The organism is Paenibacillus baekrokdamisoli, from assembly GCF_003945345.1.
Lineage (GTDB): Bacteria > Bacillota > Bacilli > Paenibacillales > Paenibacillaceae > Paenibacillus_Z > Paenibacillus_Z baekrokdamisoli.
Genome location: NZ_AP019308.1, coordinates 4,566,545 through 4,681,887 on the forward strand (window position 1 = coordinate 4,566,545; position 115,343 = coordinate 4,681,887).

General features: G+C 46.8%; 90 protein-coding genes and 1 pseudogene (1 of these 91 cut by a window edge). 32 read left to right on the plus strand and 59 right to left on the minus strand.

All coding sequences use genetic code 11. The annotated features are described in order from the left end of the window. The first annotated feature begins 216 nt into the window (after positions 1 to 216). The gene (locus EKN16_RS20105; protein ID WP_125661278.1) at positions 217 to 1,164 is read left to right on the plus strand and encodes an AraC family transcriptional regulator; all 948 of its coding nucleotides are present in this window, start codon (positions 217 to 219) and stop codon (positions 1,162 to 1,164) included. 178 nt (positions 1,165 to 1,342) lie between these two features. Here the strand turns inward: EKN16_RS20105 and EKN16_RS20110 are convergent, their stop codons facing one another. The 3 genes from EKN16_RS20110 to EKN16_RS20120 all read right to left on the minus strand — a co-directional run bounded on the left by EKN16_RS20110 (position 1,343) and on the right by EKN16_RS20120 (position 4,923). Then, positions 1,343 to 2,869 (minus strand): ABC transporter substrate-binding protein, encoded by a 1,527-nt coding sequence (locus tag EKN16_RS20110; RefSeq protein ID WP_125661281.1) that lies wholly within the window; start codon positions 2,867 to 2,869, stop codon positions 1,343 to 1,345. 123 nt (positions 2,870 to 2,992) lie between these two features. Continuing rightward, entirely contained in the window at positions 2,993 to 3,961 is a 969-nt protein-coding gene (locus EKN16_RS20115) for a carbohydrate ABC transporter permease (protein ID WP_125661285.1), read from the minus strand. Positions 3,962 to 3,993: 32 nt separating this feature from the next. After that, entirely contained in the window at positions 3,994 to 4,923 is a 930-nt protein-coding gene (locus EKN16_RS20120) for an ABC transporter permease (RefSeq protein WP_125666449.1), read from the minus strand. A gap of 208 nt (positions 4,924 to 5,131) precedes the next feature. Between EKN16_RS20120 and EKN16_RS20125 the strand changes: the two genes are divergently transcribed. From EKN16_RS20125 to EKN16_RS20135, 3 genes are all read left to right on the plus strand, one after another. Beyond that, positions 5,132 to 6,895, plus strand: a complete 1,764-nt coding sequence (locus EKN16_RS20125; RefSeq protein WP_164522899.1) for a sensor histidine kinase — start codon at positions 5,132 to 5,134, stop codon at positions 6,893 to 6,895. A 13-nt stretch (positions 6,896 to 6,908) separates the two neighbouring features. After that, positions 6,909 to 8,516 carry a response regulator transcription factor gene (locus tag EKN16_RS20130; protein ID WP_125661291.1) on the plus strand — a complete coding sequence of 536 codons (1,608 nt, stop codon included), beginning with the start codon at positions 6,909 to 6,911 and terminating at the stop codon, positions 8,514 to 8,516. 189 nt (positions 8,517 to 8,705) lie between these two features. After that, a complete protein-coding gene (locus EKN16_RS20135) occupies positions 8,706 to 9,071 on the plus strand; it encodes a VOC family protein (protein ID WP_125661294.1) in 366 nt (121 codons plus the stop codon). Here EKN16_RS20135 and EKN16_RS20140 read toward each other — a convergent pair. Then, positions 9,057 to 10,100, minus strand: a complete 1,044-nt coding sequence (locus EKN16_RS20140) for an IS1595 family transposase (protein ID WP_125661297.1) — start codon at positions 10,098 to 10,100, stop codon at positions 9,057 to 9,059. The genes EKN16_RS20135 and EKN16_RS20140 overlap by 15 nt on opposite strands. A gap of 158 nt (positions 10,101 to 10,258) precedes the next feature. Next, on the minus strand, positions 10,259 to 12,946 hold the full coding sequence (locus tag EKN16_RS20145) for an alpha-L-rhamnosidase (protein WP_125661300.1): 2,688 nt from the start codon (positions 12,944 to 12,946) through the stop codon (positions 10,259 to 10,261). Between the two features lie 201 nt (positions 12,947 to 13,147). On the opposite strand from EKN16_RS20145, the gene EKN16_RS20150 reads away from it, so the two are divergent. Together EKN16_RS20150 and EKN16_RS20155 are read left to right on the plus strand one after the other, a co-directional pair. Further along, a complete protein-coding gene (locus EKN16_RS20150; protein ID WP_125661303.1) occupies positions 13,148 to 13,555 on the plus strand; it encodes a MerR family transcriptional regulator in 408 nt (135 codons plus the stop codon). A gap of 125 nt (positions 13,556 to 13,680) precedes the next feature. Next, on the plus strand, positions 13,681 to 14,604 hold the full coding sequence (locus EKN16_RS20155) for an alpha/beta hydrolase (RefSeq protein WP_125661306.1): 924 nt from the start codon (positions 13,681 to 13,683) through the stop codon (positions 14,602 to 14,604). A 277-nt stretch (positions 14,605 to 14,881) separates the two neighbouring features. Here EKN16_RS20155 and map read toward each other — a convergent pair whose 3' ends face one another. From map to EKN16_RS20200, 9 genes are all read right to left on the minus strand, one after another. Beyond that, the gene (gene map / locus EKN16_RS20160; RefSeq protein WP_125661309.1) at positions 14,882 to 15,628 is read right to left on the minus strand and encodes a type I methionyl aminopeptidase; all 747 of its coding nucleotides are present in this window, start codon (positions 15,626 to 15,628) and stop codon (positions 14,882 to 14,884) included. A gap of 153 nt (positions 15,629 to 15,781) precedes the next feature. Then, on the minus strand, positions 15,782 to 15,970 hold the full coding sequence (locus tag EKN16_RS20165) for a hypothetical protein (RefSeq protein ID WP_125661312.1): 189 nt from the start codon (positions 15,968 to 15,970) through the stop codon (positions 15,782 to 15,784). Positions 15,971 to 16,209: 239 nt separating this feature from the next. Then, the gene (locus EKN16_RS20170) at positions 16,210 to 16,416 is read right to left on the minus strand and encodes a hypothetical protein (RefSeq protein WP_125661314.1); all 207 of its coding nucleotides are present in this window, start codon (positions 16,414 to 16,416) and stop codon (positions 16,210 to 16,212) included. 117 nt (positions 16,417 to 16,533) lie between these two features. Then, the gene (locus EKN16_RS20175; RefSeq protein ID WP_125661317.1) at positions 16,534 to 16,965 is read right to left on the minus strand and encodes a PaaI family thioesterase; all 432 of its coding nucleotides are present in this window, start codon (positions 16,963 to 16,965) and stop codon (positions 16,534 to 16,536) included. After that, a complete protein-coding gene (locus tag EKN16_RS20180) occupies positions 16,962 to 18,740 on the minus strand; it encodes a long-chain-fatty-acid--CoA ligase (protein WP_125661320.1) in 1,779 nt (592 codons plus the stop codon). The genes EKN16_RS20175 and EKN16_RS20180 overlap by 4 nt, the downstream gene beginning before the upstream one ends. A 257-nt stretch (positions 18,741 to 18,997) precedes the next feature. Continuing rightward, positions 18,998 to 20,818, minus strand: coding sequence for an acyl-CoA dehydrogenase FadE (locus EKN16_RS20185; RefSeq protein WP_125661323.1), 1,821 nt, complete (start codon positions 20,816 to 20,818; stop codon positions 18,998 to 19,000). A 130-nt stretch (positions 20,819 to 20,948) separates the two neighbouring features. After that, positions 20,949 to 22,148: an acetyl-CoA C-acyltransferase gene (locus tag EKN16_RS20190; RefSeq protein WP_375782033.1), complete on the minus strand. Its 1,200-nt coding sequence runs from the start codon at positions 22,146 to 22,148 to the stop codon at positions 20,949 to 20,951. A 109-nt stretch (positions 22,149 to 22,257) separates the two neighbouring features. Then, positions 22,258 to 24,678 carry a 3-hydroxyacyl-CoA dehydrogenase/enoyl-CoA hydratase family protein gene (locus EKN16_RS20195; RefSeq protein ID WP_125661326.1) on the minus strand — a complete coding sequence of 807 codons (2,421 nt, stop codon included), beginning with the start codon at positions 24,676 to 24,678 and terminating at the stop codon, positions 22,258 to 22,260. 356 nt (positions 24,679 to 25,034) lie between these two features. After that, positions 25,035 to 27,416, minus strand: coding sequence for a (Fe-S)-binding protein (locus tag EKN16_RS20200; protein WP_375782038.1), 2,382 nt, complete (start codon positions 27,414 to 27,416; stop codon positions 25,035 to 25,037). A gap of 705 nt (positions 27,417 to 28,121) precedes the next feature. Here EKN16_RS20200 and EKN16_RS20205 point away from each other — a divergent pair. Both EKN16_RS20205 and EKN16_RS20210 read left to right on the plus strand, forming a co-directional pair. Continuing rightward, the gene (locus EKN16_RS20205) at positions 28,122 to 29,036 is read left to right on the plus strand and encodes an electron transfer flavoprotein subunit beta/FixA family protein (RefSeq protein WP_125661329.1); all 915 of its coding nucleotides are present in this window, start codon (positions 28,122 to 28,124) and stop codon (positions 29,034 to 29,036) included. Between the two features lie 38 nt (positions 29,037 to 29,074). Continuing rightward, the gene (locus tag EKN16_RS20210) at positions 29,075 to 30,082 is read left to right on the plus strand and encodes an electron transfer flavoprotein subunit alpha/FixB family protein (RefSeq protein WP_125661332.1); all 1,008 of its coding nucleotides are present in this window, start codon (positions 29,075 to 29,077) and stop codon (positions 30,080 to 30,082) included. Between the two features lie 121 nt (positions 30,083 to 30,203). On the opposite strand, the gene EKN16_RS20215 is transcribed toward EKN16_RS20210, so the two are convergent. Next, a complete protein-coding gene (locus EKN16_RS20215; protein WP_164522900.1) occupies positions 30,204 to 30,512 on the minus strand; it encodes a Dabb family protein in 309 nt (102 codons plus the stop codon). Between the two features lie 145 nt (positions 30,513 to 30,657). Further along, positions 30,658 to 36,750, minus strand: a complete 6,093-nt coding sequence (locus tag EKN16_RS20220) for an Ig-like domain-containing protein (protein ID WP_125661335.1) — start codon at positions 36,748 to 36,750, stop codon at positions 30,658 to 30,660. 773 nt (positions 36,751 to 37,523) lie between these two features. On the opposite strand from EKN16_RS20220, the gene EKN16_RS20225 reads away from it, so the two are divergent. Continuing rightward, positions 37,524 to 38,363 (plus strand): PPK2 family polyphosphate kinase, encoded by an 840-nt coding sequence (locus EKN16_RS20225; RefSeq protein ID WP_125661337.1) that lies wholly within the window; start codon positions 37,524 to 37,526, stop codon positions 38,361 to 38,363. Between the two features lie 132 nt (positions 38,364 to 38,495). On the opposite strand, the gene EKN16_RS20230 is transcribed toward EKN16_RS20225, so the two are convergent. Next, a complete protein-coding gene (locus EKN16_RS20230) occupies positions 38,496 to 38,975 on the minus strand; it encodes a GyrI-like domain-containing protein (RefSeq protein ID WP_164522901.1) in 480 nt (159 codons plus the stop codon). A gap of 663 nt (positions 38,976 to 39,638) precedes the next feature. Between EKN16_RS20230 and ilvA the strand changes: the two genes are divergently transcribed. From ilvA to EKN16_RS20260, 7 genes are all read left to right on the plus strand, one after another. Then, positions 39,639 to 40,913, plus strand: coding sequence for a threonine ammonia-lyase IlvA (gene ilvA, locus EKN16_RS20235; RefSeq protein WP_125666457.1), 1,275 nt, complete (start codon positions 39,639 to 39,641; stop codon positions 40,911 to 40,913). Positions 40,914 to 41,040: 127 nt separating this feature from the next. Further along, positions 41,041 to 42,210, plus strand: a complete 1,170-nt coding sequence (locus EKN16_RS20240) for an MGDG synthase family glycosyltransferase (protein ID WP_125661343.1) — start codon at positions 41,041 to 41,043, stop codon at positions 42,208 to 42,210. A gap of 43 nt (positions 42,211 to 42,253) precedes the next feature. Beyond that, complete coding sequence (locus EKN16_RS20245; protein ID WP_232015872.1) at positions 42,254 to 43,444, plus strand: MFS transporter; 1,191 nt, start codon at positions 42,254 to 42,256, stop codon at positions 43,442 to 43,444. A 20-nt stretch (positions 43,445 to 43,464) separates the two neighbouring features. Next, positions 43,465 to 44,070, plus strand: coding sequence for a TVP38/TMEM64 family protein (locus EKN16_RS20250; protein WP_125661346.1), 606 nt, complete (start codon positions 43,465 to 43,467; stop codon positions 44,068 to 44,070). Between the two features lie 32 nt (positions 44,071 to 44,102). Then, positions 44,103 to 44,453 (plus strand): hypothetical protein, encoded by a 351-nt coding sequence (locus tag EKN16_RS20255; protein ID WP_125661349.1) that lies wholly within the window; start codon positions 44,103 to 44,105, stop codon positions 44,451 to 44,453. Positions 44,454 to 44,613: 160 nt separating this feature from the next. Further along, positions 44,614 to 44,757: a hypothetical protein gene (locus EKN16_RS32360; protein WP_164522902.1), complete on the plus strand. Its 144-nt coding sequence runs from the start codon at positions 44,614 to 44,616 to the stop codon at positions 44,755 to 44,757. Between the two features lie 35 nt (positions 44,758 to 44,792). Beyond that, positions 44,793 to 45,080, plus strand: coding sequence for a transposase (locus tag EKN16_RS20260; RefSeq protein ID WP_125661352.1), 288 nt, complete (start codon positions 44,793 to 44,795; stop codon positions 45,078 to 45,080). 57 nt (positions 45,081 to 45,137) lie between these two features. Here EKN16_RS20260 and EKN16_RS20265 read toward each other — a convergent pair whose 3' ends face one another. The 3 genes from EKN16_RS20265 to EKN16_RS20275 form a co-directional block, all read right to left on the minus strand. Continuing rightward, positions 45,138 to 46,178, minus strand: a complete 1,041-nt coding sequence (locus EKN16_RS20265) for an FUSC family protein (protein WP_125661355.1) — start codon at positions 46,176 to 46,178, stop codon at positions 45,138 to 45,140. After that, positions 46,175 to 47,329: a DNA alkylation repair protein gene (locus EKN16_RS20270; protein WP_125661358.1), complete on the minus strand. Its 1,155-nt coding sequence runs from the start codon at positions 47,327 to 47,329 to the stop codon at positions 46,175 to 46,177. The genes EKN16_RS20265 and EKN16_RS20270 overlap by 4 nt, the downstream gene beginning before the upstream one ends. 122 nt (positions 47,330 to 47,451) lie before the next feature. Beyond that, complete coding sequence (locus EKN16_RS20275) at positions 47,452 to 49,260, minus strand: ATP-binding protein (protein WP_125661361.1); 1,809 nt, start codon at positions 49,258 to 49,260, stop codon at positions 47,452 to 47,454. 178 nt (positions 49,261 to 49,438) lie between these two features. Here EKN16_RS20275 and mscL point away from each other — a divergent pair, with 178 nt between their 5' ends. Both mscL and EKN16_RS20285 read left to right on the plus strand, forming a co-directional pair. Beyond that, positions 49,439 to 49,936 carry a large-conductance mechanosensitive channel protein MscL gene (gene mscL / locus EKN16_RS20280; RefSeq protein WP_125661364.1) on the plus strand — a complete coding sequence of 166 codons (498 nt, stop codon included), beginning with the start codon at positions 49,439 to 49,441 and terminating at the stop codon, positions 49,934 to 49,936. Between the two features lies 1 nt (position 49,937). Beyond that, positions 49,938 to 50,591, plus strand: a complete 654-nt coding sequence (locus EKN16_RS20285) for an NUDIX hydrolase (RefSeq protein WP_232015873.1) — start codon at positions 49,938 to 49,940, stop codon at positions 50,589 to 50,591. An 801-nt stretch (positions 50,592 to 51,392) separates the two neighbouring features. On the opposite strand, the gene EKN16_RS20295 is transcribed toward EKN16_RS20285, so the two are convergent. The 5 genes from EKN16_RS20295 to EKN16_RS20315 form a co-directional block, all read right to left on the minus strand. Beyond that, positions 51,393 to 51,785 (minus strand): hypothetical protein, encoded by a 393-nt coding sequence (locus EKN16_RS20295; protein ID WP_125661369.1) that lies wholly within the window; start codon positions 51,783 to 51,785, stop codon positions 51,393 to 51,395. A 215-nt stretch (positions 51,786 to 52,000) separates the two neighbouring features. Continuing rightward, positions 52,001 to 53,137, minus strand: coding sequence for a GerAB/ArcD/ProY family transporter (locus EKN16_RS20300; protein ID WP_125661372.1), 1,137 nt, complete (start codon positions 53,135 to 53,137; stop codon positions 52,001 to 52,003). Between the two features lie 19 nt (positions 53,138 to 53,156). Next, the gene (locus EKN16_RS20305; protein WP_125661375.1) at positions 53,157 to 53,375 is read right to left on the minus strand and encodes a hypothetical protein; all 219 of its coding nucleotides are present in this window, start codon (positions 53,373 to 53,375) and stop codon (positions 53,157 to 53,159) included. After that, positions 53,372 to 54,571 (minus strand): Ger(x)C family spore germination protein, encoded by a 1,200-nt coding sequence (locus EKN16_RS20310; protein WP_125661378.1) that lies wholly within the window; start codon positions 54,569 to 54,571, stop codon positions 53,372 to 53,374. The genes EKN16_RS20305 and EKN16_RS20310 overlap by 4 nt, the downstream gene beginning before the upstream one ends. 5 nt (positions 54,572 to 54,576) lie before the next feature. Continuing rightward, on the minus strand, positions 54,577 to 56,178 hold the full coding sequence (locus EKN16_RS20315) for a spore germination protein (protein WP_125661381.1): 1,602 nt from the start codon (positions 56,176 to 56,178) through the stop codon (positions 54,577 to 54,579). Positions 56,179 to 56,402: 224 nt separating this feature from the next. On the opposite strand from EKN16_RS20315, the gene EKN16_RS20320 reads away from it, so the two are divergent. The 4 genes from EKN16_RS20320 (at position 56,403) to EKN16_RS20335 (ending at position 60,479) form a co-directional block, all read left to right on the plus strand. Continuing rightward, positions 56,403 to 57,824 (plus strand): MBOAT family O-acyltransferase, encoded by a 1,422-nt coding sequence (locus tag EKN16_RS20320; protein WP_125661384.1) that lies wholly within the window; start codon positions 56,403 to 56,405, stop codon positions 57,822 to 57,824. 16 nt (positions 57,825 to 57,840) lie between these two features. Then, a complete protein-coding gene (locus tag EKN16_RS20325) occupies positions 57,841 to 59,340 on the plus strand; it encodes a copper amine oxidase N-terminal domain-containing protein (protein WP_164522903.1) in 1,500 nt (499 codons plus the stop codon). Positions 59,341 to 59,436: 96 nt separating this feature from the next. Next, entirely contained in the window at positions 59,437 to 59,742 is a 306-nt protein-coding gene (locus EKN16_RS20330) for an acetyl-CoA acetyltransferase (protein WP_125661390.1), read from the plus strand. Positions 59,743 to 60,260: 518 nt separating this feature from the next. Next, positions 60,261 to 60,479, plus strand: coding sequence for a hypothetical protein (locus EKN16_RS20335; protein ID WP_125661393.1), 219 nt, complete (start codon positions 60,261 to 60,263; stop codon positions 60,477 to 60,479). Between the two features lie 112 nt (positions 60,480 to 60,591). Here EKN16_RS20335 and EKN16_RS20340 read toward each other — a convergent pair whose 3' ends face one another. Further along, positions 60,592 to 61,320 (minus strand): response regulator transcription factor, encoded by a 729-nt coding sequence (locus tag EKN16_RS20340; RefSeq protein WP_125661396.1) that lies wholly within the window; start codon positions 61,318 to 61,320, stop codon positions 60,592 to 60,594. 100 nt (positions 61,321 to 61,420) lie between these two features. Continuing rightward, on the minus strand, positions 61,421 to 65,302 hold the full coding sequence (locus EKN16_RS20345) for a response regulator (protein WP_164522904.1): 3,882 nt from the start codon (positions 65,300 to 65,302) through the stop codon (positions 61,421 to 61,423). Between the two features lie 563 nt (positions 65,303 to 65,865). On the opposite strand from EKN16_RS20345, the gene EKN16_RS20355 reads away from it, so the two are divergent. After that, positions 65,866 to 66,756, plus strand: coding sequence for a helix-turn-helix domain-containing protein (locus tag EKN16_RS20355; RefSeq protein WP_125661405.1), 891 nt, complete (start codon positions 65,866 to 65,868; stop codon positions 66,754 to 66,756). A 143-nt stretch (positions 66,757 to 66,899) separates the two neighbouring features. On the opposite strand, the gene EKN16_RS20360 is transcribed toward EKN16_RS20355, so the two are convergent. Further along, positions 66,900 to 68,348 (minus strand): HD-GYP domain-containing protein, encoded by a 1,449-nt coding sequence (locus EKN16_RS20360; RefSeq protein ID WP_125661409.1) that lies wholly within the window; start codon positions 68,346 to 68,348, stop codon positions 66,900 to 66,902. Positions 68,349 to 68,441: 93 nt separating this feature from the next. On the opposite strand from EKN16_RS20360, the gene EKN16_RS32365 reads away from it, so the two are divergent. Further along, complete coding sequence (locus tag EKN16_RS32365) at positions 68,442 to 68,588, plus strand: hypothetical protein (protein WP_232015875.1); 147 nt, start codon at positions 68,442 to 68,444, stop codon at positions 68,586 to 68,588. A gap of 29 nt (positions 68,589 to 68,617) precedes the next feature. On the opposite strand, the gene EKN16_RS20365 is transcribed toward EKN16_RS32365, so the two are convergent. From EKN16_RS20365 to EKN16_RS20380, 4 genes are all read right to left on the minus strand, one after another. Continuing rightward, positions 68,618 to 69,568, minus strand: coding sequence for a DUF4097 family beta strand repeat-containing protein (locus EKN16_RS20365; protein WP_125661412.1), 951 nt, complete (start codon positions 69,566 to 69,568; stop codon positions 68,618 to 68,620). Then, a complete protein-coding gene (locus EKN16_RS20370) occupies positions 69,565 to 70,122 on the minus strand; it encodes an HAAS signaling domain-containing protein (protein ID WP_125661415.1) in 558 nt (185 codons plus the stop codon). Before EKN16_RS20370 ends, EKN16_RS20365 begins: the two co-directional genes overlap by 4 nt. Then, entirely contained in the window at positions 70,119 to 70,439 is a 321-nt protein-coding gene (locus EKN16_RS20375) for a PadR family transcriptional regulator (protein ID WP_125661418.1), read from the minus strand. The genes EKN16_RS20370 and EKN16_RS20375 overlap by 4 nt, the downstream gene beginning before the upstream one ends. 254 nt (positions 70,440 to 70,693) lie before the next feature. After that, positions 70,694 to 70,879, minus strand: coding sequence for a YjfB family protein (locus EKN16_RS20380; RefSeq protein ID WP_125661421.1), 186 nt, complete (start codon positions 70,877 to 70,879; stop codon positions 70,694 to 70,696). A 152-nt stretch (positions 70,880 to 71,031) separates the two neighbouring features. On the opposite strand from EKN16_RS20380, the gene EKN16_RS20385 reads away from it, so the two are divergent. Next, complete coding sequence (locus tag EKN16_RS20385; RefSeq protein WP_232015877.1) at positions 71,032 to 71,922, plus strand: aldose epimerase family protein; 891 nt, start codon at positions 71,032 to 71,034, stop codon at positions 71,920 to 71,922. A gap of 73 nt (positions 71,923 to 71,995) precedes the next feature. Further along, positions 71,996 to 72,973 (plus strand): aldo/keto reductase, encoded by a 978-nt coding sequence (locus EKN16_RS20390; protein ID WP_125661424.1) that lies wholly within the window; start codon positions 71,996 to 71,998, stop codon positions 72,971 to 72,973. 122 nt (positions 72,974 to 73,095) lie between these two features. On the opposite strand, the gene EKN16_RS20395 is transcribed toward EKN16_RS20390, so the two are convergent. Further along, positions 73,096 to 74,070 carry a TRM11 family SAM-dependent methyltransferase gene (locus tag EKN16_RS20395; protein WP_125661427.1) on the minus strand — a complete coding sequence of 325 codons (975 nt, stop codon included), beginning with the start codon at positions 74,068 to 74,070 and terminating at the stop codon, positions 73,096 to 73,098. Further along, positions 74,060 to 74,983: an ArsR/SmtB family transcription factor gene (locus tag EKN16_RS20400; protein WP_125661430.1), complete on the minus strand. Its 924-nt coding sequence runs from the start codon at positions 74,981 to 74,983 to the stop codon at positions 74,060 to 74,062. The genes EKN16_RS20395 and EKN16_RS20400 overlap by 11 nt, the downstream gene beginning before the upstream one ends. A 169-nt stretch (positions 74,984 to 75,152) precedes the next feature. Here EKN16_RS20400 and arfA point away from each other — a divergent pair, with 169 nt between their 5' ends. Beyond that, entirely contained in the window at positions 75,153 to 76,661 is a 1,509-nt protein-coding gene (gene arfA, locus EKN16_RS20405) for an arabinosylfuranosidase ArfA (protein ID WP_125661433.1), read from the plus strand. A 226-nt stretch (positions 76,662 to 76,887) separates the two neighbouring features. Here arfA and EKN16_RS20410 read toward each other — a convergent pair whose 3' ends face one another. Then, positions 76,888 to 78,054 carry an MFS transporter gene (locus tag EKN16_RS20410; protein ID WP_125661436.1) on the minus strand — a complete coding sequence of 389 codons (1,167 nt, stop codon included), beginning with the start codon at positions 78,052 to 78,054 and terminating at the stop codon, positions 76,888 to 76,890. 517 nt (positions 78,055 to 78,571) lie between these two features. Continuing rightward, complete coding sequence (locus EKN16_RS20415; protein ID WP_125661439.1) at positions 78,572 to 78,970, minus strand: MerR family transcriptional regulator; 399 nt, start codon at positions 78,968 to 78,970, stop codon at positions 78,572 to 78,574. Positions 78,971 to 79,364: 394 nt separating this feature from the next. On the opposite strand from EKN16_RS20415, the gene EKN16_RS20420 reads away from it, so the two are divergent. Next, entirely contained in the window at positions 79,365 to 80,429 is a 1,065-nt protein-coding gene (locus tag EKN16_RS20420) for an NAD(P)-dependent alcohol dehydrogenase (protein ID WP_125661441.1), read from the plus strand. A 157-nt stretch (positions 80,430 to 80,586) separates the two neighbouring features. Here the strand turns inward: EKN16_RS20420 and EKN16_RS20425 are convergent, their stop codons facing one another. The 3 genes from EKN16_RS20425 to EKN16_RS20435 form a co-directional block, all read right to left on the minus strand. Then, complete coding sequence (locus EKN16_RS20425) at positions 80,587 to 81,192, minus strand: pentapeptide repeat-containing protein (RefSeq protein WP_125661444.1); 606 nt, start codon at positions 81,190 to 81,192, stop codon at positions 80,587 to 80,589. 86 nt (positions 81,193 to 81,278) lie between these two features. Beyond that, a complete protein-coding gene (locus EKN16_RS20430; protein WP_125661447.1) occupies positions 81,279 to 82,778 on the minus strand; it encodes a sensor histidine kinase in 1,500 nt (499 codons plus the stop codon). Next, complete coding sequence (locus tag EKN16_RS20435) at positions 82,775 to 83,458, minus strand: response regulator transcription factor (RefSeq protein WP_125661450.1); 684 nt, start codon at positions 83,456 to 83,458, stop codon at positions 82,775 to 82,777. Before EKN16_RS20435 ends, EKN16_RS20430 begins: the two co-directional genes overlap by 4 nt. A 246-nt stretch (positions 83,459 to 83,704) precedes the next feature. Here EKN16_RS20435 and EKN16_RS20440 point away from each other — a divergent pair, with 246 nt between their 5' ends. Next, positions 83,705 to 84,181 (plus strand): chromate efflux transcriptional regulator ChrS, encoded by a 477-nt coding sequence (locus tag EKN16_RS20440; RefSeq protein WP_125666465.1) that lies wholly within the window; start codon positions 83,705 to 83,707, stop codon positions 84,179 to 84,181. Positions 84,182 to 84,401: 220 nt separating this feature from the next. Here the strand turns inward: EKN16_RS20440 and EKN16_RS20445 are convergent, their stop codons facing one another. The 10 genes from EKN16_RS20445 to EKN16_RS20490 form a co-directional block, all read right to left on the minus strand. After that, the gene (locus EKN16_RS20445) at positions 84,402 to 84,689 is read right to left on the minus strand and encodes an alpha/beta-type small acid-soluble spore protein (RefSeq protein ID WP_125661453.1); all 288 of its coding nucleotides are present in this window, start codon (positions 84,687 to 84,689) and stop codon (positions 84,402 to 84,404) included. A 64-nt stretch (positions 84,690 to 84,753) separates the two neighbouring features. Then, positions 84,754 to 85,374 (minus strand): TMEM165/GDT1 family protein, encoded by a 621-nt coding sequence (locus EKN16_RS20450; protein WP_125661456.1) that lies wholly within the window; start codon positions 85,372 to 85,374, stop codon positions 84,754 to 84,756. Positions 85,375 to 85,477: 103 nt separating this feature from the next. Beyond that, positions 85,478 to 89,176, minus strand: coding sequence for a DUF2062 domain-containing protein (locus EKN16_RS20455; RefSeq protein WP_232015879.1), 3,699 nt, complete (start codon positions 89,174 to 89,176; stop codon positions 85,478 to 85,480). 154 nt (positions 89,177 to 89,330) lie between these two features. Further along, positions 89,331 to 90,287, minus strand: a complete 957-nt coding sequence (gene corA, locus EKN16_RS20460) for a magnesium/cobalt transporter CorA (protein WP_125661458.1) — start codon at positions 90,285 to 90,287, stop codon at positions 89,331 to 89,333. A gap of 436 nt (positions 90,288 to 90,723) precedes the next feature. Further along, the gene (gene lepB / locus EKN16_RS20465) at positions 90,724 to 91,434 is read right to left on the minus strand and encodes a signal peptidase I (protein ID WP_125661461.1); all 711 of its coding nucleotides are present in this window, start codon (positions 91,432 to 91,434) and stop codon (positions 90,724 to 90,726) included. Positions 91,435 to 91,601: 167 nt separating this feature from the next. After that, a complete protein-coding gene (locus tag EKN16_RS20470) occupies positions 91,602 to 93,017 on the minus strand; it encodes a transglutaminase domain-containing protein (RefSeq protein WP_125661464.1) in 1,416 nt (471 codons plus the stop codon). A 282-nt stretch (positions 93,018 to 93,299) separates the two neighbouring features. Beyond that, on the minus strand, positions 93,300 to 93,902 hold the full coding sequence (locus EKN16_RS20475; RefSeq protein ID WP_125661467.1) for a response regulator transcription factor: 603 nt from the start codon (positions 93,900 to 93,902) through the stop codon (positions 93,300 to 93,302). A gap of 4 nt (positions 93,903 to 93,906) precedes the next feature. Continuing rightward, the gene (locus EKN16_RS20480; protein WP_125661470.1) at positions 93,907 to 95,067 is read right to left on the minus strand and encodes a sensor histidine kinase; all 1,161 of its coding nucleotides are present in this window, start codon (positions 95,065 to 95,067) and stop codon (positions 93,907 to 93,909) included. Positions 95,068 to 95,069: 2 nt separating this feature from the next. Then, entirely contained in the window at positions 95,070 to 95,819 is a 750-nt protein-coding gene (locus tag EKN16_RS20485) for an ABC transporter permease (RefSeq protein WP_232015880.1), read from the minus strand. 63 nt (positions 95,820 to 95,882) lie between these two features. Next, a complete protein-coding gene (locus EKN16_RS20490) occupies positions 95,883 to 96,773 on the minus strand; it encodes an ABC transporter ATP-binding protein (RefSeq protein ID WP_125661476.1) in 891 nt (296 codons plus the stop codon). 785 nt (positions 96,774 to 97,558) lie between these two features. On the opposite strand from EKN16_RS20490, the gene EKN16_RS20495 reads away from it, so the two are divergent. Both EKN16_RS20495 and EKN16_RS33800 read left to right on the plus strand, forming a co-directional pair. Next, positions 97,559 to 97,867 carry a hypothetical protein gene (locus EKN16_RS20495; protein ID WP_232015882.1) on the plus strand — a complete coding sequence of 103 codons (309 nt, stop codon included), beginning with the start codon at positions 97,559 to 97,561 and terminating at the stop codon, positions 97,865 to 97,867. A gap of 924 nt (positions 97,868 to 98,791) precedes the next feature. Further along, positions 98,792 to 99,161, plus strand: a pseudogene (locus EKN16_RS33800) (IS110 family transposase); the annotation flags it as partial. Positions 99,162 to 99,545: 384 nt separating this feature from the next. Here EKN16_RS33800 and EKN16_RS20510 read toward each other — a convergent pair. The 9 genes from EKN16_RS20510 to EKN16_RS20550 all read right to left on the minus strand — a co-directional run bounded on the left by EKN16_RS20510 (position 99,546) and on the right by EKN16_RS20550 (position 113,055). Then, the gene (locus EKN16_RS20510) at positions 99,546 to 100,037 is read right to left on the minus strand and encodes a hypothetical protein (protein ID WP_125661484.1); all 492 of its coding nucleotides are present in this window, start codon (positions 100,035 to 100,037) and stop codon (positions 99,546 to 99,548) included. Positions 100,038 to 100,708: 671 nt separating this feature from the next. Beyond that, a complete protein-coding gene (locus tag EKN16_RS20515) occupies positions 100,709 to 101,206 on the minus strand; it encodes a hypothetical protein (RefSeq protein ID WP_125661488.1) in 498 nt (165 codons plus the stop codon). Position 101,207: 1 nt separating this feature from the next. Then, positions 101,208 to 105,443, minus strand: coding sequence for a hypothetical protein (locus EKN16_RS32720; RefSeq protein ID WP_197719101.1), 4,236 nt, complete (start codon positions 105,441 to 105,443; stop codon positions 101,208 to 101,210). A gap of 849 nt (positions 105,444 to 106,292) precedes the next feature. Next, the gene (locus EKN16_RS20525) at positions 106,293 to 107,492 is read right to left on the minus strand and encodes an ABC transporter ATP-binding protein (protein WP_311545807.1); all 1,200 of its coding nucleotides are present in this window, start codon (positions 107,490 to 107,492) and stop codon (positions 106,293 to 106,295) included. Beyond that, on the minus strand, positions 107,489 to 108,379 hold the full coding sequence (locus EKN16_RS20530) for an ABC transporter permease (RefSeq protein ID WP_232015884.1): 891 nt from the start codon (positions 108,377 to 108,379) through the stop codon (positions 107,489 to 107,491). Before EKN16_RS20530 ends, EKN16_RS20525 begins: the two co-directional genes overlap by 4 nt. A 23-nt stretch (positions 108,380 to 108,402) precedes the next feature. Next, a complete protein-coding gene (locus EKN16_RS20535; protein ID WP_125661491.1) occupies positions 108,403 to 109,284 on the minus strand; it encodes an ABC transporter permease in 882 nt (293 codons plus the stop codon). 87 nt (positions 109,285 to 109,371) lie between these two features. Beyond that, on the minus strand, positions 109,372 to 110,481 hold the full coding sequence (locus EKN16_RS20540) for an ABC transporter substrate-binding protein (RefSeq protein ID WP_125661494.1): 1,110 nt from the start codon (positions 110,479 to 110,481) through the stop codon (positions 109,372 to 109,374). Between the two features lie 299 nt (positions 110,482 to 110,780). Next, the gene (locus EKN16_RS20545; protein WP_125661497.1) at positions 110,781 to 111,989 is read right to left on the minus strand and encodes a stalk domain-containing protein; all 1,209 of its coding nucleotides are present in this window, start codon (positions 111,987 to 111,989) and stop codon (positions 110,781 to 110,783) included. A 163-nt stretch (positions 111,990 to 112,152) separates the two neighbouring features. Continuing rightward, positions 112,153 to 113,055, minus strand: a complete 903-nt coding sequence (locus EKN16_RS20550) for a DMT family transporter (RefSeq protein ID WP_125661500.1) — start codon at positions 113,053 to 113,055, stop codon at positions 112,153 to 112,155. A 390-nt stretch (positions 113,056 to 113,445) separates the two neighbouring features. On the opposite strand from EKN16_RS20550, the gene EKN16_RS20555 reads away from it, so the two are divergent. Then, on the plus strand, positions 113,446 to 114,678 hold the full coding sequence (locus EKN16_RS20555) for an aminopeptidase (protein ID WP_125661503.1): 1,233 nt from the start codon (positions 113,446 to 113,448) through the stop codon (positions 114,676 to 114,678). Positions 114,679 to 114,896: 218 nt separating this feature from the next. Here the strand turns inward: EKN16_RS20555 and EKN16_RS20560 are convergent, their stop codons facing one another. Beyond that, on the minus strand, positions 114,897 to 115,343 hold the 3' portion of the coding sequence (locus EKN16_RS20560; RefSeq protein WP_125661506.1) for a zinc-dependent alcohol dehydrogenase. It continues 540 nt past the right edge of the window; the window shows 447 of its 987 coding nt (coding positions 541–987); its start codon lies beyond the right edge, outside the window; it ends in the stop codon at positions 114,897 to 114,899.

The following is a 115,343-nucleotide window of genomic DNA, read 5'->3' on the forward strand; positions in this document are numbered from 1 at the left end:
AAGTTGAACTTAAGAAACGAACACTGAGCCGCTGCACAGATGGAATGTTCTTCCGATCGCTGTTGAGCCCGGATTTCTTGTTTTGTCCCCTGATAAGGGGGAAATCCGGTCTCAAAGGCGAACGCTGACGCTTCTCCAGAATCATCCATCTGCTCCGCTCACTTGTTATATCTCTAGTTCAACTTATATAGTCATAACAAATAGGAGGGTCTTGCATTGGGAGATCTGTTTGAGGTTGATGTGAAGAAAGAGCATGAATCTACGAGTAAAAATTTGCAGGAAACTGCTTTCGCGCGAGGTGTACGCCTTATGCCTTTCTCCTCTCTAGTTACCGAGAGCGAGACCCCTATCTATGTCAACCGTGCTCATGAATCCTTTGACCTGCTGATGCATTCCCATGATTTCATTGAGATTTGTTTAGTCGCTGAGGGCACTGGTGTTCATTATATTGGCAGCCAACAAATTCAAGTTGCCAGAGGTGATATGTTCTTTATTCCAATCGGAGTCTCTCATGTATTCCGCCCTCAGTCAACAACGAAAGGACGAACACTCATTATTTACAACTGCACGTTTAGAGAGGAACTGTTTCATAAGCTGCTTCAAGCTGTTCCGCTTGAGCCAGATATGATCCGCAGCCTAGCTGAATTAAATGAGCAGCAACGATGGTTGCATTTCCATGATCACAATGAGGAAGGACAATACCTATTCCGTAGGCTTCACTTGGAATTTACTACTCGCAGATCTGGTTTTGCGGCATCTCTATGCGCAAGCACCATTGAACTCCTTATTACCGTATTCCGGAGCCTAACCCCTCAGGAACCAAAAGACAACCATCTATCCGCTGCTTGGATGAATGAGCTGCTCGGTTATCTTCGCTCGAATTGTGCGATGGAGCTTCATGCAGGTCAAATTGCAGCACAGCTCGGAATAAGCGGCCGTCATTTCCAGCGAAGCTTCAAGAAACAGACCGGGATGACCTTCCTCGAATATATTCAGAATGCTCGGATTGACCAGAGCTGCCAGCTGCTCCTCAGCACGACGGATAAGATCACCCATATTGCAGCAATCGTCGGTTATCATGATATCAAATATTTTAATGCACTCTTCAAGAAAAAAACCGGAGTTACCCCCCGGCAATATCGTACGTATTCAGGTCCTGCTTAACTGCCAGTTTCCCCACCCCTGGAACTCATTCTATTACCATGAAGAAACGGCTAAAGCCTTCCTTGGCGGCGAAGCAAGTTTCTTCTCTCTGAAATTTAAGCAAAGTACAGAAAAAAGCAAGGCTCCGATCACTACAACCGGAGCCTTGCTTTCATTCTTTACGTATTTACCTATTCGATTATTTACCGTTTGCCGATCTCCACTCGTCGAATTGCTTTTGCGCTTCAGCAAGCACATCATCAAGGCCAGCATCTTTGAATTTCTTAATTGCCTTCGGAATGAACTCTGAAGGATCAACTGTACCCGTCATAATCGACGGATAAAACTCTTCTTTTACGTTGTTCAGGTTACCGATTTGTGAAGCGACCGGCGTTGTGTCGAACTTGAAGCCAAGCGTCGGTGCATTCGTAGCCGCGCTGTTGAATTTCTCGAATTCTTCCCATTTGTTAGCAGGGTCACTCGCTGATAAGTAAGTGAGCATAATGTTACCTAGTGAGAAACTTGGCATGTCGTAGCGCTCTTTTGCTGCAGGCAAATCTTCTTTTACGTTTTCAGAAAGCTTTTTGTAGTGTACGCCTTCGATACCGGAATCCACCATATTACGCACATACGGATCTGTGTTGAGCAGCTCCAAGAACTGCATAGCCTTCTTCTTATGAAGATCGTCTGCTTGCGCGTTGATACCGATCATGGAACCCGTTACGGACCAATTGAATACGATCGGCTCGCGAATCGGTTTCGATACGATCGGGTATCCAAGGCTCTCGCTCCATAGGATATCGGCAAGCGGCTGTGTATCCGCTTTGTCGACAAGCCATTTGCCTGTTTGCGCTGCGTCGCCACTTTGCAGGGTAGCAACATCTTTTGGCAAGTAACCTGCTTTATAATATTTATGAAGCGTCTGTAGATCACTCACAACCTCTGGATCTTCTAACATGTTTACGATTTTGTTGTCTGTCGAACCCAGCTTTACGCCAAGTGGCAAGCCTTCAATAATGTAATCGTACGGGAATGCTAATCCGAAATTTTTGTCGGCAGAAATGGGAGCATAGCCTTCTTTTTCTTTGACTACTTTAAGAAGCGGCTCTAAGTCTGCAAGTGTTTTGATGCTGCTGATGTCGAGCTTGTATTTATCAACCAGGTTTTTATTGAAGCGCCAAACTGGCTGTGCTGGAAGCTCTTTGTTAACTGGAATCGCATAGTTATGGCCGTTTACCTTCGAACCTTCAAGGAATGCCGGATTCAATGCTTTTTTGGTGCCTTGACCGTACTCTTCGATCAGCTGATCAAGCTCGGCGAAGACGCCTTTACGCACGTTTTGCACGTAGTCGAACGCCCAAGAGCAAGTAAAAGCAAGATCCCATGGGTCGCCGGATGCCGAAATGACCTGCATTTTTTGCGTATAATCGCCCCAGTCGATTTGTTTCATTTTGATGGTGGCGTTAATTTTTTCTTTTGTATATTTACTCAGCTCTTCCATAACCAAATCGGTATCCTTTTGCGGAGCGCCGATCGAATACCACATTAACTCAACCGTTTTCTCATTCTCCGTATCATCTTTTTTGGTGTCATTTACTTTTGCCTCATCTTTAGGTTTATCGTTGGTGCCTTGTGTGACGTCATTATTTTTGCTGCCACATGCGGAGAGTGACGTGGACAACATTAGCATGGCAACAAGCGCGAGTGATAAATTCTTTTTCTTCATCTCTAATATCCTCCCTTTATGTAACTAAAATGAGATCTGTATTATTAAATGCGATCAGCTGCAAGCATGCCGGCAAGCAACGAGCGTCTCGCATCAATAAACTTGCATCTGCTGGAATTCCAGCTATTCTTTGACTGCACCAATCGTCAAGCCTTGCACGAAATAGCGTTGGAAGAATGGATAAGCCAATACGATCGGTCCTGTTGCCAGCACAACCATTGCCATACGCGACGTTTCTTGCGGCAGCGACCTAAGCAGCTCTAAGCTTTGTCCTGAATTGGCAAGCGCGGAGTTCGACGTAATGAACTTCAAGTTGTTCTCGATCCGCATAAGCATCGCTTGAAGAGGCACAATGTTCGGGTTGCCGTCGATATAAAGTAAAGCATTAAACCAGTCATTCCAATAAGCGAGTGTGCAGAACAAACCGACTGTTGCGATACCGGGCAAGGAAATCGGCAGAACAATACTGAAGAATACGCGGAACTCTCCGGCACCATCGATTTTACCTGACTCGATAATCCCATCCGGGATCATGGTCTGGAAAAAGGTCCGCAGCACCAGGATGTAGAACGCATTCACGCACATCGGCAAGATGAGCGCCCAGATCGAATCCTTCAGGTGCAGCACCTGTGTCGTCACGATGTAAGTCGGCACGAGTCCGCCGTTAAACAGCATCGTGAAAAAGGCGATGAATGAGAAAAATCCACGATATCTGAATGTAGGTCTCGAAATGGCATAAGCGTAAAACGCGATGATTGCCAAGCTGATTAACGTACCGACAACCGTCACGAATATCGTAACCGCATAAGATCGCAGCAGCTGATCACCCGATTTGAAAATGAATTCGTAAGCAGAATAGCTCCATTTATTAGGAATTAATCGATAGCCATTCTCGGCTAATGACATCTCATCCGTAAATGAAATGATCAGAACAAACAAGAATGGAAATACGCAGATAAGCGCGAATCCTCCGGCAATCAAATGACTGAGCGTATTCCAGAGCGGGGACATTTGATTCAAATCCCGCTGTTTTTTGTGAGTAGCTCTGCCTTTCGATGACTGCCGGTCAACCGCAGTAGACTGATTAAGCATTACTGCATTCTCCTTTCGTTAACGGCGAGCCGTCAGAACAACGCGTTCTCTTTGCTGACTTTACGTACAACGTAGTTGGAAATGACAACCAGCAAAAATCCGATTGCCGATTGATAAAAGCCCGCCGCTGCCGCCATACCAAGCTCGCCCGTCGTCTTCAACCCGCGATAAACAAAAGTATCGATAACATTCGTTACTGGGAACAAAGGTCCAGAATTGCGCGGAACTTCGTAGAACAGCCCGAAGTCAGCATAAAAGATGCGGCCGATCGCAAGCAGCGTCAGCATGATGATGAGCGGTTTGATCATGGGAAGTGTAATGTTGCGAATTTGCTGCCACTTATTCGCGCCATCGATCATCGCGGCCTCATAATACGACCGATCAATGCCGACAATAGCAGCCAAATAAACGACGCTTGAATATCCGACCGACTTCCACAAGCTCATAAAGGTTAGAATATAAGGCCAGTATTTCGCATCGCTATACCAGAAAATCGGCTCGATGCCAAAGGTGCCTAGTATTTTGTTCAATACGCCAAAATCAACGCTCAAGAAGCTGAATGAAAAGAAGCCAACGATAACCCAGGATAAAAAGTACGGCATAAACATACCCGTTTGATACAGCTTAGCTAACCGTTTGCTAGCAAGCTCGCTTAGGATGATCGCCATAAAAACAGAAACGATGAGCCCAAGACTGATGAACACAATATTGTAAAGTATCGTATTGCGTGTAATGATGTAAGCGTCTTCGGTTTTAAATAAAAACTCAAAGTTTTTCAAACCAATCCATTTGCTGTAAATCACATTTTCAAAAAAATTGCCATGACTGTTCCGGAACTGTTTAAATGCGATTACTGAACCGAACATCGGCAAGTAAGCAAAAAAGAAAAACCATAGCGTTCCAGGCAGCACCATGAAGAGCATCGCCCGATTGCGGACAATATTTTTAAAAAACTCGGCGATTGGACGTTGTTTGCGAATCGTTGTCATGCTCTCCCCCCCTTGATGTTCTCTTCTCTATTTACGATAATGGATTTTGTGGATTTACATAAGTTAAATAATTTTAGATTTACGGTAAAAACTAAAGAAACCGCTTTCAATAAAAATCTCTTCAACCGCTTTGTATGATATTCTTAATAGGGTTACTGGATTAATGGAAGGAGCAGCATCGGTGAATCTCATCAATTTTTATAGAACGCACTTTCAGAAGAAGCTATTCAATAAGCTGCTGCTCATTTATTCGATCATAACGGTCGTCTCGTTAGCCGTTCTATCGATCTTTGTCTATAAATATTTTACCGACACGCTCGTCCAGAAAGAGCTGGACTTAAATAAACAAGCTTTAGATAGCGTTTCCACTTATCTGGATAACAAATATTCTTCAGCACAGCAAATCGTCAAGCAATTATATCAAGATAATACTGTGATGGAAGATGTGAAATATTTTCTAGAAAACGATTTTGACCAATATTTGCGCTACCGCCTGAATCGATACGCAAGCAGCAGTGGATTCACAACACAATCATTCGTGAAATACTTTCGCAATCCGCTAGAGGACGACACCGACATACGCAGCATCGCGCTTTACAGTCAAAAGCAAAACTTTGTCTATATGCTTCAATCCAATGACATGTTGAAAATCTACCCTTCCGATATGGCCAAAGGCGCTGCCGGCGCACTATCAACGATACAAAAACATAGGAAAATCAAAAAAGTATACAGTATCATGAAGGAACTTAATGACCCAAGAACGCTGCTACCGCTTGGCGAATTGATTATCGATTATGATTCAGACAATATTGCAAAGGCTTTCCGTAATTATCAAAAAGAACTGAAAGGCTATATCGTCGTTCTAACGCCAGACAATAATGTCGTCTATGATTCCTCCAACCAATATTACGATCATTCGTATCCATATATGGCCAAGCTGACGATGTCTTCGTCATCGGCAAAGTTTGAGGAAGACTCGTTTATTAACGTAATGTCCAACCGATACGGTTTTCTTATTGCTGGCATTATTCCAAAATCGCAAATATACAATAATGTCAAAGGATTAAGAAACACGATCTTGTTGATCACGGTTTTGTGCATAGCGGCGGCGATCGGGTTTACTTATATGACAATCATCAATTATTCGCGACGGACCAAAGAAATTGTACGTGCAATGAAAAAGCTGCAGGACGGCGATTTATCGGTGCGAATTGCAGTTGAAAAAGAAGATGAGCTGTTCGAGATATCGAATCGGTTTAATCACATGTGCGAGGATTTATCGACGCATATCGACCAGGTCTACAAATCTGAAATCAAGCAAAAGCAAGCGGAGCTTGTCGCTTTTCAAGCCCAAATTAAGCCGCATTTTTTATACAATACGCTGGAGGCTATTCGGATGCGGGCGATTTCCAAAGAGGCACACGACGTCGGGGAAATGATTTATTTGCTCGCCACCTTGTTCAAGTATTCGGTGAAAAGTGATACCATGGTTTCTGTTTCCGATGAACTCGAATATTCGAGACTCTACCTCGATTTGTTCCGTATTCGCTACAAAAATAAATTTGCGTACAGCATCGAAATCGATGATGAACTGCTGAACTGCCGCATCATGAAGCTCTCGATCCAACCATTCATCGAAAACTATATCGTTCATGGCATCCGGCTGCACCGTGAAGATAATGAAATTGCGATTGCAGCCAAATTAGATAATAACGGGAAGACATTTAAGATTACGCTGAGAGATAACGGGAAAGGCATGGATCCGGATACGCTGACACAAATTCGGGAGCGTTTGTGCGAACCAAGTCTGCACCCCTCACAATCGATTGGCATTACTAACGTCAATGAACGGTTGAAAATTATATTCGGCAATGGCTACGAACTGTTGATCGACAGCAAACAAAACGAAGGCACGACTATAGAGATGATTTTATCGGCCACCTAAAGGGGGGAAATGCATGTATAGCGTATTCATCGTAGACGACGAACCTTTTATTCTCGAAGGGCTGCCGCATGTGATCCGGTGGGAGGAATACGGACTTGTCATTACCGGCCAAGCCTCGGACGGTTTGGAAGCGCTTGAAATGCTCCGGACGACACCGGTCGATATCCTGATTACCGACATTACGATGCCGCGTATGAACGGACTGGAGCTCATTCGCGATGCCAAGCTCCTAAACCCGGAGCTGAAATGCATCATATTAAGCGGGTATCACGAGTTCGATTACATCAAGCAAGGCATGGCACTTGGCATCGAGAATTACCTGCTGAAACCAATCAATATCGAAGAACTGAAGGTGACAGTCAGCTCGACCGCGCAAAAAATTACGGACACCTACCGTAAAGAAATGTACAGCCGCAGCGATTTGGATATATTGCGTGATAACATTTTGTACCGCTGGATGACAGATGCGATTGATGCAGGCGAACTGAAACATCGCGCACAGCTGCTGGGCTTCCGGCTCGATTATCCCGTTTACGCGGTCGCTGCCGTGAAGCTAGCCTTCGAAGCAGCCGAGCAGCGAGAACTCTCGCACCTGCAGCGGGATCATCTCATTTCCGAAGCGTACCAGCTATGCCGTTCCCGATTGGAGAACGATAACAATGCGTGTGTAACGTTTATAGACACGGATGGCGACATTATGGCTATCTTCGGCTTGAAGGACGCAGATTCCGATTGCGACCGGGTTCGCGATCTGCTGCGGCAGATCGGTTCAGTTATCCAAGAAAAGCTGGCCGTTCGGGCTGTTATTACGCTTGCCGACGCAGAGCACAATTATGTGAACGCCGGCCGCAGCTACGACAGCGCGAAGAAACTGCAGGAATATTATCTAATCCACTCGGAGGAAGCCGTTATTGAGCGCAAGCTTTCGATTCGTGATGCGAAGCAAGCGGCTGCTGGGGGTGCTTCGATCGATCTAGACGCATACGGAAAGCTATTGTTCGGCAAAAGCAAGCCGGAGCTGTTCGCTTGGATCGATGCTTTCTTTCAGCGGCTGCAGGCGGTCGATGCCGCTCCTCCCGCGCAAATCCAGAACCACGCGGTCGAAATCATCATTCATACGAAGCGGCTGCTGAAGGATGTCAAACTGAGCAATGAGCTGGTCTCCAACGATTACAAAGAGCTGTTCTCCTCCCTGTTCCGCATTCAGTTGATGGAAGAACTGAAGGAGCATGTCAAATATATCGCCGGTGCCGCAATCGATTGCCTCGTGTCCGAGGACGATGAGCTAAGTCCGGTCATCAAGCAGGTGCTGAAGCATATTAGCGTCAATTATGCAGAAGAGCTATCGCTGAAGACGCTCAGTCAGACGTTCAACATTAACCCCGTCTATTTGGGACAGCTGTTTCAGAAGGAAACGGGAGAATCATTTTCCGATTATGTGAACAAATTTCGGATCGAGACCGCCAGAAAACTGCTTGTGAATACGCATTTAAAAACGATCGATATCGGCAAAAGGGTCGGTTATGCCGATACCAGTTATTTTTATAAACAATTCAAAAAGTACGCCGGAATATCGCCAACCGAATTTCGCGGGCTGACCGCGGAGGCAGAGGTGTTATGAACCGAGCAACACTATTTCCACACAGAAAAAAAACCGAGGTTATCCCCGGCAATATAGTCTGTAGAACGCTCCCATTTCATAAAGAAAGGCGGTATTCTATTATATTGTTGCTTTATATGATGGAAAATAGTAGTATAATCACAAAGGGAACGCATGTTCCCGATGCAATAATAGAAGGAGATGTATCAAGTGTTTAAGAAATTAGAGTGCGTGTGTATTCATACAAAAGACATTGAGAAGTCACTTTCGTTTTACATATCAATGGGCTTAACAGAAAACTGGAAGATAGAACGTATCTTAGAGAACGGTTCAACCTGGACAGTGATTGGTTTAAAGTTTCCTTTAAAAGATAGTTCTGAACTTGTGTTGAGTAATCACCCTGAAATTAACTTTACAGAAATTGAAATCTATGTTGAAGATGTTCGACAAGCATATGATGAGTTGAATAAGAACGAAGAAATCCAATGGATTAGGACTCCTTTTGCAACCGAATCTGGACATATTGCCGTAATGGAAGCTCCTGATGGGAATGTATTTGTATTAGTTGGTAAGTAATACATCAGCCGTTTTAAATGTGCTAATGGTGGTGAAGTTTGGTTTCTGACACGATGCCAAAAGTATTCCGTTGGATACCAATTTATCATCCTGTTTCTTGTTCAGTTCAAGGAATCGATGCCAAAATAAGTAGTTATCCAAGTAGCGGGTCGCTACACCATCAAATCGTTTTAACCATTCTTTTAGTTCACCATGATAGTGATTAATATGTTGGATATGGTAAATTCCTTTTTTCACGTACCCATCTTTTCGAATGTTGATCACTTCATGGTTAATATTATGATTCTTAGCAAACGCTTTGTAGTTAGTAGCGGAATCTGTACACAAAACAACGTCTCTACGAAGAATATTGCCCATTACGTCATTGATTTGAGACGCTGTAATTCTCCCACGTCCCGCCATTTGAGAGAAAATTGCACCATTACGATCAAGAGCAACCATGACGGAAATTTGCTCATCACTTATTCCGCGTTTTTGGGCTTTACCGCCATGGTTACGAGGTTTACGATGGGCAATACCACCCTTTTTGCCTTTTTCACTTTCCAAAATATAAGTTTCATCACTTTCAACAATACCACTTAACACCGTATGACCTAATGAACGCAAGGCATTTAGAATCTTATGTCTCCAATAAAATGCGGTAGAAACATGGATTTCGAGTTCAACTGCAACTTTGGGCAATGATTTCCCTTTGTTTTCAACCATCATTAAAAAATATCGCATCCACTTTTCTGGATGATGTGTGCCAGAGAGAGGAGTTCCGCTTATATCGTTGAAGCTTCTTCCGCAATCCTTACATAGATAACGTTGACGTTCGCGGTATGTTCCGTTTCGCTTCACACGAAGACTTCCGCAATGAACACATGCTAATCCGTTCCGAAAACGAGATTCACGAATACCTTCATATAACCCAATAGCTATTCTGGGTTCGGCATCCACATCATTCTTTATTGCTTCAAACAACTGTCGTTTGTCTTCCTCTGATAAATCCGTAAACTGTGCGTAGAGGTCTAACCATGCTTTTGCCATGCGGAACACCACCCGTTTGAACGTTTCTACATAACAAATTTCAGATAAGTTCCGCATATAGCAACAATCTTTTAGAAAACCGCCTAAAGAAAAAGAGCTAACCCAAGCAGAACTACTACAGCTTGGTTTTAGCTCCTTTCTTGTACCTACACGCAGGCTTATCTAGTTATTGCATATTCAAATCTATAATTCCCCGAACCAAGCTCCAGTCGTACCTCACTGCCTGCTTGAGAGGAAACGTCAGCAAGGGAGCTGCCCACAAGTGGAGCGCCGCTTTCTTGCACATCAGAGAGCTGCGCGTAGGGCAGCTCTACAGAAGCTGTCGTGTTCGTCGGGATCGTTAACTCGACCTTCATAGTACCCGCCGCATCGTCGCGATGCCATTCGAGTGCAACCTCACCGTATTGGGATTGATGCGTCGTACGTGCGAAGCTAATGCCGTCCCATGGCTTCGGCGCAAGTATAGCATGCTTGTAGCCTGGACGATCCTCACTGGTATCTACTCCACCAGCAATTCGGTACAGCCATTCCCCTACAGCTCCGTAAGCGTAATGGTTGAACGAGTTCATATCCGCGCTCCAGAAGCTGCCGTCTTCCTTAATGCCATCCCAATGCTCCCAGATCGTCGTAGCACCCTTCTTAACTGCATATAACCAAGACGGATAATCCTCTTGTTGAACCAGCTTGCCCGCAACATCATGATAACCAAAACGAGACAATACAAGGCAGAGATACGGCGTTCCGACGAAGCCTGTAGAAAGATGGATACCGCGCTTTTCTAAGTCTTTGACTAATTGCTTCGCCACTTTCTCGCGGTCTTCCAGCTTCGCAAGATCAAACATTAAGGTCAGTACATAGCCTGTTTGGGTCGAGCCGATCAGACGGCCGCTTGGCGTAATGAATTCGCGCTGAAACTCGCCAACAATACGGCTGTGCAATTCCTTATACTTAGCCGCTTCTCCTTCATTGCCTAATGCTTCCGCAGCCTTAGCTACAAGACCCGTTGAATAGGCATAAAAGGCTGTAGCGATTAAATCCTGCGGTGTCGATCCCACGTAGCTTCCTTCATGTGCGTCTAATCCAAGCCAGTCTCCAAAGTGGAAGCCCGTGTTCCATAGCAGCTCGTTATCACCCTGCTTGCGGATATATTCAACCCAAGCCCTCATGCTCTCATATTGCTCAATTAGGAACCGGTCATCCCCATAGCTAATATAGTTTACCCAGGGACAAATAACTGCAGCGTCGCCCCATGCCGAGGAGGAATGATCAGTAGGCTTCAACACATTCGGAATAACGAACGGAATACCGCCCTCCTCGTTCTGCTCGCTCTTCACATCGCGAAGCCATTTCTGGAAGAAAGATGCCACATTCATATTAAAAGCAGCTGTCCGGGCGAAAGCCTGCGCATCCCCAGTCCACCCCAGACGTTCATCACGCTGCGGGCAATCCGTTGGCACATCCAGAAAATTACCGCGCTGACCCCATTCGATATTATGCTGCAGCTGATTTAATCGATCGTCCGAGCAGCTGAATGTCCCTGTCAGCTCCATATCGGTATGGACAACACAGCCTGTGAAATTCTCCAGATCAACTTCGCCTGGATAGCTATCCAGCTTAATGAACCGGAAGCCCTGGAAGGAGAAGTAAGGCTCGTAGGTTTCCTTACCTTCGCCTTTAAGCACGTATTCAACACGCTGCTTGGCGCTTCGTAAATTATCCGTGTAGAAATTACCCTCCGCATCGAGAACTTCGGCATGAAGCAAGGATACCATTTGCCCCGCTTGACCCGTTACGTTGAACCTAACCCAGCCCACCATGTTTTGACCCATATCGATGACGGTCTCGCCTGCCGGTGTCAGGATGACTTCAATCGGCTTTAGCTCGCGAACGATTCGCGTTGGGAGATTCTCTTGAGCAACTAATATAGCTTTGGAATGCGTACATGTTTCAACTGCATTCCACTCCGCATCGTCATAGTCAGCAACCGACCAATCCTTCTTCTCCAAACGCGCATCATAATGCTCACCATCGTAGATCTCCGATAAACGCACCGGTCCGTCAATCGTCCGCCAAGTAGAATCCGTCTTGATCACTTCCTCGCTTCCATCCTCATAGTTCACATGAAGCTGAAGCAATGCGGCACGATCTCGATTGAGCCGATAATCATCCATCCAGCCTATTCGTCCGGCGTACCAGCCGCTTCCCACATGAATACCAATGGCATTATCTGCGCCTGCGAGCAGTAGATTGGTTACATCATAGGTCTGCACCTGCAGCCTTGTTTTGTAATCGGTCCAACCCGGTGCCAGTACGTCGCTCCCGACACGAGTTCCGTTCAGATATAACTCATACACACCGTGGGCAGTAGCATAAATACGCGCAGATTTAATTTGTGCGCCTAGCTTTGCCGTTTGGCGGAACAAAGGTGATGGATTCCAGCCCTCTCCCCCTGGGGAAGTGCCATTCGTAATCCAAGCCGCTTCCCAATCTGATTCTTGCAGCAGCCCTGTCTCAAAGAAAGCCGGCTCACTCCACTGCGATTCCAGTTCGCTGCCATCCCAAGCCTTGACTCTATAATAATAGCGTGTGCGGGAGTCCGCCTTAAAGGCTGGCACTTTCACTAGCACGGATTGATCCGAATTCACCTTGCCGCTATCTGCAAGCAATTGCTCGAAGCCTTCATCATTAGCGGTTACCTGAATCTGATAAGCCGTCTGAACAACATCACGACTATTCGGCCCTGCACCTAGCTTCCAGCTAACTCTCGGAAGTTCAGGCGAGATGCCGATTGGATTCGTTTTATAATTGAATTGAAGCGAATGAACGTGTAATGGTTGATTAGTCATTTTTAAATCCCTCCTGCCCTTATCGTAACGAAACCGCTCACTGTGATTAAAGGGGGTTTTACGACAATCACTATGGTGGAATCGGACATTGGATCCCTATTCATGGACCTGTTTAAAGGAATATCCCCCGAAAGCTAGAACTAGTCGTTCAAATGATACGATCGATGAGCGCAGAATTCATAGAAGAGAGGACGTTGTGAAATGACGGATTACTTACGAGGGCAAATAGCGAAGCTGGCCGAACTTAACATAGAAACATTGCGGTATTATGAGAATCATGGACTTATCCCCTCTCCTGCTCGATCGGAATCCGGCTATCGCCTCTATTCGGAAGAGGTATTAACAAGACTCACGTTTATAAAAAATGCCAAGTTCTGCGGCTTCACCCTGAGAGAGATTGAAAAAGCGCTGAGCAAATCCCAAGATGGGAGCATCAGCGTCGCCGATTTTATCGCTGTCATCGAGCGAAAAACAAGCAGCATTAACAAAGAGATTGCCAAGAAGGAGCAAACAAAGAAGATGCTAGAGGAACTAAAGACTAATTTGCAGATGGCGGAGAAAAATCCGGAGGTGCTGGAAGTTCTGCAAATTCTTCACATGAAATCATAAGCTTGACTCTGTACTATACTACAGGTTTTACAATAACCCTATAACCTGACTTATGCTTCTAAGGTGAGCCATGTAGTGCTCGCACCGACGTATAGGAAAGGGTCACTTTAGGGGAGGGAACACGCATGGAGATAACGAATGTAGAACAGCTTGCTGCCATCAAAGGCTATTTGAAACAAACGAGCAGCTATGAAGGCAAATCGGTGGAACAGATCCGCAATGAACTGGCCGAAGCTGCTTCAAAATGGCCGCCTTTACCTAATATCACCATTGAAAAGACAACGATTGGACACTTACAAGGGGAGTGGGTTCGTTCAGCTGCAGCAAGCCCCACCTTAGCTAACCGTAAGCAGGCTGTACTTTATTTGCATGGCGGCGGTTTTATTGCAGGCACTTGTGAATTTTATCGTGATCTAGCTGCAAGAATAAGTTTCTCCAGTGGTGTGGACGTCCTAACGATCGAGTACCGGCTTGCCCCTGAGCATCCCTATCCAGCTGCTAATGAGGATTGCTTAAGTGCTTATCGCTGGTTGCTTAAGAATGGATATTCAGGTCGCCATATCGTATTAGGCGGGGATTCTGTCGGAGCCAGCCTTGCGCTTATGACCCTGATATCCTTGCGCGACAATGGAGAGGAGCTTCCAGCATGCGCTTTTCTCTTATCACCGCATACTGATCTAGTAAATCTCGATGGCGAATCGTATCGAAGCCGTGCAGAGCTTGATCCTACTGGGAGTCGGCAGGGCAATCAACGGATATTGGATGCCTATCTAGCCGGTTGGGAGGGGGAAATGCCGCCCTTGTTATCACCGCTTCGGATGGAGCTTCGTGGGCTGCCTGAATTACTGATTCAAGTAGGTGATCAGGAAGTTCTGCTCAGTGATGCCTTGCGATTCGCTGATCGAGCAAAAGAGGCAGATGTAGACGTTACATTAGAAGTATGGGAGAACATGTGGAGTGTTTTTCAAGCTTTGGCTTACATGCTGCCTGAAGCGCAGCAGGCTATCGTGAATATTGGGCAATATGTACAAGAGAGGCTCAATAAGTAGTAAGCAGCATAGCTGCCTTATGAATACTCTTCTACAACATCATAACTGTTGTAGAAGAGGTTATTCATAAGGCTCTAAATCATAATCAGTGCTTGTCATCACGAAGTACAAAGCGAAGCGGACGGAATCGTTCTGAAGAAGCGATAGCGTTCGCCTTTGTCTCCGTATTTCTACCCCTAAGGGATAGAATCAAGAAATAGGGAGACAACAGCGACCCTTAAGAATGATCCGTCCGCGAAGCGGCCTTCTACGTATCTTAGTGTTGAGCCATTTATGATTACAGGCTGGTCAGAATAATCGGTTTCCCCTCCGTAATGGCAATGGTATGCTCATATTGAGCGGACCAAGCCCCATCAATCGAGCGCGCCGTCCAGCCGTCTTTATCCAAATAAACATCCGGTCTGCCCATTGTGAATATCGGCTCAATGGTAATTACCATTCCTTTGCGAAGTCGCTTGCCGCTCCCCGCTTTACCTGTATGATTAACAGTTGGTTCCTCGTGCATATCACGACCGATACCATGCCCAACGAAGCTCTCCACGACAGCATAGTCCTCCTGATCCGCCACCTTCTGCACCGCATGGGCAATATCGCCGAGCTTGTTGCCCGCGACAGCCTGCTCTATACCAAGAAGCAGCGCTTGCTTGGTCGCCTTCATGAGCTTCATAACCTCGGCTGAAGGTGTACCAATCGCATAAGTCCAAGCCGAATCACCCATCCAGCCGTCCAACTCAGCAACCATATCTATCGTGATGACATCCCCATTGCGAAGCGGTACATGCGTAGGAAATCCATGGCATACTACATCATTTACAGATGCGCAGGTTGCAAAGGGATAGCCTCTATACCCCTTCTGCGCGGCTCTTGCTCCCTGATTGTTCATAAAGGCTTCCGCGAATTTATCGATTTCCATCGTCGTTACACCTGATCTTAGCCTTTTGGCAATTTCCTGATGACACGCCGCTACAATTCTTCCCGCCCTGCCGATCCTTTCAATCTGCTCCTCCGTTTTCACTCGAATCACCCAGCAGCACCTCCCTATTACTGTTAAGCCATTCCAACAAAAGACGATTAATAAAGATGAGCCGTGTTCAAGCTGCCCCCCAACAACATTTAATCTCCTTAAAAACAAAAAAGCCTTGTCCCTAATGTGTGGGCAAGGCATAAATTTATTCATTTAGCTAACCGAAGACCGAAGTCTTCCCATCTCGTGATCAACCACTAGTGTGAGCTCGTCTTCATAGCCGCCCATGATTCTGTACTTACGGATGTAATCCTTGACGAACTTCCGAGAATCCTTGGGTTGAAAGATTCTAGTTAGTTCCCTGAGGCTTTCCTTGACTTCATTATGGCTGCGTTTGGCCATGAAATCCCCTCCATATCATCGGTTGGTGGTTCTAACAACTCATGTACGAGAGCGCGCATGACTATTCCAAGTCATGTTTGGTACTGTACCCATCTGTATCGAACGATCCGGCTGATTGTGAGGCGAACTCATGATTCTAACGAAATCAAATTGTTTCATTTGTCAATCAATTATAACATTTCTGACAACGATATAAAAGGGAACACTATCTATATTTTCCTATAAGGTCATTAGCAATGTTATTTGATGTCATTATCTGTCGGATCTACTCCCGCGGATAACTGCTCATAGGGAGAGAAAGGCTCTTCTGAGTGCGGTGCATTTTGTTCTGGACGGGTAGCCGACCATGCACTGTTCTTATACATTCGCAAATAGGCGATAACACCTACAATTGCGACAACAATGCCAAAAACAATCACAAAAGTCGTCATCCATGGATTAACCACGCTTAAATTCCCTCCTTTCACCCAATTCATTTTCCATTTATAGGCTAATTATAGGCGAAACAGAGAGCGCTTTCAATGAGGAGGACGACCTGCGGCCGAAATGTAATATTGTTACATCTAGTTTACGCGCCTATACGTGCCGCTCCCCCATGCTAATAACTCTCCATCCTCCCCAAAAATGCTGCTTCGAAGTGTGAGTGTTCGCCTCGAGCTATGAATGAGCTCCGCTTCACAGGTCAAAATGCTTGCGCCGCGGCTCTTCAAATAATGGACGTTCATATAAGCCGTGACGGTTTGACCATCCGGATAAATTTGCAGGGCAACAAGCCCCATAGCATTATCTATCATGGATGCAAGCACACCCCCATGAATGAGGCGAAGTAAGTTTAAGTGTTGGGACTGTGCATGTAAGGATATCGTGACTCTCTCCTTCTCTGCATGAACAATTTCACAGCCTAAATAACCCCAGAACGTCGATTTGGCCAACTCACCCAGCTTTAATAAGTCTTCTGACAGATCTGCTTGCTGGTTCGCCCCTTCCTCCGTCATGGCTGCTCCTCCTCTTGGTCTGCTTGCTTTTGATCTGCTTGCTCTTCTTCTGGCTCCACGGGGTTCAACTGTTTCTCCTTGGCTGCCTCTTCCTCATGAAGCTTGCGGCGTAGTATCTTTCCCATCATGGACATCGGCAGCTCACTGCGAAATTCGTACAGATGGGGCACTTTATAAGCGGCTAAACGAGCTCGGCACCAGACATCGAGCTGCGTGGAGGATACTTGCCAGCCCTTGCGGAGCACGATAAACGCTTTTACCGTTTCCCCGCGGTAAGGATCCTGAACGCCGATAATAGACGCATCCCGAACGCCTGGATGCTCATACAGCACCTCCTCAATCTCCCGCGGATAGATATTGTATCCACCAGCAATAATGAGATCCTTTATCCGGTCAACAATCGTGAAGAATCCATCCGAATCCATAGCAGCCAGATCGCCGGTATGAAGCCAGCCGTCCTGAAGCACCGCAGCTGTTTCCTCGGCCCGGTTCCAGTAGCCCGCCATCACCTGAGGACCCCGGATAAGCAGTTCCCCCACTTGACCTGCTGGCAGCAGCTCGGCTGTTTCTAGATCGACAATGCGGATTTCCGTTTCAGACACGGGCAGGCCAATCGAACCGACTTTACGTTTGCCCCATATCGGATTTACATGTGTTACTGGCGCAGCTTCGGTCAAACCATACCCTTCAATAAGCCGTCCGCCTGTTAGAGCTTCGAACTTTTTTTGCACCTCTAACGGAAGTGGAGCAGAGCCGCTAATACAAATATTTATGGATGATAAATCATAGTTATTCACATCGGGATGATTCAGAAGCGCAATATACATCGTTGGAGCACCGGGAAAAAAAGTCGGCTTTTGCTTCCGAATAGTTTGCAAAACAGCTGCAGCCTCAAACCGCGGAAGTAAAATCAACGTCCCCGCTCGCATAACCGATTGGTTCATGAGCACCGTAAGCCCGAATACGTGAAACAGGGGGAGAGCAGCTAGAAACCGCTCGGAGCCATCCTTCATCCTGTAGCACCATGCCGCCATTTGAACCGAGTTAGCCACTAAATTCCGATGGGTGAGCATGACACCCTTGGGCAGACCGGTCGTCCCACCGGTATACTGCAGCACCGCAACATCTTGCTCTGATGCAATCATCACTTCAGCTGGTTTAGCCGGCGCTTTGGCCAGGAAGGTCTGGAACCTCTTAATGCCGTCTCGTCCGTACGGGATGGTGGGATTGTGACCAGCTCTGTGCTGCTTGATGGGATATAGCAGGTTCTTGGGAAAAGGAAGCGCATCCTGCACAGAAGTAACGATAATATGCTTTAGGAAGGGTAAAGGGCCTTTCTCTGGCGCTTCTCCCCTTACCTTTGCTAGACGCGAGTAAAATAAATCGAGCATAACGATGGCGCTCGCACCGCTGTCACGAAGCTGATGCTCCAGCTCGCGTTCCACATATAACGGATTGGTCATGACCACCGTTCCGCCCATAAGCAGGATGCCAAAGTAAGCAATGACCAGCTGTGGGCAGTTCGGGAGCATAATGGCGACCCGATCCCCCTTCTGAATTCCAGCTGTCTGAAGTCCCCCAGCCATCCGCTGAGCAGACGCAAGCAGCTCGCGATAGGTGGTTTTTTTGCCCAAAAAGTATAGCGCCTCATGACTAGGATATTTAGCCGCTGCTTGCAGTAAAAGGTCAGCTACGCTCAGGCTTGGCACCTGAAGTGCAGGCGCAACCTCCTGCGGATAGTTCTGATACCAAGGCCTTTCCTGCGATTGTTCCATCTCGCTCACTCCTCCACTGTAACCGTTAGGCGAGAGATATTATCGAGACTCGGTTATCAGTCATCTGTAACCGTTAGGCGAACACTGTAACCGTTAGGCGAGAGATATTGTCGAGACTCGGTTATCAGTCATCATGTAACCGTTAGGCGAGAGATATTGTCGAGACTCGGTTATCAGTCATCATGTAACCGTTAGGCGAGAGATATTGTCGAGACTCGGTTATCAGTCATCATGCAATCGATAATCGCGAAGCTTAGCTAGATGGTATATTGCTCGCTGCGAATGATGCGCGAGGCGATACAGCGTTTGAGCGCCACCGTATCAACTAGCGGCGAACGGGTCAGCTTCTTGAGGATAGAGAGCTGCGTGTGCAGGGAATCTCCTTCTTCAATCGCTGCGAGTGCCGTCTTAGCATATCGCTCGATTCGCTCCATTGCTTCCTGGACAAAAACAGTGGTCATTTCGACTGCATTTTCTGTCTTAGAAGAGCTGTTTGCGGAAGCACGCAGCTGCATTTTGCGAGTACGAAGATTAGCGCTTTCCATAGCAAATAGCTGAATCATCATATCAGCTAACAGCGCTAGAACCTCCTGCTGCTGCTCGAGCGCAAGTCCATATCGCTGTACCGCGAGCCCGCCGACGGCGAGGAATATTTTCTTGGCCTGCTGAATGCGGAACGTCTCCTTGCTGAGCGGTTCGTCGAATGCTGGCAAAGGCATAGGCTGGAGCAATTCAGATTGCAGAGCACGCGCTTTGCGCAGCAGCGGCAGCTCCCCTTTGAGCGCCTTTTTCATCAGGGTGCCTGGGATAAGCAGTCGATTGATCTCGTTGGTGCCTTCGAAGATACGATTGATGCGAGCATCCCGGTAAATCCGTTCGATCTTGTACTCACGAATATAGCCATAGCCGCCGTGAATCTGCACCCCTTCATCCGCAACAGAAGAAAGCGCCTCAGTCGCAAATACTTTGAGAATGGAGCATTCCAGCGCATATTCACTAATGGCCTTGGCTGCACGAGCGCCCGCTCCTCCGTCCGCTTGCGTGGATGTGTTCTGCTCCGCTGCGCTTGCCTCTGCTTCCACACTTTGCAGCATGTCATCAATCCAGCCCGCTGTACGGTATACCATACTCTCCATGACATAGGTGATGATGTTCATATCCGCGAGCTTCGCCCCGATAAGCGGGAAGGAGGAGATGACACGGCCAAATTGCTTGCGTGTATTCGCGTAATTCGCTGCCAGTGCTATCGTTTCTTTGGCTCCTCCAACGCATGCAGCAGCCAGCTTGAAGCGGCCAATGTTCAGAATGTTGAAGGCGATCAAATGACCTTTGCCCACCTGACCAAGGACATTCTCGACAGGCACGGGCGTGTCATCAAAGTAAAGCGGACAAGTAGACGAGCCTTTGATGCCCATTTTATGCTCCTCGGGGCCAATGCCGAAGCCTGGTGAATGACGCTCCACGATAAAAGCGGTAAAATGCTCCCCATCGACCTTTGCATAGACGATGAACAAATCGGCAAAGCCCGCATTCGTGATATAAATTTTGGAGCCGTTGAGTACGTAGTGCTTCCCGTCCGGCGATAGTCTCGCTGTCGTTCTTGCACCAAGCGCATCGGAGCCTGAGGCAGGCTCAGTTAGACAATAGGCTGCGATTCTCTGGCCTACAGCAAGGTCTGGCAGGTACCTCTGCTTCTGCTGAGGCGTTCCGAAGAACACGATCGGCAAGGTGCCAATCCCAACATGAGCACCAACCGATAACGCAAAAGAGGATGCTTCAGCCAGCGTCTCCGCCAGCAGCGTAGTGCTTACTTTATCTAGACCTAGGCCTCCATAGGCTTCCGGAACATCGGCACCGAGCAAACCGAGCTCACCCGCTTTGCGCATGAGCTCCACGGTAAGCTCATAATTCAATGATTCAATCTCAGCATCGCGGGGCTGAATTTCACCCGTTACAAAAGCGCGAGCCGCCTCCGCAATCATCCGCTGCTCTTCCGTAAAATCCTCCGGTGTGACTATGGCTTCCGGCGACATATCCTCGATCACAAACCTGCCGCCCCATCGATACGTTTGTGCCATGATGAACCCTCCTTAGATGATCCGGTTTTGCAATTAATGCACCGTTCTTGCCTTCTGAGCTCCGTTTAACGATGAATGCGTTCGTTGTACTTCGTACCCGGAATCTTTCTGATGCTGATGCCTTTAACACTTATGGCAGCACTTCAATTACGCCAGCCGCTCCCATACCGCCGCCGACGCACATAGAGACTACCCCTGTTCCACCGCCGCGCCGCCGCAGTTCATGGATGATGGAGACGGTCAATTTGGCCCCTGTGCAGCCAAGGGGGTGACCAAGAGCGATTGCTCCACCATTGACATTCACCTTTGCCGGATCAATCTGCAGCTCATTAATAATAGGTAGACATTGAGCGGCGAATGCTTCATTGAGCTCAAATAGGTCAACCTGATCCTGCGTAATCCCTGCCCTTCGCAGCACTTGGGGTATCGCCTCGATCGGCCCAATGCCCATCACCTCGGGTGCAACACCAGCAACACTGAAGGCGCGGAACACAGCAAGCGGTTTGATCCCTAGCTCCTCCGCACGAGCGCGGCTCATCACAATAACAGCTGCTGCGCCATCACTCATCTGCGACGTATTACCCGCCGTGACGGACCCCTCTCTAGCAAAGGAAGGCTTGAGCTTAGCCAGAATATCTGCCGTCGTATCTGCTCTTACCCCTTCATCGGTGTCAAAAAGAAAGCTTCGTGCCCACGGACGGCCGTTATCATCGACGCCTTCGCGACTCACTTGAAGGGGAATGATTTCGTCCCGGAATCGCCCGGAATCAATCGCTTGCGCCGCTTTACTATGACTCTGGGCTGCAAAAGCATCCTGATCTACTCGGCTAATGCCATAACGTCTAGCTACTTCTTCTGCGGTATGGCCCATGCCCATATAGACCTCTGGCATCGAGTCGGCAATGCCTGGATGGGGGGAGAGCTTGAAGCCAGTCATCGGGACATGACTCATACTCTCGACACCTCCTGCAAGTACAACGTCTGCCTCACCTAAACGAATTCGCTCCGCCGCATAGGCGATAGCCTGCAGCCCCGAAGCGCAAAAACGATTAATCGTTACAGCAGGTGTTGTAACAGGCAAGCCCGCATATAGAGACATGATCCGGGCAAAGTTAAGCCCTTGCTCGCCCTCCGGCATTGCGCAGCCAATAATGACGTCCTCGATATCCGCTTGTTCGAGTCCTGGTACTCGCTTGATTGCAGCTTGAAACACGGCGCGTCCGAGATCCTCTGCTCGTGTATCAGCAAGGCTGCCCTTCTTCGCCTTGCCAACTGCCGTGCGCACGGCAGACACGATGACAGCTTCGCGTTCGTTGTTCGTTATCGCCACTCGCGGTCATCTCCTTTAGTAGGGATAGAATTCCTTTGATAACTAGAAAGAAGTAGATTCATTCCTTGTGCAATTGTCATCCTCGGGCAAAGTCTTCAAGCCTCTACCGTCAGTTCCGCAGCGGCTTACCCGTGGCGAGCAAATGTCTCATACGCGCTTGTGTCAGGGATTCGCCGCATAGGCTTAGGAACGCTTCGCGTTCCAAATCGAGCAAATACTGCTCGCTCACTTCTGCGCCTGCCGGCGCATCGCCTCCAGCAAGCACATGCGCGAGCTTACGCGCAATGCGCACATCATGATCGCTGATCTGACCGCCCAGCCTCATCGCTTCCACCGCAAGCTGCAGAACGGCGCGTCCCTCACGCCCCGCGACGCGAATACGTGCTGCTGATGACGGCGGCGAGTACCCCCACCGATCCAGCTCAAGGACAGCCCGCTTCGCCTCGGCGATACGCGACTCACCGCGAATAATGGCCCGATCCTGCGTCCGCATCAAGCCGATTCGCTTCACATCAAAGCCGCTCGTCGACGTCTTCGCCATTGCAATCGTCTCAAATAGAGGAATGAGCTGCGGCAGGACATCGCCACCCGCTCCAGCACGCTCCGCTGCGAGGGCGGCCGCTTCCTTACAACCGCCGCCGGCTGGTATTAAACCAACGCCGGTTTCCACGAGGCCATAGTAAGTTTCCGCAGAGAATACGATGCAATCTGCAGGCAGGCAGGCCTCCACTCCACCCCCAAGCGTCATCTTGTGAGGTGCGGCAACGACAGGCCGATCCAGTCTTTTGAGCTTGAGCATACTGTCTTGAAACAGTCTTATGATATCGTCGATATCGTCGAAGTCACCATTTTGCGCTTCCATGAGCAGCATCATCAGATTTGCTCCAACGCAAAAATGCCGCCCCTCGTTCGCAATAACCAAGCCCCGCCAATTAAGGCTAACCTCATCTGCACTTTGCCGAATCGCTGCCAGAATATCGCCGCCAATAGCATTATTCGGGGAGTGAAACTCCAAGCAAGCGACCTCTCCGCCGATATCAATCAGCGTGGCACCTGAGTTACCGAGTATCTTCTTACCGGCCTCCTTCATGGAACCAAGCGACAGATGCTCTGGGGCGACTTCCTGTTCCACATATTCACCGCGATACGTATAGAAGCGTCGCTCACCTTCGGTTTTATAGAAAGAGGAATTCCCAGCAGCCAGCCAAGCCTCTACCCATTCCGGTACAGTGTCACCTTCGGCTTGCATTCGCTGCACCGAACGCTTTACACCAAGGGCATCCCAAAGCTCGAACGGTCCTAGCTCCCAATTAAAACCCCATACCATTGCCCGGTCGATATCCTGCGTCGTATCTGCGATGACACCAAGCTGCCTGGCCGAATAGAGCAGAATATCCTTGATTGTGGACCAAGCAAAATTCGCATACCGATCGTTCGTATCGGTGAAGAGCAGCGCCTTCAGCTTGGCCCCCGCACCCTTCGCTGCCTTGGAGGCTTCAATAATCGGTGATCCCACGCTTCGCCGCGGCTCATAAGTCATCGTCTGCAGGTTCAGCGTCTCGATGTCACTGCCTCCGCCGATTCGTTTGATTTTGCGATAAAAGCCTTGCCCCGTCTTCTCCCCCAGCCACTTGCGCTCCACCAGCACTTCAAGCTCGGGCGGTCTTGCAAAGGCTTCCCGCTCCGCCGCATCTTGGCTGCGTTCCCGAACATTATCTATCACATGCAGCAGCGTATCGAGTCCGATCATGTCGAGCATACGAAAGGTTGCTGTCTTGGGCCGCCCCATCGCTGGACCCGTTAACGCGTCGACTTCATCGACGGTTAAACCATACTTACGCATCGCTTCAATCGTGACGAGCATGCCATAGGAACCAATTCGATTGGCAATGAAATTCGGTGTATCCTTGGCAACGACAACTCCTTTAGCCAGCTGCTTTTCACAAATATTCGTCAATCTAGCCAGAACGCCGGGATCGGTATCAGGACCAGCTACCAGCTCGACCAGCTTCATATGTCTGGGGGGATTGAAGAAATGCGTTGCTACAAAATGCTTCCGAAACGCTTCTCCTCGCCCTTCCGCCATCGCTGCTACAGATAACCCAGATGTGTTTGTGGAGACGAGTGTATCCTCCCTCCGAACGGACTCGATAAGTGTCAGCACCTGACGTTTAACATCCAGACGTTCAATAACCGCCTCTACAATCCAATCCACTTCGCGAAGTCGATGGAGATCATCCGCTAAATTACCTGGTGTAATTCGTTGAAGGAAGGAAGCCTCGTATAAAGCCGGAGGCTGCTGCACGGCTAATCTCGCAAGACTCCCCGCTGCTAATCGGTTGCGAACCTTGGGATCATCCAGATTCCATCCCGACTGGAGCTCTGAGGCTGTCAATGAATCAGGGGGCACATCCAGCAGCAGCACCTGCAGACCCGCATTAGCCAGATGAGCGGCTATACCCGCTCCCATGACACCAGACCCGATAACAGCCGCGCGGCGAATCGGCGTCAGTGACGTAATTGCTCTCATGATTGCTCACTCCGTTCTCCGGTTTTGGTGTTTGTACTCCGTTCTCCGGTTTTGGTGTTTGTACTCCCGTGGTACTGCGTACCAAAGTCGTTCAAACACTCAAAACCTACGATGAAATTTAAGTGCATACCGGTGTCGTTCAAACACTTAAAACCTACAATGCAATTTAAGTTCATACCACTGTCTTTCAAACACTCAAAACCTATGATGCAATTTAAGTTCATACCACTGTCGTTCAAACACCAAAACCTATGCTGCAATTTAAGTGCATACCACTGTCGTTCAAACACTTAAAACCTACGCTAAGGGAGTGCAAGCACGTAGAACCTATGCTGCAATAAAGATTCCTGGCAGGATTAGATAGTGCCAAACACGCTTTGGGCCAGCAGCTCTGCGACATCTCTCGCCTGAATAGAAGCCTCCACCTCCAGCAGCTTTACGCCGTCCTCCATCATCGTTAGGCAATAGGGACAGGCAGAGCCGATTACAGTCGGCTTAACCTCAAGCGCTTGCGATACTCTCGCTTCATTCACGCGCATGCCGCTCCGCTCCTCCATCCACATGAGACCGCCGCCTGCCCCGCAGCACATCCCATTTTGCCGGGAACGCTCCATCTCCAGCAGCTCGATACCTGGTATAGATCGAAGCAGATTACGCGGTGCATCATAGATGCCGTTGTAGCGACCCAAGTAACAGGAATCGTGATACACCACTCTTTCGTCGACACGGTGAATAGGTCTCAACTTCCCTTCCTCAACGAGCCGATCCAACAGCGTTGTATGATGCTCCACTGTAACGGTCGAACGATCTAGGCCAAAATCCGTATACTCGTTCTTGATTGCGTGAAAAGTGTGCGGGCAGATCGTAACAATTTGGCGAATGCCATAGCGCTGCAGCGTCGAGATATTCTCCTTGCATAAATTTTGAAAAAGCAGCTCATTGCCCATCCGCCGAGCCGTATCGCCAGAGTTACGCTCCTCCCCGCCTAGAACGGCGAACGGAACGCCCGCCTGCTGGAGCAGCCGAACAAGAGCAAACAAAACCTTCCGACTCCGTTGATCATAGGTACCCATTGTCCCTGCCCAGAGCAGCAGCTCAGGCTTCTCGCCAAGTCGTGCCGCTTCCTGCATCGTTCGAATAGGCGGCCTGGCAGGTTGGCGGCTATCTGCTGCTATCGCAGTCTCATATGCGCTTAACCATGCGGCCCGTTCAGCTCGTGGCAGCCCCCATGGGTTGCCCTGTCTTTCGATATTTTGCAGTGCACGCTGTCCCTCCACTGGCAGACGACCTTCCGTCAGGACGAGATATCTGCGCATATCTATGATTTTGTCGACATGCTCATTGCCCACAGGACACTGTTCCTCACAGCTGCGGCAGGTCGTGCATGCCCAAATTTCGGACTCGGTCATCACATCGCCAATTAGCGCGATATCTCCTACCGAAGTATCCGTCTGCTCGTGCCAAGCATGACGCTGCGCGGTCATCGTCGGTTCAATGGCGATTTGCGATGACGTGTTATCGTCATCTTCTTGGTGATTCACCCAGACCGGAATCGCTCCACCCATGATATGTGCGATCGGCGGCTGCTTAATTGAAGAGAACGGAGGAGACGAGAATGCTGGGACCCAAGGCGATTTGGACGTGATTGCAGCGCCTTTCTCGGTCAAATGGTCACGCAGCTTCATAATGAGATGCATAGGCGAGAGCAGCTTACCGGTATTCGAGGCCGGGCACACCTGGGTGCAGCGACCACACTCCACACAAGCGTAGAAGTCCAGCATTTGCTTCTGTGTAAACTGCTCAATCTCTCCGACGCCAAAGGACTCTGCATTCTCATCCTCTAGATCAAGCGGAGCAAGCTTGCCTGGAGGAGAGCGCCTGCGAAGCCACAGATTCACTGGTGCTGTGAAAATGTGAAAATGCTTCGACTGCGGCACATAAACGAGAAAAGCGAGTAAAATCGCGTAGTGCAGCCACCAAAACACTTCATAGCTGACCCCCGCAGCATTTTGTTTTACACCTATTGTTCGCAGCCCTTCCGCTAAGGAGGAGGAGATCGGGGCGTAATCCACATACAACGTTTGTGTGGATGAAGAACGTATCCTAGTGTTGGCAAGTAATGCCGCCGCCTGCGCTTTGTAATCAGCGATATATTGGTAAAGCAAAGCAGCCGCATGAAGATCGATGGATGGTAAATCCAGCAGCGCTGCTGGACCTTGAGTTCGAGTGAAATATCGTTCTACTCGAAGTTGATTAAGGTGGTTAAGCTTATTGTTAGTGCTGCTAATGATCGGTGTGCCTGCCGCTGCTAGCTGGCTGCTGGTCGCATCAGTTACGGCTTCGGGAAGATCCTTCAACCGTTCAAAGGCTTGCGTGAATAGGACCGTTATCATCAGCCCTCCGATAAACCAGAGCACAATCGACGGCTTCCAGCCTCGCTTCAGTCTCGGAAGCTTCTCCGCGTACCGCCGAATGGCTGCATACAGAATAGCAAGCAGCACAAGCGCGACCGTCACTTCCTGCGTTTGAATAAAAGCATGGTAGGCGGGCAGGGGGAGTGAAGAACCGCTCAGCCCTTTCCAAATGATGTCGGCAGCCCCGAACTGGAGCACAATAAAGCCATAAAAAACGACCAAATGCAGCACACCGCTGCGGATGTCCTTCAAGAGCTTTCGATGTCCAAAGACGTGCAGGACCCATTCCAGCAAGCGACGTTTCTGGAATGATTTTGCCGCCATGAGAGGAGCTTTGCCCTTACGATTGATGAGGCTCAGCCTTTTCCGTGGAGCTGCTGTCGGAACGGAAGATAGGTGCAGGAACTCCTCGCTGTCCTCCTCCCCCATATCCATTTCACGACGAGAAGCCGCTGCTGTGCTCGCACCCTCCTGTTTCCCGAGCCGAATATACCCCAGCCGTCTGCTGATTACTGTAATAAACATACTTAGTGCTGCCACCGTCATACCCGTGAAAATGAGCCATCGTGCCAGCTGGGCAAAATGATGGACGCTTAAGGATTCCACGCAGATCCCTCCTATTTGGCCGGATAATGACGAGTCGCCGTCTTGGAGCAAGGAATGTGGACAAGGTGTGAAGCGCTTACACAAATACACATTGATTCAGTATATGACCTCATTCTCTCGAACATGCGAACAGGCGCTGAACAGGGGGAGCACAGTCTACGGTCTATTTGGATAAAAAGAGTCATATGGTAGCACTGTGCGGAGACTTGGTTACCTTCATTAATCGCTAGGCTGCGGCAGCATATCATCAGGTAATGATGACTGATATGCAGGGGTTTCGGGAATTACAAAAGACAGATATGGAGAGAGTCTGTCGTAGCAAAAGACAGATATGTAGTGAATCTTGCGTTATAGAAGGCAGATATGCAGAGAATCTAGCGTGATGGAAGAGATATGTAGAGAATCTGGAGGTGCTTACACAGTATGAATGTTGTTGTACTACTTAAGCAGACCTTAGATACAGAGGAAAAAATCCAGCTGGTAGACGGAGCCGTTGCCGAGCAGGGCGTTAAGTTCATTATCAACCCTTATGACGAATATGCGCTTGAAGAGGCGCTGCGAATACGCGAGGCGCACGGTGGCAGCGTAACCGTCGTCACCTGCGGACCCGAGAGAGCGGCAGAAGCGCTGCGAACAGCACTCGCCATGGGCGCAGATGATGCGGTACTACTTGCAGATGCAGGCCTGCCGGATGATGGGCACGCTATTGCGGCAGCACTGACCGCTGTGATTGACCAGCTGCAACCAGACCTTGTGCTCGCCGGGTTGTTCACGATTGATCGCGGTGCAGGCAGCATTGCGCTGCAGGTAGCCGAACGATTGGGGCTGCCTCATGCGGCAGCGGTAGTGAAGGTCGAGATTCGGAGCGGCGGAGCCGCGGGTGTAGATCATACTAGTTCGGGAGGGACTAGTTCCGGGAGTGCGAGTTCCGGGAGTGCGAGTTCGGAAAGTACCAGTTCGAGTCTAATTGCGAGTATTGGCCGTTCGGCAAAATGGGCTTCATCAGCACATGGGAACATAGTTATTGTGGAACGCGATACCGAGTGGGGTATCGAAACGATCGAGATTCCCCTGCCTGCACTCCTGACTGCGCAGCAGGGACTCAATGAACCACGGTACCCTTCTCTGCCAGGGATTATGAAAGCGAAACGTAAACCGCTTCGACAGTTAACAGTCGCGGAGCTTAATCTTCCTGCCAATGAGCTAGCACCGCGAACCGAACGTCTTGCATTGCTCGCGCCGTCAACGCGTGCTGCTGGCAAGAAGCTGACCGGTACGCCAAGTGAGCAAGCTGCGGCGCTAGTGGAGCTACTGCAGAACGAAGCGAAGCTGTTCTGAGGTAAAGGGATATCTCATCAAAAGGAGAGTGCGAGGAGATGAACGAAAGTCCTACTCGATCGGCACTCGTGTTCGCCGAGTGCTCGGATGGTAAGCTGCGGCGCGTTGCGCTGGAAGCGCTCGGCCTAGCGCGGCGGCTAGCCGGGGACGGCGGTGACGTGCATGCCGTCCTTGCTGGCGGTGCGCCAGCTGCGGCGCAAGCGGCGGCGGCAGCCGAGCTCGCCGCCCGCGGGGCAAGGGTCGTCCACGTCGTAGACGACCCGGCCCTTGCACAGTTCGCGCCAGAGGCGTACGCCGCCGCCATCGGCGCTGCCATTGCTGCGGTGCAGCCGAGCATCATCGTGCTCGGCCACACCGCAGCGGGGCGCGAGCTCGCGCCCCGCGTGGCCGCCGCGCTGCATGGCGGCCATATCGCAGATGTCTCTGCCGCCGAGGTTACCGGCGGCGGAGACGTGATCTTCACTCGCCCGCTCTACGCCGGCAAGGCGTTCGAGCAGCGGCGCTTTCTTCCAGGCGCACCCTGGATCATTACAGTGCGCCCTAACAACCTGCCCATCGCGGAGCTTGTGCCAGCGGGCAGCGAGGGCATAATCGCGGCGCTGCCATACACAGCGCCGCCCCTATGGACCACCGTCCGCAGCATCGTAGGCAAAGCCAGCGGACGGGTCGATCTCGCCGAGGCGGACATCATCGTCGCCGGCGGTAGAGGCGTGCGCAGCGCGGAAGGCTTCGCGCCGCTCGAAGCGCTAGCGCAATTGCTCGGCGGCGCAGTCGGTGCATCGCGCGGCGCTTGCGATGCCGGTTACTGCGATTACTCGCTGCAAATCGGACAGACCGGCAAAACGGTCACACCCAAGCTCTACATCGCCTGCGGTATAAGCGGTGCTATCCAGCATCTTGCGGGCATGAGTCAATCCCGAGTAATCGTTGCCATCAACAAAGACCCCGATGCTCCCATATTCAGCGTTGCCGATTACGGAATCGTAGGGGATCTATTCGAGGTCGTGCCCCAGCTGACCGAGCAGTTCCAGCGTATATTAAACTAATCTTCTTTAAGCTGCATTTCTTTGAGCTCTAGTCATATATGGCATGAATCAACTAATAAAACAAAAGAAACCGATTAACTGCCGCAAAGCAGCTAACGGTTTCTTTTTTATCTCAACATTCCTATTTGCCATATCCCTGAAAATCAATCTCCAAGAACCGAGCCACTTCAGGAACCCAGCGTCCTTCAACAAAATCGACATGAACAGGATGTACGTTATACGTGTCATACTCAGCTTGATCCGCGAATTCCATGGAAAAACCGTAATCATAATCATTCTTAGGACTTACCTGCTTGAACGCCCTGAAATTCTTCACAACCGGAATCGAGGTAAGCAACCGCTGCCCATCAGCTAAAAATTGGTCAGCCTCTGCCGAGCCCACCGGATGCTTCAAGCAAAATATCACCATATGTTGAATTGATTGACCCATGTTATAATCCTCCACTTAAAAAGATAGAATGGCCCTGCTTCATACAGTCTTTAGTTTAGACGCGATTCGTATCTCGATCAACAAAAAACAAGATGCCCCTATGCCATCATGACAGCAGGGGCAGCTCGCTTTTTCAATCGACGTATTATTCCTTGTTAAACATGTTGTACAGCATGACTGCCGCTTCCGCTCTTGTCAATGTGGCAAGCGGGTGGAAGGAGACCCCGTCACCTTTGATAATGCCGCTATGGACAAGTGCAGCGATACGATCTGATGCGTACGTGGCAATTTCCCCTTTATCGAGGAAGCGATCCAGATCAGAAGCTGATCCGTCGACAATCGATTTGCCAGCGACCTTCATCGCTTTATGAAGCAGTACAAGCGCATCTTGTCTCGATATCGGCTGCAGCGGGTTGAACTTGCCGTCTCCCGAGCCTGATGCGATTCCCAGCTTCTTAGCAATGGCTACTTCATTGTAATAATACGCAGAAGCAGCGACATCGGAGAAATTCGCCTTGCTTCCGTCAGCTGTCAACTCGAGCGCCCGCACGAGAAGCGCAGTAAAATCGGCTCTCGTTATCGTTTCAGCCGGAGCAAATGTGCTTGCCGATGTTCCGTTAATGACTCCTCTGGATGCCATCACTTCAATTTGTTTGTTCGCCCATGTCAGTAAGTGGATGTCATTAAACGTTTTGTGGACGAAAACGATCGCATATTTGCTAAAATGACTCGTCTTAAACGTAACCGTACCCGCTATCGGATCGTATTTGCCATTTACCACCGGCACCGCTTTACCCGCGTTGTCGATGTACCATACGACAATATGCTCCGGATCAGCCAATTCTTCCGCCGACGGCTTGTAAGGGATCGATATTTGTACCGGTGCTTTCGGATTACTCCAAGCCACCGTTTTTCCATCGATTTTGACGTTAAGCTCGATAACCGGACGATTGCCGATTTGCGCCTTCACTGCAGGATCAAGTGAGGATATATCCGCTGTTGCAATCGATAATGCCACGCTTTTCGCACCCGTCAAATCCATTCCGCTGAGCATATTTGCCCACGCAGCAATGGTGCCATATTCAGTGGAAAGCTCAATCTTCGTCTTGGCTTCGCTCGAGGCAAGTGCCGCTTGCGGAAGCTCGACAACGTAATTTTTTGTCCCATCGGCTTTCGGAACGTCAATTTTGACAGCTTTGACGCCGTTCGCGTCAGCCGAAGCGGTTTCAATTGCCTTGCTCCAGTCGCTATTCGAAACCACTGCTTTCGCTTCGCCTGTTGCGGCATCAACCTTCGGCACACCTAAGTGGATTGAGCCTTTTTCTACACTCGTCGTAGGCGGCGTCACCGGTGTGACCGGCGGATTGCCCGTGTCCGGCGGAGTTATCGGACTATTGACTGTAATCTGCACCGGTTCGGTAGCATCCTTCTCATTGTACAGTTCAAATTCGGATATGGCGTAACGTTTGTCCTCATTCAAGTTGGCTGCCCACAGCAGCAAATAAATGCCTCTTAGACCTTTATACTTCGCCCCATAGTGAGCTTTATAATCGATCAAATTAATCGTGACCCGTTCGTACTCATCCTCACTATCGGTCTGCCAGGTCAAATAATTGCTGGAGTTTGTCTCCTCCCAATTTACACCGTCCTCGGTCGTCGAAATATCCAGAACCTTCAACCCTTGCTGCTGCGCTTTGTTGACAACGAGCACGAGTTTATTGAAATCCTGAAGATTCTTCTCGTCCCATTCCAGCAAAATCTTATGCGCTGGATTAAATTCACCTTTTGGGTTTAACTCTTCTATGCTTGCACTTTGGAAATACGTATTGACGCTGCCATCGATCATCTTAAGCGGTGAATGCTCACTTTCCAGGTTGTAATCATTCGTATTTATATTCCATTCCTGTCCATGCTCCGTGAAAGTCGCACGAGCGGCTTTCGCTTCAAGCGCGATGTTTTTATTCCGTTTCAAGGTTATGGTATACGTCTTGATCGTTGCTCCGTCGTTGGCAGTGACGACAATCCTGATTTGGCTGTTGCCCATCGGAACCTTCGCTGTCACCCACTGACCTGCTTTGACCGCGCTGCCGTTGATTTTCATCGTGCTGTCGGCTTTTTTCAACGTAGGCTTCAGTGTTATCGTGTCTACGCTAGGATCAATGTTCAGCGAATAGTCGAGCTTGCTGCTATTAAACGCTATATTCGTACTCCCGTCGTTCACCAGCAGCGCTGATAACGACGCATCGCTGCTGGGATTCGTTACCTGAATTGTACTTGATGCGGTAAGAGGACTGCCTTCCCTCGCTGTTGCCGTTATGATGGCCGTTCCCACGCTGATGGCGGTAACAATACCATTGCCATTAACGGTTGCAACACGCTCATCACTGCTGCTCCATTGAACTGTTTGGTTGCTCGCATTTGCCGGCGCAAATACCGCAGTCAATTTCGCCGTGTCATGAATAAGAAGGTCGACAGACGCAGGGTTAACCTGTACCCCGGTTACCGGAATATCACTTACCGTCAATTTCACCGGTTCTGTTGCATCCTGCTCATTGTACAGCTCGAATTCGGATATGGCGTAACGGTTGGTATTATCCAAATTCGCGGCCCAGAGCGACAAATAGATGCCTTTTAACCCTTTATATGCATGACCTTCTTTTTCGTAAATCGCTTTGTAATCAGGCAGATTGATCGTTACCCGTTCATAAATATCCGGACTGTCCGTCCCCCAAGTCAGATAGACGCTCGATTTGGTCTCTTCCCAATTCTCGCCGTCTTCCGTCGTCGAAATATCCAGAACCTTCAACCCTTGCTGCTGCGCTTTGTTAACAACGAGCACGAGCTTATTAAAATCTTGAAGATTATTCTTGTTCCATTGCAGCAAAATCCGATGGGGAGGCTCAAACTCGCCTTTTGCGTTTAACACCGGCATGCTTGCGCTTTGGAAATACGTATTGACGTTACCATCGATCATCTGAAGAGGTAGATGATCTTTATCCGTGATCTCAGGATTAGAGACGTAATCGTCAGCGCTCCACTCTTGTCCATGGTTCTTATAGGTTGCAACCACCGACGCTTCAAGCGCAATGTTTTTGTTGCGTTTTACGGTAACAGTATACGTTTTCGAAGCAATACCGTCAGCCGCTTGCGTAACGAATACGATTTTGCTATTGCCCATCGGCACTTTGGCTGTAATCAGTTCGCCGCTGTTCACCGACGTACCGTTTACTTTCATCGTCCCTTTGCTGTTTTTCAATCGAGGCTGCAGCGTTAGCGTATCAATACTTGCATCGAGGGTTATCGAATAATCAAAAGTAGTGCTGTTAAAAGCAAGATCCGAGCTTCCTCCATTGACGGTTAACTCCGACAATGCAGCTTCGCTAGATGCATCCAACACCGTAATGGAGCTAGTCCCCTTAAAGCTCCCATCAACGGTCGTTGCCGTAATCGCGGCGCTGCCTGGCGAAACCGCCGTCACGATACCCGACTGATCCAACTTCGCTATTCGCTCATCGCTGCTTGACCAGACATACGCTTTATTCGTCGCATTATTTGGCATAACAACGGCAGTCAGCTTCATCGAATCCTCAGTATACAGTGTTGCAACCACTGGACTTACCGTTATGCCCGTGACTGGCATCGTCACTGAAGCAACTGAGACCGCAATCTTTGCCATTTTGCTGCCATCGACCGTTGTCGCTGTAATAAATGCGTTTCCTCCAGCTACAGCGGTGACATTGCCGTTCGCGTCCACTTTCGCGATGTTCTCGTTGGAGGAGCTCCACTCTACGCCTTTTTCCGATGCATTCACAGGAGAAACAACCGCAATTGCAGCCATAGTATCACCTGGAATCATACTAAGCGTGGCAGGAAGGCTAACCGATTCCGCTGCAACGTAATTCGGGTTGACCTTCGTTTTGTCCAGTTGGAACAAATCAGCCACGCCGCCATTCAGCGTTACGTTCAGCTGATAACGGTTACCGCCGAGAGATTTAAGCGCAACCGCCTCCAGCTTGCCTGTATCTCTGCTCACTCGTTTAATAGCATCTGGCGTATATTTAGCCAAATTCAGCTCAACCGTTATGGTTTGTTTCGTATCAGCGCCTGATCCGTGCTGCTTATCCGGCAGGAGTCCGTTTCCTGTTGTCAATCCGTTCATAACCATAAAGTATTCCATATCCGCTGATCCGAAGAATGATTGCGTACCCGGCAGCGGATCAAAAAATCCGATAAGCGCATCGCCATTCAATCCGTTATTTTCCGTACCGTTATTTTTTACAGTCATACTTCTTAGGTAAGGATGTGTAAGCCGATTATATTTATTAAGTACAGGCGTTTCTCTTGGTGTTTTATTATTTTGGATCGCTCCGCTCTCGTCCTTATATTGACCAGGTACCGTAAATACATCCGTACTGTTCAATCTCACCAGATGCGGTCCTAGGTTTTTAATTTGGCGAGCCATTTCTGCATACTGATAATATTGCGGCGTAGGCTTCCTATCTTTATCAAAGAATAAGAAATACCTGCTATCATATTCCCAGCGGAACATACTCAGCCATTTCCCACCCAGCGTTAGTGTTGCAAATGGTATACCGTACACTTGTGACTCTGTAATAATATACGGACCAACGTCAGCTGGCTCCTTGCCTGTCTTAAAGCCTAGCAAATATTGACCAAAAGCAATCGGGCTTTGGCCTGTTCTATCGAAGCCTCCCAAGGCGATTGTTCGTTGATCATTAATATTGTTAAGTACGGTTGTGAACAGATTTTTATCCGTACCAAGCGTCGAAAACATATAATCATCAAAAGTCAGCAAATCCGGTTCTGCCGTTTTAATGTACGTTTCGAAGCTATCTCTCTGCCACTGACGTGACTGCTGATTGCTATGGGCAAGTACATTCGGATATAACTGATGACTCAGCTTGAACCAATCCGTGAATGTCTTCAAAACATCCTCGCTATATGATTCTTCATCCCCAAACGAGATCGTAATTAAGTTATTTACATTCGCTGCTTGCTCTGAGGAGAGGAACCCTTTCTTATCGGCATCTGTCGGACTGCCGCCCAAATCCTTTTTAAGTGACCATTGCGCATCTGGTAAAGCTTTATGGAAACTTGTGTTGTAAAAAGGCCATTCGTAATAAGTAGCCGTTGTAAAATTACTGCCTTTCCATTCCTCTGGCGTTGCGAATGATGCGCCCTCCTGCTCTATGGCCCGCATCCATGTCTGCATTTGCAGCCCTCTATCAATCAATACCCGACTGGCGCGAGACAATGTCTTGGGCGGGACCACCTTGACGATCCGCACTTTAGTTGAGCTATCTCCCCGACTGCTCGACACCGTATATTTAATGGTATAAATACCACCCTTGCTCGTGTCGACATTGCCTGTCTTTTGGATGCTAGCTGTAAGGTCGCCGTCTACAGCATCAGTCGCTGTTGCTCCGGCTTCAACATATGCCTCATTGGTAGACAGCGTCATATCTGCGCTACCACTGAGCGTAATCGCCGGCCAGACCAGTCCTGGCGCTTGCTGCATTTGCTTATCCGTCAATGCCCGGTCATACACTTGAACCTCATCGATATATCCAGGCCACGCATTAGATGAATCCGGGAATGTATCCGCACCAAGCCGGATTTCCCCCGTGTTCGAGTCCATATGCGTATTGGCTGTCGCGATGTCCAATGCACCGTTTACATACAGCTTGACGGTTCCGCCTTCCCGGACTAGCGCAACATGATACCACTTTTTCGGTTCGATCGGAGTCGCCCCAATTGTCGCTGCTCCTCCCAATGCCGATTCTAGTCGACCATCCGGCCTGCGCTTCAGCAGCATTGTAGTGTCTGTCCCTTGCTGCTGGAGCAGCACCACGGTGCGATTCGTATAAGTAGAGTTAAAATTCACAAGCATGCTCATAGAAAAGTCGCTGCCCGTGTTGATTAAGTTATTATTCGGTATCGTAGCATAGCTGTCATACCCATTAAGCAGCAAAGCTTTGCCGAATTTCCCACTGCCCAGTGCAGCCTTTGAGACTACAGCATCGTTGTGCATGAAAGTGTCCGGCGTCACACTCCCTGTCATATCTTCGAACTTCCATTCCCCGACTAACCCTGGAATGGAAGCTGTCGCGCTGCTTTCATCTGCTGCTAATACCACCGTATTCGGTAAAACCATACTCACCCACAAAGATAAAACAGTCAGAAGACTTACCCATTTTTTGTTCCGTTGGCTTAACATCTCGTTCCTCCTCGATTATTAAACTTATACTTTCTTATATTTCGAAAATTCACATTGTTTCCCCATCACATCGATTCTTCCCGTAAAAACAAAACTCTGTTTACAAGGTGAAGCGCTTAACCTTACGTGTTAAAAAAAAGTCCTTATCATATGCAAACGAGAATGCATCATAGGACCGCTCTTAACTGAAAATATAGACGATCAAACCTCTGCCTCCTATCTTTTGATTTTGAAGGTAGCGCTTTCCATCGATGGAAAGAAAATAATTCTCCGCGAAATCCTCAGCTGGATGTATGATAGGTTATGCGGAATGTTCTCCTCTTTCTCGCTGTCTTAAAGAAGTGGAAGGTATAAGAAAACGCTTTCTTTATGCAATCAATTATATCGCACGTGCAAACAATTTCATCTATAATAATGCGACAAAAAACCGATAGACAGGCAATTTTGCTCTGTCCGCATACAATCTACGTTCAAGTACCCTTTCCTCAATAAATGACTAAAAATTCTGCGTCGATCTGTCGTATTTTCGATATAAAATTTGAAATTTACAAAAAATAAATAAAATATAAATAATGCATCTGAGACATCCGATTACCTGATTGGAATCACTTCAGCTGCATAAATTCTGATGTCATATAATCACAACCCAATTCTTGACATAACCACTCTTGGTGGTTCAAGCTGTTGAAATAAGGGGATTCATTCTTGAATCAGCTTTTCATGACGGTCACATGTACGAATAAACGTTTTCTCATTCGAAGGAGTGATTAACTATGCTAAAAGGTTATCGTCTAGACAGCAAACGCAGTATATCGCTAGGGGACTACAATCCCGAGGATACAGCTGATTTTAAGGACAAGGAAGAAATTGCGGAGGCTTTTGAGAAGCTGAAAGAACAGCTCCAGGATGAACAGGAGAAGCTCTTTGCCAGTAAAGCCAATAGTGTCCTGATCTTGTTTCAAGGTATGGACTGCAGCGGCAAGGACGGGGTAATTAGGAAGGTGCTGGGAGGCCTGAATCCTCAAGGCTTCCGTGCGGAGAGCTTCAAGCAGCCAACGGCTGATGAAGCGGCGCATGACTTCCTTTGGCGAACGCATAAGGTAACGCCGCCCAAAGGATATATAACCGCTTTTAACCGCTCCTACTACGAGGAAGTGCTGATCACTAAGGTTCATGGACTTATCGATCAGGAAGAAGTAGACAAACGTCTTAAGCATATCCAACATTTCGAGAAGCTCTTATTGGATAACGGTACATTGGTTATTAAGCTCTTCCTGCATATTTCTCCTGAATTCCAACTGGACAAGATCAAAGAACGGATGGAGAATCCAGAGAAGCTGTGGAAGTTTGATCCGAGCGATTTGCAGGAACGCCGATACTGGAAAGATTATATGAAGGCGTACCAGCATGCTTTTAAATCGACTGGCACTAAACGAAATCCATGGTATATCGTTCCAGCCAACCATCGCTGGTTCCGTGATTACCTTGTTCTGCGGATCATTGTATCCTCACTTCGTGAATTGAATTTGTCCTACCCTAAGATCGATCTCAGCCATTTCAACTCTTTCGATGAGAAAGGCAGCCCTGAACTGATCACACCGAATAATTCTTAACCACTCCAATATCGTGTTCCCCACAAGCTGTAAACAGAAATAGACCCCGGCCTATTATTGTTCCATTCCAACAATAATAGGCCAGGGTCTATCGTCTTTAATCCTTTGATGAAAGCTCTCTAGCGGAGCTTCTTAGAGCTTCTTCACAGGAGCGTAGATCACATAATCATACTCTTTGATTTCGTCAGCTGGAATGTCGAAAGGGTTGATGGGTTTCAGTGGGTTAGCTTCAACACTATACGATCCCTTGGAGATGTCTTTCTCATAGCCATTCGCTGTGATCCATTCATTCAAGAAAGTATAGCTGTCTTCCATATGCTTCTTGTCGCCATGCACTTTAATGGTTGCATAGAGCTTAGTAGGGACAACGAATTTCTCTGCTCCTCTTGGCACCATATCTGTATCCAACTCCACGCCAACGTGAAGCTCCTTCACGCCAGAGGCCCACTGCCATTCCGGTACGAAGACGTAGCCTATATTCCTGTTATTCCATGAGCGTCCTTCTAACTTCTTCTGCAATAAATGCCAGCCTCTTCTTACTTCATGACCATCGCCACCTACTTTAATAGCAATCGTCTTCATTTCAGCTCTCTCGATAACTTGAACTTCCATATTCATTCCTCCATTGGCGATATCATTTTTCCTGTCTCCGTTACGTTTACAGATCAGCATTTACTTTAACCTTATCTGCCCATAAAGGCAAATTAAATACCTACATTTAATCTTTCTACTAAAAGAGTTACTGGTCACCGCTCACTAATCATTACCTTTTCCTTTACCCTCATCGACAATTTAGTACTCCCTTTGGCTGAATCGAACAGGTACATTTATGTGCTCATAAGAACCGATTAGGGCTATTTTCCGATTGACAATTAGCATCATCGGGAGTATAACAAGAATATTCAGAAAAATTTAAACTCGTTGATGGGAACACGTATGTTTGATCAGGCATTCCACAGAGAATCGGCGCTCCGCTGCAAGCCGATGTTTGCCTACGAATGATGCATCCTCCCTAAGAAGCCGCGCTGAACAACCTTGGTCATGAATCTACGCCAGTCTATTGTGCGTTATCGTTCAAGGGGTACAGGTAAGCACGGACGGTATCCACCGTTACATGGAGCGCGTATGATTGTACGTGACAAAGAGCCGAATGCATCTAACCATTAGCGTGCATACGGAAGTAGGGTGGTAACGCGAGTTCAATCTCGTCCCTTGAGGGGACGGGATTTTTTTGTTGTCTTACAAATGAAGGAGAAAAGGGAGAGACTGATTCATATGGGGAACGAATATAATGATTATCAAGCTTATACGGTAGGCCTAACCGAAATTGCACAGGCTCAGATGCATGTAAAAGAAGTAGCTGCCCGCACACCCTTACAGCATAATCGGGTATTATCCAGCCGTTATGGCTGCACCGTGCTGCTCAAGCGTGAAGATCTTCAAGTCGTTCGCTCCTTCAAGCTTCGTGGTGCCTATCATCTGATCAAATCTTTGCCAGCAGATAGACTCGCTCGCGGCGTGGTATGTGCAAGCGCCGGCAATCATGCGCAAGGTGTCGCTTATTCCTGCCAAACCCTTGGCATTCCCGGTAAAATCTATATGCCAAGCACGACCCCGCGTCAAAAGGTGAATCAGGTTGCCTTTTTCGGAGGTCCTGACGTAGAGATCATTCTCACTGGTGATACGTTCGATGATGCATTCAGCGAAGCCATTATCGCTAGCCGCAAGGATGACCTTGCCTTCATCCATCCCTTCGACGATCCGAAGATCATTGCCGGCAATGGAACCATCGGCAAAGAAATCATGGAAGCTGTTGAATCCGAACCTGATTTCATCTTCGTGACGGTTGGCGGAGGCGGCCTGGCCGCTGGTGTCGGTGCCTATGTGAAAGCCGTCTCCCCGAATACGAAGCTCATCGGCGTAGAGCCAGAGGGTGCCCCTTCTATGCGAGCTTCGCTTGATGCCGGAGAAGTGATCACACTTAACACGATTGATAAATTTGTTGATGGTGCAGCAGTCAAGCGCGTTGGTGAAATAACCTTCCGCATGTGCCGGGACTTCCTTGATGATATCGTCCTCGTCCCCGAAGGCAAAGTATGTACGACGATACTTGATCTGTATAACGAGAATGCCATTGTAGCTGAACCCGCAGGTGCGCTTCCGATTGCAGCCCTTGATCTATATCGTGACCAAATCGCTGGAAAAACGGTGGTTTGTGTCGTTAGCGGCGGTAATAATGATGTTGATCGCATGCAGGAAATTAAGGAACGCTCCCTCGTGTTCGAAGGCTTGAAGCATTATTTCATGGTTAACTTTCCGCAGCGGGCTGGTGCATTACGCGAATTCCTTGATCAGGTTCTTGGCCCGGATGATGATATCACTCGCTTCGAATATACGAAGAAGCATAATAAGGACAATGGGCCGGCCTTAGTCGGCATTGAGCTGAAGCATCGTCTAGACTATGAAGCGCTTGTGGAGCGTATGAATAATAAAGGACTTCAGTTCGTTGAACTAAATAAAGATCCCGTTCTATTTAATCTGTTGATTTGAGACACTTTGCTCGAGCACCCACAATCCAATCCGATTGGCGGGTGCTCTTGTCGTTACAAGGAATTCATAAACTGCTTACTCTTGCTTGACATTCCTCCACTATGCTACTACTAAGAGGTGGTTTGCCATGACTCGTTTGAAAATCCAAAGCAACCCAAAACTATTGATTCTGTATGCCTCTTATGGTGATGGCCACCTGCAGGCAGCAAGAGCCATTCGAGATGCACTTGCTGATCGCGGTATCGAGAATACCGTACTCATCGATTTGCTCGCCGAAGCTCATCCTTTCATTAATGAAATGACTAGACGTGTGTACATGAAGAGCTACTCCATGCTGCCTGGCTTATATGGCTGGTTATACGATCGAACAAGACCGATGAAGCATGATTCGCTGTTTGCCAGCTGGCTTCATTCCTTCGGGCGTGAGCGTCTGCGCAAAATACTAATTGCTCAGAAGCCTGATGCGGTCATCCACACCTTCCCTCTACTTGCTATGCCTGCTTTGAAGCAGCGAACAGGTTTGCACATTCCTTCTTATACGGTTGTCACAGACTTTGACCTGCACTGTCGCTGGGTTCACCCCGATATTGACCGTTATTATGTGCCCACTCCGGATATGCAGCAGGAGCTTATATCACTTGGCATTCAAGAGCGCCGAATATGCATCAGCGGCATTCCACTCAAACGGGGGTTCCGCTCCCTCAGCATTGATCCCTCGCTCCGAGCAAGCTATGGACTCTCAGCAGCCAAGGCGGTTGTGCTTGTCATGGCTAGCGCACAAGGGACACTTTCCGTTCTGTCAGACATCCTGACTACTTTGCTGCTTGAATCGGATGTCACTCTTGTAGTCGTCTGCGGACGAAATGACCTCCTTGCCTCCACACTGCGCCAATTGTTCAGCAGCGCCGTTGATACGGGGCAGCTCCGCGTATTCGGCTATATCGAACGCATGCATGAGCTCATGGCGTTAGCTACTTGTATTGTTACCAAATCTGGGGGTGTTACTCTAGCCGAGGCCATGGCAGTTGGCTTACCCATCTTCACCTATCGGCCTGTACCCGGCCAGGAGCGCAATAACGCGCTGTACCTAGAAGGCAAGGGCGCAGTGACCATCGTCCAAACACCCGAGCAGCTTTCTTTTAAAATTATAGAACTACTGCGCGATCCGATTCGTATATTAAGTAGAAAAACTTCACTCCAGAAACTACAACGAAGGAATGCCGCCGATACCATCGCCTTGGATTTTTGTTCCAGCTTGCATATAATGAAAGGATCGGTTGCTATCGTACAGCGATAGCACTCACTTCGTTCTATCTAGACAAGCTTGAAATAAGGCAGGAGTGATTGTAATTAGAAAGCGTTGGTTTGACCCGGAAATCACGTTATTTTCGGTTATTCTGTTTATTGTTGAATTCGTGCGAGGAGCTGTCTTAATTAGCTTCTTGCCCATTTTCGGAGAGAAATCACTGGGCTTATCCCTCAACATTATCGGTGTTGCCATTACTGCGCACTATCTGACCGATACGCTTCTGAAGATGGCCATTGGTTATCTGCTTGATCGCTTCTCGATTCGATTCGTCGTCCATATTGGTTTGCTCATTTCTTTAATCGGCATCATCATGTTCCAATTCTCCTATCAGCCTTGGGTATTTATTCTGGCCGCAGCTCTGTATGGTGTTGGTATATCACCTATATGGATTGTCTGTTTGACTAAGGTATCCGAGGAACATCGGGCCACACAGATGGGATTTCTATACACTGTTTGGTTCATCGGAATTGGCTCTGGACCGATTGTGAGTAATATTTTGTTAGACATCAGCAAGTCATTTACCTATTACCTATTGCTTAGCTTCTCCATTCTCAGCTGGGTCCTTGCTCTATTCATTAGCAATCGCAAGGTATCTGAGACGGTATCGCTCCCGATTCGCCAGCAGTTCAGTATTCTGATCGAGCGGCTGCGTCACATGAAGCTGCTGCTTCCGGGGATGGTGCTCCAGACGATGGGTGCTGGGATGCTGATTCCAATTCTGCCTAGCTTCGCTGAAGAACGGCTCGGCTTAAACGGCAAGGAGTATTCCCTTCTGTTACTTGCAGGGGGCGCACTCACGGTACTTGGCCTCATTCCACTTGGCCGATTATCGGACAAGCTTGGGGGGAAGAAATGGTTTCTCGTGCTTGGCTTCTGCTGTATTGGCGGCGGTTTATATTTCTTAGGACTTGAACCCCCACTATGGCAGTGTATCCTGCTTACTGGAGCGCTTGGGCTGTCGTACGCTGCACTGCTGCCAGCCTGGAATGCGCTGCTTGCCAACTATGTCCCTCCCATGCAGCAGGGTCTTGGTTGGGGGATTTTCTCCACCGTGGAAGGAATCGGGGGCATGATAGGCCCTGTAATTGGCGGTACGCTGGCCGCTTGGCAGGGGCAGACCAGCGTTGTTTGGTACAGCGCCATTCTATATGGCCTAATTGGTTTTTTCTATATTTGGTTTCCGTTCCGTGCGTTCACGGATAGCGGCAGCATCGTGAAATAAACAGGGGGATATTAAACACTATGAATCAGATTCAGGAATGGATGCATGAGCTTAAACAGATCGACTTAGAACATCTACAGCATACGCTGGAGAGCTATTCCGCTTACGGACCTCTTCCTGGCATTCTTCTGCCGCTTGTGGAAGCTTTCATGCCAATCCTGCCTTTGCTGGTATTCGTGGCCGCCAATGCCAATATCTATGGGCTTTGGCTCGGTTCGCTCTATTCTTGGATAGGTGTAAGTGCCGGCTCTATGCTTCTCTTTTGGGTCGCTCGCAAGCTAGGCGGACGGGTCGGCAGCTGGCTCCGACGGCGCTTCCCTAAGGCATCAGGCGTACTTAACTGGATTGATCATAAAGGCTTTTCGCCCATTTTCTTATTTGCCTGTTTCCCATTCTCACCTTCTGCACTTATTACTGTGGTATCCGGGTTAAGCAATGTTCCCTTCCGCTCCTTTGCACTTGCCGTGCTGCTGGGCAAAGCGGTCATGATTTTCAGCATCTCACTGCTTAGCTTCAATATCTCCGATCTGGCTAAGGAGCCCTGGCGTCTCCTACTAACTGCCGTTCTTATCGTTGCGATGTGGTTCGGCGGCAAGAAGCTAGAAGCTCGCTACCAGGTCAAATAACATAAAACATAAGGAGAGGGCGTGCAATCAGCTTGCAAATTGGAAATTTCCCTCTTATTAGCATGATGAACGCGGTTGCTACTTCAATCGTCCTCTTCGTGGCTGCCGCTCTCATTGGAGCGATGTTCCTCATGATCCGGTTAATGAGCGATGGTTCGGACAAGCACAGCGAATTGAAGGCATTCGTGGAAACCCTATTCGGGTCACCGGCACATTTAAGAACCGGAAGCGACGGTAATGAGCCGCCTATTGAGGGAAAGGAAGCAAACGGTCAAACGAAGCTTACTTCTGCGGAGCCTTATACCGAGTTATGTCCTGCATGTGAGGAAACCGTTACCCATGAGCATGAACAGTGTCCCTCCTGCGGTCTTCGACTGCTTTAGCTGCGAAGAGGTACTGTGATTTTCTTCAAAATTTGCAGTACATACATAGTGAAGAAGCGTTTCTTGTTATCGCCTGCACATAGTTTACTTTCACTCGTGGCAAACTGTAGAAGGATTTTCTCGCAGCAACGCTTGAATTTGACCATCAGGAGGTACAAGAATGTCAGGCGAACAACCTTCCAATGTACAGCGCAAAGCAAGCAATGCGCAGTCTAAAGCAGATCAAACGGGTATAGGCAAGAAACAGGCTAGTGAAGCACAATCGGCAGCGGATCACCGCGCTTATCCGAAGCATGGCTTGTAAGAGTCGCCCTATTCCTATAGAAGGAGGAGACAGCTATGAGCGAAAAGACCGAGCATTTTGAGATGGATCCCCTCTCTGGAGAGCCCGTCGAGGTTGATGGTGTCTATAGAAATCAGTGGGGGCGTGAGGAGAAGCTGGACCGTGGAGAGATCTTCCCAGCCGACCAGCAAATGGGTACAGCAGAATGGGAGTTAGTTGAGCTCGACTTCAGCAACCACCATGAAGGCACGACCGATCCTCGCCTAGTTCCCAAGAAAAAAATTACGCAAAAGGAAGCTCATCTCCAGCATCCCAGACGTCACCCGAAAATGGGCGACAACTAATAAAACGCCCTTGCCTTTGCAGCAATCAGCTGCTTGGAGGCAAGGGCGTTATTAGTATTATTCTATCCCGACGGCATCTGACTCTTCTCGCTGAAGCACTTGATCCGAGATTCGATCAAGCCTGCGAAGGTGATAGGCATATTCCAGCATAGAAGAAGCAACGAAGACCAGACGCTTATTTTCGCCCGGATCCTCCTGCAAGTAATCGGTCAGCTGCTTGATGAGTCTGGCCTCACGCTCTTCCTCAGGCTCGATAGACGCATGGGGCTTCATTTTCCCTTCCAGCTTCAACAATAGCTGCTCGTGGTACTTGGTCAGCTCCTCAATCTGTTGGTCCAATCGCTGTGCCCACTCTCCTGCTCTTGGAGCGGAGAAATAATGCTCCTCCACCACATCAAGCAAATCGACACCTTGGCTCAGCACCTTAATCAGCTGTTTGGATAAGACCAGCTGCCTAGCCCGAGCAAGCTTGCGACGCGGCAGCAATGAACGTTCCTCCTCGAATAAAAGATACCGCTCTTGCAGCTTGCGAAGCGTCTGATGCAGGTTCTCAGTCTCTCTGCGATGCACATCTTCTTTCATTTCATTGGAAATGGCCATCCGCAACAGTAAAGAGAGCTGACCATAAGCCTCATGCACCTGTGCAATGAATTGCTTACGGGGACGAGGGGGAAATATAAGTGCATTCACCACGAACGCTGCGCCCATACCGGATAATACCATGGAGAAGCGTTGAACAGCAAAGAGCCAGCCCTGCTCATTGGCCTCCATGACAGCAACGACCGTTACGAGTGTAAGTCCAATGGAACTCTCCATATGAAGCCGAATACTAATCAAAATAACGATAACACATACAAATCCAACGGCGAGCGGTGTCTGACCAAGCAGCTTAACAGCTGCTATCGCGACCATAGCCCCAAGGAAGTTTGTTTGCAGCTGGTCCGTTACTTGCTGCCAGGAACGGGAGATGGAGGGCTGAATGGTGAAGATGGCAGCGACTGCTGCAATGATCGGTGACGGGAAACCAAGCAAGCCGCTCAAGTACATGGCAAGCGCTACAGCCATCCCCGTCTTTAGAACACGTGCGCCAATCGTCATAGATGCTTCACCTGACCTTGCACGTCAATCGGTGCCTCTCTCTGCCCATCTGATTCGACGGCTTGAAGTGCAACAACCGTCTCAGTGACAGCTTGTCCATTGACTACCAGCAATAAACGATGCTGGCCCGGGTAATGCTTACGTGTCGAAAGATCCTTCCAGTCAAGCTGCTTCTTACCTTCTACCCTTTGACCTTGGGCAATCGTTCGATCCATGAGTAAGAACCGCTTCTGGGATACCTTGCCGTTTGCCTTTACATAATCAACACCGAGCTCCACTCTTAGTTTAAGTGGAACTTGCGAATGAATATCAATCGAATAGCGCAGCCTTGTCTTCTCGCCAATGCGAGCATCTGCCTGTTCTGCATCGAGGGATGCAGCCCTTACCGAGCTTGCTGCTACTTCTCCTTCATAGCCGAATAGGGCCAGCGTCGTTGGATCCGCTGAACGTAGAAGCGAGCGACAGGCACGGCGGACAATCCAATCCGTCCATGTATGCTTGCCTACCCACTGAGCGGCTAATTCCCGAACAATATCAGGATGATCCTTGGCAATATCATTCAAATTATTGGCAACACTCTTACGAACATAGAGCGATGGATCACATTTCAGCTGCTCCAATATCGGCAATATTGCCGAAGGATCGCGCTTGAACATCGGTAGTGCTGGTGCCCATGGCAGCCTCGGACGACAGCCTTCAGTTGCTAATCGGCGAACATGCTCACTATCGCTCTGTGCCCATTGGCGCATTTGTGCCATCGTTCGATCGGTCTGAGCAAGCAGGAACGGTCGAATAGCGAACTCCGCTGACGAGCGTGATGTGAACCGCTCCAAAGCCTTCATCGAGAGTTCCCAATGATCCGCTCCATACACCTCAACAAAGTCAGGGAAAAATAAATAGGGAAATCCTACGCATCGCTCATCAATGGCGAACAATACGTCAAGAGCCTTTATATATTCAGCCGGCAGTGTCTCTCCAAGCGATTCCGTAATGCGCCGGATACGTCCCTTTAGCTCTAATTCATCCCAACCATCTGCCATAACTAGCGCGGTAAACCGATTGGCTTCAAAAGAAGTCCACTCTGATTGAACCAGCGCTCCAAACTGTGTTATAAACGTCCTATTATACATTGCCTTTAATGGTTCGGCCATCTCTCTTTATCGCCTCCTTCAGCTATTATAGCTGATTCGACGATACGAGCAAAAGAACTGACTTCCATATCGATCAGACATCTCTTCTCATATTCCTTAGAGCGACTAAAGACTCGCCTAGACTAGCTTCTCTCACTATCTATACGGTTACGGTTAATAGACGTAACCTTCCCGCCTGATCCCTCTGCTTCGGAACGCTCAGCCGGCTCTGAGTAAGGCAAAATAATCTCAAAGGTCGTGCCAATGTCCACTCGGCTGTGGACATGAATACTTCCATGATGATTATCAACGATCTTATAACTGACCATTAGTCCGAGTCCTGTTCCCTTTTCCTTGGTCGTATAGAATGGCTGGCCGATCTTGGACAGTTGTTCCTCCGGTATGCCCGGCCCATAATCCTCGATTCGCACGATGATACGATCACCCTCCAGCATGCATGCCATCTGAATACGACCGCCATCATTCATCGCTTCAATAGCATTCTTAAGCACATTAATAAAGACTTGCTTCAGCTGATTCTCAACCCCGCGGACCCATAGCGGCTCCTCGGAGATCGTCGATTCAATCTCAATATTATGTAAGATTGCTTCCGTATCGAGCAATGTTACCGTATCCTTGATGATACCGCGAATATCCTTATGTGCAAGGTCATAAATTTGCGGCTTTGAGAGCATGAGCAGCTCGCTTACAATCGACTCGATTCGGTTTAATTCCGATTTCATAATATCGAAGTAATTCTTATTGCTGTAACGGCCGGACGCAATTAGCTGTAGAAAACCCTTCAAAGAAGTCAACGGATTCCGAATTTCATGCGCGATACCCGCCGCTAACTGGCCTGCTACGTAAAGCTTCTCTGAATTGATGAGCAGCTCCTCATTCTTCTTACGCTCCGATATATCTCGAATGATAAATTGAAAGACCGGCTTACCCGACAGCTTCGTGCAGGTCTTCACCACTTCCGTATGCAGCAATTTTCCTTGTACCGTAACCCAATCCAGTTCAATAGGCCCCTGCTGTCCACCCTGGCCCGTAACTTGAAGCATTCCCTTCATAACAGGATGAAGCTTGGTCTGAAGGTTCAAAAAGACGCTTTTACCCAGCATGTCCAGATCATTCTCCGCTTCGAACATTTGCAAGCCTGAGGCATTAATATAAGCCCAATGGTCATCACTAATAACCGCGATCATGTCCATGGAGTTCTCAACAAGCAGCTTATATTGTTCATTCATGGCACTATAACGGCGGTCAACGAACCTAGCAAGCAGACTGAATGCAAAAATAACAAGTGTAGCGATACCTAAGACAACAGCCAACAGCCGCATATATTCATTCAATCGATCAGCGGTCATGACAACTGTATAGACGGCCGTGAATGCTTCCAGCCCAAATAACTGCATCGCGATTCCTGCCATACCAATCATCAGACCAGACAATAAAACATATGAACCGTTCTTCTGTTCATATAAGTAAAAGGAACAAACCGTACCCGCAAAACCGAGGGAAAATGCCAGAATAGCTAGCCCCATGTTGACCTCATATTCTTGGATATGATTACTCAGAAGACTAGAATAAATCAAGAGATTCGTACCCGCAGACATGAATAAACTGCTCACGAAGAGCCTGAGTACAAATGGCCATTTCGAGCCAAGTACCCGAAAAGCGCAATAAGCGCTTATCATAATCCCTAGCAGCTTGAAAATAGAGGTCCAATCAATCATAATCATCGAATCCGTCGTGATCAGCATAATAAAATGACTGACCCAAAGCCCGAGCCCATAGACGACAGACCCACTGAGTAACCAAGAATGCCGCAGCACCCGGACAATCCTTAAATGGCCAACCATATTGTACATCGTAAAGGAAGCAAATAGATTAATAGATAATGCTAAGACCAAAAACATCCACTTATCGGAAACAATCAGTTCGCTCATACCGATCCTCGATTACAGAATTTTCTAGTAATGACTCCAATAAATTCGACATTTTCCCATATAATCCTTTTTTCTTTGACATGAAAATTCCATCTAAGCAGGAATGCCTTACCTCTGTCTCTGTACTACATTCTTAAGGTATACTAGAGTTATAGACGAATAAGGAGAGGATTCACTCATGGTAAAAATATTAAAAGAGTTTAAGGAGTTTGCAGTTCGCGGTAATGTACTCGATCTAGCGGTCGGAGTTATTATCGGGGGTGCCTTCGGCAAAATCGTGACTTCGATGGTAAATGATATTATTATGCCTCCTATTAGCAGGCTTTTAGGCAAGGTCAATCTTGCTGATATGTTTATCAATATTTCACCTGACACCACAAAGGCACATGCCTCGACCCTTGTAGAAGCACGTGCCAATTCTGAGGTTGTCATTGCATACGGAAACTTCCTCAATGTGATCCTTGATTTTACGATTGTGGCATTTTGTATCTTTCTTATGGTTAAAGGCGCCAACACACTCCGCCGGTTCCAAGCCAAAGAGACGGAGCCAGCAGCGCCAACGGATAAAGAATGCCCTCACTGCTTGTCCAAGGTTCCAATTAAAGCAACACGCTGCGGCCATTGCACTTCTTACTTAAAGGATGCACCTGAGGAGATCGAAGGAGGCCTTGCTTAATTTGAAAAAGGACCTTCCCCGTATTGAAGAAGAATACTTCGACATCTACGATGATGAGGGACGATTAACTGGCACAGCAAGCCGCAGTGAGGTGCATGCCAAAGGCTATTGGCACCGCTCCTTTCACTGCTGGCTCGCTCGCCGTGAGGATATTCGCAAGCTCGTTATGTTCCAGCTGCGTCATGCGGATAAAGATACCTTCCCTCGCTGCTTTGATATAACAGCTGCCGGGCACTTAGCAGTGGGTGAATCCATGCGTGATGCGGCAAGAGAAGTCCATGAAGAGCTTGGTGTCGAGATCTCCTTCAACGAGCTTCTACCGTTTGGAGAAACCAGAAAGGAATCAGCCGGCATCGCACAAGGCATTCCTTTCATCGATCGTGAGATCAGCGACGTGTTCGGGTTTGTTTATGAGGGAGACCTCACTTCCTTAAAGCCGCAAGTCGAGGAAGTGGCTGGTGTCTATGAGGCAGAGCTTGAGTCGATGATTGCGCTGTTCGAAGGGAAGCTCCAGCAAGTTACAGCTGCGGGCGTCGAAACGGGTCAAGACGGGAAGCTGCAGCATACTGCTTGTATAGTAAGGGCCTCGGACTTTGTCCCCAGGCCTTCCTCTTACTATTCGGAGATGTTCCGCGCTTTACTGAAGCACGTGTAAGCCGTGAACGTGATGCGGAGCTGCCTCTTACAGGCAGCTTCCGACTCCTGCGCATGCTGCCCTTGTCTACATTTACTGCGGCTTTGCCCCTCATGCGTTTACTACCGCAGCTCCTCTTACTACCCCGAAAGGCTTTCACTTGTGTACCAAGGATGCTTCCTTGGCTGCGATAACCCATCGCCCTCTCCCAATTCTGATACCATTGATCTATCAAGCCATGGATATTATAGAACATCGTACTTTGTGGAGCGAAATCAAAATCATTCAATGCCCCTTCCCCATAAATTCGAGCTGCCTCTTGATGAATACAGCCATGTACATTAGAGCTTTCAAGAAACCGTCCCAGCTCATCTGCTGAAGCAAAGGAACGTGGATTAAAGCGAATACGATTCTCCGCTCCTTGATCGTAACAGGAAGTATTCCGGATCTCTTCCGGTACGTTCGTCCATGGAGCGACGAGCTTAGGATCATAGCCCTGCTGATAGTACCATTGCAGCGCCTTGGCTATATACTGTCGATGAAACTGTAAAAACTCCGTGCCGTATCCCGTTGGCAATTTAGACGGATCGCTGTGATGATGCGAATGATGCCAATGTTTATGCTCCTCTAGGAGCGACGCCGGAAAACGAGGTATATTGGGCATAACCGTTCCCCCCAGCCTTCTATTTATTACCTCAGTTTATGCCATAAACCCTATATCCGTTCAAACTCCTATCCGAGCATAGGCAGCTTAACTCCACAAAAAGCCGTCAACGCTACATGCGTTGACGGCTTGCTTGGGGCAAGGCAGTGAAGTTAGTTTCAGCAATGATTGTGATTGTTGTTTATATTGCTTAAGTTGTTACAATGGCCGCCAGATACGCAAATATCAAACGTAATGCGGACGTTACAGCACTCTCCGAATACGCAGCTAATGCGGACACAGGAGTTGTTGCCTTGGTGAAAAAAAGTAACGACGTTACAGTTGGTGCCGATAAGCGCTTCAACACCTCTGCGGTTTCTACAGCGGATAGCACGAACTAGTTTAGCTGCGACATTGGCATTTTTGAGCTGACAGAATAGATCACATAGATCTGCACCTGCTTCTTGCATAGCCTCTACCGCCTGGTCCTTCTGATTACAACAGGTATTGGAGATACGAGCACGGCCAGTGCGAGCAGCCTTGATGTTCTTGAATTTTAATTTAGCTGACACTGATCTTCCTCCTTTCAAACGATCTTACCTTAATCTATGAAAAGGAGGGGTCTGGCGAATGGACAAGAAGTACCTGATAAATGTTTGTTCTGAGTCTCTTGAAATCCACATAGGCAGCTGCGTCCAAGGATATTGATCCCTATCAAAATACGGCATCCCCATGTGGAATGCCGTTACTTGTACTCCTTTCAAAGCGTCATGATGAACAAGAAGAACTAGGATCCCTTAATGGATGTCTGCCCCTGCTGCCCCTGCTGCACTTGCTGCTCTTCCTTCTTACGCGGTGAACGAATAATATCTACCAGTAAATATAAGACAGGCACCGTACATGTGATTAGGAGTATGGTCGTTTCGCTGTAATTCGTAATTCTCTCTACAATTGCAGCTGATTTAAACATAAACAAGGATAAACAAACCATCGTCATCCCCATTAAATAAGCGAAAGGCTTATGGTCTTTCAATCCGAGCGTATGCGTCAATCCAAGCACGGAGACAAGAAGAAATAAACTTATTTTGAGAAAGATACTGAATAACCAGAAAACAATCAGAAGAGGATCCAAATTTTCAAGAAAAGCCCCCGCTCGAATATAGCGGACCAGCTCAAGTGCAGGAGAGGCCAAAGTAGCGGTTAGCTCAGGACCGAACAGTAAAATCGTAGTGATGATAACGGCCAAGGTGATGATCACCGCAGTGAATGCTGCCCATACTAACGATCTCATTATCTTTTCGGGCTGAACGAAATAGGGAAAAAAGTATATGATGAAACCCATTTCTCCAAACAAGGCCGTAATGATTAGGATGCCGTTCCAAGTGCCTCCTAGATCGAAATTGGTTACAAAAGCAACAGCCATGTCAACGTTCACTTCTCTTGCGGTGAATAACGGAAACACCAACACGGAAATGATGCTAAAGAAAAATAATCCCTGCGCGCTGCGGAATATCATTACAGGCCCGGAACGTACACTCTGAACAATGCATAACCCAAATATAGCTGCAACTGCCCAATCCGGTGTTTTCGGCAGGTAGTTTTGCACGATAAAGTCAACTAATTGACGTAATATGAAAGCCGCCGTAAACATATTGGCGCATATGAGTAGAGTAATCAGAGGATAATGGATCCATTTGCCCAGGATTTCATGACCGTATTGTCCAAAAGATCGCGTAGATCTTCTTAGACTTAGCCGATAAGCTAAATAGGTGATGGTACAGCCACAGACACTTCCCAATATAACGGAAACCCATACCATAAATCCGGCATTTCTCACAAGAGCACTAATCAAGAACCCAATGATGGTGGAAAAAAGAAATTGGGAGAAAAGCATGTAAAGCTGCAGCTGCGTGATTCGTCCCAAAGTGAACCCTCCTTCATGTTCAAGCAAACAACAATTTCTGGATTGGACTAAATATGGAGTCAATAAGAATACCTAACGATAGCTTCTCGTCAAATAGATAGATCACTTCGATACAGAGCGTCAGGAAACAAGCGACTGCAATGACAAGCCATTTGGTTCTTCGTTTTCGATTGTTCCTTTGTAAATACAGCCATTCAAAATAGACGACCAACCCGAAAATAGCGGCGATGGGAATCATTTTGCAGCCTCCTTATCAGGAAGTAATCTGTTCCATTCCGGATTCTGTACAGCGCCCGTCCACTTCATTACCATTTCGATCTTTGTATCGACCCTGACTTTGGCTGAGAAATACGCTCTCCAATCCTTTTTGATTACTTTCCACTTTTGCGGATATCGCCACTTGATGTAGTTACCCAATTGAAAGACATCACTTTCTGCTGTTTTGGATTTGGCAAATGCTTGTCCAATACGTCCTTTAAGCTTGTCTGCTAACCTTTGTTCAAGCAGTTTCATGTCCTTTTGGACTGTCAAATCCATCGTCGATTCAGTCGAGAGCAGATTGGCATTTGCTTTGCACGTAATCAGGAATGAAATTTGCTTTCCGTTAATTATCGGTTTTATTTTGGTTGAGGCATGCTGAACATAGAAACTAACTGTTTTCCCATCTGTTGGTGAGGATACGTTAAATTCAGCTTCTTTTGTTTGCCCCAGAATCCATAATGCGCCTCTAGATTCCTTTGTATTTAAGGTGCTCACCATCTTACCCTGCTTGAAGATCGCTGCACCGCCTGCCCTTAACCAATTATTACCTTTACTGTCGGACTCATCCCCCGCCTCTCCGAAAACAAGTATGGGCATAACCATATCTCCTCCATTAAAAATGGCCATCAGCATATCTTTGATCGTCATCGATATGGATTCATTCTCTTCCGAGAAATCAGATAGAATATCACTCGGGAATTTCTCAAAGGTAGTGGAGATGTCAGCAAGCTGCTTTGCCGTTCCATTCATCACAAATAAATTGCCATTGATATGAATAGCCGGTTCTCGGGCCAAGAAATCGGCGAACGGTTTAATGCCTTTTTGCGCAAACTTCTTGCTGATCACTATAGACCGCAGCTGCCCCAACGTTATTTCCCGGGGCAAATCAGCCTGAATTTTGCGGTAGGCCTGCCCGATATCTTTTCCCGTCTTCGTAATAAAGGTAAAGGGCTTAGTAGATTGTCCACCTGCTGAACTGCCTGCTTTTCCTGCGCTCAGACGGCTGGGCAATGGGAAACCCAGCGTCAATTCAATACCCGTATCATGATAATCAAGGACCAGAATACGGGCAAAGGCTCTATCATTGAGCTCCACCGAGGACCAGCAGCCGCCCAGTAGACATAATGGTAAACAGGCAAGAAGAGAGATTAGAAGCTTGCTTGAAGATTTCATTGCACTTAATCTCCTCCCTCCTCTGGTGTTTGTGACCACTTGCGTGGTTCCGCCGCTTGTCGACGCTTGGTTGCGCCGCTAAAGGACGGACGGGTTTTAATCGCCCACCACGGTGCCCTTATGAACGTATCCTTAAGATCACTTGGCTTTAACGGAGTCAATGGCGTCAGATAGGGGGTACCAAACGAACGCAGTTCCACCAAATGAAGGTAAAGCAAGATGATCGCACAGGCAATTCCGAATAGGCCGAATAGCCCAGCCATAATCATGATCGGAAACCGAAGCAGCCTGAAGGCAAGCCCTAGTCCAAAGTGAGGAATGATAAAGGAAGCGATTCCGGTTACAGATACGATGATGACCATCGCAGCCGATGCGATTCCGGCCTCAACCGCTGCAGTACCAATGATTAGCGCCCCAATGATGGACACCGACTGCCCGACTGCCTTAGGGATTCTTATTGTGGCTTCGCGAAGTGCCTCGAAAGAAATCTCCATCATAAATGCTTCCACTAAAGCAGGAAATGGCACAGCTTCCCGGGATGACGCTACTGTAATGAGTAGATTATCTGGAATCATATCAGGGTGGAAGGTGGTAATGGCCACATAAACGGAAGGCAGCAGCAGCGACACGAAGAGAAAGAGAAACCGGACCAATCGAATCCAGCTTGCTGCAATATACCGCTGGTAATAATCTTCCGCAGCCTGCATGAGCATGAAGAGAGTTGTGGGAGCAATAATGGCAATCGGATCGCCATCCACCATGATAGCAACGCGGCCTTCAAGTAAAGCAGCGCAAACCACATCGGGTCTTTCCGTACTCTGTAATTGAGGAAACGGAGAGTATGGATTATCCTCGATCTGCTCCTCCACATAACTCGATCCGAGAATGGCATCTATATCGATTTGCAACAAACGCTTCTTTACATCGTCTAATAATTGAGGCTTGCATGTCCCATGCAAATAAGCGATCGCCACAGACGTACAGGTTAACCTTCCTAATTGCAGCATCTCGATCTTAAGCGAAGGGGTTTTCAACCGTCTGCGCAATAAGCTGATATTGGTTTCCAGATTCTCTATGAACGCTTCACGGGGACCGCGGATAACGGCTTCATTGGGCGCCTCATCAATAGCCCTCTTCTCAAATGAGACAAGCGAGAGTTGAAGCATTCTTACTTCTCCATCAATAAGCAGTACGACATTTCCATTCAGAATCGTACGTAAAGCGCCTTCGATGGAATGATGTACGTTTTGTTGAGCGATAGGCAGAGCCTTATTGTCGAAAAAGTTCTTGACGAATTCATTCGCTGGCAGAGAATGATCAAAGGCATGGAGCACATTCAGAACACTCAGCTGCATAGCCTTTTGGTCTATCATTCCCTTGATATATACAACAGCACATGCAAGCTGAGGGCCCGCATTGAATCTGTGGTACACAACATCAGAGCTATTCACAAGATGCTTTTGCAGAAGCTCCAGCTGCTGTTCGATCTTGCCCAGCCCTTTTCCATGCAGCTGCATGCTATCGCTGTGAGGCCGGAATAGATTGCTCCGGGAAGAAGGAGCGGTTTGATAGCCCTTCCTTTTTTTGAGCCAATTAAGTAGGAACATAGTTACCCTCGTCCTTTTATTTGCCTTTATGTTCCCACCATGCCTAATTTTTCATACATGGATTGAAATCTGTGGATTGTTTTATAAAAAATGACAAACCTGTTATGATCTTATTACCTCCTTTTCTGGCACTTATAGTAGAATTGAAAAGGATTGTGTCGAACTAACCCTGCCATGAACGCACTCATGGTTAACCTCAACTTGTAAGGAGTGTTCGGTTTTTCATGCTGTTTAACTCATACGTCTTTATATTTGCTTTTTGGCCAATTACTGTTATCGTTTATTTCCTGCTGAATCGCTTCCGCTTCGTCTTTGCAGCGAAGTGTTGGCTGGCCTTATCCTCTTTATTCTTTTACAGCTGGTGGAATATTAGCTATCTACCGCTTATGCTCGGTTCCATTGCCTTCAACTACACGGTCGGCAGGCTTCTGCAAGCTGCTGGGTCAAGTTCTGATGAAAGTACTGAGCATCAGAGCCATGCACGTATTAGAAGGAGAAAGACGCTGCTCGTTATCGGTATTACCGGCAATCTATTGCTTCTTGCTTATTACAAGTACGCTGATTTCTTCTTAACGAATGTATCCGAAATCACTGGCCATGATTTCCCGCTCTTAGGACTGATCCTTCCACTGGGCATCAGCTTCTTCACCTTTACCCAAATTGCTTACTTAGTGGATGCGTATCGAAGTAAAGCGCGCGAGTACAACGTGGTTAGTTACGTGCTCTTCGTTACGTTCTATCCCCATTTGATTGCAGGACCTATTCTGCATCATAGTGAAATGATGCCTCAATTCGACCGATTACGGAATAAAATTTGGAATTGGCAAAATGCCTCCAAAGGGATTTACATTTTCTGCATCGGCTTGTTTAAGAAAGTCGTTATCGCAGATACCTTTGCCGAATATGCGAATGATGGATTCGCTGGTGCCGTCCACTTCGTGGATAGCTGGGTCGCTTCGCTTTCCTATACCTTCCAGCTTTATTTTGACTTTAGTGGATATACGGACATGGCAATTGGAGCTGCGCTGCTGTTCAACATTAAGCTGCCGCAGAATTTCAACTCACCGTATAAAGCCCTTAGCATTCAAGATTTCTGGCGGCGCTGGCATATGACACTCAGCCGTTTCCTGCGTGATTACATTTACATACCGCTCGGTGGCAATCGCCATGGCGAATTCAAGATGCTGCGCAATCTCGTCATTACGTTCCTGCTGGGCGGATTATGGCATGGAGCAGGCTGGACGTTCATATTCTGGGGCTTCCTGCACGGCTTTGGACAAGTTATTCATAGGTTCTGGGGCAAGCTTGGTCTAACCATGCCGCGCTGGGTCGCTTGGTTTGTAACCTTTATGTTCATCAATGCCACTTGGGTATTCTTCCGGGCTAAGGATTGGGGAGAAGCCATTCGTATATTGAAAGGAATGACCGGTATGGCGGGTGTAAGCCTCTCTGAGGTTAAGACATTGGCACCGGGCATTCTACTGATTGCGATCTTTCTTCCTATTGTTGTCTTCGCCTCCAATTCATCTGAGCGAATGAATGCGCTTCGCCCATCTTGGAGAACGGCACTGTTCATCGCTATTCTATTTATTGTCTCGCTGCTTTACTTCAACCGTATTAGTACATTTCTCTACTTTAATTTCTAGAAAGGGGGAGAACGCTTTGCAAGCATCCTCATCCGTACCCGGCGTGAACCGGAAACGGCAATCGTCCAGCTCGAACTCGCGATTTACCGCTAGAGCAGGTAGGCGTATGCTCGCTTATTTTGCTACCTTTGCAGTCCTAACTGCCGTCTTAGTCGCGATGCTCACTTCGTTTATCGATCCGCTGCAGTTTTACCATAAAGCTTCCTGGTATTCACCTGTGTTCTCAAGTGAACAACGTTACCAGAATCCAGGGCTTGCACGAAACTATGAATATGACACCATCATTATCGGAACTTCAATGACGGAGAATTTCATTCCTACCGAAGTGAACAAGGCACTTGGGGGCAATACGTTAAAGCTCTCCATACGTGGATCAACAGCTGATGAGCATTTCAAAATCGCAAGCCTTGCTCTTAAAACGGGGAAGGTCAAGAAGGTGCTCTGGGGTCTTGATTATTTTTCCTTGAAGACAGGCGATCAAGAAGCTGCTGGCCCTTTTCCAACCTATCTTTATGATGACAAGCTATGGAATGACTACAAATATTGGTTTAACTATTCCGTCTATGAACAGTTCTTCAAGGGGATTATGAGAGAGCTTAATGGCACGGCTCCGCAAAACATTAACTACTTGTATAACTGGAGCCATCAAGTCTCCTTTGGCAAAAAATATGTTCTCAATGCTTATAAGAAAGCGAAGGTGGAGGAAGCTTACTTCGGTTTAAACGAGGAGCCTTTGGACGTTATCAAGAAGAACTTCAACGATCATATCCTAGCTCTCGTAAAAGAATATCCGGATGTTGAATTCAGCTTCTATTATCCGCCCTACAGTGTATTGCGGCAGTCCATTTGGAAAGATACGAATGCTCAGCGGTATGACAATCAGCTCGCTATGAAGACCTGGATGTTCAAACAATTCAATGCGCATGCCAACACACGCGTGTACGATTTTCAATCTGAATCGGATTGGACTTATAATTTGGATTTGTACAAGGATCTGTCTCACCACAATCAAGACGTCAACACATGGATTGCGGAAGCTATTGGCCGGGACGATGATAAATATAGAGTTACGGAGCAAAATGCCGAATCCTTCGTCGCCAAGCTTAAAGACCAAGTGGATACCGTCGTTGTCGATTCCAAAGGCAATCTGAAGAATGTTCAAGTGCGGTTGCAGCAAGGTGATCAAGAGAAAAATTTGACCTTTAGCAGTAAATCGATTCCGAGCGACGATGAGCTATTCGTGCCAGCCAAAGAGGCTGCAGCTGCTTTGAATGCTTCCATGAAATGGGATCAAGCTTCCAAAACTCTTGTGTGGGAGCGAAAGGGCCATATTGTTAAAGTTACAGTCGCCAGCAAGCAGGCTTTGGTTGATAATAAGAACGTCGATATGCCTTATCCAGCTGAGCTTATTGGCGGTAAGACATTAGTACCGATTGGCCAGTTGGCTGGCATGCTTGGATTTAATGTGAAGAAGGAGCAAGTGAATGAGCAAAATTTTCGCTTCCTAATTCAATAAAGCTTTTCTGTTTGATTATCTGAACATTTATTGTTCTTACTAATCAATACTCCTGCATACGATGTACAAGAGGAGTTTGTATAGGGAGGTGTACCCTTGTCAGAGCAGAAAGCAATACCAGCATCGATCATTTATCAGGCTGATGCTGGACATAATAACGTTATTCATAACACGAGAAGGAAATTACATGAGCTATGCGCCGGGCATATGCATCGTGCCATCCGAGTGGAAACGGTAGATGGCATCGTATATGAAGGAATGATTACACATGTAGATCGTTGTTTTCTTTACCTGCACTGCGTGCCCGTTTTGGGAGACGGACGTGCTTTTTTCAATCCAAACAGTGCCATTATTCCACTTGTACTTTACGAACTTCTAGTCATTACCCTTCTGTACACCTAGTGACACATATCTGCTGCTCGCTTCATAATCTGCCGGTAGACGCTCTTTGCGTCACCGGCTTTTTCTTTTTGATACAGGTACGAATAGATTGGGTAAGTTGGGTAAGTTAGAAGTATATCTTCAAGAAAACCTTGGAAAGCATGGATAATTGCAGGGCAAAGAGTAAACATTATTAAAGGCTCTAAACCATAATCAGTGCTTGCCATCACGAAGTACAAAGCGAAGCGGACGGAATCATTCTGAAGAAGCGATAGCGTTCGCCTTTGTCTCCTTATTTCTACCCCTAAGGGATAGAATCAAGAAATAGGGAGACAACAGCGATCGTAAGAATGATCCGTCCGCGCAGCGGCCTTCTGCGCATCATGCTTCGAATTTATCAAGCACTTATTTCAGTGTTGAGCCTTACTAACATGTTAAAAAAGTATTAGCAAACTAAACATGTCACTTACCCTACCTTTATAAGGAACTAAAGGATTTGAGTTACAATCAGTTTACCAAAACAAATGGAGGTGCACAGAATGACAAAGGTCATCACCTTTAAGAATCGTTCCGTACCTGTCCACTATCCATCCGAGCAAATGAGCTATATTGATCTCCTTCATAGCAAGCTGCTGGAAATGGAATTCAACTTTGATTTTCGTAAAAAGTGGAAGCGGATCAAGTCCGTCGAAATGATACGAGACGTGGCTATATTACAATATAAAGACGGCACCAAGCTTTATTTGGAAGTCTGCTAAACGAAAGCGGCTGTCTTCCTTTCCAATCCGTTCTGGATTGGGGAGGTAGACAGCCGCTTTCGTATTAGATGAACATGCTGCGGAGGTTTTCTACGGTGTATAACAAATTTCATTAATCGGAATCCGTCATATATTTATACCCAACACCCCAAACGGTTCGGATATATTTGGGCTCCTTCGGATTCTTCTCCACCTTGCGGCGAAGATTCACGATATGTACATCAATGGCACGATCGGTTACAAAAGAATCAAATCCGCGAATCGCATTAATGAGGTCTTCACGACTGAACACTTTACCTGGATGATTCAAGAATAGCTTCATAAGCTCAAACTCTGAGAATGTCGTTACTACAAGGGTCCCGTGAACAAGCAGTAATCTCCGTTCGGTATCCAGCTGGATGGGCAGCTCTATTCGTTCGCTGTTACCCGTTTGCCCAGTGCCGCTCTCTTTGCTGCTTAAAGTAGCAACAGGCTGCATCAAAATAGTCCTACGTATGAGCGCTGCCGCACGGGCACTCAGCTCATGCATACTAAAAGGCTTACATAAATAGTCGTCAGCACCCGCGCGCAAAGCCTGAATACGTTCGGACACCTCTTGTTTCATCGATACGATCATGATAGGTAGGTTGGATGTCTGCCTGATCTTGGCGCACAGTTCTGTTCCGTCCCAATCTGGAAGTATAAGATCCAATAGTAATAAATCTGGAACGAACTGTTCGAGCAATTCTAAACCGCTCTCTCCGGTGAGCGCTTGCCGCACCTCGTAGCCTTCTTCCGACAAGTACATCGACAGCATATCGCTCATCATGACATCATCTTCAACAATCAATAATTTGTACATTGATTCACCTCACGATGGAATCGAAGATTTGACCTTCTGGGCTTGTTACTCTCAATATACAATAGGCAGGGCTAGTCAACAATAGATTGTTAGAAAAATGTTAGGAATCGCTGTCGAAACTTGTCTCTTCTGTTAGAAAAGTATGAATCATCGGTGCCAGGACAAGCTGTATGCGATTGGCAGCTGTACGAATGGCATCATCGTCGTAATTCTCTATCGGCATTCTCAGTTGTACTTCTAACTGCTCTGCTGCAAGGGCCAGCTCTGAAGCTGAGAGATTGCCTGCCACACCCTTGAGGGTGTGCGTCAATCGCTTTGCCTGACTATAATCACTGCCAGCTAGTGCATGCTGCAGACGTTTGTCGAAATCGGCGTATTCACGTACAAATAGCTTTATCATATGATTCAGGATATCGCGTTTACCGTTGACCCGCTCTAACGCAGCCGCTGCATCCATTCCAGGAACCATGAGGTATAAATCATTCTCATGCGACTTAATGGGCTCATAGGCTTCACGCGCTGCCTCTTTATCCTTGCTCGATTTGATTCGATGATCTCCGCCCTTACGCAGCCACTTGCTGATGACTTCAAGCATAAGCTCCGGCTCGATCGGCTTCGTTAATACATCATTCATACCAAGACGAATATAACGCTCATGGTCTTCGCTTATAATATTCGCAGTTAGGGCTATAATTGGCATTCGGTCATACTTGGAATCGGTCCTAATGATCCGTGTTGCTTCGTCCCCGTCCATCTCTGGCATATGAATATCCATCAGAATCAGATCCCAGTTGCGCTCATTCAGCTTATCGAGCACTTGCAGACCACTCTCAACGACCTCCACCGTAAAGCCCCACTCTCGTAAGTGCTCCATTGCAACCAGCTGATTAATCTTATTATCCTCTGCAAGTAGAATCGTACCCTTAATCGACCTTGGCAGCTGAACGGCTGACGTTGTCTCCCTAACGCTGCTAGTATGATCACCCGCTCGATCCATAATCGCTATCAACGCCTGATATAAGCTAAGCCGACTTACCGGCTTTACGAGAATAGCATCCGGCCTGTCGGCCGTGGATAGCTTGAGCAGCTCTTCTCGGCCATACGTCGTGGTTAATGCTATCGTCTGAACATTCGCTTGCTTCGCTTGATGATGAAGGTCCAGCCAGGTCTCTTCACCGAACATATCTGCCATCTCAAAATCAAGCAGTAAAACATCGGGGCGCCCCCCGATGCCTGCCCGGGTTAATCTTTCCTTCGTACTCTTCCATGAGTGAAGTCTGATCGTTGAAAGTCCCATATCCTCAAGCTCCGTACATAAGCAGTCCCCAAGGAGCGGGCTATCTTCAAGCACCCATACCGCCATTTCTAGGTTACGGGCAATGAGGAAACGATTTAGCCTTGCCGGAGCCTCTACAGCAAGCTCTAACGTAAAGGTGAACTTGCTCCCTACCTTTTCTTGACTGCTGACTTCGATATAGCCACCCATCATTTCAACTAAGCTCTTAACAATAACGAGTCCAAGACCTGTTCCGCCAAACTTACGATTTGCCGCTGCATCCACTTGAACAAACGGCTTAAACAGCTTATCCAGCTGCACTGTGGAAATGCCCCTACCCGTATCTTCGACAATAAAAGCTATTCGTGCCTGTCCCGAAAATTGATTTTCCAGCAATTTTAGTGTGAGCTTAACATGGCCATGCTCGGTAAATTTAATCGCATTAATACATAGATTAAGAAGAACCTGCTCGATCCTCAATGAATCACCTATAAGCAGCTCAGGCAAATCGCTAGGTGTCTCAATAATGAATTCGAACTGCTGCTTGCCGCCAACGAATACCGTTAGCAGATCTGTAAGTCGATGGATCATTTCAATCGGGTCAAACGAGACCTCATTCAATCGGATCTTACCGGCTTCTGCTTTGGCAAAATCCAGGATATCGTTGATGATCAGCAGAAGCGCTTCCGATGAAGCACGTGTCTTGTTGAGATAATCCTGCTGAACCTCTGTTAGTTCCGTCTTTTGCATAAGTCCGCTCAATCCAATGATTCCAGCTAGCGGTGTGCGAATTTCATGGCTCATCCGAGCGAGGAAACTACTCTTCGCCATATTCGCCTCTTCCGCTTCCCGCTTCGCCAGCTCAAGCTCAGCCTGCGCAATTTTCTGCTCCGTGATATCCCTTGCAATACAGGAGTAGAACATCTCACCCGTCTGATCATCTCGGTGTACGACGAGAATTTTGGATACCGTCACTAGCTCCCCCTGCATCGTTCTTAACCCTGCTTCACTCTCTTGATAGCCAAGCTCCTTCGCATCCTCGATGCCTTCCAGCAGCTCATCAATTGTTTGTCTAGGAAGCAGCATACCAGCGTATTCCCCAGCATCATGGTCCTTGCTTCCCTCCGGGATGCCAAGCAGTGCTCGCCCTGCGGGATTCAAATAGAGCAGCTGCCCCCATTCATTGAAAGAAGCAATCAAATCCTTGGCCGCTCCCATAACCTCCAGCTGTTGATATCGGGCCTTCTCCGCCTGCTTTTGCATCGTATTATCACGAGCCATACCCGTTACACCGATAAATCGTCCCTCTGCATCACGGATCCCATTGGAGCTAAAGAAGACTGGAATACGAGATCCATCCTTACGTTGAAAGTTCCATTCCCGCTCATAGCTGAAATTCTCAACCCGTAAAGCCTTGAAGACAGAATCATCCGGCGGCACATAATAGCCAAGCCGCTGACTTAGCAGCTCCGCTTCTTTTCTCAGATCTTCCGGATCAATAAAGAGTGTACCCGATGCTCGATGAAGAACCTCTTCGGCAGAATAGCCAAGCATCCTCTCTGCTGACTGACTGAAATAAATAACGCGGTATTCCGCATCAAGCACGATATACGCAAACTGGTTCTGATTAATGATCGCATCCATACGGCTGAACGTATCCCCTAATCGAATGCTCATCTCATTCACGGAATGAGACAGCTTTGCGAGCTCATCATGGCCTTTGTGCTCAATCATAAGCGTACCGGTATTAAAGTTCCCCGCTGAGGCCGCTTCAGTAACCACTAGAATTTGCTTGATTCGCTTTACAAGATAACTGGAGTATAAGAAAAACAATAGAATGATTATGAGTTCTGCAGCGATGATCGTTAGTATCGTCCGCCACAGAATAGGAATAAGCGGTCGCTCCATTTCGCGAACAGGAACCTTCAATGCGATATGCCAAGAAGTCCCCTCCACCTTTGCGTGGAATACGAATGATTCGCCTGCTGCTTCCTTCATTTTGCTGTAGCCCTTGTTCTCTGTAAGCATGCCTGCTGTAATAGAATCAGGAAGTTCTCCCGCTGTAAGATAACGCTGCTGCTGAGCATTATTCTCGTTCGGACGCGCTACGATGAGACCATTATCGGTATATAAAAAAGAGGAATCTGCCGATTCCACTTGAAAATTCAAAAAATCGCGATAGAGCCGCTCTGTCAATATAGCGGCCTCAATCGCACCTACAACTTGATCGTATTCATCAAATACAGGAACATCAATAATAAAAATATGCGTTGATCTTCTAATGAACGGATCAGAGACGAACGTTTGTCCACTCATCACAGTGGAGAAGGAAGGTTCTCTGTGAATATCAATGATTGATCCATCGCTAAGTCTGGCAATTCCATCCGGGTCAACAAACCCGATTGTTGTAAAATCCGAGTCTGTACGAGTTGTCTCCTTGGAGAAATAACTCCATCGTTCTTGAGCAGATTTCAACCGTACTTTATCGGTCCGACTCATGATTTCGATTGCAGAGCGGCGAGCAGCTACCCAAGCGGATAAATGATCAGCTGAGTCCTGCACTTTGGTGTACGACTTATCGATAAGAGCATCTATGATCGTCTGCCTAGCGGCCGTATAATTACCATGTCCTACCAAGCACAAAGGAACAGAGGTGATTAGAACAACGAGAAGGAGCACTTTTGTACGAAGCGAAATAGTCCTCAAACGTTTATCCCCCAACAATGGAAAGTTTTACTCCATTATACCGTCCTTTGGAGGTGCTTCATAGATATGCCCTAGTCAATAGAAGCTGAATGCTTCTCTTCCAATCCAATATTGCGTTGTATGTAATAATGCTTGGCACAATATCCCTTACTAATCGCTATCCGCTCACATTTGATCCACTGGCAACTGATTGGATGTCCGGATTGTCGAACCTTGATGAAACAAGGATCACCGTGCCTACGCCAACGTTGATGGTGCATCGAGCACATGCCCTTGGCCTTTGTACTTTTATCACAGCCGTCAATCATGCATATTTTCATTTCTCTTCCCTCTCATGAATAGCTAATCTAGTTCCTCTATACTCAGTATGAGACAAAAGAATGAAACTATAAAGTGCTTTTAACTGTGCCTTTTCGACTAGATTCTAAGGTTTCTGCAACTATATCTACCTTTAGAAGCCCTTCATGTACATAACTTTAAAAAATTAACCAATTGAAACTATTTATTAATTTTTCTATACTCTTAATACAACGGGTACAGACTGAAGAGGTGTGTTTTTTTAAATGACTATTTATGATACAATTTTTCGTGCATTTCAATCTCCAATGGCTATTATCGCAGGTATGGAAGAGAAAATGCGCTTTATCCGCATCAACGATGCTTTTATGAAGCTCGTCGGTTATTCGGAGAAAGAGCTGCTCGTCACATCGCCTATCGTTTTGTTCTCCGCTTGGCATACTCAGATCGGCAGCGGTCACGCTCGAGCTGGTTCCTTTTTACTTCAGCTCAAAATTAATCGATCCCTCCGTATTCGCTTAACCTGGGAGCCTATTGTAAACAAAGAGGAATCGACCTTTCTGCTAATTGGAGAGGACATAACCGCAAAAACATGGATTGAAATGATGGGTAAATCGAGGAAAGTGCTCCTATCCGGGCTAGTCAGCAAAGATAACATCATTGAACGTTATTTGCAAAATGACTTTAACTCGCTGATCGATGATGAGCTTCAGGTCGAAGATCAATCGTTCTTTGATTTCTTGATTGAGGACGATAAGGATCGTCTGAATCGAATTCTTGAACAGGCTGTCCTACGAAAGCAGGCAGATCACTTCGTGGTCCACACAAAGAAACTGGCGAATATGACACAGCTTGAGCTTCATATCACCTTCTGTCCCTTCTATTACGCTGATGGCAGCCTAAAGAATTATGGATTTGTCGTGACAGATATCCAGACCGTCATGGAGCGAGTTGACCCTTCCGTTTCCTTAAAGATTCTCATGGCCCGTAATCATATGACCGCCCAACAATTAGCTGAGGCTACTGGAATATCGCTTCAAACCATCTCCAAGCTTCGCAATAGCAAAATAATCAAGCCTCAGCGATTGACGGCTGAGTTGATCGCCAGCGAGTTAAACGTATCTCCCAAAGATATCTGGCCCCTTCATAGCAGTTGAGATAAATTTCCCATAATAGGAAATATTATCTCTATCCATGAAGGTGTCCAGAGCGTTATGGCCGACTTTGTTGTTCAGGGTGATATATATATCCTTCTATACAAAAAGGGGCAGTACCCTCCATGGAGGGTACTGCCCCTTCGTTATTGTGCCTCTTTTCTAATAAGCTTCAAGGTTCGATCGCTTGCGCTAATCTCTTCTAAGAAGGAGGGTGCATCTTCCGCAAGCCTTACCCATGCTTCCACGCAAACGGGGTCAAAATGAATGCCGCTTCCCTGCCAAATAATAACCATGGCTTCATCGTGTGACATCGCTTGTCGATAAGAGCGTGAGGAGGTTAACGCATCATAGACATCAGAAACGGCTGTGATTCGAGCCAGCAGTGGAATCCGTTCTCCTGCCAGTCGATCCGGGTATCCGGTCCCATCCCATTTCTCGTGATGGGACCGGATAACCGACAGCTCGTCATTCAGAAACCCAAGTCGTTTGCACATATCATAGCCGGAGACCGGATGGAATTCCATAATGTACCGCTCCTCTTGCGTGAGCTTCCCAGGCTTATTAAGAATGGAGTCAGGCACCTTTAGCTTGCCCACATCATGAACGACGCCGCCTAGCGCAATTGCTCTTAGCTGATCCTTACTCAGCTTCATCTCCTCGGCTAGCCGCAGCGCATAAAGCGCAACACGCATATTATGACCAGCCGTATAGGCATCTCTTGCTTCCGTCGCCATAATTAGTGCGCGTACACTCGGTGTGATGCAAGCTTCGAGCCATGATCGGGGATCGGATTGGAATAGAACCTTCAAGGATGAGGTAATGGAACCTTGTGAGAAATATTGACGAATTAGCCCCACAAACATGATGGCCATTGATCCAAGCAGCAGCATATGATACATCCACCAGCTTAGCTTCCAGGTGCTTCCGGTTACCATAATATATTGAGCGACAATGAGCCAACCAAGACTATATACGATTGCCCGCTGGAGTGGAAAGCGAGCACTTTGATTCGAATGCCAATAGCGGTACATCGTCCATAAGCAGACCATGCTGGTCACTGATGCCGCAATCCATTTGTATGGACGATTATTTATCGGCAGCTTGTCCATGATTTCAGGATACATCATAGCTAAGTAGAATAGTGCAGCGAGGACAACAAGCCATCCAGGAATGAGCCAACGCCGCCATTTTGAGAGAAGGGTTACGATTGGATGATCAGAGGAAGCTGCTGATAGGCAGAGCCAACCGACAGCAATCAGTATACTCAATTGTGCTGCAATGCTTGCGATATGCGTATCGTGCATCATAAAGCCTGGGGTCGATATCCCATGCAGTAAAAAAATCCCAGCTAGGGATAGGTACGCCAACGACATAAATTCAACTTTGATATTCCGCAGCCTCTGCCCGGTTATGCCAACCGCAATGGCTACGATCATAGCGAGTGCCGCTATAAAGCTGACAACATAAAAGTGACCGTTAACCGATTTAATCGTAATATCTGCAGCTTGAACCGATCGGAGCGATTCGTAAATGATAATCGGAAGCACCGTCGCCATCAAAGGTCCAATAATAGACCTTCCCTTCCCCTGCATACAAAGCTCCCCCTTCGTCTGTATGAAGCATGAACGACTTGATGTAGTGACCATTGTGATGGACTTGCCACCCTTAGACTATGTGAAATGGGCATGATGTTAGATAGAAAAGAAAATGGCATACGCGCAAAGAATATCCTTCTTTCAACAATATCGGTTACTTCTACAGCAAAATTTAGTAGGATACTGCTGACGGATCAAAAAAAACAACAGGCATTTCATGCTAATAATCCGCATTGAAATGCCTGTTGTTCTTTCTTATTTCAGCTTTAGCGCGGGCCGACCGAAAGGTTGCCAGAGCCCGTATCCACAGCAATTTGAACCCCGCTATTGCCAAAGGTCAGGCTCTCAACATCCTCCCCGTTGGTAGACTTCTGACCGCCATCCCAGTCATTGTTCAAGTTACCTGAGGAGGTATTGAATTTAATCTGTACTGAATCCGGTTGTTTATCGGATAGAATCGTAACATTCCCACTGCTAGCATCGAACGCCATCGACTTCTCCAGCGCTTGAAGCTCCGCTCGAATATCGCCGCTTGATGTATCGGCCTTGAGCTTAGCATCAACGTCAAGCAGCTTGATGTTGCCGCTGCCAACATCAACCGTAACCATGTCTCCCTTGAGGTCTTGAAGGGTAATATTCCCTGACGTGCTCTCTAGCCTCGTTGTTTCGGCAGTAATACCCAATACATCCATGTTACCGCTCGATAGCATCGCAGATAAGGAATGAGTCTTCAGTTGACTCAGCTCTATATTACCCGATGATCCCTCCAATACGATGGAATCTGCAGAAAGCTTCGAGATCTCTATATTTCCACTGCTCGAATTCAGAATAAATGATTGCCATTGCGCCTCCGGAAGCTCAAGCTTAATATCTACATTAAGAATATTGAAGCCAATAGAAAAGCCAATATCATCCTCGTAAGTAAGCTTCGCTGTATCCCCTTCGCGTTCGAGCATGAGATGGAGCTTGCCCTTATATTTTTTGCTAGCTGATCCACTTAATGTAGCTTTAATCTCTGAAGACGAGGTTGGTACGACCTTCACATTCGTACTTCCTAATTCTACATGGATGTTATGAATGCCAGCGGCTTCTAACGATTGCTTCTGCTCCACTTTCTCCGTTCCCAGGCTAAGCCAATTCCCGTCCTTGAAGGTACCAAACATACCAATAATGCCGATTACAAGAAGTATGAGCGCTATTACGATCCAGTTTCTCATCCCTTTTTCACCCTTATCACTCTCGAATTAAATTTCAAGTATTGAAGCGTCATCTTGGCTACGGAACGGGTCAGTACATGCGTGCCTGCTCCAAGAAGCATACCAAGTGCAAGCAGCAAACAAGCCACAAAGCCTCCTTGCGCTATCGTAAATGCATCTCCACTTATCCCTTCATATACCGCAGCGAGGGCGGCTAAACCAAGCGCGAGGGACACGCCCCATAGCGCCAATAGGACACCTAATAATGCAATAAAAGGACCAAGTACAAAGACGAGATTGAAGAACCCTAAGCTTACAGCAGCCAATACCGCCCGAGACACAAGCGTAATGCTGCCCTTCTTATCATCCGCCTGCTCAACGCGATAACCAAGCAGCAGCTCCTTGGCAATAAGGCGCGGATCACCGAGCTCACTGGCCGCTTCCGCTTCCGATCGTCCATGCTCAGCTGCAAGTCGAAAATGCTCCTCATAATCAAACATCCATTCACGACGCAGCTTCTCCGGCACTGGCTTAAGCAGTTCCCACAAGTGATGAAGATATTGGTCTCTAATCATCTCTCTACACCTTCCTTAATAAATTCATCTACAGCGACGGAGAATGTCCGCCATTCGCTTACCAGCTCCATCAGATGAGAGTGGCCGTGCGGGGTTAGCTTGTAATATTTGCGCGGTGGTCCTTCTGTCGATTCCATCAGGTAGGTTGAGAAATAACCTTCCAGCGTCAATCGGTTCAACAGCGGATACACGCTTCCGACTGCTACCTCGAATTTGGCAGACATAGCGACAGCCAGCTCATAGCCATATCGATCCTCCCAAGCGGCAAGAGCCAATACGCACAGGTCCAAAACGCCCTTTTTAAACTGCACATTCATACATATCACCCGCCCCTATGCTGTATCGTCTAGTATTCATCATTGTAGAATAGCTGGTCAAAAAAAATGTTCCTTACCCACTTCAGTTCTGTTAACTATAGTATATAACTCACTATTCAATTATGCAATATACCGGAACCAAAATTTTTTACATTATTTTCTTTTTGCATACAATGGCCTCTCCACTCTCTATAAACTTGGTCTATGAGAGTGTTGAGAGGCCTCGTGATGTTATGAGCTTCTGCCTTTTTGTTCTACAGTCTGATGTCCAGATTCCCACCCAAGTGAGGCTGCACACTGCGCTCCATCATTTGAGTCAGCATTTGCCCTTGGAGCTCGGTATTGTCTAGTGACTTCGCCATAACGGCGAGTCCAGCCGACAGCTGTACATTACTCAAGGCCTGCCCAGATACTCCATTACTGATAGTTGGCACATCCATGTGTAAATCATCCTCCTTCTCTTGCTGTAAGTTGGTTGATACACAATGGGTATCGGCTCTAAGTGTTCTGTACTTTAGAGAAAGAACTCAATATGGTATGCTTGGGCCATAAAGATGCATCTTAGGATGTGTATATCTCTCTTCTTGGAGGCATGATGATGAACCAGAATAATCGTTATGAAGTTCGCAAACACCATGACGTCTTCACCCTTTATACGTTAACGGATACCGCAACCGAATCTTCAGTCACCATATGTCCAGATCGCGGTGCAATTGCCATTAGCTGCAAGCTATACGGCGAGGAACTGTTTTATTTAGACGAAGCCACCTTCATTGATCCTGATGCTAATATCAGAGGGGGCAATCCGATACTATTCCCAATCTGCGGGCAGCTTGTTGAAGGTCGCTTCGAATGGGACGGCGCCGTCTATACGATGCGTAACCATGGTGTTGCTCGCAACCGTTCATGGGATGTCGTATCCACCTCTGAGGATAATGAAGCTTCTGTTACCGTGCGACTGCGCAGCGGGGAAGGAACGCGGATGGAGTATCCTTTTGACTTCGAGCTGTTGTTTACTTATGCCTTAGTGGAGGGTGTCTTACATATCCGCCAAACGTATCACAATCTATCAGAGCGCAGTATGCCTATATATGCGGGCTTTCACCCGTATTTCCGGATTAATGAATCCAAGAACCTTACTTACGGAACAGATGCAACGAGCTACCTCGATTATAATGATAACCAAGTTAAGCCTTTCGAGGGACAATTAGAACTGGACGGACTCAAGGAATCCGTTGCTCTATTAGATACGGCCAGGCGGGATATAACGTTCCCAGGACCAAATGCTGCCGGGGGAATCATTCGCCTAGCTTACAGTGACGAATTTAAGTATGTCGTTTTATGGCAGGTAGATGGCAAACCGTTCGTTTGTGTGGAGCCATGGATGGCCCTTAATAGTGCACTCAATACCAGAGTGGGCTTACCGTTGATCGAGCCCCAGGGCAAGCTTGAAATGGAGCTCTCCATCGGATATACACCTTAATACCGCAGCAAGCTGGCACCTATTGCAATCATTAGGTACCCGTTCAAATTAACGAGCAAGGTGAGGGATTGCGATGGAGCATGGTTCGCTGAGGCAGTTCGGAAACTCGGATTTGCAGTTATCACCACTGGGCCTTGGATGCTGGCAATTCAGCAAAGGCAGCGGAATGGTCGGGAAATTCTGGCCCGTGCTAGACGATGATGTGATTCGTGATATTGTACGGATTAGTCTGGAGGGCGGCATCAACTGGTTTGATACCGCTGAAGTATATGGCGGCGGACAATCGGAGGAAATGCTCGCGGATGCTCTGAATGTGCTCGGTGATGATGCCGCAGGCATTCATGTGGCCACGAAATGGTGGCCGGTTATGCGGAGTTCAGCCAATATACCTAAGACAATCGATGAGCGCTTACGCAGACTAAAGGGTTGGCCGATTGACCTGTACCAAGTTCATCAACCTTACTCCTTCTCATCAGCGACAAGCGAAATGCATGAAATGTCCAAGCTGGTCAAGCTAGGCAAAATCAAGCATGTCGGCGTTAGTAATTTCTCTGCTGCCAAAATGTATGAAGCTGACAAAGCTTTGCGTGAATCCGGTCTGCGGCTTGTATCTAATCAGGTCAAATATAACCTGCTTGATCGTCGCATCGAACGCAATGGCATTATGGAAGCAGCCAAGGAGCTTGGCGTCGCCATTATTGCCTATTCCCCGCTCGAACAAGGTATTCTGAGCGGAAAATTTCATAAGAATCCGGAGCTTATTAAGCACATTCAAGGCCCGCGTAAATGGGCCGGCAGCTTCAAGCCCGAAGGACTCAAGCGAACACAGCCACTAATCAGCCGCCTCGATGAGCTAGCTGTTAAGTATGAAGCTTCGGCAAGCCAAGTGGCGCTCAACTGGCTGATTCACGCGCATGGCGAGACCGTGTTCGCCATTCCCGGCGCCTCCAAGCCGCAGCATGCGCAAGAGAATGTGAAAGCTATGTGCTTCTCGCTTAGCAGCGACGAGATTAGTGAACTTAGAGAGCTGTCCGCAAGCTGTGGACGTTAGAGCTGAAGCTTACGAGAAGAGGGCTGTCCTCCAAGGTGATTCCTTGGGGACAGCCCTCTTATTTCTTATGAATAACTGTGTTTGTTCACTTACACGGGGGATGACCTGCCTCTAAGCTGCGCCTATTCACTCTCACAGACGATGACCTGCCTCGCAAAGCTGCCCTTGCGTACAACGCAGCGGTCTATGATCAGCAGCCCCGCTTGTTCTATAGATGCATCGATTGTTTCCGTTGTGACGACAATGATACGGCGTGCTAACTTGCTTGCACTTACGAGCATTTCCAGCCGTTCATTACTCGTCATAACTGAGCACAAATTATAAGGCAAATCAATAATGGCCGCATCGTAGCGCAGCTCACTTCCTAGCTCCAATGTCCGCATATCAGTTAACTTGACGACATCCGGCATGCCAAAATGAGCAAGGTTGATCCTCGCGCCTTTAAGCGCAAGCGGATTATTATCATAGCCTACTGTATCGATGCCCATAGAGAGCGCTTCGATAACGACCGTCCCAATGCCGCAGCAAGGATCGATCAACTTTATTACGTCAACAGCCTTATCCGCTGCCGCAATATTAACGACTGCCCGGGCCACACGTGTACTAAGCGCCGTTGAGTAGGGCTGCGGCTTCTTATTATGCTTCAGCCACATGGCTGTGCTTTTCTCATACGTCCCGAATAACCATTTATCGCCTGCATAGGCAATGCCGAATAACCGCTCCGGTCTTCGCATCTCGGCTTTACCATGAATCTGCCAGCCCACCTGCCGCTCAACCTCACGTTGGCGATCATAGTCGACACCACCGTCTGTTTCCATGAACACAACTTTGAAAGTCTTTCCTTCTAGAAGAATAGCATGACCTGCTTGCTCCGCAATATTCTCCACATTCTGGCCCTCTATGCTCACCGTCAGCTTCTCTCGGATAAAAGGACTCCGGCTTGGATCGATATTTATCTCACTGCATACACAGCCTTGCTCAGGCTCTGCTCCGAATAAAGCACGCATCTCCATTGCACACAGATCTTCTTCATCTTCGTGGAAGGCGATTGCATAGAGATAGTACGGATTCGTGAAACGGTTATCCTTATTGCTCATTTGCAGCCTCACTCACAGTGCGGTACGTGCGAAACAGGATATTCTGATTATAGTTTCCGAAGCCTTCACCATAGATCGTCAGCCCGCCAACATGCTCCGCATCCTCGGGAACGGCAAACCGAAAAACCCAATCGTTGCGCGTCATCACGATATCATTCAGAGTCACATCCGAGAGACGCTGTCCATCGATAAAGGTGCCCTCTTCCGTTACTCGAATGATTTTGAGCCAGCCATATTGGTTGACGGTCCACCAAGCCGGTGTCAGCATGCCGCGCCCCTCTCCAGAATCCCCTGGACTTGTCCATACGCCAAGTAACGTATCATTCAGATAAAAATGAATATCCGAAGGCCAGTCTGCAAGAATACCAGGGGCTTCTGATCCGATCTCGAAGGAGATCTCAATTTCGCCTAGAGCCTGACCCATTAGCACGTAATTGGGTATCCGGTACTCCACGAAGCCTTTGCCAAACCATAGAATTTGCGCATGCATCCGATCCGGCTCAAGGAAATACCGGGGATCGTCGAATTGTCCGATCAATTGCTCCGTCGTAGAAAGTCCGCAGGTTGGATGCACTTCGAATCGCGTATAATGACCAACGGGAATAGATACCTCTTGATAATCACGCTGCTGCTCTGCTTGCTGCGGGATGGTTAGCTCCACTTTATCGACCGCCAGGGAACAAATTTTATGTGTACCCCCATTGCGCCTCACAAGCTCCGTTGTAATGAGACCGCCCTTCTCCAGCTTCTTCGTATGCATCGTGATGATCGCACTGCTAAGCCCAAGAGCCGCAGCTAAATCCTTCACATTCATCGGCTGCTTCGACAGCAGCTCCAGAATATGCAGACGTACATCGCTTGCCAATGCTTCATATAAAGGGAGCCACTTCCGCTCCGTGTTCGCTCGCAGCATTATTTTCACACTCCGAATATCAGGTTGATTAAGATATATATTAATTCAATTCAGAGCAAAAGAAAAACTTGAAATCCCTTTCACAATCGTGTTAAATAGGATTTAACACGATGCTCTAATTTGTTAATTGATTAATATATTTATTAATTTAATCATGAGGTGAGGGAATATGTCAACCAAAGCGAAGATGATTGTGGATAAAGATTTTACAATTGGTGAAGTGGATAAGCGGATTTACGGCTCCTTTATTGAGCATTTGGGGCGCGCGGTTTACGGCGGTATTTATGAGCCAGAGCATCCTGAGGCGGATGAGCAGGGCTTCCGCAGCGATGTTATTGAGCTTGTAAAAGGCTTGGATGTGCCGATTGTCCGTTACCCTGGCGGTAACTTTGTATCTGGCTACAATTGGGAGGATGGCGTGGGTCCACTCGCTCAGCGGCCAAGGCGGCTAGAGCTGGCATGGAGAACCATTGAGCCTAATCTGTTCGGATTCAACGAATTTATCGATTGGTGCCGCAAGACTGGTACCGAGGCCATGATGGCGGTCAACCTGGGCACGCGCGGACCAGAAGAAGCTCGCCAGCTCTTAGAATATTCCAATCATCCATCTGGTACGTATTGGAGTGATCTCCGTATTCAGCATGGCTATAAGCAGCCGCACAATATCAAAACCTGGTGTCTGGGCAATGAAATGGACGGTCCTTGGCAAATTGGTGCAAAAACTGCAACCGAGTATGGCCGTATCGCTGCCGAAACTGCTAAAGTCATGAAATGGGTCGACTCGACGATCGAGCTTGTTGCCTGCGGAAGCTCCAGCATCGGCATGCCGACATTCCCGGAGTGGGAATCCACCGTGCTTGATTTGTCCTATAATGAAGTGGATTATATCTCGCTTCACACTTATTATGGCAATCGCGATAGCGACACGCCTAACTTTCTTGCGCAATCGATGGGAATGGACTCTTTTATCCATACCGTTATCGCCACATGTGACTATATCCAAGCTAAGAAACGCAGCAAGAAGAAAATCAATCTCTCCTTCGACGAGTGGAATGTCTGGTATCATTCCAATGAGGCCGATTCCAAAATCGATCCATGGTCGATTGCTCCACCGCAATTGGAGGATATCTATAATCACGAGGACGCACTGCTTGTTGGCAGTATGCTAATCAGTATGCTCAAACGTGCGGATCGGGTGAAAATGGCTTGCATCGCGCAGTTGGTCAACGTTATTGCACCGATCATGACCGCGAATGGCGGCGCTGCGTGGAAGCAGACGATCTACTTCCCATATATGCATACGAGTATCTTCGGCCGTGGAACAGCACTTGTACCGCTTGTAACGTCTCCCAAATACGATTCAAAGGATTTCACGGATGTGCCTTATCTGGATGCCATAGCCGTACTTAGCGAGAACCAGGAAGAGGTTACTGTCTTTGCGGTCAACCGTCACCTGAGCGAAACACTGCCTTTCGAGATCGACCTTCGCAGCTTTGGCTCCTGCCGCATCATCGAGCATATCGTACTGGAGCATGATGATCTGAAGGCTGCCAATACAATCGATGTGCCGGATCGCGTTACTCCGCATACAGGCGGCAATGCAGCGGCGGATGGCAGCAAGGTTGAGGCTCTGCTTGGCGAAGCTTCTTGGAACGTTATTCGTTTGAAGCTGGTTTAATCGGTGGATGATGCAAATTGAAAGACGGTAAAGGCTGCTGGCAAAAAGATGCCGGCAGCCCTTTAGAGCTTCTATGTCCAATACATTTTATTACCCTAAAATCTGAAGTGTTTCTTTAAATGAAAAAGCTCTAATAATATTCAATGGTCCACGTTCATATATGACCAAGTGCGGTATGTCCAGTTTTCATTAAAAAAGGATACTACACTTTTTTATTAATTATTTATTAGGAAAGTTGTTTTGTGGGACTAGACATGTAGTTTCTCATTAAAATAAATACTAGACTCAATATCAAGAATAGGAATCCACCTAATACCAAATATTGTGTACCCATTCCTGAAATAAAAAATCCACCTACAGACGTCCCGGCTGTTACCCCTAAGTTAGCAGATGTTAAAAACAATCCATTTGAGAATTCAGGAGCTTCTGGAGCTGCAGTCATAATCCAATATTGACCAATATTATTTCCTAAAGCCACTACTATCCCAAAAACAAAAAGAATGAAAGCCATAGGCCCAGTGAACTGTCCCATTAAGAATAATATGATGTAAACTGCTCCCAATACGAATGGAAAAGATGCTACAGATTTTAAAGCATTTCTAATAAGCAACTTCCCTGCGACGATGTTTCCTATTATACTTGCCCCGCCGAATATGAATAACATTAAACTAATTGTTTTCCCAGGTACATGCGTAATGGTTTCAAGATACTCAGCAAGGTAACTACTAACTCCATACATCGCTGCATTTATAAAAATAACAGCAACAATGGATAGCCAAGTAATTGATTTTTTTAAGACACTTAATTGAGATCCATAAGAGAGTCTTTCCTTAACTGGCATAGATGGTACAAATAAAAACAAAGCAAAGAATGCTATCGCATTTACGATCGTATAAAATAACATGGCCATTTCGATCGAAGTTGTACTAGCAATAAAACTTGAGACTGGTGCACCAAGTACCAACCCCCCCGTTACTCCCATAAATACTTTGGAAGTAGCTTTTGGAGCTTCTTCCTTGCTAACTGAGGCAGCTGCGGCTGTCAAAGCTATTGTGACGTAAACAGGATGTAAAAAGGCTGGAATCACACGGGCAATTAATAAAATGGTAAAGTTTGAAGCAAATATGGAGACAATGTTACCCAGAACGAAAACACCTAGTACAAGTAACATTGCCTTCTTGCGATTTATGCCCGAAAACAATAACGGCATAGTGGGTCCAGATATTGCAACAGCAAGTGCAAAGAGACTCACTAGCAACCCTGCTTTGGATATACTGACATGAAAGTGATCAGCAATTATAGGCAATATCCCAACGATACCCATTTCAGTATTTAAGATGCCGAAAACCCCTATGGTCAATATTATTATAAATAAATGATTTCTTTTATCCATAAAAATCTTCTCCTACCTCATGTATTCAGCAAATCCTCCATCTTTAGGTTCTCCTAATGTATATATTTTATTTGGTGCAAAATCTCCGATCGTTTTCTGGGCGCCAGTAAGTTCTTTTTCTTATTCATCCTTTCTTCTTTATTTTCTAAGACAAAGCAATAATAACGTTTAAAGTCGACTTTAAGTCAAGAAACATTCATAAATTAATTTCAGGATTTTTTTAGAATTATTTCCGATGAATAAGAAGGTATTGGAGGAGGAGTATCTAAAGAGGATTCAAAGTTACTTGAGGAAGTTGGTAAACAACGTACTGAGGAAGCTAAGGGTAAGGAACAAGAGGTCAACCTGTTTACTTATACGATAAAGATGAATTTGTAGATCCTGCTGTGAACAAACAGACAGTTCCTTTAAAAAGTATCTATAATTTGTATAAACTTAAGAAAATAGCCGTTTCCCAAGATTGATAGGAAGACGGCTTTTTTACAACAACAAAAATCTTATTAAGGTAAGTTTTTAATTAAGCTTTAAATGATATGTTTTCTTTTTCTTTGTGGTACTTCTTTTCTAATTCATCGTAGTACTCTATTTTCGTTTCAATTTTTATAAAAGCATTATCCAAGTCTCTTTGTTTCTCCATCATTTTCTCTTTATGTTTTTCAAATATCTGTTTGCGTTCCGCGGATGTGCTGTCTCCTTCTTTTGTTAATTCTACGATCGAACGTAATTCTGAAAGAGGTATATCAGTTTTCCGTAAACATACAATAAGCTCTAACCATAATAAATCTGTTTCGTCAAAAATACGATTTCCATTTTCATCTCTTTTAATAAAAGGTAGAAGACCCTCTTGTTCATAATATCGGAGTGTATGTGTAGGCAAACCTACCTTTTCAGCTGCTTCTTTTATATAAAATTCCATTGTATCCTCCATAATTTTTTTACTATTTTGTTCACTTTATCCCAACTTAATCTTTTAAGGACACTATATGATTGGCTTATGGTTTCTAATAAACTGCCTCTCCTCATGAAATATAGAGAAGAACAGATAGCTTAGAGTCCTTAATCCTTTATTTCCTCTCTATATCCCTTTACTGTGATCTATATCTTTCGTTTTATTATAGACCTAAAAGTGCACTATAATGCAACTCGTAATGTTTAATTAAAGGAGCATTAGAAAACACACTACACGTTTTATAATAAAACCCCTTGCTTTAAAGTCTACTTTAAGGATTAAGCTATTCGTGTAACTTGTGATGTTACTTCTTCAGTGAACTTATGATTTTTACAAAAAAGAAAGGATTGTGTTATCAATTATGTGCAATAATCATAAAAACATGACTACGACACGTGTTCTAAGTGTCCCAAGTGCAAAAGCGCCATTTGAAAAGACCACTATTGAGCGGAGAGAATTACGGCCACACGATATCTTAATAGATATTAAGTTTAGTGGCATTTGCCACTCTGATATTCACAGTGCATTTGGTGAATGGGGCGGTGGAATCTTCCCAATGGTTCCTGGTCACGAAATTGCCGGAGTCGTAGAAGCAGTAGGAACAGAAGTAACCAAATATGTCGTTGGTGACCGCGTTGGCGTTGGCTGCTTTGTTGACTCCTGCGGAGAATGCGAATACTGCCTCAGTGGTGAGGAGGAGCAATATTGTATGAAAGGTGTTATTAACACATATAACGGTCTAGACTACGATGGTAATCCAACATACGGTGGATATAGCCAAAAAATCGTTGTAACGGAAGGGTTCGTTGTCCGTATCCCAGACGGTTTGGATATGGATGTGGCAAGCCCACTATTATGTGCAGGCATTACCACATTCTCTCCCTTGAAACACTGGAACGCTGGCCCAGGTAAGAAGGTTGCCATTGTGGGAATGGGAGGACTTGGCCACGTAGCGATCCAATTTGCACATGCTATGGGTGCTGAAGTAACAGTATTGAGTCGCTCTAATAATAAGAAAGAGAAAGCATTGGAATTTGGCGCAGATCATTACTTTGCGACAAGTGATCCCGCTACATTTACCGAATTAGCAGGTCGTTTTGATCTGATCTTAAACACTGTGTCTGCAAATCTGGATGTTGATGCGTATTTATCACTGCTTCGCATTGATGGGACACTTGTAAATGTTGGTGCACCAGCTGAACCAGATAAGTATCAAGTATTTTCATTAATTATGGGTCGTCGCAGCATTGCAGGTTCACTCGTTGGTGGAATTCGCGAAACCCAGGAAATGCTCGATTTCGCAGCTGAACACGCCATTGCCCCTATGATTGAAGTGATCCGTGCTGATCAAGTCGACGAAGCGTATGAACGTGTCCTCAAAAGTGATGTGCGTTATCGATTCGTTATTGACATCTCTACTTTATAACTCGCAAAGATGCTTTCTACCATCTTTAACCGGATCTGATGAAAAATAGAAAGAAAAGGCGTCTATACCAAATCTATCACGCTATTAGCAGAAAAAAAGATGGGGCGCCTCCAGGGAAAACTAATCCCTAAAGACTGCCCCATCCTGTTCGCGCCATTTACTGAATCTTCGCCCCATACGACCGTGCGAAATCCACGGCCTGTATCGCATCAATACGAACATCCTTCATGTCGAATGATTTGAAATCAATACCGCCAAGAACTGCCCCCCTCAGATCCGCACCTTTAAGGTGGGCATTCCCGAGCCGGGCACGAGTTAAATCGGCATCCCGCAGATCAGCCTTTTCCAGCTTGCACTGGGATAGATCCGCCTCCACGAAGGCAATGCCGCGCAGCGACTGCTTCGTCAAATTCGAATTACGTAAATTTGTGTAGGACCAATCTCCTTTTATAAGGGTGATCCCATCCAAGTTAGCCGCTGCAAAGTCAGAACCGATCATTTTGCATTCTTCGAATTTGGAGACAAATAAGTTCGCATTGGCAAATTGGCAATTGGTGAAGGCCGAACGCGTATGAATGGACGCATTCATTTGCGCTCCCGAGAAATCACAATCAATAAACTGACAGCCCGTCGTTCCGATCTCCTCTAAGCGAGCAGCCCGGAACCGGCAGCGTGTAAATGTGCAATGGCTGAAATCATATTCGCTAAATACGCCATTCGAAAAATCAACATCGACAAAATCCCGATCCGTATATTCACTCATACAAGTACGCAAGCCCCTGACTCTTATAAATTGGAATTCTGCCGTTATTATAGCAAACTTCCAGCCTACTTCGCCAAGGAACTCTCTCATGCCGCTTGCAGCAGTAAACTAAACTTGACGCCCTCTGGCGTATTGGCAATGCCGTATTCAGCGCCATGCGCATCCAGCACCTTGCTTACAATGTATAGGCCCAGACCACTGCCGCCGGTCGTACGGCTGCGAGATTGCTCCACTCGATAGAACGGATCGAATAATCGTGTTAGCTTGGCTTCATCCAGCTGTACGCCCGTATTCAATACCTCAAGCTTATAGAGTCGCTGAACAAGAGCAAACTCTTCTCCCACGCTGGATTGGCGAATTTCCGCAAGCTTGATGGTAACCCGCTCCCCCTCACCAGAATATTGCACAGCATTGCATACAATATTAGCGACAGCTTTAGCCATCAGCCGTTCATCCGCAACGATGAAGGCTTCAGTTGGCAGAGAGCTTTCAATCTGCATACTCTTCACATCGGCCAAATAGCTCATGCTCTCAATAGATTCACGTACGAGTTCTGCTAGATCAACCTCACGCATAAGCGGCAGGAAATCTCGACTCTCAAGCTTAGATAAGTCCAAAATCTCATGCACCAGCTTATCCATATCGCGCATGATCTTATACGATTGGCGTAGATATGTGTCACGGTCACGGTAGATGCCAATATTACCGATCATCGCCTCTAATTGACCACTGACCGCCGTTATCGGCGTCTTCAGCTCATGGGAGATCGTCGCAACGAACTCGCGGCGCTTCGCTTCCTGCTCCCGTTCTCGCACAATATCGTCCTTAAGCTGCGCATTGGCATTCTGCAGTTCTGCCATCGTGGCTTGCAAATTACTGGCTAGCTTGCTCAAATTCTGCGACAACTCGCCTATCTCGTCACTAGACTTCAGCGGTGCTTCAGGCATGTCAAAGTCTAATGTCGCAAGCCGCCGCGCCACATTATTCAATCCAATCAATGGACGCGCAATCAACCGCGAATAAATCGCTGCCCCTCCAATAGCAATGAGAAGAATGGCAATCAGCATGTACGGCAGGAATCGCAAGATCACTTCTGACGCCTCATCGATAGGCTGCAGCGGCGCATCTATGGATAAAGTGAACGCCTCATTGCTCTCAGCAAAATGAATCGTCCGCTCTACACTCAGCATATGATTCTTGCGGTCTAAACCCCCGCGTCCCTCATTCGTTCGACCAGAAATAATTTGCCTTCGGATACCCGGGAATCCTCCGTCGCCAATTAGCCCATTATTAAATCGCATGAAATTCGGTGAGATATCATATACCCATCCATTCTTGTCACGCAGGTTGAGCCACGCATTATGCTCTTGACCGAATTGCGACATCAGCGGCAAAGCTTCTTTGGCCGGCTTGCCGTCTATCGCTTTAATCAGTTCATTAACGCCAGTCTCCAGCCTCGACTGCTTAATATTCTTATAGTAACCAGGCAGCATAAAATACAGCGTTAAATAAATAAGTAAGGCCGAGACGACTAACAGAATCGTCGTAATGATGAAGATTTTGAATGTAATACCGCGGCGCCTCATCCTTCTACGCCTACCATTTCATTCTCCAAGGCATAACCGACTCCCTTAACCGTTCGGATAATGGGAATGCCTAGCTTTTTACGAATATTCTTAATATGCGCATCTACGATTCGCGAATCGCCAAAGTAATCATAGCCCCATACTTTATCAAGCAGCATGTCCCTTGTCATAATGCGACCGGCATTGCTGAGCAGTGTTTGCAAAATATCAAATTCCTTCGTGGTCGTCTCTATGAAGCGCCCTTCGACGTATACCTTGTAAGCATCTACATCCAGTCGAAGCCGATCGTCGAAGGGCAGCTCGCCTGATTGCACATGCTTCGTCCGTCTGAGCACTGCTTCTACCCGCTTAATGAGCACCTGAAAGGAGAATGGCTTGGTTACGTAATCATCGGCTTCCTCTTCGAACGCACGCAGCTGATCCTTCTCTTCACTAAGTGCAGTCATCACGATAACAGGTGTCTCTGACTTCTCCCGAATCATTCGGCAGATCGAATAACCGTCCAGTGAAGGCAGCATTAAATCAAGAATAACAAGGTCATAGGGCTGCTGCTGAAACAGGTTCCAGCCTTCAAGACCATCGCTAGCTGCATCCACCTCATATTGCTGGGCTCGGAGAAATTCACTGATTAGCTCTTGAATATAATGATCGTCTTCCACGACGAGAATCTTAGCCGGCATGCCGTAGCCTCCCTATTATATTAGGATAAGATCATCTTAACGCAGCAGTATGAAAATAGGATGAATACATACTGAAAGAGGGATGAATAATGAATGCCATCGATTAAACAACACGATATGTAGACAATATTCAAGAAAATAGTTAAAATGAGCGTTAAACAGACTTGTTCGACTAACAGATTAAGAGTAATTTTCGCAATTTGCTTACGCTTTGAATAGATGAATAACAAGGAGGATGAATGGCCTATGCCTTCTCCGCAGGAAATGCCGATAACCAAACTTGATGCTACAGATCGCAAAATCATTGCAATGCTTCATGAAAACAGTCGTATCTCTTATACCGATCTAGCCAAGGAAATCGGTCTTTCAAGAGTTTCCGTACAAGCAAGAGTAAACGCTCTTATGGAGGAAGGAGTCATCGAGAGATTCACGATCGTTATCAATCCAGAGAGGGTAGGAATCTCTGTCTCCGCTTTTTTCAACGTCGAAGTGGAACCTCAATTCCTGCACGACGTTGCGGACCAACTAGCCATGGAGCCCCCAATTTCGAGCCTGTACCATATGACAGGGCCAACCAAACTCCATATGCACGGGTTGTTCGCCGACAATCAAGAGATGCAGGATTTCCTCAAGAATAAGCTGTATGTCCTGCCGGGAATTATGAGCGTTGATACGCAGGTTCTTATTAACCGCTTCAAAAGTCGTATGGGAATGCGCTTGTAAAACATACGAATAATAACGAAAGTTTTAACCGCTTTATGAGTTCCAAGTAAAACCAATAGGGTACCCACGATTTTTACGTGAGTACCCTATTGGTTTTCGATGCGCCAACCCCGAGCAAACCCCTTGCTGCTACTATACAACTCGGTCTTTCACGATATTTATGCCCAGTGCCCTTTGCGTTCCGCCCGCTTTAGGGATGGGATCTACCGTATCCGTTTACTTAAGGCTGGTTCTGATCCACAAGCTTTTGCTGCGCCATACGTATCAGCTCCTTGACCATAGCTCCACCGATCTGTCCGCCGATTTTCCCCGCCGACTCGGTCGTTAAGTCACCATTAAATCCAGGTTCCAACGGTATCCCCAGCGACTTTGCCACCTCATATTTCACATCATCGGGTCGATTCGAATTTACTGCATAACCTTCACGCCGCATCACATCAGCTTTGAATGCACTCATCTGAGCTTCCGCACCCGGAACTATAAGCCTTCTCCGACCTCTTCGCGCCATCGTTAACCGCCTCCTTGGTCATCTTTACTTGTTACCTTGTCCCAAGGTGCAGGTACATATGCGATTAAACGAATATTTCGTAAATGCCGATTGCGATCAGAAGCATGCCGCCAATTGTATTCGCATATTTGCCAAACCAAGTTTGTGCAAGCTTGAAGCCAATTCGAGCTCCAAGAGCAATCGTAAGAAAAGAAAACAAGCCGATGGATAAAGTCGTAGCAAGCGGAGACAATTGGGTGACACCCGCACCAAATCCGCTTGCGAGACAATTAATGGACAAAGCGAATCCAAGCGCTAACGATTCCCGCCACGAAATCATATTATTGCCGTCTTTATCCGCCTTCTCCGGATGACGAATAAGAGCGCTCGGTCCCTCTCCTTCGTTTAAATCCCGGGAAGCATCCCCGTTCGCCAGATTCTGCTGTCTTCTATCGGAATAGATACTCCACAACCCAATGAGGACAACCAGTATCCCCCCGCACATATTCGCAGTTTTTACCGGGATAACTGCCGCGATCGCCTGCCCCGATACTAAGGATAGATAGGCAGCTATCATCGATAAGATGGCAATGATGACATTAGATAAAACGGGTATTCTTGTGGATCTCGTGCCAAATGACATCCCAATCCCCAAATTGTCCAGATTCGCAGCCAAACCAATTCCGATAATCGAAAGCCAATGCATGCTTATATCCCTCCTGATCAATCGCAGGTGAACTATAAGATATGCAAGAGCCCAGTTATGTTGAAACACTTTTCAATGAATTCATGCAATGTTCACAACCCGACTACAAGGAAGAGGTCTTGTTCCCACCTTGAGCTTCAATGTCCATATTGCCTTTACGCTTCAATTTGTTCCAGCCGACAGCCATTCCTTTTACAGCAGCAAGCAGGGATTTGATAATCACATACGTCATGAACTGTCGATAAACGATACGCTGTAGGAACAGAGAAGCCAAAGGCTTCAGACTCACCTTCTCTAGGCGGAACGCGAATATCGCAACCAGCAAATCTAGAAGAAAAAATCCAGCATAATAGCCGCACGCCTTACCGGCACTGCTTGTGAACAAGGAGCATACAAACAAAATATCGATAATTGGAGATATCGTTTGGTATACATATTGAAAGAGCCACATATTCGGAAGACCAATATACCCAAGTGTCTTATGCTTCGGATTGAGAAGTGCTTTCCGGTGCTTCCACAGACATTGCAATGTGCCATACGTCCAGCGGTAACGCTGCTTAATGAAGCTTCTTACATCATCTGGCGCTTCCGTATAGGCATAGGCCCGCTCTTCATAACCTATCGTGAAGCCTAATCGGAGCAAGGATAATGTAAGATCTGTATCCTCGGCAAGTGTATCTTCTTTATAGTAGCCAGCCTGCTCGATCATCGTTTTTCTCCATGCGCCAATCGCTCCAGGCACAACGGTAATGCAGTTCAGTCGATCGAAGGCACGTCGCTCCAGATTAAAGCCGGTTACATATTCAATATGCTGCCAGCTGGTCAATATATTCCTCACATTACCGACCTTCACATTACCCGATACAGCGGCCATATTATCATCACGGAAGTGACGAATGAGCAGTGAAATAGCATCAGGCGCGATAAGCGTATCTGCATCCAATGCAACAATAAAGTCTCCTTGAGATACCTTGAAGCCCATATTGACAGCTGAGGCCTTGCCCCCATTGGACTTCGTAATCAGACGGACATCCTTCCGATCACCGAAAGCTTCGCGTATGACCTCCTTCGTCTGATCAGTCGATCCATCATCAACGATAACAATCTCCAAGTTCGGGTAATCACTTTGCAGGATCGAACGAACCGTTTGCACAATCACCTTCTCTTCGTTATAAGCGGCAAGAACGACGCTAACCGGTGGCTTGAAATTGTCCTGAGGATCTGCGGGCCGATAGCTTTTCTTGTGCCGCCAAGCCAGAAGAGCGAGGCATGCAACACGGATGACACCGATCGCAATCGCGGTGCCCAGTAAGATTTGGAGCAGTGTGCTCCAATCCATCAGAGCGTTAAATACCGCGCGATCATAGACCAAGAGCGGACTATCGCTCGCGCTAACGACGGGCATCGTCTCCCCACGCGTCTTGCCGATTAATTGGCTCAGCGTCGTGAACGTATATCCTTTACTCTTGATCTGTTCAATTATCTTTGGCAGTGCTTTTACTGTCTGCTCCCGATTACCTCCTGCATCATGCAGAAGAATAACATTACCCTGCGGAAGCCGATCCATTACTCTGCGCACAATCTCATCCGCCGGAGGCTTCGCCCAATCCTCCGGATCGATAAGCTCTCCAACCATTGTGTAGCCCATCTCTTGGCCGCGGAGAATAGGCAGCAGCTCCGCTGGCGTAGACGGCTCTGCATCCGCCACATAAGGCGGTCGGAAGAAGGTCATAGAATGGCCTGTAATTTCTTGAATCAGCCGCTGCGTCGCATTGAGCTCCATCCTGGTCTGGAAGAGCGAGATCGCCGCTACGTCAGGATGGGTAAACGTATGATTACCAAGCTCATGCCCCTCCTTATACAACTGCTGAATGAGCTCGGGATGCATCTCTGCATTCTCTCCGACGACAAAAAAGGATGCTTTTATCCCATAACGCTTCAGAATTTGCAGGATCTGCGGTGTGTATTGTCCACTTGGTCCATCATCGAAAGTAAGGACAACCTGCTTCCCTTTAGGCTTCCCGTATCGTTCAACAACATAGGGCAGGGGATAGGTTAGGTAGGATTCATCCGCAATCCCGTTTTCATCAGTCGTTAGCGTGCGCTTCCCCACACTTGCCGCAGAGGTGATGCGAAGGATCTCTCCGGCACCCAAATAACGAACCGATTCGAGGCTATTGACCTCACTGATCTCGTTCACCTTGGCAGCAGGATGATTCAGCAGCTTCCATATGGAAGGGTCCTCTGACCCCAGCCGCCATACCGCCACGCCTTTGAAATCATTATCTCGGACGACCTTAATCTGATTGTACAAAGTAGCAGCATCCAGAAACCAGACGATATGCGAATCATTATTATCCTTGTAGCGCATATAAGGGTTCCCACTCTCGTCATCCCATTGCATGATCAGATGAGATTGCTGAGCCATATCCATAATATCGCCGAACGTTACTGCTTCCGCAGGCTGGTGATCATTCTCTACCCAATCGTAGCCGTAATTCCCCATGCTGACGATGATCTTATCTGGCGGTATGTCCAGTTGATCGAGCGTCTGTTCAAACCAATTTTGCGAGGCCACAGGACCGGCGGGTCCATCTCCACTATGCTCGTCATACATCATAACGATAAGACGATCCGCTACTTTAGCTAATGCCCCGTAATCAAAAGCATTATCATCTGCCGGCACATCCTCTGTAACCTGAAGACCGTGTGCATGGAACGTATTTGATAACACGGTTATGAAGGCGGTTAGCAAATCCTGATCCTGCTTGTCTATATTCTCAAAATCGATATTAATGCCCGCTTCGCCTTGGCTCTCCACTTGGTTGTACAGCAATTGGGTTAATTGCTTAACTTTATCCGGATCAGCCAGCAATTGGTGCACAAGTGCCCCATCCCACTTGTTATTTACATAGTTGCTAAGGATCGGCTCAATCTTCAAATTCCTCGCCTTGGCGATTTGAACGACATCGCTATCCGTTTGATCATTGATCGTCAGATCCTTTTTCAAAAAGTACCACTCTGGCAGCAGCGTCGTTAGCGATTTATCATTTTGAAGCAGTGATTCCTTGCTTTTGTCGTCCCAATTCACATAGAAGCCGTATACTTCCTCCTCATGCGGCTGTGCCACTTCAGTTACTCTATGATGGCGGCGATAATCGAGCTGGAAAGTAGGATGTTCCTTGTCTTCCTGCCTTAGCTGATGTTCCAGCGTTGATTCACTAAGCTTCTCAGCAATCGGGCTCAATCGATGAAGAAGATTCCGATCTGAATTGAGACTCAGTTGTGGAAGAAATGGGTTAACCCCGATACTAACGCCAAATACGGCGAGAATGAGGATCGTAAAGCTGACAAAGGCAATGAAGAGACGCTTAGTGAGCAGCCAACGGCGTTTATTCTCATCTTGAAAAACATAATCTCTCTTGCCTAAATTTTGAGCTAAAGGAAGATTGAAGATCAATAGGAAAAGGGGAAACGATAACAGAGCCAGCACGATTCCTGTTATTGTGTTCCCCAGAAAGTGTGATCTTCCATGGAAGTTCATATAACTGCCAAGATGCTGTCCAGTTAAAAAGGAGAAGAGATGAAGGAACGGGAATAGGAATGTAATCGACATCCCCAGCACGATAGCAGGCAGATTCAGACGAAATAACGCTGAAATGAGCAGTATAGCGACAAAGCGAAAGTCATAAAGCGGAAGCAAACCGATGAACAGACCGACAGAGCCGGCCGCAGCGCCCCGCAGCGCCGTAACAGGGGAAAATAAAGAAGCGAGCAGTCTTCTACTTGTCTTTCTAATCACATCATGCACGCTCCCCGCTCCATAAAAAATCAATTTCCTCCAATATAGCAAACTGGAGCGGTAGAAGAAGTTACAAGAAAGTTACAAGGCAGCTTCCAACGAGATGCCAAAATCTTCAAGGCTTATAAAAAACTGCTTATCGGATTGTAAGAGCCTAATCAAACCAACCCTTTTTCCTGAACCACATGAACATTCCCACACCCAAAAGAGCCATTACGCCCAGCACGATATAGTAGCCAGAGTACCAGTTAAGCTCAGGCATGTTCTTGAAATTCATTCCATATAAGCCAGCAATGAACGTCAGCGGCATGAAGATCGTCGTAATGACCGTCAATGTCTTCATGATGGTATTCATTCGATTCGAATTTAGCGACATGTAATGATCACGCATATCTGAGGTCATATCCCGGTTGGAATCGACAATCTCTGAGAGCTTCAGTAGATGATCATGAATGTCCGTGAAGAATGGCATATATTTATGTAATCCATCAATTCGCTGCGTATTCAAGATACGATAGAGCAAATCTCGCATGGGCACAATTGTTTTGCGCAGCTTGTGCAGCTTGTTTCGAATATCAAACACTTCGCTAAGCTTGTCTTGTACAACCTCATTATGGCTACCTGTCTCCAAGTCAAGGAGCTGGTCCTCAATGGCTTGAACAGTCGGAAAATAATAGTCGACCAGCTCATCCATAACTACATAAGCGGCATGTAAATTCCCGTGAATTTCAAAATGAGGCTTCAGCAGCACCTTCTTCCACGCCTGATCGATTTCCGTATGCGGTTTGGCATGATAAGTGACAATGAAGTTGTGACCAATAAACAAGTCAATTTCATCCGTTTGCAATGTTTTTTGATCAAGCGCATGCAGGACTAAGAAATGAACATCCGCTTCGTAATGATCCATCTTCGGCCTTTGGAGATACATGAGACAATCTTCAATCGCCAGCGGGTGAAAATGAAAATGGCTATCCAGCAGCTTCGATTCTTCTGCAGTCGGTTGGCAGAAATCCACCCAGAACCACTTGATGTTTGCTGCTTGGTCGAGCTGCTCGAGCGTTTTATTTTCGATGACCTGATGGTCCTTAGTAATCATTAATGTACGAATCATAGCTTGTTCCCCATCCCGATGCTCATTTGATCCATTGTAGCATGTACAATTTTGCCAGAGCAATTGGGCCTTCGAACCTAGCGGAACACCCGCGCTTCAGAATTTACTAATGTTAACGATAGATATTCGAAATAACAACAAATAAACCATCAGCCCATGCTAATGGTTTATTCCGTAAATAATTTATGAGATAAAGAAGGCTCAACACTAAAATAAGGGCTTGATAAATTCGAATCATGGTGCGTAGAAGGTCGCTGCGCGGACAGATCATTCTTACGATCGCTGTTGCCTCCCTATTTCTTGATTCTATCCCTTAGGGGTAGAAATAAGGAGACAAAGGCGAACGCTAGCGCTTCTTCAGAACGATTCCGTCCGCTTCGCTGGGTACTTCGTGTTGGAAAGCACTGATTATGGATTAGAGCATAAAGAAAGGACATTATATAAGCTTCGGCTGACCTGTAACCCCGATAACCTTTCCCTTAACATTAATCAAAGGAAGCGAGCCGAACGTCTGACTATCTATGCTGCGTCCCATGCTGTCACCAAGAATATAGATATGGCCTTGAGGTATCGTAATTTCATTCATCGAGGTGTTGAAATATTCGGTCATCCCCTCTACACATTCCTTAGGGCAGCTGCTCTCCGTGCTATTTGCAAAGAACGTCTTCTCATCCTGTCCCCACATCAGAACTCTGCCGTAATAAGTATCGAGCTTCTTATCATTGATATAGATTTGACCTTTTTTGATGCCGATCTTCTCTCCAGGCAACGCGATCACGCGAGCAACTGACGTCTCTGGAGGATTAATATGGTTATTAATATTCAAGTCAATTGGAGGCATGCGAAAAAGAATGACATCGCCTCGTTTAAGCCGCTGCGATTTATAAACATCCATATCGATAACAAGCGAGCCGACGATACCCGTCGAATAATCACTCTGCTTACCCGCCATCCCATCGTTATAATAATCATAAATTAACTTCCCACTCGTCGTGGCTGCCTTTTCTAACGTTAATGGAGTGTAGGAATCCGTAATCGTCTCTTCCTTGAAAACCATCAACCACAAGACAATGACTGCGACAATGACTGCGACAATGATGCCGATTATAACGACCGCAGAGGATCGAAAAAACTTCGCTTTATTCATCGCTTCATCCCCTTTGTAGATGACATCCACCACTGGTGAAACTCACCACACCGTTCTCAGCGGTATATGAAAGTGAAACTCACTACTCCGTTCTCAGCGGTATATGAAGGTGAAACTCACCACACCGTTCTCAGCGGTAAATGAAGGTGAAACTCACCACTCCGTTCTCAGCGGTAAATGAAGGTGAAACTTACTACACCGCTATTGTCTGTCGTATATGAATACTTCGCTACTTCCGGGAATCTGCTGATTAAGGCGTACCAATCATTTGCCCCCTGAGCATTCTTGTAGGTTCTTTTCAGCGTGATGGTAGAGGCTTGCACTTGAATGGCTGCTATGACACGCGCTTCAAACTCACTCGCGCTGGCAACGGTCAGGCCATTGTATACAAAATAGTTACTCGCGCTGGCAAGCGCTTTAGGCAGATCATCGGACCAAATATGATCACGCTCTAATTCCTCATCCGTTACGTTGAAATAGCCATAGGCTAATCGTCCATCCACATCGGGTACTGGATCATCCCAGGTTACATCCAAATTGTAATAGCTGCCGCCAATTTTCACTTTATTCCATGCATGTGCGATTCCTTTAGCTGTACCTGTAACGATATGCGTCTCAATGCCCGCCATACTCAGCAGCAGCTTGGCGGAATAAGCATAGCCCTGACATACAGCAATCCCTTTAAACAGGGCACCATAGATCGTATAAGAATCATCCGGAATTGTGCCGTTCTTATAATTCTCGTAATCATAGGCAAGATGAAGCAGCAGATAGTTATGAATAGCAAGCTCGCGGTCATACTCACTCATTCCCGGCTTGATGATTGCCCCTAAGATCGACTTGGCTTTCTCATAGATCTGCTTCGAACGTGCATCCATGATGACGATCGGAAGATTCTGATTTAATTCGAATGCATGCATGAGGTCGTATTCATTATTTACATAGTATGTTCCATATTTCTCATAGATTCGGTTCACAAGTACAATGGCCTGCTCGCGTGTCGTCGTTGTCTTGGGCATGAACCATATTTGATCCTTGAATGCGCTGCCCTTCATCAGTTGGCTTCCATTCAGTATTTTTATTGCATCACGGGACCAAGAGGATATTTGCTTATCGTCAGCGAATCTAGGCACATCCCCTAAATCAGCTTCTAGCTTGTTCGCAAGGCCGGCCTTCTTCAAGGTGTTATATAACATGAGCGCCAGCTGTTCACGGTTTACTTCTGTATTCGGAGAGAAGGTGGTCGAGCTCGTGCCCTTCACAATTCCAAGCTCATAGGCTTGAAGAACACGGTAATTATTCATATCCCGAAACGGATTCTTTCCTGGAGCTACCGCCTTCCGATTCGTAAGCACCTCGTAGAGCTGAATCGCCATCTCGCCGAATTGTGCGCGTGTCAACGCAAGCTGATACTGGATATTGAGCTCTGTTGGAACCAGCAAGCGATCCCAAGCCTCACTTACATCTTCTTTTGCCCAGCTGCTGGGCTGATCGGATTGTGCAAATGACGGAGTCGGACAAGAATTGCTAATGAGAAGTGCAGTTATGGCAGCGAATAGCGCCTTCTTGGCAAGTACTTTCATCTGTGCAGTTAATCCTCCTACAATCTATCAATCTATCTCTATACGTACAGAAATCTCCTTTCTAATACTAGCACAAAAATGCACGAAATTTACATTATTTTGAATAGATTCTGCTAAATAAGAAGAAAAGGCTGACGCTGCCCTCTGGTAGCGACGCAAGTTTCTTCCACAAAAATATCAGAAAAGGATAGGCGAATGCGGCATGGAAGTCTGAAATTTCAATAAAGCGCCCCTCGTTGTCAAGGGACAATGAGGGACGCTTCTTCTAACCAAACCTAATATTCAGGCTAGCCAGCCATTCTTCTCTGCAATACTGATTGCATCAATTCGATTCTTGGCCTCCAGCTTCTGTATCGCCTCAGACAAATAGTTGCGCACCGTTCCAGCAGAGAGGAATAACTGCTTGGCAATATCACCCGCAGCAAGTCCTTCCGCAGCCAGCTTAAGCACCTCGCGCTCCCGCTCACTGAGCGGATTCTCTGCTTCCCAGAAGGTCATCGCAAGCTCTGGACTGACCGCTCGTCCACCTGCATATACATTTCGCAAGGCGGCTCCAAGCTCATCAATTGGGGAATCCTTCAGCAAAAACCCACGTACACCAGCCTTCATCGCACGCTGGAAGTATCCCGCTCGCGAGAAGGTGGTCAGGATAACGACATAGCAGGAATGCCGTATTTCCTTCAGCTTCTCTGCAACGTCCAGCCCCGTCATCTTCGGCATCTCAATATCCATGACGACGATATCCGGTACCAATTCCTGAATCATCTGCAGAGCCTGCTCCCCATTCTCTGCTTGCCCGATAACCTCAATATCATCTTCCAAATCAAGCAATGCACTTAACGCTCCGCGAAGCATCCCTTGATCTTCGGCTACAATTACTTTCATACAATCATCTCACCTCCACCTCTCCCACTGACTTATTCACTAGAGGTACGGTAAACAAAAGTCGCGTCCCTTTATTCATGGCTGAGTCGAATACAAGCTCTCCTTCGACCAACTTCAACCGATCCCTCATTCCCTTGAGCCCATTGCAAGTGGAAGGCGATGAACTTGCAGACTGCGCAGGGTTATATACCGTATCTGTACCCTTTCCGTCATCTGTTACGAACAGCTTCAGAATACCAGGTTGTTCCACAAGTTCAATCGAGCATGTCCGTGCCCGACTATGCTTGACGACATTCGTTACCGATTCCCTCAGGCACATGCCGAGTATATTATCGATTAAAGGGGAAGGAATAACGTGGTTAGAATCCCCTTTCGCATCTAATACAATGCCAGCTGCCGCCAAAATCTGTTTGGCATGAACGATTTCATCACGAATCGTAACGGCATTCATCCCAGATACCAGCTCTCTAACCTGTTTTAGTGCAGAACGTGAGGTTTGTTGAATATCTCTCACTTCTTGAATCGCACGCTCTGGGTTACGAAGCACCAGCTTCTCCGCTAGCTCGCTCTTGAGTGTAATAAGCGAAAGTGTGTGGCCAAGCGTATCATGCAAATCCCGAGATATCCGCTGTCTTTCCTCGTTCTTGGATAACCGGGAAATTTCTTCATTCGCTAGGTTCAGTCTTTCCCTCAGATCCTTTGATCGTTGTCCAATTCGCAAAGCAATTGGCAGCACAAGCATAATGAGCACCGCTGGAATGAGCTGGATTAACGCATGGCTATCTAGGTACAGCTTGGATTCCCACCCTACCGAAATAAATAAGGCCACCATTGCCATCATGGAGATAACCATCTGTTTCTTGCTTCGGAGCATGCCTATAATAGGAGACGGATAAAAGCCGAAATATAAATAGGAAACATCGTATTTAAGACAGAATATAAAAATGATAATGATCAGGCCCAAAACACAATAAAACCGCCCCTGCAGTCGTCTGAAGCTATAGAGATACATAGCAACGAATACCGCAAGCAGCGCCAAACCCTCCACAATCTGATCAATCGGTTGATCAAAAAAGGTATACAAAGGAAATACCAAATAAATAAGCCATATGAATGAAAAAATGGAGGGCGGACCCGAAGGTCGACCCCCGTACTCTTTTTCCATGCTTACACCGCTTCCTGCTTTTTAAGGATATACGATGATAATACCATAAATACAACGACGTAAGCAGCTAGGATACCGATGCTGCTCCAGTCAATAGCTACACCCGCAATGATGTTCCAAGCGCCATGCCCCAGCTGGTAGGTAGGCGTGAATTTAGAAATGCTTTGCATGGTGGAGGACATGCTCTCTACTGGCATCCAAAGTCCGCCAAGTATAGAAAGCCCCATATAGAGAACTGTACTGATTACCTGTACAGCGTCCGTGTTCTTCATCGCACCAACAAGCGTGCCCAGTGCCATGAATGACATGCCGCCGATCCAAATCCACAGTCCGCTCTCGATCCACACTGATACGGGCAAGCTAATTTGTTTGCCGAGTCCACCAATAACGAACATCATGATCACGATAAATAGGTTGATGATTCCCTGCGCTGCTACTTTAGAAACGACGTACGCCCATGATGGTAGAGGCGTTATACGGAGCAATCTAATCCAGCCCTGGGAGCGTTCTCGAGATATTCGGATGCTGAAGGTTGAGAAGCTTGCACCAATGATGCCGTAGCAGGTCATTGACATGAGGTAATAAGAGGACCAGTTCACACCGCCTACTTTTGCATCGTTTCCTACCGTGCTTGTGAATAAGAAGAAGAAGGCAACAGGCATAATAATGGAAAAAATAACGAACCGCTTATTCCTTGCCGTCCTCAGCAATTCCGCCTTACATTGTGCCAACGTCGCTTTAACTGTATTCATTGGGATCATCTCCTGAATTTGTATTAGTCGTTTAAATCAGCAGCATGCGTGCTGTTATTATTATTATTTAGTTTGATGGACCAAAGCTTGGAAAGCATCCTCCAGCCCGCCGCTTTGGATCTCAATATCGCGCATTTCGAAGCGCTTCTCAATAAGAGCTACAATTAGCTGGTCCGTATTGCTGCTCGATAGCTTCACCTTGCGGCCGCTCCACTCGATATCCGTAACACAAGGAAGTGCAAGCAGCTTCTCTGTTGTAACCGACTCACCCGCTATAAAGGAAATGATGCGGCCCGTTGTGTTCGCTTTAATTTCACTTGGCGTTCCATCTGCAATCAGTTTGCCGTTATTAATCACGACGATACGGTCTGCCACACTGTCCGCTTCGTCCAGATAATGTGTCGTCAGCACAATGGTGCGTCCTCTTCCGGCCATAGCGCGAACCGTATCCCAGAACAGCTGGCGCGAGGTAACATCCATGCCCACAGTCGGCTCATCTAGGAAAATCACCTCCGGATCTCCCGCTAACGCAAGGGCGAAGCCGAGTCGGCGCTGCTGACCACCGGATAGTGATGATGCAATCTTATCCTTCTCGTTCTCCAGATTAGACACTTTAAGCAAGTAATCCAGCGTCAGCGGTTTCTCATAATAGCTGCGAAACAGGTTAATACTCTCCGATACCTTCAAGCCATCGATTACGCTGACATCCTGCAGCATGGCGCCAATTCGATTACGCACCTTTTGCTCTCTAGGGTCGCCTCCGAGCAGCTTCACCGTTCCTTTGGTTGGCTGCTGTAAGCCGAGGATCATGGAAACCGTGGTTGTTTTGCCTGCTCCATTGGGTCCTAGCAAAGCAACGACCGTTCCTTCTTGAATGGTGAGTGATAAGTTATCTACCGCTGGTTTGCCTTTGAAGATTTTACTGACGCCGGTTAGTTGAATCGCTGTTTTCATATTGGAATCTCTCCTATTCATTCTTATCCTTCTTGTATGTGCATCATCGAAGTTTATGTCATCGTTGTCGTCGTTGTCGTTGTTGTTGTTTGATCTGTAATCATCTTACCGAATACAAGAGCATCTCGGAATTCATGAATGTAATGTCTTTCACATGACAAATGTCATACTTTCGATTCAGCTTCCTTCACAAGTGACAACAAGAGGCTGCTAGGCCAAAATTCATAAAGGCATTCTTGAAATCCGTTTCTCTCGATTTTGGGCTCAGCGGTTCATTTAGGAGCCCCTCCATAAACTTGAGTAGATCCACCTAAATGAGGTGAATAAGAATGGATTAACGGGAGAAATTCCCGCTATGACGAAAAACAGACGAAAGCAGCCCCTATAACAGGAGCTTTTCCCGTTAATCTTGCTGAGCGGACTGTGGAACCGCTATTCAGATCAAAACACGACTCCAAACAAGTTCAGCGGACACAGGTTCCGCTATCAACTAAAATCTAGCTGATTTCAGATGATTTGCTGGAGAATAGCGTCTTCTCTGTCCTTTAATCCCCCTACATGCAGCGATTGGACTGAAATAAGAGCTCTCCTGTCCGCTCAGCATTTGATTACCTTCGTCGTCAACCACTAGTTTTGGTGTTGAGATCTTTATTCAAACATCCATTTTTATTAATATACAATCCCCCCTATCAGGACTTGCATAAAGTAGATGATAGACGGGAAGATGAGCAGCCGGCATCGAGCTGCGCTCCTTATCCTGTACTAACATCTTCATAAGGGAGGATTTGCAGATGGCTGTTAGCAGAGAGCAGGTTAAGAAACTTTACGGAAAACAGGTCTATATTTTGAAGAAAGATGGTTCGAAGGTTTCCGGGAAGCTGGTTCGTATCCAGGGGAACCGCTTGGTTATTGCACAGGAAAAAGGCAAGAACGTGAAAACGAAAGCGATTATTCCTCTGGTGCTTTTTGATTTATTGGCAATTGGCACAGAACGTGAACGTTTTGGATTTGATCGATTTGATCGTTTTGATCGTTTTGACCGATTTGATCGATTTGACCGATTTGGCGAATTCGGAGAGCCATTCTTTTTCTAAAAAAATAGCGGCTATCATCCCAGGCAAGAAGCTAGGGATGACAGCCATTTCATTTTTATGAGAGATTCAGTCAAAGGTATGCGAGGATGATGTTCACCACAGCCCGGTATAATCAAAATACATAAATCAAATCATGGCTGAATGGCTGATTCAATTACATTAATTGGCGGATTCTATATTTGGGAAAATCAATCGGAAGGAGTATGTTCTTGTCCTCCGACATAGTCTGATTCTTTGGCCGATTAGGTTAGGTTTATTTCTCTGATCAAAATTTCAACTTTGATACATAGCGATCAACATACTTCTGTAGTTGTTTGTTGTATTCGTTATCATGTTGTCTGTTCCAAACGCTATCTCTTTTTGTTTTAAGTAAGGAGTTATCCCCTCTCACTGTCGAAACTGTTTTCCGACAGTTAAGACCTGAAAAAAGTAAACCCCGCGCAGCGGCGGGGAATGGATCGGCCAAACAATGGCAGATATTTACGGTAGTTAGTCCCTATGATCATCGGATAACTGCCAGTCATACTGATTTAGGAACAAAGCAACCTTTGCTAATATTTGATTTCAATGAACGACATCTTTATGTCTGGATTTAGACGGGTAATGAGCAAGGCTTAGCTCTACTTGTTCCCGTAGCTGGATTTGCTCGGCTTCGTTCTCTCCCACCCACTCATTGATCGGTGCGTAGTACGCCAAAGTGGAGATTATCTTTAAAAGATCAATTATTGTTTCAGTTTTAATAGTATTGTCCCAACCAATAACCTCTTCTAGTTATCAGTTGATTTGATTATGAGCCACTGTCTAGCTTCTTCGCCTTTAAGAATTATAGGATGTTCTGGAGTGCCTATATTAACACTTTTTATGAAAGACTCCTCTATTCCTCGAATTCCTGCTAAATTAGTTCCTTTTAATAATACTCCTTCAAACGTCAATCATACTCAGGAGGGTCTGGAGCTCTTCCATCATTTTTTAAAGGAAGTAGAGGCAAATGTGGGACAGCCACCTACGATTATTTTCGAGGCTACGAGCCATTACCACGTACCTGTTACCCAGTTTTTAGAGGAACACCATTACTTGTATGTGGTCATAAATCCGATCTTATCCTATCAAGCTAAAAAGTCATCCACCTTACAAGGTGAAGACGGATGCCATTGATGCTATACTTTATGCGAGTTTTATTACAAAGAAGAATTCGAACCCTTTAAGAAAAGAGGAGTTTCAGTTATTAAATCTTCGGAATTTAATCAGACAACATGACTCTATAACGGGTTTCTATGTACAGATCAAACTGCAGCTCTAGAATCAGTGAGGCCGCAAATAACTTGCTTTTTATCTGTGAACTCCTTTTCCTATCGAATTTTTATGAAACATCAAATATCTTTCTTCCTGCATCGGTTTAGCAATCCCGTCTGCATTTTAACTCAAATTCTCCTGAATCATTTCAGCCATGACCGTATCACCCATGCATCGAAATGCAACGTGAAAAAACAGGTCAATCATGGTAGTATCTGACCATAATCGACCTATTTGACTTAACAACATTGCGTTATTTAGGTAATACTTTTTCTAGCATATTGATTGGAATAAGCCTTCTTAGTTTAAGTGTATCTGTCTAGTTTATTAGTGTATGGTTAGTCGGTTGTAGAGTGCGATCCTGATTTTAAAATATAAAACTGTTTTAAAATTCAAAGATTGATTTCGGATTTTTGTAGCACCAGTCTGGATCGTATGGTAATGATTTTAATTTCTGCATATCTTCCCAGCGATAAACCCAATCATAATCCGCAACCCAAAAGTAATCATCTGGATTCATTCTAAGGTATTCATGAACAAATCGATAGATTATTTCTTCAGCTCCGTATACTTCTTCCATAGTCCCTACCCGATACAATTCACGATCTGAATTCAATTCAAGATCATCATAGTCACTGAAGTATATACTTGGATTCTCTTTAGCTTTTACATATAAGATAAACTGGTAATTATTCTTTTCACTATTATACGAATGATCGAGGATATTCAACGTTGTAGAAGAAAATCGACCTTCTTCGAGATTTTTATAATTATCGAAGATAAGCTTAGCATCAGAACGAAATGCAGCAACTATTGTATCTGCCAAGAATTTTTCCGGAGAATATTTTTCTGTCAAAATAAAAGCAGAAGTTCCCATACTACTTTAGTACCCCCTTTAACTCATCCAATGAGTTGACAATAGTTACACCTTGTGCCTTAATATCTTCCAGCATTTTATAGCGGGAGTTTATTACACGGTAGCGGGGTAGAACGTCATCATTGCCCAATGGGACCATGATCCCGCGCGCTAAACTGTTCACCCTCTACTTGTAGAAACATGAGACAACGATCTCGAATAACAAGCGAAGCTATGACACTACAAGAAGGACTAGGGACTGTCGGCAAAATATCACGAGAAGGTCATACAGGAATGAATTCAGTAATCGGACTGGATATAGCAAGGGAAAGTCTAAGTCAAGGACTGGTCGTCACCAGATTTCTTTCGTACATCGTAATCATCGCTGCAAGGGTCAGTTAGGTTGCGGACAAAGTGCTCTTTACTTTGTCTGCCTATACTCTCATAGTCGCGCAGTCCTATTTAAAAGTTGCGATTCACGATCTTCTCACCGTCTCTATCGCCGCAGGTCATTCTACAGTTGCGATTGGATTTGAAAAAAAACGAAAGAAAACGAAGATAACGAAAAACAGATCAATCATGGTGGTATCTGACCATAATCGACCTGTTTTTTATGTAACGCTAAAGCGTTATTTAGGTTATTCTTTTTAGAGCATTAATGTGCGTACAAACAAAATGAAAGAATAGATAACTTAGGTTAACTCAATTAACTTTGGATCATTATAACACCAATTTGGATCATACGGTAAAGATTTTAATTTTTGCATATCCTCCCAACTGTAAACCCAATCATAATCTGCAACCCAAAAGTAATCATCGGGATTTAATCTAAGGTATTCGTAAATAAAGCTAAAAATCAATTCTTGGACACCATAGATATCTTCAATATGCCCGACTTGACATAGCAATAAATTTGTATCTAAACCTAAATCCTCGTGATAGTAAAAATCAACACTTGAACTATTAATACTATGAACATAAAAAATAAATGAAAGGTCGCTTTTCTCCGCAAATGATTTATTATTAATGTTCAGTGTAGTATACGAAAATCCTCCATCCTCCGAATAATTTTTATTGTTATGGAAATAGAGAGTAGCATCCGCATGAAAGACTGCGACTATAGTATCCGCTAACAATCTCTCAGGAGAATATTTCTCTTTTTTCGTTAAAATAACAGCTGGAGTCCCCATTTTATTTTAATACCTCCTTAAGTTCATCTAAAGAATTAACAATAATAACACCTTTAGATTTGATGGCTTCTATTTTTTTTACATCGTTTGGATGTAAGTTTGTCAATGGCTTATCAATATACAAAATAACTTTCTTCTGATCCGGGTTAAAATAGTCGGTATGGTTTGCATTTACGTATTTATCAAACTGTTCAACATCCGTTACGGCCTTTAGTGATTTCTTAACTTCAATAATTTCATCTTTAGTTACTACGTCTAAATCACCAGCCGGGCTATTATCCGCCCTTTGAATTTTCTGCCCAAATCCTGTTACTTCCTTATTTTCTCTGACAATGGAAGCCACTTTAGCTTCGGTAGCTTTACCTGGGTCTGTACTATTTAAACTATTATCAATATCACGATTAATATTTTTAGGATGCTGATCAACCCAAGTAAGTTCATTTCCAGCTGGGTTCGTATATTTAGTTTTGTTTCCGTCCTTAACTATATTACCAACGCTCTTAGGATCACCCGTCCCCTTAGAAGACCCACTCTCTATCGGCCTTACGCCTGTCTCGAATGCCCGATTCACTTCAAGAGCATGCGCTAGTCGCGGCCCTCCTGCACTGACTTCCTCGATGAGCTTTCTGGCCTTCTCGCCGAGTTTAGCCATTAGTACAGCACCTTCTTCTGCAAAGGTTGCCACGACAGCCACCGCTTCGAAGGCTTTTGTCAAATCCCGTCCGAACTGTTGGCTCTCGCTATAGCTTGTTTTGCCTGCCAGCACTTTCATGTAGTTATCCGCAATATGTTGGAAAGGGGTTACGAATTGTTCGGCAAGTCCACTTCCAATCGCCTGCGTAATATCTTTTAGCGTAATTGATTTATTGGCGATGCCTTTGGCCAGATCATACAGCTGCGGCACTGTGTTTGTTATCAAATAGTAGATGTTCGTACTTTGAAATAAATCGATACCATCATCAACGAGTTGAGAAACAACTCCATCTGCCACACCGACTGCAATAGCCGCACCCTTCATAAACCCGGAATTGGCTTCCTCGGCAGAGGCTGCCCACTCTACCTTTCTCCCCATGTTAATGTCAATTCTAGCTGCTTTCAGGAGATCATCGGTTATTTTCCCATCTACATTGATTTTCAAACCACCTATGGCTTCATAGGTTGTATTATTTTTTATGATATATTGATATTGTCCAACCGCTATTAGGAATTCTTTATTATACGTTCCCGTTACTTCTCCATTATAGAAGTTCATCTTTTTCAGGCTTTCTTGCATGGAGGTAATGTCTTCTTTGGATACTTCTCTATTATACTGCTCTATCGTATCTTTAAACATCTTATCCTGACGCAGCTTCTTCCAATCCGTCTTGAAGAAGTTCGGCTCCAGCTTACGGATGTCCAGTGTTGCTCCTTGATCTATCTTGTCCACAGCGGACCAGTAAAGGTCAAGTGCTTTACCGGCATCAACCTGCTTGATAGCAGTCAACATTTGCTCGCGAAGATCAAATACCTCTTGGTTCTTGACGTCAATCGTAAAACGAGGTAATACATAATCTCCAAGTTCCCCGCCAGTTGCCTGATTCATTTTGTTCAAAATATTGTTGATTTGGCTTGTCTTCTCCGTAATCGAACTCGCGTAGGGAGAATACTGACCATGTGTCGATGCTGTGACATCCCAGTTGGATTGTTTCATTTGATATAATTGCGACAATTGATCACTTAATCCATTTACTCCATCGGATGCATTCGGGTAGAGGTTATATGCAGATAATCCAGCCCTCTCAGCGGTACGTATATCACTTGTCAGGAGAGATCGGCGATCATTCAGCATCACTTCATAGTCCTTATTGCCTTTATAGACCCACTCACCAATTCTCAGCCGAACAGACTCACTATTCAATTCATCCAACTGTGAATCCAGCTTGGTACTGAGCGTGCCGCCTTTTCCTATCGCATTATTCAAATTCGTCGTGGCCATCGTCATCTTCGCTTGGTTGGCTTCCAGCGCACCTTGCCAGAATTGCACTTTAGCCTGAAGAATTGCTTTATTCCAATTGTCTAGCTTCGTTATTTTGTCTGCATCCGCATTAGCACCCAGATTGCTCTTAGCAACGATTTTCATATTGGCCAACCGACCATCCGGCGCCTGTAGGTTCTCCATAAGATCCCACTCACGCTTCTTAAGCGTATAAAGAAAATCATCTGCTTTGGCTTGGGTGACATCCGAATTCCGCCGAATATTAAGCGTAGCGCCCTGAGAGCGCAAACTCTGCAAATAATCAATCGCCTGAATAGCATCATCATATTGGCCTGTCTTTAAATATCCATTCAATTGATTCCTTGCATCTAGGAATGTAGTATTCAACTTATCAACTGCAGTTTCGCCTATGATTCCAGCAACACTCTTATTCTCTTCTTGAAGGCTCTTGTACACCTGCTTCTTCGCCAAAATTTCAGTACTTGATGCACCCGCATCCACACTATTCCAGTACGATTGTTTGGCATCCATAATCTGAGTATTAACTGTATTAACTAAAGTGTTCTTGAAATCCATACTGATTTGCGCTGAACGAAGCTGGTTATACAACTTCTCTCGATCGACCGCAACTTGCTGTTGATTTCCCGGAGAGGCAGCTGTTGAAAGGGAAACTTCTTTCCAATACTCGATGTCCTTTGATTTAATCTGGTTAACTATACTAGAGAGTGCCGTTCTATTGACATTCGCTACGAGACCCTGGAAAGCTCCAGCATTCTTCTTTATTACATCGGCCTCAGCTAACACTCTACTTGCCGCTTCCGGGCTGTTATCCAATAGGTTGCTGCCCCACTCCGCCAGCTTGGTGATGATGGCTTTACTAACCTCATCAACCTTATAGGATTCTCCAGAGAGCGAAGAACCATCTTGTATCGCTTGCTTCATACCATTCTGAGCCGCAATCATAGCTTCGGAGTTCAAGCTGATTCGTGCATTATAGTAATCGGTCTTGTTCTTGAGGAATAATTGATTCTGTTTCTCTAAATTCGCTATTGCAGCGGTTTGATTATTTACATACTTATTACCCCGCAGCTTATTTGCCGCAGCAACGGCTGCATCCATAGCCGTTGTACTCATATTAGCGTATGCGTTCCACCAGTTTTTCTTTTCTTGGAAAAGCTGACTCTCATCAAAGAGTTTCTGCTGCAAAAGCTTGCCATATTCGGTATCGATCGCTCTTGATGCATCTGTCTCGACAGCCTTATGTAATCTTAGCTCCTCACCTTGCTTTTCATAAATAGCCATTTGATCGGTTTGATCGTTCAGTCTCGCTAGCCACCAGTTCTTCTTTGTGGTTACAAGATCCTGATTCAATTTATTTTGAATGACTTCGGCTTCCTGCTTCTTTTTTTCTGCAGCGGCTTGACTCTCCTTATTCTGTCTGGCAATCTCAGCCTGTTTGTCTGTATTCTGCTTCGCCAGTAGCTTAGCGGAGTACTCTGCATCCAGCTTAGAAGAAGCATCGGTGTCTTGTGCACCTTGTGCCCGAAGAGCTTCCCCCCGCTTCGAAGCCGCATTCATACCGACTTGGTCATCCTTTAATCTGGACTCCCACCAATTTTGCTTGGAGGCTAACAAATCCGAGTTGAGCTGATTTTGTTTGAGGTTCTTGAATTTGGCTGTGTAGTCTGCATCCAGTGAACGAGTAGCATCGGTTTCTTGAGCACCTTGACTTCGAAGCGCATCCCCCAGCTTCGATGCTGCATCCATCGCTGACTGGTCGTTTCGGACTTTGGCGTCCCACCATTGATTCTTGGCACTGTATAGTTGACTGTTAAGCTCGGCCTGTGATGGCTTATTATACGTAGGCTGTGACTGTGAGGATGTTCCTCCTGAAGATGTTGTGCCTCCGCTGGCTGTACCAGTGCCAACAGTACTACCAGACCCTGTTGCAGCACCACCTTTTGAAGGACTGGAAGCATTTTGTTTCTGAGCGGCAGCAGCTTTAGCTGCTGCCTCGGCGGCTTTAGCTGCTGCCTCGGCGGCTTTAGCTGCTGCCTCGGCGGCTTTAGCTGCTGCCTCGGCGGCTTCCCTAGCCTGTTTCTCACGCACCAGTTCAGCTAGCCGCTGGGTGTTAATGAGTGGAGGTGTTGAAGTCGTGCTGGTTGACGGCTTAGTTGGTGCACTTTTGGTACCAGATGTACCGATAGCAGCTCCAACGCTAACACCCACAGGCGGGGATTTCGGAATATTAACCCATACCATCTCGCAATCCCTCTCCTTACAATTAAATTCATTTATATGAAAATATTGTAGTTTAAAGAGTCGAAAATTGTCAATTACTAGTCATAAGGGAGGAATATACCACAAAACCAATAACTATTAGTCCAACCATCATTACCCTTATAACCCCAAGTCATCCCGCACGTCACGTCTGCTCAAACTCATTATTATTTACTCCCTATATACCGATGATAAAAGCGCAGCATTTCGAGCGAAGGATAAACGATATCGCATTCGCTCCCTAACCTGCTGGATGAATAAGAAGGTGAAGGAAGCTCCATAATAATGTTGAAATAACAATCTTCTATTGCATACTTCGGCAGCAGATTTGCTTTACACGGAGGTAACAGCAGCTCTAAAGGTGTCTGTCGGAGATATATTAATGTATTCCCAAAGAAAAGCAATCATTGGAACTTGCTTTCCAGTTACAATGCGTGTATAATAATATCTTGTATCAAGTGTAACCTCTGGTTTTTTCCTCATATTGGGTTTGGATTACCTCAAAATCCACCACAAACTTCTTTTTCCTTTTAAACACGGCTGCTTTAAGGAACACGGATTCATACTGGCGCGGTCGAGGAACCGCAAGGACGATTGAGAGGTTAGGGCTTTCGTTGCTTTCGTGCATTATTTATGAGAGTAGGAAGACATTAGCGGTTACGCTTCTTATACATGGCGGCGCAGGCTCACAGCGTACGCAGAATTAAATAGAAACGCAATCAGACCCCCGCTTCTTTTGAAGTGGGGGTCGTCCAATTTCTGACGAGAAAAAGGTCTTGCCCCCGATCCTGCGTCTGGTTCGCAGACCTGCGGGTAAGACCCCTTCTTTGTTTATGGCATTAAGGATAGACAGGCATCGCGAGGGATAAGTAATCGGAGAGATGAGCCAGCTGGCATTCTACGCTGACCAGGTATATTGAGGGCATCGACGATTAGCGAAATCCCTCTGGCTTCGACGGTGTAACGAAGAAGTGCACCCAGCACAACGCTGTCAGTTGCAGTCGCTTCAACGATATAAGCACGACTGAACTGCTCCACACTCAGCTCGGAGGAAGTACCTTCTCCCAATCCGCTGCTTATCGATGAACCACCCCGAATGTCTAGAATCTGTATGGCTTCCGGGCGGATGGCATAAGCTACGGATGGTGATCTCTCATACATAGAAGAGGATCTACCAGCAGCGGCGGCAGCGATTTCTTCCCTCGCAATCCCCGCCTTTGCTGCGCCGCTTACTGGCGGGGGTAGGTCGGAGCCATCGATTAGCGATGCCATTTCGCTGCCTGATAGCACATTGTAGTTACCGATAAACTTTGCTACAAAGGTTGTAAGCGGCCTTGCATAAACCTCTTCTGGTGTTCCGACCTGCTCGATCCGCCCTTCATGCATGACACATATGCGATCGGACAGTGTAAGTGCCTCCTCCTGATCATGCGTGACGAAGATAGTCGTCATGCCAAGCTCCCGCTGAATGCGTCGAATCTCCGCGCGCAAATGCTTGCGGATCTTCGCATCCAGCGCGCTGAGCGGCTCATCCATCAGCATCAGCTTCGGCTGAATGGCTAGCGAACGTGCAAGCGCAACGCGCTGCTGCTGACCGCCGGATAGCTGATGCGGATAAGAGGTGCTTTTGTCCGTCATATCAATAAGCTCCAGCATCTTCATTGTACGCTGCGTAATTTCCTTACGCGGCAGCCGCTGCATAACTAAGCCGAAGGCAATATTATCGTATACCGTCATATTGGGGAATAATGCATAGGATTGGAACACCATTCCGACCTGCCTGCGTTTCGGTTCCAGCTGAGCAAGGTCTTGGCCATCCAGATGAACGTCGCCCTCCTCGTAATCGGTAAGCCCAGCAATACAGCGCAGCAGCGTGCTTTTGCCACAACCGCTTGGTCCTAGAAGCGTCACGAGTTCCCCTTCCTTAACCTGCAAGGAGAGCTGATCCAGAACCGGCTTGCTTCCATCCACATCACGTGAACCGCTAAAATATTTGGTTACCTTGTTAATCTCCACATAGCTGTTCATCATCCTAGCTTCCTCCCTTCTTGCGCATTCATCGCTGAAGCCGCTCCTCCCATAATAGCCGGGCCTTCCACTTGTGCGGGTGCAGCGAACATTCGCTTACTGAGCTGGAGCATGACACCCGACACAATCAATACGAGCACAAAATAGGTAAAAGCAACCGCGCTAGATAAATGACCGCTTTCGGACTGTCTTCGGTACAAATAGAGCTGAACGGTTTCGTAATGGCCGCCTACAAGTAGATTGGCCAGAACGAACTCACCCAGCAGAACGGCAAACGACAAGAGCATCGATACCGTGAGGCCGGGCAATAAATTCGGCAGCAGCACATAACGATAAGCTCGCCAGCGGTTAGCGCCCAGAAGCGTTGCCGCTTCCAGCAGCGCACCCGCTTGAAAGGCCTGCAAGCTCCCGCGCACACCCTGATACATATAAGGCATGATCGCAATTACATAGGCGGCGGATAATAACCAGACCGTGCCCGAGATCGGCAGCGGTCCAGAGGAATATAATCGAAGCAAGCCGACAGCTGCCACGACACCTGGAATAGCGTAAGGAAGCAGCGCCAAGAAGCTAAGCACCTTCTGCCAGCGCGGGAACTCCAGCGATATAATCATGACCGCCGGTGTGATCACGGCCGCTCCAAGAATGAGGCTGAAGCCGCATACGAATAAAGACCGGAGAAATGATTCGCCGAACCGTGCATCCTGCAGTAAATCAGCGAACCAATGCAAGGTCCATGACTCCGGAAGAATGGTCGTCTGCCAGGTTCCTGCAAGCGCATAGAGCAGCGTAGCCAGCATCGGGACGAACAGATAGATGAGCATAATCGCCAGTACGGCGTGATAGAAACGGAACCTTCGATTACGCCGCTTTCGTTGCTTCACTTTCACGGTCATCGCACTCCTCTCTTGGTTCACGCCAAATCTTTACGAACGCGTCGCATGAACCATTGACTTAGCGACATAGCTATAAGCATGATCAGGCCGAGCAGCACGGCCAGCGCACTACCGAGCTGCGGCCTCGTGATGACATCTCCGGAAACAAGTGCGCCAATACGAACAGCCAGTAAGTTAAAGTTGCTGCCAACGAGCGCGTAAGCCGTTGCATAAGCACCCATCGCGTTGGCAAACAGAATGACGAAGGTTCCTGCAATCCCCGGTGCTAATATGGGCAGCGCTATCCGCCGCCAATACGCAAAGGAACCTGCCCCAAGGAGGGAAGCCGCTTCGCGCCAACGCTCCTGAACGCCATAATAAACAGGATAGAGCAGCAGCGTTGCAAGCGGAACTTGAAAATATACATATACAAGTACAAGCCCCGTCCATGAATATAAGTTAATGGTGAGCACGTCGAGCCCCCACGACTTTAGGAGCAGCGTGAATACCCCGTTATTTCCGAGCAATATAATGTAGGCAAAAGCAAGCGGAACACCAGCAAAGTTAGAGGTCATATTGGAGAGGGTCAGCAGTCGATCCCGCGCACGTTCGGGCAGCCTCGTTAGCGAATAAGCAGTAAATAGGGCTGCGATTAGGCCGAGGATGCTGGAGCCGAGCGCGATATAGAGGCTATTTTGAATCGCCTTCATATAAAAAGGACTCGTTAATGCTGTTACATATTGCGAGAGAGAATAATGCGTTTCATCGTCGGATAGTAAACTGGTCATGATCATATAAAAGAGCGGGAGCAGTTCGAAGCCGATTACGATAAGCGCAAAAGGCACAAGCGCCAGCACGATGAACCTAAAGCGGAACCTGCGGCCGCGCTGCTTCAATGGAACCGATCGCTTTTGCTTCATTCTTTTGGCCTCCCTTTCCAAATGGGGACTGTTCACAGAAGAAAAGGGACGGGGTGATAACCCCCGCCCCAGATGATGGGTTATGGCTTAGTTGATATGAACAAGAACTTTATCCTGCCACAATTGCGGGAGTGTCTTGACTGTTTCTTCCCACACCTTGTAGTCGCCAACTGGCTTCGCATTCTTGTACTCTTTGCTGTCAATGAGCTTGGCGGCTACATCGTCTGGCAGCTTCACGTTGTCACGAATCGGACGGGCAAAGCCTTTTGCTAGATTGATCTGGCCTTTATCGCTCAAAATATACTCACGAGTCAGCTTCGCTGCGTTCGGATGCGGTGCATATTTGTTAATGATCGTTGCATAACCGCTCACGACACTGCCCTCGGACGGAATAACAACCTCGAATTGATCATGATTAATTTGCTCGCGATAGCCAAGTGCATTGAAGTCCCACAGAAGGGCAACCGGGATTTCACCCTTTTCGATATTCGCGACCGACATCTCTATATTGCTGATACGGTTATTTTTGGCAAGCTTCTCGAAGAAATCGATGCCCGGCTGAATTTTACTCTCGTCGCCGCCCATCGCTATTGCAGCTGCGAGCACTCCCATTTGCGCTTGTGCAGCTTTTGTAACATCGCCAACTACAATTTTGTAGTCGCCTTTGAGCAGATCATCCCAGCTTGTTGGTATATTCTTGACGAGCTTCTTGTTCACTAGAAAGCTGATCGTCCCTTGGTAACCAACAACCCAATTCCCATCTTTATCCTTCGCCCAGTCCGGAACATCACCCCAGGTCGTTGGTTTATAAGGCTGCGCTACACCTTTCTCTACAGCAACAGGAGCAAAAGCAATCCCAACATCGCCGATATCTGCTGTCGGTTTATCCTTCTCTGCATCGAATTTCGCAAGTTCTTCTGCACTCGACATGTCTGTATCTGTATGCTTCAATCCGTAGGCGCTTGATACATCCGCCCAGGTATCCTTCCAATTCGCCCAAGAGTCCGGCATGCCTACACTAACAATTTCGCCCTCGGTTTTTGCCGCTTTCTCTAGATCCGCGACCGAAATTTCTGGCGCTGCTTTTTCGCCTGTATTCGTAGTGTTCGTTTTCTCTGCCTTCGTGCAGGCTGCCAAGCTTAAAGCCATTCCCCCAATAACAAGCAGGCTTACCCCTTTGCTCCACATTTTACGCATGGTTCCAAGCTCCTTCCCCATTCGGGTTTTTGTTTGGATGATGGTTCTTGATGGACTCGCACCTCATTGACTGTAACCAAATGATGTTTTCCAAAGGTCAAGGTGATATATAATATTTGTAAAAATAGAAAAAAAGACCCTTTTGTCTATGGGAAATACAGCTGTAGACTGTAACGATAGGTAATAAATTTGACCGCGTATCCAAGGAAAAGAGCAGTCCAAAACTATAAACATAGTTTTGGACTGCTCTTTGTTTGATGTAACGATCGTTTTCCTTGGAATAAATACAGAGTTATGCATCAACGTGTTAACGTATAGGTTAGCCCCTCAGTCACCTTACCTGTTGGTGCTGTATGCTTGAAAGTGAATGTATTCCCTTCCCTTTTCACGAATTGGAGACCCTCTCTAGGTGGCATGAATGGACTTTTTCCCCATTTTTCAAAAAATTCTTGATCTTCCTTGGACAGAAGTTCCTTGTATAAGATCACAGGAGTATCGAGCTTCGGATCAATAAGCAGTAAGGTTTGTGATTCGTACGGCCGGATGAGCAGAATGCCATCCTTTACAGAAGCATATTCAACCGTATAGTCTTCGTCCAGACCTCCGAGCTTCTTCAGATCATACTTCTTCTCCACCGTACCATTCGAACGTACTAACAGTAGATCAGAGCCATTCAGCATGACGGTCAAGCCATCTGCTTCCGCAATACTTTCCACCGAACTTCCCCCGTAATACGCAACCTGCGACTCTCTGACAAGCTTCCCATTATAAATATACAGCTTATAAATATCATTACCATAACTCGGTTCGCCGTGGTTATGGTTGACTTGCAAGACAACCGAATGAACATCCGCATGAGTGACAGACATGTTAGCATATTGATAAGCTCTTACAGCAGATCGGCCAATGTTATGAGGCATCTCGGAGCCGATAGCCGTATATACGAAACCATTATCTCTCCGTACCCAGTACCAGCTCTTAGGATCACCGGATACTACGTTAAGGATGGAATAGGAAACCGCCAAGGAGTTATCCTTATACATCTTTATACTGCCACCGACCCAATTGACCAGATCGCGAATCGGCAAGCTTAAGCTGCCATTCTTCAGGATCAAAGCTGCCGACATCTTGTGCCGTTTCCCATTCAGCAAAGCCGTTCTGGTGTTAATCTTCCAGCTCAATGTCCTGTTCGGACCACTTACATTCAAATTACCGGACTTCTGATCAAAGGACCATACCAGATCCCGAAACATAGCAGCAGCTTCTTTATAAGACAAATAGGTCGTCCCGTTGTTGATATAAAAGTCCATGTTGGTATGCTTCGTGTCAAATACCCAAATGTCAGGTGAAATCTCAACTGCCGGTACAGTCTCTGTTGTCGTGATAGCCGGGGACGCCGGAATAGAAGCCTGCGCATTTGCTTGTCCACCATATATCCCTAGTAAAAGACTAATTGCAAGTGCTGCTAACAGTGTTCTGTTTGTTCGTTTATCATCTCGCGTCTTCATAGGCTCATAATCTCTCCCTTGTTTTTGTCTCTATCCAGACGCGAAATTATGTAAAAATGTTCCATCTGAATATCCACAAGGGCTTATATATTATCGGGATCGTTTATTTCATCCGAATAATGGCGTGGCCGCACTGCTGATACAGGCCTATCTCTTCACAACCTCACGTTATTACCTTACGCTTCCGCTCCAAGCTAATCCATATCAGCCCCGCCGCCATGAAGACGGTTCCCGCCAGCTGCCAGCCTGTGATGCTTTCGTCGAAGAAGAGATATCCCGCCGCAACGGCTGCTGCTGGGACCACATAGCGGAAGAAGTTCGCTCTTGCCGCGCCAATTTTGTACATACACGCATTCCATACGACAAACGCGAACACCGTGCAAATCAGTACATTATAAGCAATCGCTGAATAATGGGAGACCGTTAGTGCACTCCAATCCACTTTACTCCATGATCCTAGAGTCAGAGGGAACATAAACAACACGCCGAAGAAAATATACCACGTGCTTACCCGAAGCGCCGAGTACTGTTTCATGAGCGGCATAGTCGCCAAATTAAACAAGGCACCGATAATACTTACACCGAAGGCCAGTAAGTTCCCGATCATATTGCTGGAGGAGAGATTGAATCCTTCACTACCCCCAAGAATAATGAAGCAGACACCGAACATCGCAGCTGCGCCCCCTACAATAAGACGCGGGGAAATGCTTTCCCGTACAAATAACGGTCCAAAGAGGGCAGCGAATATCGGCCAAGGCGCAACGTTCAATAACGATGCATTCGCCAGCGTCGTATATTTAATTGAGTACATGACTGCGATTTCAAGCGTTGTAATGCCTATAAGACCGATGGCGGCAAGCTGCAGTGCTGTTCGCAGCGGAATGCCTACGCTCCCTTCCTTCCACCGAAGAATGAGGAAGAAGAACGGTACAGCAATTCCAAATCGCAAGAAAGAGAATAATACCGGGTCAAACGTATCCATCGCAAGCCGGGATACCCCAAAGTTCGCCCCCCAAATAACCGAGACCAAAGCGAGTCCGAGGTAATAGATCCATTTTCTATCCATATACGTCCATATCTCCATTCCAAACTGCTAAATGAGTATTATTTATTGTAAAATAAACCCTCGAGGAACAGTGTGCAGGATTTCACAGGTAAACACAATCCTTTTCTTACTTCACAGCAGCCTGCGACTCGGATCGCACCCAAAAGCGTGTATCACATCACATATTCACGGGCATTTTCTTGCATTTATCACTTTTCCCGTTTCCCGACATTGAGCTGCCTATAAGAGAAGGAATATAATAGAGAAGTGTTTGACGCAAACTATACTTATTCTTACGAAGTGTTTTACTTCGTAAAACTTTAGCTTATGCTTACGTAGTGTTTTACTTCGTAAAACTTTAGCTTATGCTTACGGAGTGTTTTACTTCGTAAAACTTTAGGAGGAATCCATATGTACCCTACTCAAAAACATCTGGAGCATTATGCTTCCCTGGCAGTGAAGGTTGGCGTTAATGTGCAAGAAGGACAGACAGTTGTTGTGATGGCGCCGATTGCTGCTGCACCCCTGGTTCGTCTTATCGCTTCCAAGGCTTATGAAGCTGGGGCCAAGAACGTTCATGTCGAATATAACGACGAGGAGCTTACCCTCATTAAATACAAGCAAGCTCCAGAGGAAGCATTCACGGAGTACCCGATGTGGCGTGCCAAAGCGTGGGAAGAATTCGCTGAGAACGGTGCTGCGTTCATCCAAATTTACTCCCCGAACCCCAATCTGCTCAATGACGTAGATCCAACTCGGGTTGCAACTGCTTCTAAGGCTGCTTCTACTGCGCTTAACAAATACCGCAGTACGCTTATGAATCACACGAATGCTTGGTCTCTCATCTCTTATGCGACGCCGGAATGGGCAGCCAAAGTGTTCCCAGATCTCTCTACCGATGAAGCGGTACAAAAGCTATGGGAGCGAATTATTGATGCTACCCGTATCGATTTGGAAGATCCGATCCAAGCCTGGAGAGACCATAACGCCAAATTGCTGCAAATGGTCGAGCTGCTTAATGGCAAGCGTTACAAACAGCTGCAATACGAAGCGCCGGGCACAAGCCTGACTGTTGACCTGCCGGAAGGACATATCTGGCTGGGCGGGGCCAAAGCGAATGCCAAGGGCGTGCTGTTCAACCCGAACATGCCTACTGAAGAGGTATTCACGATGCCTCACAGAGATGGCGTAAACGGTACCGTTCGCAGCACCAAGCCTTTGAACTATAACGGACAGGTCATTAACGACTTTTCTCTGACCTTCAAGGCTGGTAAAGTGATTGATTTCTCAGCTCAACAAGGCTATGAGGCTTTATCCAATCTCTTGAATACGGATGAAGGAGCTCGACATCTCGGTGAAATCGCCCTAGTTCCTCATGATTCACCCATCTCCAACTCCAATGTGATCTTCTTCAATACTTTGTACGACGAGAATGCTTCCTGCCATCTGGCTCTGGGTCAGGCGTATCCCGTTAATATTGAAGGCGGCACCAAGATGCAGCCCGAAGAGCTTCTCGCTCATGGCGCGAATCGGAGTCTTACGCATGAAGACTTCATGATTGGCTCACCTGACATGAATATTGACGGAGTCACACAAGATGGCAAGCTTGAGCCAATCTTCCGGAATGGAAACTGGGCCATCTAAGGCTGCCTGAACAAACAAATGAAATTCAGCTCATTGCTGGTTTTATTATCTCTTACAACAAAGGGGCACTCGCAAGCAGCCATAGCTGCCTGTAAGTGCCCCTTTATGTTAGAAGAGTTGAAGAACCCGATGCGCGCCAGCTTTTTTATCGACTGAGAGAACGAGAGCCATCGGACTTCGGTTGAAGGTTACCTTTATTCTCATCCCCATTCTGAGAATCAAAATGCAATCAAATTGCCCATAGAGTTCTGGGGAGCGCTTCGGGTAGATGAATATACACTTTCGATCTCTTCAAGTCGATAAATCCCTGTTATGAGAGGCTGAAGATTCAGTCTATGATCGGCAAGCAAACGAACATATTCACCTAAGTTGCGATTCATCGTCCAACGGACATAGCTGTAAGGATAATCATGACCCTCTTTCTCATACGACTCATCATAACGACCGGGACCGCCGGCTCTTGAGATGGTAATCTGTGCTTCTTTATTAAACATGGCATTGCGGTCGAACTCCGTATGAGTATCTCCAACAATGATAATTTTCCCGCGATCTCGAATCCATTCCAAACCTTGATCGATGAGCCGATGATTTTTGGAGCTCGCGCATATGATGACACAGTCTACTCCCTCACCATCGGTTATTTGACGAATATATTCCTTTACTTC

Bases quoted from the DNA above. Each gene is read 5' to 3' on its own strand.
- EKN16_RS20270 (WP_125661358.1), bottom strand. From the start codon at position 47,329: ATGGCCGAACCATTAAAGGCAATGTATAATAGGACGTTTATAACACAG.
- EKN16_RS20205 (WP_125661329.1), top strand. From the start codon at position 28,122: ATGAATGTTGTTGTACTACTTAAGCAGACCTTAGATACAGAGGAAAAA.
- EKN16_RS20275 (WP_125661361.1), bottom strand. From the start codon at position 49,260: ATGAGCGAACTGATTGTTTCCGATAAGTGGATGTTTTTGGTCTTAGCA.
- EKN16_RS20230 (WP_164522901.1), bottom strand. From the start codon at position 38,975: ATGGAAGTTCAAGTTATCGAGAGAGCTGAAATGAAGACGATTGCTATT.
- EKN16_RS20550 (WP_125661500.1), bottom strand. From the start codon at position 113,055: ATGGATAGAAAATGGATCTATTACCTCGGACTCGCTTTGGTCTCGGTT.
- EKN16_RS20155 (WP_125661306.1), top strand. From the start codon at position 13,681: ATGGAGATAACGAATGTAGAACAGCTTGCTGCCATCAAAGGCTATTTG.
- EKN16_RS20380 (WP_125661421.1), bottom strand. From the start codon at position 70,879: ATGGATGTGCCAACTATCAGTAATGGAGTATCTGGGCAGGCCTTGAGT.
- lepB (WP_125661461.1), bottom strand. From the start codon at position 91,434: ATGAATAAAGCGAAGTTTTTTCGATCCTCTGCGGTCGTTATAATCGGC.
- EKN16_RS20440 (WP_125666465.1), top strand. From the start codon at position 83,705: ATGCCTTCTCCGCAGGAAATGCCGATAACCAAACTTGATGCTACAGAT.
- EKN16_RS32365 (WP_232015875.1), top strand. From the start codon at position 68,442: ATGATGTTAGATAGAAAAGAAAATGGCATACGCGCAAAGAATATCCTT.
- EKN16_RS20390 (WP_125661424.1), top strand. From the start codon at position 71,996: ATGGAGCATGGTTCGCTGAGGCAGTTCGGAAACTCGGATTTGCAGTTA.
- EKN16_RS20185 (WP_125661323.1), bottom strand. From the start codon at position 20,818: ATGGCACAAACGTATCGATGGGGCGGCAGGTTTGTGATCGAGGATATG.
- EKN16_RS20475 (WP_125661467.1), bottom strand. From the start codon at position 93,902: ATGAAAGTAATTGTAGCCGAAGATCAAGGGATGCTTCGCGGAGCGTTA.
- EKN16_RS20445 (WP_125661453.1), bottom strand. From the start codon at position 84,689: ATGGCGCGAAGAGGTCGGAGAAGGCTTATAGTTCCGGGTGCGGAAGCT.
- EKN16_RS20310 (WP_125661378.1), bottom strand. From the start codon at position 54,571: ATGAAATCTTCAAGCAAGCTTCTAATCTCTCTTCTTGCCTGTTTACCA.
- EKN16_RS20360 (WP_125661409.1), bottom strand. From the start codon at position 68,348: ATGCAGGGGAAGGGAAGGTCTATTATTGGACCTTTGATGGCGACGGTG.
- EKN16_RS20535 (WP_125661491.1), bottom strand. From the start codon at position 109,284: ATGAAGCAAAAGCGATCGGTTCCATTGAAGCAGCGCGGCCGCAGGTTC.
- EKN16_RS20420 (WP_125661441.1), top strand. From the start codon at position 79,365: ATGTGCAATAATCATAAAAACATGACTACGACACGTGTTCTAAGTGTC.
- EKN16_RS20210 (WP_125661332.1), top strand. From the start codon at position 29,075: ATGAACGAAAGTCCTACTCGATCGGCACTCGTGTTCGCCGAGTGCTCG.
- EKN16_RS20545 (WP_125661497.1), bottom strand. From the start codon at position 111,989: ATGAAGACGCGAGATGATAAACGAACAAACAGAACACTGTTAGCAGCA.
- EKN16_RS20195 (WP_125661326.1), bottom strand. From the start codon at position 24,678: ATGAGAGCAATTACGTCACTGACGCCGATTCGCCGCGCGGCTGTTATC.
- EKN16_RS20410 (WP_125661436.1), bottom strand. From the start codon at position 78,054: ATGGATAAAAGAAATCATTTATTTATAATAATATTGACCATAGGGGTT.
- EKN16_RS20250 (WP_125661346.1), top strand. From the start codon at position 43,465: ATGAATCAGATTCAGGAATGGATGCATGAGCTTAAACAGATCGACTTA.
- EKN16_RS20110 (WP_125661281.1), bottom strand. From the start codon at position 2,869: ATGAAGAAAAAGAATTTATCACTCGCGCTTGTTGCCATGCTAATGTTG.
- mscL (WP_125661364.1), top strand. From the start codon at position 49,439: ATGGTAAAAATATTAAAAGAGTTTAAGGAGTTTGCAGTTCGCGGTAAT.
- EKN16_RS20400 (WP_125661430.1), bottom strand. From the start codon at position 74,983: ATGCTGCGAGCGAACACGGAGCGGAAGTGGCTCCCTTTATATGAAGCA.
- EKN16_RS20165 (WP_125661312.1), bottom strand. From the start codon at position 15,970: ATGGCCAAACGCAGCCATAATGAAGTCAAGGAAAGCCTCAGGGAACTA.
- EKN16_RS20315 (WP_125661381.1), bottom strand. From the start codon at position 56,178: ATGTTCCTACTTAATTGGCTCAAAAAAAGGAAGGGCTATCAAACCGCT.
- EKN16_RS32720 (WP_197719101.1), bottom strand. From the start codon at position 105,443: ATGGTATGGGTTAATATTCCGAAATCCCCGCCTGTGGGTGTTAGCGTT.
- EKN16_RS20415 (WP_125661439.1), bottom strand. From the start codon at position 78,970: ATGGAATTTTATATAAAAGAAGCAGCTGAAAAGGTAGGTTTGCCTACA.
- EKN16_RS20525 (WP_311545807.1), bottom strand. From the start codon at position 107,492: ATGATGAACAGCTATGTGGAGATTAACAAGGTAACCAAATATTTTAGC.
- EKN16_RS20200 (WP_375782038.1), bottom strand. From the start codon at position 27,416: ATGGCGGCAAAATCATTCCAGAAACGTCGCTTGCTGGAATGGGTCCTG.
- EKN16_RS20430 (WP_125661447.1), bottom strand. From the start codon at position 82,778: ATGAGGCGCCGCGGTATTACATTCAAAATCTTCATCATTACGACGATT.
- EKN16_RS20265 (WP_125661355.1), bottom strand. From the start codon at position 46,178: ATGACGATTGGCGCACGTGTTCTAAAGACGGGGATGGCTGTAGCGCTT.
- EKN16_RS20220 (WP_125661335.1), bottom strand. From the start codon at position 36,750: ATGTTAAGCCAACGGAACAAAAAATGGGTAAGTCTTCTGACTGTTTTA.
- EKN16_RS20115 (WP_125661285.1), bottom strand. From the start codon at position 3,961: ATGCTTAATCAGTCTACTGCGGTTGACCGGCAGTCATCGAAAGGCAGA.
- EKN16_RS20450 (WP_125661456.1), bottom strand. From the start codon at position 85,374: ATGCATTGGCTTTCGATTATCGGAATTGGTTTGGCTGCGAATCTGGAC.
- EKN16_RS20470 (WP_125661464.1), bottom strand. From the start codon at position 93,017: ATGAAAGTACTTGCCAAGAAGGCGCTATTCGCTGCCATAACTGCACTT.
- EKN16_RS20435 (WP_125661450.1), bottom strand. From the start codon at position 83,458: ATGCCGGCTAAGATTCTCGTCGTGGAAGACGATCATTATATTCAAGAG.
- EKN16_RS20485 (WP_232015880.1), bottom strand. From the start codon at position 95,819: ATGAATACAGTTAAAGCGACGTTGGCACAATGTAAGGCGGAATTGCTG.
- corA (WP_125661458.1), bottom strand. From the start codon at position 90,287: ATGATTCGTACATTAATGATTACTAAGGACCATCAGGTCATCGAAAAT.
- EKN16_RS20305 (WP_125661375.1), bottom strand. From the start codon at position 53,375: ATGATTCCCATCGCCGCTATTTTCGGGTTGGTCGTCTATTTTGAATGG.
- EKN16_RS20375 (WP_125661418.1), bottom strand. From the start codon at position 70,439: ATGAATGTGCAGTTTAAAAAGGGCGTTTTGGACCTGTGCGTATTGGCT.
- EKN16_RS20480 (WP_125661470.1), bottom strand. From the start codon at position 95,067: ATGGAAAAAGAGTACGGGGGTCGACCTTCGGGTCCGCCCTCCATTTTT.
- arfA (WP_125661433.1), top strand. From the start codon at position 75,153: ATGTCAACCAAAGCGAAGATGATTGTGGATAAAGATTTTACAATTGGT.
- EKN16_RS20355 (WP_125661405.1), top strand. From the start codon at position 65,866: ATGACTATTTATGATACAATTTTTCGTGCATTTCAATCTCCAATGGCT.
- EKN16_RS20365 (WP_125661412.1), bottom strand. From the start codon at position 69,568: ATGAGAAACTGGATCGTAATAGCGCTCATACTTCTTGTAATCGGCATT.
- EKN16_RS20395 (WP_125661427.1), bottom strand. From the start codon at position 74,070: ATGAGCAATAAGGATAACCGTTTCACGAATCCGTACTATCTCTATGCA.
- ilvA (WP_125666457.1), top strand. From the start codon at position 39,639: ATGGGGAACGAATATAATGATTATCAAGCTTATACGGTAGGCCTAACC.
- EKN16_RS20515 (WP_125661488.1), bottom strand. From the start codon at position 101,206: ATGGGGACTCCAGCTGTTATTTTAACGAAAAAAGAGAAATATTCTCCT.
- EKN16_RS20225 (WP_125661337.1), top strand. From the start codon at position 37,524: ATGCTAAAAGGTTATCGTCTAGACAGCAAACGCAGTATATCGCTAGGG.
- EKN16_RS20180 (WP_125661320.1), bottom strand. From the start codon at position 18,740: ATGGAACAATCGCAGGAAAGGCCTTGGTATCAGAACTATCCGCAGGAG.
- EKN16_RS20145 (WP_125661300.1), bottom strand. From the start codon at position 12,946: ATGACTAATCAACCATTACACGTTCATTCGCTTCAATTCAATTATAAA.
- EKN16_RS20425 (WP_125661444.1), bottom strand. From the start codon at position 81,192: ATGAGTGAATATACGGATCGGGATTTTGTCGATGTTGATTTTTCGAAT.
- EKN16_RS20540 (WP_125661494.1), bottom strand. From the start codon at position 110,481: ATGCGTAAAATGTGGAGCAAAGGGGTAAGCCTGCTTGTTATTGGGGGA.
- EKN16_RS20320 (WP_125661384.1), top strand. From the start codon at position 56,403: ATGCTGTTTAACTCATACGTCTTTATATTTGCTTTTTGGCCAATTACT.
- EKN16_RS20555 (WP_125661503.1), top strand. From the start codon at position 113,446: ATGTACCCTACTCAAAAACATCTGGAGCATTATGCTTCCCTGGCAGTG.
- EKN16_RS20370 (WP_125661415.1), bottom strand. From the start codon at position 70,122: ATGATTAGAGACCAATATCTTCATCACTTGTGGGAACTGCTTAAGCCA.
- EKN16_RS20490 (WP_125661476.1), bottom strand. From the start codon at position 96,773: ATGAAAACAGCGATTCAACTAACCGGCGTCAGTAAAATCTTCAAAGGC.
- EKN16_RS20385 (WP_232015877.1), top strand. From the start codon at position 71,032: ATGATGATGAACCAGAATAATCGTTATGAAGTTCGCAAACACCATGAC.
- EKN16_RS20510 (WP_125661484.1), bottom strand. From the start codon at position 100,037: ATGGGAACTTCTGCTTTTATTTTGACAGAAAAATATTCTCCGGAAAAA.
- EKN16_RS20215 (WP_164522900.1), bottom strand. From the start codon at position 30,512: ATGGGTCAATCAATTCAACATATGGTGATATTTTGCTTGAAGCATCCG.
- EKN16_RS20140 (WP_125661297.1), bottom strand. From the start codon at position 10,100: ATGGCAAAAGCATGGTTAGACCTCTACGCACAGTTTACGGATTTATCA.
- EKN16_RS20175 (WP_125661317.1), bottom strand. From the start codon at position 16,965: ATGACGGAGGAAGGGGCGAACCAGCAAGCAGATCTGTCAGAAGACTTA.
- EKN16_RS20260 (WP_125661352.1), top strand. From the start codon at position 44,793: ATGAGCGAAAAGACCGAGCATTTTGAGATGGATCCCCTCTCTGGAGAG.
- EKN16_RS20240 (WP_125661343.1), top strand. From the start codon at position 41,041: ATGACTCGTTTGAAAATCCAAAGCAACCCAAAACTATTGATTCTGTAT.
- EKN16_RS20340 (WP_125661396.1), bottom strand. From the start codon at position 61,320: ATGTACAAATTATTGATTGTTGAAGATGATGTCATGATGAGCGATATG.
- EKN16_RS32360 (WP_164522902.1), top strand. From the start codon at position 44,614: ATGTCAGGCGAACAACCTTCCAATGTACAGCGCAAAGCAAGCAATGCG.
- EKN16_RS20150 (WP_125661303.1), top strand. From the start codon at position 13,148: ATGACGGATTACTTACGAGGGCAAATAGCGAAGCTGGCCGAACTTAAC.
- EKN16_RS20335 (WP_125661393.1), top strand. From the start codon at position 60,261: ATGACAAAGGTCATCACCTTTAAGAATCGTTCCGTACCTGTCCACTAT.
- EKN16_RS20130 (WP_125661291.1), top strand. From the start codon at position 6,909: ATGTATAGCGTATTCATCGTAGACGACGAACCTTTTATTCTCGAAGGG.